Raw genomic sequence first — 114,641 nt, forward strand, 5'->3', positions numbered from 1 at the left:
ACGAAGCGATTGAGGAACAATTCTTTTGGCCGGCCGTGCGCGACGCGATCGGCGATGGACTCGTCGACAAGGCGATCGAGCAGGAGCAGGCCGGAAAGAAGCTGCTGCAACGTCTCGAGGACGGTAAACCCGGTGAGCCGGACTACCACGAGGCGCTGCAGGAGTTCGTCAAGGCGGGCCGCGAACACATCGCCTACGAACAGAATGAGGTGTGGCCCCAAGTCGAAACGGTGCTCAGCCGTGAGGAGTTGGAGAAGATCGGCGAAAAGCTGGAAGCGGCAAAGAAGATCGCTCCGACCCGGCCGCACCCCGATACCCCACCCAACCCGGCCGTGCTCAAGACGATGGGGATGGGCGCGGCGATCGTCGACCACGTCCGGGACGCGGTGACCGGCCGCGGGAAGGACAATCCGCCGGATCCGCAGATGCACTGACACGGCAACGACGATGGCCGGGCGTCTTGATCGGACGCCCGGCCATCTCGTCTCCAATTAGCCTGTGGGAACGTGCTGTTCGTGCGTGAACGGTTTCTCGGCGTTGACGGCCGGCGAGCCCTGCGGGTTCTCCTTGGCGCCGGTGTTCTTGCGCGTGGCGCCGCCCAGCCACTGCTGCTCGGGCTTTTCCACGTACTCCCATTCCGTGCCCTCGGGCCAGGGGCCCTGTCCTTGGTTCCACGGACCGCGAACGGACTCGCCGCCCCCGTTGGACATGTTGAACGCCACGTTCTGGAACCGCGGGTCGCCGGGCAGCTGCCCCGGCGGGAAGTTCACCGGAAGCTCGTTGAGCGCTGCCGTGAACTGCTGATAGTGCGCGACCTCGCGCGTCATGAGGAACGTCAGCGTGTCCTGGACGCCGGGGTCGTCGGTGAACTGCTTGAGGTATTCGTAGACGATCTTGGCGCGCGATTCCGCCGCGACGTTGTTGCGCAGATCGACGGTCGGGTCGCCGTTGGCGTCGATGTAGGCGCCGGTCCAGTTGTTTCCGCCGGAGTCCTTGACGTCCGGCCCGCCGCCGCTGAGCACCAGGAACAGCGGGTTGACCGCGACCGAGTGGATGAGGCCGTCCCGGCCGCCGCCGTTCGCCGCCACCGCCGGCATCCAGTCGCATTTCTCGTTGGCGATCTTGAGGTTGTCGTTGAGCCCGTCGAGCAACATGGTGATCATCGACCCGACCATTTCGAGGTGGCTGAGCTCCTCGGTCGCGATATCCATGAACAGGTCATACATTTTCGGGTTCTTCTGCCGCAGCACGAAAGCCTGGGTGAAGTACTGCAGTGCCGCGGTGAGTTCACCGTTGGCGCCGCCGAACTGGTCCATCAGCAGCGACGCGAATCGAGGGTCGGGCCGGTCGACCCGTACCTCGAATTGAAGATCTTTGTTGTGCACAAACACTGGGGCCTCCCTGGGGGATCGAGATGGGGCTGGTCGACGCCGGATACCCGGGGCCTATGACGCCAAACTCGGGGCATCGCGATTTCCGATCGGTCAGGCCGTCCGGCCGGGGCCGCTGATCGCCGGGGTTACGCGTCGGGGATCCATCGTGGAGAATGCGCCCCTATGGAGTCTTTGGACCCAGCCTCGAAGCACGAGTTGGCCGTGCGCATTGCCGAGCTCGCCCGCGAGATCGCCACCCCGCGCTCGCTGGACGACGTCTTCGCCGACGTGACCACGGCCGCGGTCGAGCTGATACCGGCCGCGGACATCGCGGGGGTGCTGCTGCTCAAGGCGGGTGGGGAGTTCGAATCGGTCGCCGACACCGACAGCCTGGTCGCGAAGCTCGACAAGCTGCAGCATGACTTCGGTGAGGGCCCCTGTCACGACGCCGCCCTGAAAGAAACGATCGTGCGCAGCGACGACCTGCGCGATGAACCACGCTGGCCCAAGTACGCGCCGGCGGCGGTCGAACACGGGGTGCTGAGCAGCCTGTCGTTCAAGCTCTACACCGCCGAGCGGACCGCCGGCGCCCTGAACCTGTTCAGCTTCCGGCCCAACGTGTGGGATACCGAGGCCGAGACCATCGGAACCGTGTTCGCCGCGCACGCCGCGTCGGCGATCATGGCCGGGCGCCACGGACGGCAGATGCAATCGGCCCTGTCGTCGCGCGACCGCATCGGGCAGGCCAAGGGCATCATCATGGAGCGCTACGGCGTGGACGACGTGCGTGCCTTCGAGTTGCTGCGCCGGCTGTCGCAGGAGAGTCAGACCAAGCTCATCGACATCGCCCAGCGCGTGATCGACACCCGCGGCGAGGACTGATCCGCGGCCGCCCGACACCCGAACGTGGACTTGTTGCGCGAAGTGGCCGCGTTTCGCCGCAACAAGTCGACGTTCGACGCGGCGTTTTCAGGGGACGTTCGACGCGGCGTTTTCAGGCGACGAAGCGAACGACGCTCTCGGCCACGCAGGCCGGCTTGGCCGACCCTTCGATCTCCACGGTGGTCGAGATGGTCGCCTGCACGGCGCCGTTGCCCACGTCGTCGACGCTGACCAACGAACTCTGCGCGCGCACCCGCGACCCGACCGGAACCGGCGCGGGGAAGCGAACCTTGTTGAGGCCGTAGTTGATTGCGAGCTTGATGCCGTTGACGGTGTAGATCTGGTGCTGCAGTCGCGGCAACAGCGCCAGGGTCATGAAGCCGTGGGCGATGGTCGTGCCGAACGGCCCGGACGCGGCCCGCTCCGGGTCGACGTGGATCCACTGGTGATCGCCGGTCGCGTCGGCGAACAGGTTGACGTCTTCCTGGGTGATGGTGGCCCAGTCACTGTGGCCCAGCTCCTCGCCCGCGGCAGCGGCGAGGTCGGCGACTGATTCGAAGGTGCGCATTGGGTGTTCTCCTTGGTTTCGGCTGCTAACAATAACGGTGGGCCACGTGGTTAGCACCGGGCCCTCGCGGGTAGTAGCCGGTGACGGACGAACCCCATCTCACGGAAGGCCGCTTCATGCCCGATGTGATTGCGCATCATGGAGTTTTCGAAGACACCCACCTGCACGTCGACGACACCGGCAGCACGGGCCGACCGGTACTGCTCATGCACCCCTGGCCGCTCTCCGGACAGGCGTGGTCGGCGCAGGTACCGGTCCTGCGCGCCGCCGGCTATCGGGTGATCACGTACGACCGGCGTGGCTTCGGCCGCAGCGACAAGCCGCTCACCGGGTACAGCTATGAAACCCTCACCCGTGATCTGCACACCCTGATCGAGTCCCTCGACCTGCGCGGCCTCACCCTGGTGGGCTCGTCCATGGGCGGCGGCGAGATCGCCCGCTACCTGTCGACCTACGGCGCCGACCGCGTGCGCCGCGTCGTGTTCGCCTCCTCGGTGACCCCGTATCTGTTGCAGACCACCGCCAATCCCGATGGCCCACTCACCATGCAGGACGCGGCGCGCGCGACCGCCGCCTTCGTCAAGGACCAAGACGCCTTCTACGACCAACAGATGACCGAATTCTTCACTGCCAACGGGCAATTGCGCGTCAGCGCCGCGACGCGCGCCGAGGCGCTCGGGCTCTGCAGGCAGGCGAGCAAGGAGGCCTCGCTCGCGTGCATGGCGGCCTGGGCCAACACCGATTTCCGGGACGACCTCGCTCAGGTGTCGGTGCCGGCGCTGATCATCCACGGCGAGGGCGACGAATCCGTGCCGCTGCACGGGTCCAGCCGGCGCACGCACCAAGCGATACCGGGCAGCGAACTGCGGGTGATCGCCGACGGCCCGCACGGCTGCCAGATCAGCCATCCCGACGAATTCAATGCCGCGTTGCTCGACTTCCTGGGGCGGTAGCGCGCGGGCGCCGAACGCCGCGCCGCCCCGGTTTCGCCTGAGGCGTCGGGGGAATTCGGGAGGTGGACGTTGGCGCGCGAGGTGTTCGATGCCGTGAGCTTCAGAAAGGAACCGCCATGCCAGACCGCAAGGGCCACAAAGCCGAGGAAGACGTGGAACCCGACACCCACCAAGCTCGGTCCCGCGCCGCCGCGGGTGAGGACGACGGCTCGTATGTGGGCGCCGCGGGTTCCGATGACTCGTTCGATGCCGGCGAATCGGGCGCCGAGGCCCGCAGCGAGCGCGGCTGACCGTTACCCGAGTGCGCCGATTGCCGCTTGCAGCCTGGTGGTGGCCTGGTCCGCGACGTCCTGCAGCGCCCCGGCTTCGCCGGTCACCTTGACCATGAGCTGGGGATCCATGGCCTCGACCAAGACCGCGTCGCCGGCGGGGTCGGAGCGCACCACGACGTTGCACGGCAACAATTGGCCGATTTGGCGGTAAGCGTTCAGCGCCCGGTGCGCCAGCGCCGGGTTGCAGGCGCCCAGGATGAGATAGTCCTCCATCTCCTCGCCGAGCTTTTGCTTGAGCGTGGCCTTGACGTCGATCGTGGACAGCACGCCGAAACCCTGGTCGGCCAGCGCTTGCGTGGTGCGCTCCACCGCGTCCTCGAACGAGGTGTGCAGCGTGGTGCTCAATCCCGGTGTCATGTGATTCCTCCTCTTTCAGCCGTGGACTACCCAGAATTTCGCCCACAATGGGTCGGTGAGGCTGCTGCTGATCGCCGATACCCACATCCCCAAACGCGCCCGCGACCTGCCCGCGCAGGTGTGGGATGAGGTCGCCCAGGCCGACGTCGTCATCCACGCCGGCGACTGGATCTCGCCGGAGTTCCTCGATCGCCTCGAAAGCGCCGCGACACGCCTGGTCGGGTGCTGGGGAAACAACGACGGCCCGGCGTTGCGGTCCCGGCTCCCCGAGCGGGCGGACGTGACCCTGGCGGGCGTCCGGTTCACGGTCACCCACGAGACCGGCGCCGCGGCGGGCCGCGACGCACGTATGTCACGGCTGTACCCGGACAGCCAGGTGCTGGTGTTCGGGCACAGCCACATCCCCTGGGACAGCACCACCGAGACCGGGTTGCGCCTGCTCAATCCGGGGTCGCCGACGGATCGGCGCCGCCAGCCGTTCTGCACGTACATGACCGCCGACGTCGACGACGGCGCCGTGACCGGCGTCGCGCTGCATCGCCTGCCCAGGTAGCGGGTACCTACCGTACGCGGAGCTTCCCCACCTAAATAGCTCGGCTACAGAGGTATCATGGCGGAAGTGAAGACACGCACCGACGTCGCAACCGACCTGTTCGGCGTGGTCGGCCGCTTCCGGCGGCAGCTACGCCGGTCGGCCGGCCGGGCGTTCGATTCGTCGCGGCTCTCCGAATCGCAGTCCGAACTGCTGTGGCTGGTCGGCCGGCGGCCGGGAATCTCGGTCAGCGCCGCCGCGGCCGAACTCGGGCTGGTGCCCAATACCGCCTCGACCCTGGTCACCAGGCTGGTCTCCGACGGGCTGCTGCTCCGCACCGCCGGGGACACCGATCGCCGGGTGTGCCAGCTTCGGCTCGCCGAGCCCGCCCAGCAGATCCTCGACGCGTCCCGGGCCGCCCGGCGCGACCTGCTGTCCGAGCTGCTCGACGAACTCGACGCCGACGAAATCGAGTCCTTGGCAAAGGGATTGGAGGTCCTCGACACGATGACCCGCATGCTTCAGGAGCGGAGATCATGAGCGCGGCGCTGCCGATGGCGATCGACGCCCGGCACCTGACCTACCGCTACGGCCAGTTCACCGCCGTCGACGACGTGACATTGCAGGTCCGGCGCGGCGAAACCATGGGCTTGTTGGGCCCCAACGGCGCCGGGAAGACGACCATGGTCCGGATGCTGACCACGCTGGCCCCGGTGCAGCAGGGCGCGCTCCACATTTTCGGGATGGACGCGCGCCGCCAAACCACCGACATCAGAAGCAACATCGGCTATGTGCCGCAACAGCTTTCGATCGAGCCCGCGCTGACGGGCCGGCAGAACGTGGAGTGGTTCGCGCGGTTGTACGGTGTGCCGCGCGCCGAGCGCTCCGATCGCGTCGATCAGGCGCTGGTCGCCATGGACCTGCTGGGCGTGGCCGACCGGATGGCGTCGGCCTACTCCGGCGGCATGGTCCGCCGTCTCGAGGTGGCGCAGGCGCTGGTCAACCGTCCGTCGCTGCTGGTGTTGGACGAGCCGACCGTGGGGCTGGATCCCATCGCGCGCGACGGCGTGTGGTCGCAGGTGCGAAAGATGCAGGCGCAGTTCGGCATGACGGTGCTACTGACGACGCACTACATGGAGGAGGCCGACGCGCTGTGCGACCGGGTGGCGCTCATGCACCACGGCGCGTTGCGGGCCGTCGGCGCACCCGACGCGTTGAAGGCCCGGCTGTCCAACGGGTCGCCGGGCGCCACGCTCGAGGATGTGTTCCGCCATTACGCGGCAACGGGTTTGGACGAGGAGGCGGCGTCGACGGAGGAACCCGGCTCCATCCGGGAAATCCGTTCCAGCAGAAAGGTGGCGCGCCGTGTCGGTTGATGGCGCCGCGGCGGGGACACTGCTCCGCGCGCCGCGGGGATGGCAGCGGGTCGGCGCGCTGACCGGCCGCATCGGAGCATTCGCGATCGTCGAACTGCAGAAGCTGCAACACGACCGGACCGAACTCGTCACCCGGATGGTGCAGCCCGCGCTGTGGCTGCTGATTTTCGGTACCACCTTCAGCCACCTACACGTCATCGCGACCGGATCGGTGTCGTATCTGGCCTTCCTGGCCCCCGGGATCATCGCCCAGTCGGCGTTGTTCATCTCCATTTTCTATGGGATACAAATCATTTGGGATCGCGACGCCGGCGTACTCGCCAAGCTCATGGTCACGCCGGCGCCGGCGTCGGCACTGATCACCGGCAAGGCGTTCGCGGCCGGGGTGCGTTCGGTGGCCCAGGTCGTCGGTGTGATGGCGCTGGCGTACCTGATGGGTGTCGGCCTGACGATCAATCCCCTGCGGATCGCGGCGGCGATGGGGGTCGTCATGCTCGGCGCCGCGTTCTTCGCGTGCCTGTCGATGACGCTGGCCGGCCTGGTGCGCAACCGCGATCGCCTGATGGGCATCGGACAGGCGATCACCATGCCGCTGTTCTTCGCCTCCAACGCGCTGTACCCGGTCGACGTGATGCCGGCGTGGTTGCGCGCGCTGAGCAAGGTCAATCCCCTCAGCTACGAGGTCGACGCGCTGCGGGCGCTGCTGATCGGAACCCCGTTCAACCCGGTCGGCATCGTCGTGCTGGTTGTGGCGGCGGTGCTCGGAATCACCACGGCGTCAACGCTTTTGCGTCGCTTGGTCGCCTAGAGCGCCACCGGCGGTGCTAGCGCGCCCGCCATCACGTCGCAAGGGGCGGCGCGGTTCCGAGAGCCGATCGTGACCCGAACGTGATGATGTCTGGCCGACTCGCAATCGTTAGCTAACCGCGATCTGTCGCTGCGGCCGCGACAACCGAATTCGGCGCTCGCCCTGTGTTTCACTCCCCGAGAACAGATTCCACCGCATGGTGCGGCAGATGAAAGTTGGGATGGGTAGAGAGCTATGTCGTTCATCGAAAAGGTGCGAAAGTTGCGTGGCGCGGGGGCGAACATGCCGCGCCGACTGGCGATCGCTGCCGTGGGGGCCTCCCTGCTGTCCGGTCTCGTCGCCGCCACCGGAGGCTTCCCCACCGCGAGCGCCTTCTCCAAGCCGGGGCTCCCGGTGGAATACCTCGAGGTTCCGTCGCCGTCGATGGGCCGCAACATCAAGGTCCAGTTCCAGCCCGGCGGCGCGCACGCCGTGTACCTGCTGGACGGCCTGCGCGCGCAGGACGACTACAACGGCTGGGACATCAACACCCCCGCCTTCGAGGAGTTCTACCAGTCCGGGCTGTCGGTCATCATGCCGGTCGGCGGCCAGTCCAGCTTCTACAGCAACTGGTACCAGCCGTCGTCGGGCAACGGGCAGAACTACACCTACAAGTGGGAGACCTTCCTGACCCAGGAAATGCCGCTGTGGATGCAGGCGAACAAGCAGATCTCCCCGGCGGGCAACGCCGCGGTGGGGCTGTCGATGTCGGGCGGCTCGGCGCTGATCCTGGCCGCGTACTACCCGCAGCAGTTCCCCTACGCCGCCGCCCTGTCGGGCTTCCTGAACCCGTCCGAGGGGTGGTGGCCCACCCTGATCGGCCTGGCGATGAACGACGCGGGCGGCTACAACGCCAACAGCATGTGGGGCCCGTCCACCGACCCGGCGTGGAAGCGCAACGACCCGATGGTCCAGATTCCGCGGCTGGTCGCCAACAACACCCGCATCTGGGTCTACTGCGGTAACGGCACTCCCAGCGACCTGGGCGGCGACAACATGCCGGCCAAGTTCCTGGAGGGCCTGACGCTGCGCACCAACGAGCAGTTCCAGAACAACTATGCGGCCGCGGGCGGGCGCAACGGGGTGTTCAACTTCCCGGCCAACGGGACGCACTCGTGGCCCTACTGGAACCAGCAGTTGATGGCCATGAAGCCCGACATGCAGCAGGTGCTGCTGGCCAGCAACACCACCCCGCAACCCGCGCAACCGGCACAGCCGACGCAACCCGCGCAGCCGGCGACCTAAATCCCGGCAAGCCAGCATCGGCAGTAGCGCACCGGTCAGCGCTACTGCCGATGCTCTTTTTCACCCGCGTCGAGCAGGGCGCGCCGATCGGAGTGGAAGTAGGTGTAGCTGGTGGTCAGCGCGCACACGACCGTGGCCACCACCAGCATCCACGTCCCGTTGACGAACAGGCTGATGAACCCGCCCACGGTTGCGCCCACCACGAAGCTGGCGAACAGCAGAAAATAACCCAGCCATTCGGCCGCCGTCCCACCGGCGAGGTGGCGTTCGATGCCCTGGCCCATCTTGACCAGCGTCCCGGTCACGTAGCTGAGCGAGACCGAGACCTCGCCGTCCTTCACGAACGATGTGTTCAGGGCCCCAATGCCGAAGGCCACCAACATGATCGGCGCGAAATCGAGCAGATTCTCTTCCCAGCCCTCGTCGATGACGTCCACCACGGTGGCCGCCAGCAGGCTGAACGTCGTCAGCACCGTCGGCCCATGCGGGTGCGCCACCCAGAAATGCCGCCGGCACACCGAGGCGATCACCACGCCGGAGACGAAGCAAACGATCAACACGCCCGCCGTAACCGACAGCAACACGTCGCCGCGGAAATACCCGAGCATGGCCCGCTGGGCGTTCCCGGTCATGAAGGTCACGAAGTAGCCGGCGGAATGGGTGAAGGCGGTCGCTCCCAGGATCCCCGCCAGCACCGCCAGCACCCAGGACAACCGCGACTCACTGTTATTGATCTCGTTCGGCACACGCACATGGTTCCAGACGGCGGCGGCGCGTGCAGCGCACGCCGCTTGCCGACGGGTGACTGCGCCCGGCTACGCCGCGCTTGCGATCGCCGCTCAGACGGCGGTCAGGCGGGCGATGGAACGCAACGGGATCGGCAGCCAGCCGGGCCGGTGCCGGGCCTCGTAGCCGGCTTCGTAGACGGCCTTGTCCAGTTCGTAGGCGGCCAGCAGCTGCGCCGAATCGCGGGGGTCGATCCCGGAGGCGGCCGCGTAGCCGTCGCAGAACGCGGTGCGGTTGCGTTCGACCCACTCGCGGGCCCGGGCCGCCAACTGCTTGTCATCGGCCTGGTCCACCAGTGGCCCGTAGGCGGCGTATTCGAATGACCGCAGGACGCCGGCCACGTCGCGCAGCGGCGAATCGGGCGCGCGGCGTTCCTCGAGCGGCTGCCCCGGCTCACCCTCGAAGTCGATGAGCAACCAGCTCTCCGGCGTGCGCAGCACCTGCCCCAGGTGCAGATCGCCATGGACGCGCTGCACGGTGATCGTCTCGGCGACCAGTTTGCCGAACCGCTCGTCGATGGTCGCGGCGAACTCCTCGAGCTCGGGCACCAGGGCCACGGTCGACGACAGCCGCGCCAGCACGTTCTCCACCGGGAAGACCGCCTGCGCGGTGCCGAGGGTCTCGGCCAGGGTGGCGTGCACCGACGCCACGGCCTCGCCGAGGCGGAAGGACTCGCCGGCGAAGTCGCCGCCGACCTCGTACGCGTACAGATCGGCCTCGGCGAACAGGTCGCGAACGCTGGCGCTGGCCATCGCCCAGCCTTCCGCGGCGTTGGCGGCGAACTCGGTCACCATGCCCAGCGGCCACGTCTCGTCGCCCGGACCCGTCATCTCGTAGGTGCCCAGCAGCCGGGCGACGTGCGGGTTGCCCGCGCGGCCCAGCACGCGGTTGAGCTCGATGTCGGGGTTGATGCCCCCGCTGACGCGGCGGAACACCTTGAAGATCGCGTCGCGGTCGAAGATGACGCTCGTGTTGGACTGCTCGGCGTCGGACACGTGCGCCATCGCCTCCAGCGGCAGTTCGGCGTCGGGCTCCTTGGTGAATCTCACCTCGACGCCCGACGCGCCGCGCGCGGCCGACGAGTCGATGAGCGACAGCAAAAACTGCGGCGCGTCGGCGTCGTACATCGCGTCGAAGCCGGTCCGGTCGTCGGCGGCGCCGATGGTGGCGACGCTGCTGTACTCGACGACCGGGGCGGAATCCCATCGCACGATCACCTGGTAGCGGTCCCGGGAACCGTCGGCGTAGGAGGCGTCGACGAGCACCAGGTCGAGATCGTCGCGCAGCGCCACGACGACGCTCGGCTCGGCGCTGGACAGTTCACGGTTGCGCCCGGCGTACCAACGCTGCTGTGGAAGCCACTCGGACCAGGGCAATTTCTCCGGGGAAGTCATGGGCGTCGCTCCTCTTTCTTGCCTGGATTGACGCCGCCGCGAGTGATCGTCATGCATCCTCCTCGCATCCGCTCAGCCGGAACCAATAGAACCCGTGTCCCGGCAGTGTCAGCAGGTAGGGCAGGTGACCGATGCGCGGAAACTCCACCTGCCCGGTCAGCTCGACCGGCGTGCATCCGCTCCAATGCTGCAGATTCAGTTCGATCGGCTGCGGGAACCGCGACAGGTTGTTGACGCACAGCACGGTGTCGCCGTCGCCGGACACCTGCCGCAGGAACGCCAGCACCGACGGGTTCGAGCCGCCCAGTTCCTCGAAACTCCCGATGGCGAAGGCCTCGTGGCGGCGTCGCACGGCCAACATCGTGCGGGTGAAGTTGAGCAGCGACGTGGACGTGTCGCGCTGGGCTTCGACGTTGACCGCCTGATAGCCGTACACGGAGTCCTGGCTGGGCGGCAGGTACAGCCGGCCGGGGTTGGCCTTGGAGAAGCCGGCGTTACGGTCCGGTGTCCACTGCATCGGGGTGCGCACCCCGTCGCGGTCTCCCAGCCAGATCACGTCGCCCATGCCGATCTCGTCACCGTAGTACAGGACCGGCGAGCCGGGCAGCGACAGCAGCAGCGCGGTGAACAGCTCGATCTGGTTGCGGTCGTTGTCCAGCAGTGGGGCCAGGCGGCGGCGGATGCCGACGTTCGCCTTCATCCGCGGATCCTTGGCGTACTCCGAGTACATGTAGTCGCGCTCTTCGTCGGTGACCATTTCCAGCGTCAACTCGTCGTGGTTGCGCAGGAAGATCCCCCACTGCGCCATGTCGGGGATCTCGGGCGTCTGGGCCAGGATCTCCGAGATCGGGAACCGGGACTCGCGGCGCACCGCCATGAAGATGCGCGGCATCAGCGGGAAGTGGAACGCCATGTGGCATTCGTCGCCGCCGGTGCTGGGGTCGCCGAAGTACTCGACGACGTCGGCCGGCCACTGGTTGGCCTCGGCCAGCAGCACCCGACCCGGGAATTCGTCGTCGACGACCTTGCGGACGCGTTTGAGGAAGGCGTGCGTCTCCGGCAGGTTCTCGCAGTTGGTGCCCTCCCGTTCGAACAGGTAGGGCACCGCGTCCAGCCGGAACCCGTCGATGCCCAGGCCGAGCCAGAACCGCAGCACGTCGATCATGGCTTCCTGCACGGCCGGGTTTTCGTAGTTCAGGTCCGGCTGGTGCGAGAAGAACCGGTGCCAGTAGAACTGCTTGCGCACCGGGTCGAAGGTCCAGTTGGACTCCTCGGTGTCGATGAAGATGATCCGGGCGTCGGTGTAGCGCTCGCTCGTGTCGCTCCACACGTAGTAGTCGCCGTACGGGCCGTCGGGGTCGTGGCGCGACTCCTGGAACCAGGGATGCGAATCCGATGTGTGGTTCATCACCAGGTCGGTGATCACGCGGATGCCCCGCTCGTGCGCGGCGTTGAGCAGCGCGACGAAATCCTCGACCGTCCCGAACTCGGGCAGCACCTTGTAGAAGTCCCGGATGTCATAGCCGCCGTCGCGCAGGGGCGAGTCGTAGAACGGGGGCAGCCAGATGCAGTCGATGCCCAGCCATTGCAGGTAGTCCAGCTGCCCCAGCAGTCCGCGCAGGTCACCGGCGCCGTCGGCGTTGGCGTCGAAGAACGCCCGCACCAGCACCTCGTAGAACACGGCGTGCTTGAACCAGGTCGGGTCGGTGGGTAGCGCGGCGGCGTTGTTGAAGTCCTCGGCGTCGGGGTGCTCGACGACGCCGTCCTGGACGTGACTGCCCCCTTCGGGATGGTGCTCGACAGCTTCTTTTGCGTCGTTCATCAAATCCACGATGCCACGGGTACCCGAGGCGCGACATTCGGAATCACGCCCACTCCTGGGCGACGAAACACGGCCGGGGGCAAACGAATTGGCCTCCGGCCGGATGTCGTCGCCGGGTGTGTCAGGCCGGCGGCCCCTCCGCCAGTGTGATGTTCGCGGTGCGGTCGGCGCCGTCGGTGGAGCGGTAATGGACGGCGATCGTGTCCCCGGGGTGGTGGGGGACGAGCACCTCGGTCATGGACGTCGCCCCGGTGATCGCGACGTTGTCGACCCCGGTGATGACGTCGCCCGCGGCGATCCCGGCCGCCCCGGCGGGCCCGCCGTTGACCACCCGCTGCACCCGCGCGCCGTTGCCGTTGTTGTCCATCACGCCCAGGCCGAGGAACGCGGTGGGGCCGATGTGCACGGTGTTGGAGCCGGCGCCGGACCTGATCTGGTTGGCGACACCCATCGCGCGGCCGATCGGAATCGCGAAGCCCTGCCCGCCGGACATCTTGTAGCTGTCGGTGGCGGCGGTGTCCACGCCGATCACCTGCCCGGCGCTGTTCACCATGGGCCCACCGGAGTCGCCCGGCCTGATCGGCGCGTCGGCCTGGATGAGGCCGCCCAGATTCTCCTGCGCGCCGGTCAGGGTGTCGGTCGCCGAGACGCTCTGGTTGAGCGCGAGGACCTTGCCCGTGACCGCGCTGGGGGTCCCGCCCTGGCCGCCGGCGTTCCCCAGCGCGACGATCGGCTCGCCCACCCTGGCCTCGCCACCGATCGCGGCGGTGGGAAGCCCGGCGGCACCGCGCAGCTGCAGCACCGCGATGTCTTGCGTGCGGTCGTAGCCGACCACGTCCACGGCGTAGGTCTGCCCGTTGCCGACGGCGAAGGCGCTGATGTCGGTGGCCCCCGAGATCACGTGGTTGTTGGTCAGCACGACACCGTTCGGGTCGATCACGATGCCGGTGCCGGCACCGACGGCGTTGTTGTAGCCGAACTTGGTGTCGATGTTGACCACCTGCGGCCCGACCTGACCGACCATCGCCGACGGGTCCAGCGGCAGGGCGGGCGGTGACGCGGTGGCCGTTCCGAGGCCGATACCGGCGTCCAGACCGAGGCCGAGTGCGACCACGGCCACCACGCCGACCACCCTGGACCAGACCGAGCGGTGGTGCGATTTGCTCATCGGTGTCACCCTCCTGCTTCGCCGTAACCAACAAACTGTCCCGGCCTCAGGCTCTGGGCGGCACAATTTGTGTACATAACCGTAATGCAGGTAGCTGTGCACGGCATGTCCCAGGCTCGCGCCGGCCCTGCTGTCACGCACGGCGCGCCCCTAAGCTGACGCGGTGGGCGAATTCGACCCCCGGGCCCGATTCATCGAGTCGCCGGTCGCGCGGTTGGCCACCGTCACCCCCGGCGGAGCGCCGCACCTGGTGCCGGTGGTGTTCGCGGTCGCCGCCGACCCGGGCGGCCGGGACGTGGTGTACACGGCCGTCGACGCGAAACCGAAGACGACGCGGCGGCTGCGCCGACTGGCCAACATCGAGGCCAACCCGCGGGTGAGCCTGCTGGTGGACCACTACTCCGATGACTGGGCGCGGCTGTGGTGGGTGCGGGCCGACGGTGTCGCCACCATCCACGACGACGGCCGGGCGCTGGAATCGGGGCGCCGGCTGCTGCGCGCCAAATACCCTCAGTATCAATCGGTTTCGCTGGACGGCCCGGTCATCGCCGTCGCCGTGCACCGCTGGTCCAGCTGGCATCCCTGATCGGCCGCGCGTTCGATCTGGCCCGACGGTCTTGTGGTCGACGGGAGTTGGGTGAATGGTAGCTAGATAGGTGCTAGCTAGGTCAGCGACCGCGCGCCCCGGCAACCTGGAGGAAGTCATGGCAGACAGGACAACTACTTCCCAAGGCGCGGGAAACGCTCCTACCGCCAACGGTCCGGGCGACATTCGCAACGTGGTTCTGGTGGGACCGTCCGGCGGCGGCAAGACCACGCTCGTCGAAGCGCTGTTGGTCGCCGCCGGCGTGCTGACGCGAAGCGGCTCGGTGGCGGACGGCAGCACGGTCTGCGACTACGACGAGGCCGAGATCCGTCAACAACGATCGGTGGGCCTCGCGGTGGCCTCCCTGTCGCACGACGGCGTCAAGGTCAACCTGATCGACACGCCCGGCTACGCCGACTTCGTCGGGGAGCTGCGGGCCGGGCTGCGGGCCGCCGATTGCGCGCTGTTCGTGATCGCGGCCAACGAAGGCGTCGACGAGCCCACCAAATCACTGTGGCAGGAGTGCAACCAGGTCGGCATGCCCCGCGCCGTGGTGATCACCAAGCTCGACCACACCCGCGCGAATTATTCCGAGGCGCTGGCCGCGGCGCAGAATGCGTTCGGCGACAAGGTCTTACCGCTGTACCTGCCGACCGGGCTGCCCTCCTGCCGCGGGTTGATCGGTCTGCTGTCACAGGCGCGCTACGAGTACTCCGACGGCAAGCGCAGCGTGCAGGCGCCGGACCCGTCGGACGCCGCGCGGATCGAGGAAGCGCGCGGGGCCCTGATCGAAGGGATCATCGAGGAGTCCGAGGACGAGTCGCTGATGGAGCGGTACCTGGGCGGTGAGTCCATCGACGAAGCCGTCCTCATCGCCGACCTGGAGCGGGCCGTCGCCCGGGGGTCGTTCTTCCCGGTGATCCCGGTCTGCAGCACCACGGGCGTGGGCACCTACGAGTTACTGGAGGTCGCCACCCGCGGATTCCCGTCGCCGATGGAACACCCGCTGCCGGAGGTCTTCACGCAAGTCGGGGCACCGCGCGCCGGCCTGACGTGCGACACCGACGCGCCGTTGCTCGCGGAGGTGGTGAAGACGACGTCGGACCCTTACGTCGGCAGGGTCAGCCTGGTCCGGGTGTTCTCCGGGACCATCAGGCCCGACACCACGATTCACGTGTCGGGCCATTTTGCGTCGTTCTTCGGCACGGCTAACGGAAACGGGCATGCGCACCCCGATCACGACGAGGACGAGCGTGTCGGCGTCCTGTCCTTCCCGCTGGGCAAGCAGCAGCGACCGGCCGCCGCCGTGGTGGCCGGTGACATCTGCGCGATCGGCAAGCTGAGCCGCGCCGAGACCGGCGACACCCTCTCGGACAAGTCGGAGCCGCTGGTGCTGAAGCCCTGGACCATGCCCGAACCCCTGCTGCCGGTCGCGATCGCCGCCCACGCCAAGACCGACGAGGACAAGCTGTCGGTGGGGCTGGGCCGGTTGGCCGCCGAGGACCCGACGCTGCGGATCGAGCAGAACCAGGAAACCCACCAGGTCGTGCTGTGGTGCATGGGTGAGTCCCACGCCGGGGTGGTGCTCGACGCGCTGGCCAACCGGTACGGCGTCACCGTGGACACCGTGGAGCTGCGCGTCCCGCTGCGAGAAACCTTCAGCGGCAAGGCGAAAGGCCATGGCCGTCACGTCAAGCAGTCCGGCGGTCACGGCCAGTACGCGGTGTGCGACATCGAGGTGGAGCCGCTGCCGGAGGGCTCGGGCTTCGAGTTCGTGGACAAGGTGGTCGGCGGGGCGGTGCCGCGTCAGTTCATTCCGAGCGTCGAGAAGGGTGTGCGCGCCCAGATGGAGAAGGGCGTGCACGCGGGCTACCCGGTGGTCGACATCCGCGTCACGCTGCTCGACGGCAAGGCGCACAGCGTCGACTCGTCGGACTTCGCGTTCCAGATGGCCGGCGCGCTGGCGCTGCGGGAGGCCGCGGCCGCGACGAAGGTGGCGCTGCTCGAGCCGATCGACGAGATCTCGGTGCTGGTGCCCGACGATTTCGTCGGCGCGGTGATGGGCGATCTGTCCAGCCGGCGCGGCCGAGTCCTCGGGTCCGACACCGCGGGCAACGAACGCACCGTCGTCAAGGCCGAGGTGCCCCAGGTGGAGCTGACCCGCTACGCCATTGACCTGCGGTCACTGGCGCACGGCGCCGCCTCGTTCACCCGGTCGTTCGCCCGCTACGAGCCGATGCCGGAATCGGCCGCGGCGCGCGTCAACGCCGGCGTCTGAGCGTTCAGGCCCCGTCCGATGGCGGCGACCCGCTAGGGCGGAACTGTTCGGCGACGGCGCGCCGGTCCAGCGAGCCTTTGGCGGTGTGCGGCAACTCCGCCGCCTGCTGGAAGTCGGTCGGCACCTCGAAGGGGGCCAACCGGTCACGGCAGAACGACGCCAGCTCGTCGGCCGTCGGCGCGGCGGATCCCCGCGCGACGATCACCGCGGCCACGGTCTCGCCGTACAGCGTGTCCGGCTTGCCGAACACGGCCACCTCCAGCACGCCGGGGTGGCTGGCCAGCACCGCCTCGACCCGCTCCGGCGAAATCTTCTCCCCGCCGCGGTTGATGAGTTCCTTGATGCGGCCGCGGATCACGAGGTCGCCGGCCGGCGACAGGGTGCCCAGATCGCCGGTGTGCAGCCACCCTTGGGTGAAGTTGGCGCCGGTGATCGACGGGTCGCCGAGGTAGCCCCGCACCACGGTGGGGCCGTGCAGCCAGACCTCGCCGACGGTCTCGGCGGGCAGCGACCGACCGTCGGGTCCGACGATCCGGATCTGCGGTCCGGTCGAGCGGCCGACGAGACCCGGTGTGGCGCCTGGGTTTTCGCTGTGCCCGGCGCCTTCGACGGCGGTGGTGGCCACCTGGTGGGTCGCCTCGGTCATCCCGAAGGCGCTCACCACCGGGGCCGAGAACGTGTCCTGCAGGGCCTGCGCCGTCTCGGCGGTCAGCGGCGCGCTGCAGCTGCGGATGAACCGCAGGGCGCCGGCGCCGCCGGGCCGCTCGGTTCGGGCGCGCTCCAACAGGATCTGATGGATCGTCGGGACGGCCGTGTACCAGGTGGCCCGGACCGCCTCGATGTCGTCCCAGAACGTGTGCGCCGAGAATCGCCCACCCGCGGGCAGTAGCACCGTTCCCCCGGACGCCAGGGTAGCCAGCAGGGCGGCGAGCAGGCCGTGCCCGTGGTAGAGCGGCATCACCACGACGGTCGAATCCCGTTCCCCCAGGGCGTATCCGGCGACGATGGCCGCGACCGAGCCGGCGATGTTGTGGCGCGTCCAGGGCACCATTTTGGGCATGCCGGTGGTGCCGCCGGTGAACATGATCATGGCGTCGTCGTCGCGCAGGCCCTGCGGCGTCGACACGTCGCGCTGCGGTGCGGCGCTGACCGTCAGGCTGACGGCCGGGGCGGCGCCGTCGGGTCCGACGCTCACCGCGATGGGCCAGGCCGGCGGTGTCGCCCCGGCGGTCTCGTCATCGCCGGGCAGGTCGACGAGCACCGCCCGCGCGCCCACCGCCTCGCTGCGGGCGCGCTGCTCACGCACCGGCAGCGCCGGATCGAGCGGAACCGCAACGAGATCCGCCCGGGACGAGGCGAGCAGCCCGACGACGAATTCGGCGTTGCTGCCGGCGCGCAGCGCGACCCGGTCGCCCGGGACCAGGCCGCCGGCCGCCAGTTGTGCGGCCAGATCGTCGACCAGCCGGGTCAAGTCGTGGTAGCTGACCGGGACGCGTTCGGCGGTGACGACCAGCGCGCTCGCCTGCGGCGCCCGCCGCGCCGCCGCCTCGACCAGGTCGGCGATGCGCGGGCCGGCGGACGCCGTGACCTCGCCGCCGGTTGTCGAATCGGATCCCATCACCGCGCTCCTTCCCCTCTGTTGCCGTCCTCACGCCGTCGATGCCACCCTGCCGGGCGGGCTCGCGGCCCGTCCAATACCGATCCGCTCACGACCGATAACCGTCGGCTATCGAAGCGCGACGCCGCCCCTCTGAGCTGTGGCGATAGCCGCCGTCGATCATCGGATAGCGGCTTCGACTTGGACACGCGCCCGGCGCGGGGGTCACAGTGATGGCTAGTCAGTACCGCCCGCGCACCGAGGAGTCGCCCATGTCCACCGTTTCGGCGTCTGAAAGCGACGCGCAGGGGTCGACCCGCGTGATCGACGGCTTCCACCTCGTGGTGGAGGCGCTCAGGGCCAACGACGTCGCAACCATCTATGGCCTCGTCGGCATCCCGATCACCGACCTCGCCCGGACCGCGCAGGCGGCGGGCATCCGTTACATCGGCTTTCGGCAGGAAGCCTCGGCCGGCAACGCCGCGGCGGCCGCCGGATTCCTCACCCGCCGGCCCGGCGTGTGCCTCACGACGTCCGGGCCCGGTTTCCTCAACGCTCTGCCCGCGCTGGCGAACGCCACGACGAACTGCTTTCCGATGATCCAGATCTCCGGCTCGAGCAATCGGGCGCTGGTCGATCTGCAACGCGGTGACTACCAGGACCTCGACCAGCTCAACGCCGCACGGCCGTTCGCGAAGGCGGCCTTTCGGGTCAACCGGATCGAGGACATCGGTCGCGGCGTCGCGCGCGCGATTCGCACGGCGGTCTCCGGGCGTCCCGGCGGCGTCTACCTCGACATCCCCGGGGACGTCCTGGGCCAGGCCCTGGAGGCCTCGGCCGCCACCGGCACGATCTGGCGGGTCGTCGACCCCGCGCCCCGTCAACTGCCCGCTCCCGACGCGGTCGACCGCGCGCTGGAAGTCCTGGCCCGGGCGCGGCGGCCGTTGATCGTGCTCGGCAAGGGCGCGGCGTACGCCCAGGCCGACAACGAGATTCGACGATTCGTCGAAGCCACCGGCATCCCGTTCCTGCCGATGTCGATGGCCAAGGGGCTGCTGCCCGATTCGCACCCGCAGTCCGCGGCGACCGCACGGTCGCTGGCGATCTCACGGGCCGACGCCGTCCTGCTGATTGGCGCGCGGCTGAATTGGCTTCTGGGCCACGGGGAGTCACCCCAATGGTCTTCCGACACCAAATTCGTGCAGGTCGACATCGCGGCGAGCGAATTCGACAGCAACCAGCCGATCGCCGCGCCGTTGGCCGGCGACATCGGCTCGGTGATGTCCGCGCTGTGTGACGCCGTGACCGCCCGGCCGTTCGCCGCGCCAACGGAATGGGCGGCCGAGCTGGCCGACCGCAAGGCGCGCAACGACGCCAAGATGCGCGAGCGCCTCGCCGACGACCCGCACCCCATGCGGTTCTACAACGCCCTCGGCGCGATTCGCGCTGTGCTGCAGGACAACCGGGACGTGTACATCGTCAACGAGGGTGCCAACGCGCTCGACCTGGCGCGCAACGTCATCGACATGGAGTTGCCGCGGCACCGGCTCGACACCGGAACCTGGGGCGTCATGGGGATCGGCATGGGCTACGCGATCGCGGCCGCCGTCGAGACCGGCGGGCCGGTCGTCGCGATCGAGGGTGACAGCGCGTTCGGCTTCAGCGGGATGGAGATCGAGACCATCTGCCGCTACCGGCTACCGGTGACCGTCGTCATCCTCAACAACGGCGGCGTCTATCGGGGGGACGAGACCGCGGCACACCCGTCGGACCCCGCCCCCACCGTGCTGAACTCGCGGGCGCGCCACGAGCTGATCGCAGAGGCATTCGGCGGCAAGGGTTATCACGTCACCACACCCGATGAGCTGCGCGCGGCGCTGACCGAGGCGATCGGCTCCGGGGCGCCGTCGGTCATCGACTGCGAGCTCGACCCGGCCGCCGGGGTTGAAAGCGGTCATCTGGCCGGCCTGAACCCGGCTCGCGCGGCGGCGGTCAGCGGCGGCGGGTGACGCCCAGGAGTTGGGCGTCGAAAAAGTCGTTCAGCGCCAGGCCCGCGGCCGACGCCGCCAGCGCACGCGCGATCGGCGAACCGGGTCCACTCGCATTGGTCGCCAACACGACGTCTGCTTTGAGCACCGGATCGACCATCTCCACCGCCCGGATCTCCGGGCCCAGCGGGGAGGTCCACAGCCACGTGTGCGGCACGACGGAAGCCCACTTCCCGGCGGACGCCTGAGCGAATAGCGAAGCGACGGAGTCGGTTTCGACCTGTGGGCTGACGGTGATGCCGTGATCGGCGAACGCCTTGTCGATGATCTGGCGGTCGCGCATGTCCGGGGTGAGCAACGCCAGCGGCAATTGCGCGGCCTGGGCCCAGGTCATCGTCGCCGCCCCGGATCCCAACATCTCCGCGGGCGACAGCAGCACGTAGCGCTCCTGGTACAGCGGGACCAGGTTCACGTCCGCCTCGTCGGGTGCCGCGTGCACGATCGCGGCGTCGAGCTCGAACTCGCGCAGGCGTCGGTACAGTTCGGTCGCCGCCAGCCGGGACAGGATCTGCACCTTCACCAGCGGGTGCGCCGAGCAGAACGCCGAGAGCACCAACGACGCGGTCGTCGATGCGGTCGGCACGGTGCCCAGCCGCAGCGTCCCCGTGATGCCGGAACGGACGGCGTCGACCTCGGCCTTGAAGGCGTCGTGTTCGGCGAGAATCCGCCTGGCCCACACCACCAACCGCTCTCCTTCGGGCGTGAGGCCCTCGAAGCTGTGGCCACGGTTGATCAGCGTGACGTTCAGCTCCCGTTCCAGCTTGGCGATCGCGGCAGACAGCGCCGGCTGGGATACGAAGCACTTCTCGGCGGCCCGGGCGAAGTGGCGCTCGGAGGCGACCGCAACGAAGTACTCCAGCTGGCGGAAGAGCACCGCACTCCTCGGGTTCCGGGCTCGGGCTTGGGCGCCGATCTCGCTGAGGCTAACGCGCGCCCGACGGGTGCGCCAAGCCCGCGGCGGCACCTTTCGACCACGCCCGGGCACGATTTGGGGGCTGCGGCCGCGAAAATCGGTGTATCGGTGCCGTTTTCGAAGCGCGTGCCGCCCGGGCTGCGCGCCGCTGACCCAATCGAACCCAATCGGCGGTCGAATCGTGACCGCAGCGGGTCCAGTGGGCTGTCATTGTTTGCTGAAACCGGTGATTCGTGGGTAACCCGTAGAATGACCGTGTGTTGATCGCACCATCTCGAAGGGTGGACGCTATGCGTCGAGGTGTTCGTTATCTATTTGTTATGGTCGCGATCACGGTCATGGGCCTGGTGGGATCGGCGGCCCGTGGCATCGCCGCCGTGCCCACGCCGCACGCCGCACCCGAGGTCGCCTCGATTTTGCCCGCCGACGGCGCCGTGGTCGGCGTGGCGCACCCCGTCGTGGTGACGTTCACTGCACCGGTGGCCGATCGGGCCGCCGTCGAGCGGTCGATTCGTGTGACGTCGCCGGGCGGCACGCCGGGGCACTTCGAATGGGTTCACGACACGGTGGTGCAGTGGGTCCCCAACCAGTACTGGGCCCCACACACGCACGTTTCGGTGGGTGTGCAGGCGCTGACGACCGGCTTCGACACCGGCGATGCACTGCTCGGTGTCGCCAGCATCTCCAAGCACACCTTCACCGTCAGCAGGGACGGAGAGGTGCTGCGCACCATGCCCGCGTCGATGGGCAAGCCCAGCAGGCCCACGCCGATGGGCAGCTTCACCGCACTGGAGAAGCAGCGCACCGTGGTGATGGACTCGCGCACCATCGGCATCCCGCTCAGCTCCCCCGAGGGCTACAAGATCACCGCGCAGTACGCCGTCCGGGTCACCTGGAGCGGCGTGTACGTGCACTCGGCCCCCTGGTCGGTTGACTCCCAGGGCTACGCCAACGTCAGCCACGGGTGCATCAACCTCAGCCCCGACAACGCCGCCTGGTACTTCAACCAGGTCAACGTCGGCGACCCCATCCAGGTCGTGGCCTGAGCGGCACGCGCAGTCCCCGGCGTGTGACCGCCGTCACACGCGCCGACAGGAAGACCGGCCCGCGGCGGTGAGTTCTCGTTGGAGCGAGGCACTTGAACGAGAGGCGGGCCATGACCGGCGATGCGAAGCGCACGAAAGTTAGCTCTAGAGGCCCGGTGCACGCGCAGGTAGCCGACCGCATCCGCGCGTTGGCCGCGACCGACGAACAGTTCCGCAACGCCCAACCCGATCTGTCGCTGCAGCAGGCGGCCCGCCAACCGGGCCTGCGCCTGCCCCAGATTCTGGAGCTGTTCGTCGAGGGCTACGCCGATCGGCCCGCGGTGGGCTGGCGGGCCAGGACACTGAGCACCGATCCCGCGACCGGGCGTACCACCACGCGACTGCTCCCCCGCTTCGACACCATGACCTACCGCGAGCTGTGGGCCGATGTGCGCGCGATCGCCGCCGCGTGGCGGCACGACGCCGCGAACCCCGTGTCGCCCGGGGACTTCGTCGCGACGGTCGGTTTCGCCAGCGCCGAATATCTGACCCTCGACCTGGTCTGCGGCTACCTCGGGCTGGTTGCCGTTCCGCTGCAACACAATACGACCGCCTCACGGCTGCGACCGATCGTCGACGAGGTCGAGCCGTCGATCCTGGCGGCCGGCGTCGGTTATCTCGACCTCGCGGTCGAGGCGGCGTCGGGCAGCTCGTCGTTGCGGCGGCTCGTGGTCTTCGATTACCAGCCCGAGGTCGACGAGCAACGCGAGGCGCTGCAGCGCGCCCAGGCGACGCTGGCGGCCGCCGGCGCGGCGGTGAGGATCGAGACCCTCGACGACATCATCGAACGCGGACGCGCCCTGCCGCCCGAGCCCATGTACACCGGTGACACCGATCGGCGGCTGGCGATGATCATGTACACCTCGGGCAGCACCGGATTACCCAAGGGCGCCATGTACACCGAGCAGATGCTGGCCAAGGTGTGGACCAACGAGCTGATGCCCGACTTCGCGGACACACCCGTGTTCAACGTCAACTTCATGCCGCTGAATCACCTCGGTGGCCGGATACCGCTGTCGACGGCGTTCCAGGCCGGCGGCACCAGCTATTTCGTGCCGGAAAGCGACCTGTCCACGTTGTTCGACGACTGGAACCTGGTGCGCCCCACCGAGATGGGCCTGGTACCCCGCGTGGCGGAAATGCTTTACCAGCGCTACCAGAGCGCCGTCGACCGACTCGTGGCTTCGGGCGCCGACGTCGACTCCGCCGAGGCCCGGGCGCGGGCCGAGCTGCGTGAGCAGGTCCTCGGCGGGCGCATCGTGACCGCCTTCTGTGGGACGGCGCCACTGGCTGCGGAGATGCGAGCGTTCGTCGAAACCTGTTTGGACGTCCACGTTCTCGACGGCTACGGGCTGACCGAGGTCGGCATGGTGACCAAGGACGGGCGCATGACCCGTCCCCCGGTGCTCGACTACAAGCTCATCGACGTTCCCGAACTCGGCTATTTCCACACCGACAAGCCTTATCCGCGTGGCGAATTGCTGGTGAAGTCGCTGACCGCGACGCCGGGCTACTTCAAACGACCGGACGTCACCGCCAACGCGTTCGATCCCGACGGCTACTACCGGACCGGCGACGTGATGGCCGAGCTCGAGCCGGACCGGCTGGCCTACGTCGACCGCCGCAACAACGTATTGAAGTTGGCGCAGGGCGAGTTCGTCGCCGTCGCCCGCCTGGAGGCCGTCTTCGCCAGCGCGCCGCTGATCCGCCAGATCTTCGTCTACGGCAACAGCGAACGCCCCTATCTGCTGGCCGTCGTCGTGCCGACGGCCGACGCCGCGGAGCGATTCGCCGGAGATCCCGAGGGCCTCAAGGCCGCCCTCGCCGAATCCCTGCGCCAGTCGGCGCAACTCGCCGAACTGCAGTCCTACGAGGTGCCCGTCGACTTCATCGTCGAGACCGAGCCGTTCAGCGAGGACAACGGCCTGCTCTCGGGCGTGGGCAAGCTGCTGCGGCCGAAGCTCAAGGAGCGCTACGCCGACCGGCTCGAACAGCTCTACGCCGAGCTCGCCGAAAACCGCGTGACCGAGTTGCGTGCGCTACGCGAGGGGGCGGACAAACACCCCGTCATCTTCACCCTCACCCGGGCCGCCGAGGCGCTACTGGGCGTGGCCGGCGGTCCACCCGAACCCGACGCACACTTCATCGAACTCGGCGGCGATTCCCTGTCGGCGTTGACCTTCTCCAACCTGCTGCGCGACATCTTCGACGTCGATGTGCCGGTGGGAATGATCACCGGGCCCGCCACGGCCCTGGGTCAGCTCGCGGAATACGTTGAATCGGAACGCAAATCGGGATCGCGCCGACCCACGTTCGCGACGGTGCACGGTCGCGGCGCCGCCGAGATCCGCGCCGCGGAGCTCACGCTCGACAAGTTCATCGACGCGAAGACCTTGGCCGCCGTACCGAACCTGCCGCGCGCGGCCGGCACACCCCACACGGTCCTGCTGACCGGCGCCAACGGCTACCTCGGCCGCTTCCTGGCCCTCGAATGGCTCGAGCGCCTCGCCGAGACCGGCGGGAAGCTCGTCTCCATCATCCGCGCGACGGACACCGCGACGGCCGTCAACCGGCTGGAGTCCGTTTTCGACAGCGGGGACCCGCAGTTGCTGGAGCGGTTCCGAACGCTGGCCGCCGAGCACCTGGAAGTCGTCGTCGGCGATATCGGTGAGCCCAATCTCGGCCTGGACCAAGCGACTTGGCAGCGCCTGGCCCAGAGCGTGGATCTGATCGTCCACCCGGCCGCGCTGGTCAACCACGTGCTGCCGTACGACCAACTGTTCGGCCCCAACGTAGTCGGCACCGCCGAGTTGATCCGCCTGGCGATCACGACGCGCATCAAGCCCGTCACCTATCTGTCGACCGTCGCGGTGGCCATGACGGTCGATCCCGGCGAGTTCGCCGAAGACGGCGACATCCGTGCGGTCAGCGCGGTACGCCCGATCGACGACAGCTATGCGAACGGGTACGCGAACAGCAAGTGGGCCGGTGAGGTGTTGCTGCGTGAGGCGCACGACTTGTGCGGGTTGCCGGTCGCCGTCTTCCGCTCCGACATGATCCTCGCGCACAGCCGGTACGCCGGACAGCTGAACGTGCCAGATGCCTTCACCCGCTTGATGTTCAGCCTGCTGACCACCGGCATCGCGCCGGCCACGTTCTACCGGACCGACGAACACGGAAACCGAGCCGTGGCCCACTACGACGGGCTGCCCGCCGACTTCGTGGCCGAAGCGGTCACCACGCTCGGCGAACAGATGGCGGCCGAGGAATCCGGCGAGTACCGCTCCTACGACGTGATGAACCCGCACGACGACGGCGTCTCCCTGGACGTGTTCGTCGACTGGCTGATCGCCGCCGGACACGACATCCGGCGCATCGAGGACTATGACGAATGGCTGGGCCGCTTCACCACGGCGCTTCGCGCGTTACCGGACAAGCAGCGCCAGCATTCGGTGTTGCCGTTGCTGGACGCCTACCGGGAACCCGCGACGCCACTGCGGGGAGCGCCGGCCCCCACCGACGTCTTCCGCCACGCGGTGCGGACGGCCAAAATCGGTGCGGACGAGGACATTCCGCACCTGTCGGCGGCGTTGATCGACAAGTACGTCGCCGACCTACGCCTGCTGGGCTTGGTGTAGCCCCGTGCTGTGCTAGCCGGGCAGTCCCCGCTTGATCGCATCGTCTTGCTTGCGCGCGATGTCGACGGTCACGGCCGGGTCGAACGGGTCGTCGGGTGCGCTGTCGAATTCCAGGGTGACGAGCGCCTTGCCCTCGGTGAACAGCAGGACCGTCATGGCTTGGGAGTTGTCGGGCGAGGCACCCGAAATCGTCGACCCGTTGGCGCCCACGGCGACCGGCCGCCAGTCGCCGACCACCTTGCCCGCGTATTCGCTTTTGCTGCCGGCGAGTTCGGCCGCGGCGGCCGACGGGTCGGCGGTCACCACGATGGTGTCCCACAGCCGGCGGCCGCTGTCGGCGTTGGCGAACAGTTGCGCGACCCCCGGCGCGTTGTTGGGGTTGAGCATCGGCGACTGGGGTGCGGTGAGACCCCCGCCCACGTCGCCCGGCTTGATCAGCAGGTAGCCGTAGTCGGTGGGTTGCCCCGGCGGCGGCCCGGTGACCGCGCCCGAGCCGGTCGGGGATGCGGACGGGCCCGACTCCGCCGCCGACGGCGGCGGGGGCTTGCCGGAGCCACCGCAGCCCGTGCTCGCGGCGCCGACCGCGGCGATCGCGGCCGCGTGCCATACGACCCGGCCGGCGATACCGATTCGAGGAGCCCCCACGCATGTTCCTTCCACGCGTCATCCGTGCCCGAGTTGCTACGAACATATGCCCAACGGGCCGCCGGTGGGTAGCTCTTTGCGTGCCTATGCTGGCGTGGGTGGGCCATCGTCGCGGGTGAGGAGATCGGCATGACCGCTGCAGCGGCGCGCGCCGTACGGTTCGACCGGTACGGGGGGCGTGAGGTGTTGTACGTGGCGGACATCGACATGCCCACACCCGGGCCGGGCGAGGTGGTCGTCGAGGTCCGCGCGGCCGGGATCAATCCCGGCGAGGCCGGCATCCGGGTCGGGGCGATGCACGAGATGTTCCCGGCCACCTTCCCCTCCGGGGAGGGCAGCGACCTCGCCGGCGTCGTGACCGCGGTGGCGCCCGGGGTCACCGAATTTGCGGTCGGCGACGAGGTTTTGGGCTTCAGCCTGCGCCGGTCCAGCCACGCGACCCACGCCGCAGTGCCGGTGGGTCAACTGATTCGTAAGCCCGCCCAACTCGGTTGGGAGGCGGCGGGTTCGCTCTACGTGGCCGGCGTGACGGCGTACGCGGCGGTGCGCGCGGTGGCGCCGCAGGCGGGCGAGACGGTCGCCGTGTCGGCGGCCGCGGGCGGGGTGGGCAGCCTGGTGGTGCAACTTCTGGCGCTGCGCGGGGCGCGCGTGCTGGGCATCGCGGGCCCCGGCAACGCCGACTGGCTGCGCGCGCACGGCGTCGTCCCGATCGCCTACGGTGACGGGCTCGCCGGGCGATTGCGCGACGCGGCGCCCGACGGCATCGACGCGTTCATCGACCTGTTCGGCCCGGACTACGTCCAGCTCGCGGTGGACCTCGACGTCGCGCCGGAGCGGGTCAACACCATCATCGCCTTCCAGAAGGCCGGCGAGGTGGGCGCCAAGACCGAGGGCAGCATGGACGCCTCGACACCCGAGGTGCTCGCCGAGATGGCCGGCCTGATCGCCTCCGGAGCCATCGACTTCGACATCGCCGCGACCTATCCGCTGGACCGGGTCGCCGACGCCTTCGCCGAACTCGAGCGACGGCACACCCACGGGAAAATCGTTCTGCTGCCTACCGACTCACAATGACGAGACCGGCCCGACGACCCCGGCCTGCACGATTTTGATGATGACGAACGCGACGGCGACCACGAGGTAGCCGCGCAGGGTGAACAACCCCGCCCGGCGCATCGGCGACATCGCGGGCCGGTCGAGCAGGGCCAGGTTCGGGGTGACCCAGCCGGCCCGGTCCTGGCGGCGCACGGCCCGCCGTTCGGCACGGGTGAGCGATGCGGCGTCGTCGAGTTCGTCGACCTGCTCCGGGTCCAGCCCGCCTCCGAGCGTGCGCACGATCGCTTCCGCGTCGGCCAGGCTGCGATGCCTGCGGCCGACGACGACCATCACCGCGCCGCCGGCGATGCCGACCGCGGCGCCGGCGGCGAGCCCGGTCTCGATGGTGGCGGTGGACAGGTCCGGGAAGAAGGTTGTCGCCGTCAACGCCAGGGACAACAGCACCAGACACCACACGATGCTCCACGCAACGATGTTCTGCCGCACCGTGTTCACCCACGGTCCCAACACCGCGCGGTCGTTGCACAGCAACACCAGAAACACGGTGGCCGAGGGAAGCAGCACGCCGGCGAGCGCCTGCACGCCCTGGGTCACCAGGCCCAGGACGTGGTCGGGGCTGAAGGACACCGCGGCCGACACCGCAAGCAGCACCGCGTAGCCGCCGTAGAACACCGGCGCCTCGCCGATCTTCCAGTGCAACGAGTGCCGCTTGCCCAGGGCGTCGCCGACGGCATAGGTGGTCGCCAGGCCGACGGCGTTGGCGCCGATCAGCGACGCGTCCAGCAGGATGATCGCGAACAGCGCCCCCACCGTGCCGCCCAGATGCCGCGACAACCCGGCGGCGACCGCTCCGGCGTCGGTGAAGTGCCCGGCGTCGGCGGTGCCCGCCATCCCGAAGGCCGTCACCGCCATCAGCGCCGTCGCCCCGACCATGACCACGACGATCCCGATCACCAAATCGGCCCGGCCGTAAGGGATCCAGCGCGCGGTGATGCGCTTGTCCACCACGTTGGACTGCTGGAAGAACAGCTGCCACGGCGCGACCGTCGTCCCCACGATCGCGACCACCAGCAGCAGCACGGTCGAGTTCAGCCCGCCGGGGAACTGCGGGATCAGCCCGGCCGCAGTCGCTTTCGGGGCCGGATGCGCCAGCAGCACCATCGGGATGATCAGCACGTTCACCGCGATCAACAGGAACATCAACCGCTCCCAGCGGCTAAACGAACCCCCGGCCACGACGGCGAACAACAGCACCGCGGCCGCCGGGACGGCGACGAACTTCGGACAACCCAGGAACCCGAGAGCCATTGACACACCGATGAATTCGGTGACGATCGTCAACGCGTTCAAGATCAACAGGTCGCCGACGCTGAAGGCGCCCCAGAACTTGCCGAACCGTTCGAAGATCAAGCGCGCGTGACCCACCCGGGCGACCGCGCCCAGCCGCAGCACCATTTCCTGGTTCACGTAGAGCACCGGAATCATCAGCACCAGCGTCCACAGCAGGCCCATCCCGTAGTCCTGGCCCGCCTGGGCGTAGGTCGCGACGCCACCGGCGTCGTTGTCGCCGACCATCACGATCAGGCCGGGACCGGTGATGACCGCCAGTGTCTTCAGCCGCCGCCAGCGACCGGTCACGGTCCCGTCGGTGCGCCCGATGCGACCGAACGCGCCGACGATGTCGCCGACGTGCGCGGTGTCGAGCACCGTCGGCGCCTGCGCCCCGACGCGCGGGTTCTCCGCGGCGGCGGCCGTGCGGCCCGAACCCGGGCCACGGCCGCCGCCGGTGTGGATCGACGTCATCTGGTCCTCGCTGTACGAATCGCTCTCACCACGCAGTGAGGGCATGCGGATGCACTCGATGCGCGGGACGAATCACCAGTGGCTGTCGGGGCGTCCCGACGCGTGCCCGCCCAGCGAGGCGGTGACCACCGCGATCGGCATCCGCGAGACGTACAGGTTGGCGCGCTCCTGCGGGGTCAGGTTGGTCCGCAGGTGCAGCTTGTCTGCCAGCAACCGGCCCGCGCGCAGCATCGACCGCCGGCGTCCCCGCGGAACAGCGGAAAAACGGTGCGTAACAACAAAAGCCATGATCTTCTCCTGCCAGGGGTCCGATCGGCATCGACACTGTCGGTGGGACGTGTCAGCCGCGCAGGACCAAACGCAAGGTCAGGCGGCGGAAGGAATGCCGGAGCCGGATCGGGACAAAACGAATTTCGGATGCGGACTATCGCCGGGACTCATCTCGCCCTCACCTCCTCACGGCCGGGACACACGCGGGTGTCGTCACATTCACCTGAACGAGAGAGGCAGGAATGACCGACGGCACCAAAGCCGCCGGTCGCACCCCTCTCGTCGGAGCTTCGGCACTGCACGGCGTATCCGGAACATTCCAGAAGCCACTTGGGCTCAACCCTTGGGTCCGGGAAGAGCTGTCCTGACCCGGGGCGTCTCTCGACGTTCGGGGTCAGTGGCCTGTATCCATGCAGACGCCTCACCTACCGAGGTGCTTGCGGAGTCCATAGTGGCACCGCGGCCCGGGCTCGTCAAACTCATTTGCGCTGAGCGTGGCGCCGTCGCCGGGCTCCCAGCGCCCACCCAGGCCGCACGTCGGGTTCGATTGCCCGGCTCCTCACTCGCGCCGCTCCGGCGCTCACCGTCGCCGGGCTAGGTTCGATTGCCCGGCTCCTCACTCGCGCCGTTCCGGCGCTCACCGTCGCCGGGCTACGCTCGGCGAGATGACCACAACGCTGCAGGATCCCCGGGTCGCATCGACGCTCGACCGCATGTACGCCGAGTCGAAGAACCAGATGTCGCTGTTGCGCGAGCGGCGTGGCACCTTCGATCAGCCGATGTCCGCCCAGGAGCGGGCCGACGCGATGAGCGAGTTCTACATCCCCGTGACGCCCGAAGCCGGCCGGTTGCTGTATTCGTTGGTCCGCGCCACCCGCCCGGCGACCGTCGTCGAATTCGGGATGTCGTTCGGCATTTCCGCCGTTCACCTGGCCGCCGCCGTGCGTGACAACGGGAGCGGCCGAGTCGTGACCACCGAGCTCAGCGCCGCCAAGATCGCGGCCGCGAAGAAGACGTTCGCCGAGACGGGCTTGGACGATGTGATCACGATCCTGGAGGGCGACGCCCTGAGCACGCTGGAAAGCGTGGACGGAGCGGTCGATTTTCTGCTGCTCGACGGTTGGAAAGATTTGTACCTGCCCGTGATCGAGCTGCTGGAGCCCCGCCTGTCCGCGGGTGCTTTGGTCCTCGCCGACAACGCCAGCTCGACCGATATGGCGCCGTATCTCGATCGCGTGCGCGACCCGGCCAACGGCTACGTCAGCTTCAACTTCGGAGTCCGCGACAGCGACAGCATGGAAATCAGCTGCCGCACAGGCACTTAGCGGCTACCGCAGCGACTCCTCGAGCCACGGCGTCAGCCACTTCACCCCCTCCGGGGTCAGGTGCACGCCGTCGCTGCGCACCTTGATGCCGTCGACCTTGGCGGTATAGACGCCGTCGGGGCACAGCTTCTTGTTCAGGTCGAGGATCGCGACGTTCGGGTGGCGGCTGACGGTCTTGCGCAGCATGGTGTTCCACAGGTTGACCCGGTCCGGCTGGTCCTCCGGATACAGCCGGCCGTCCGGCTTTTCACCGCCGCGGCTGTAGGGCACGGTCGCGACCACCACCCGCACACCGGTGGAGCCGGCGATGGTCAGCGCCCGCTCCAGCTCGCCGTTGAGGTAGGCATCGAAGGTCGGGTCGCCGATGTGGGTCCACTGGCCCTCGTTGACGCGGTCCACGGTTTCCCAGCGGCCGATGATCAGCAGCGCGACGTCGGGTTGGTCCTGGGCGACCTGCCTGGCCCATCGGATCGGCCAGCCGTCGCACTCGGATCGCTGCTCGAGGGTTTGGCCCACATACCGGTACGGGGTGCCGCGCACCAGGCTGCATCCGATGACGGTGTGGTCGAGGAACGCGAATCCCGGTGTCGGCGGGAGGTAGTGCATCCACGTCCACCCGATCGAGTCCCCGAACACCGATACGGTGAACGGCCGGTTGGGATCCCGCGGCCGGCTTTCGCCGGGCGGTGACGGCGAGACGGCCGCGACCGCGGAGACGCCGGGCGGCAAACCCGGCTCGCGCAGCCCCGGCCCGGCTCCCACCGGAACCACCAACAGCGTCACCGCCGCGGCGCTGGCGACGGTCGCCGCCGCCAGCGGCAGCAGCGGCACCCGCGCCGGCCGCCAGCGCCGGATGGGCTGCTCGAGCACCCAGTACGACGCCGCGGCCAACACCACCGTGGCGGCGCACCGCGCGGCGAACAGCGGCAGCCCGGACCACCCGGTGCGTTCGCCGTTGAGCGCCAAGAAGATCGGCCAGTGCCACAGGTACACGCCGTAGGAGATGGTGCCGAGCCACACCAGCGGCGGCAACGCGAGCGCGCGCGCGACGACGCCGCGCTGCTCCAGGGCGACCGGGGCGATGACGAGCACGGCCGCGATCGCGACGCCGATCAGCAAGCCGTGGCGGAATTCACCGCTGGCGCCGGTGGCGTAGTGGGTCGCGGCCGCCAGACCCGCCAAGCCCAGCAGCGGCAGAATCCGGGCGGCGCGACGCCCCCACCGCGTGCGGATCATGCACCAGCCGCGGTTCATCGACGGCCAATCCCGCACCAGCAGGGCCGCCGCCGACGCGCCGACCAGGAGCGCCTGCGCGCGGGTGTCGGTGCCGAAATAGATCCGGTCGCGGGTGCCGTCGGACACCATCACGATGGCGAGCGCTGCGGACGCCAGGGCCCCCACGGTGGCGATGACGAACGTGGCGAAGCGCACGCCGCCGACGGTGGCCCGGGTGAAACGGCGCCTCGCGCGCGCCGCCAGCGCCAGCGTGACCGCGATCAGCAGCAGCGGCCAGATGAAGTAGTACTGCTCCTCCACGCCGAGCGACCAGGTGTGCTGGAGCGGCGACGGCGGTGCCCCCTGGGTGAAGTAATCGGCCTTCTGGGCGACGAACCGCCAGTTCGCCAGCCACACGAACGCCGCGATGGCGTCGTCGCGCAGGCCGGTAAGCGACCGCTCGGGCAGCAGCTGCCGGGCCGCGGCCACGGTGAGCACCATCAACACCAGCGCCGGCAGGAGTCGCCGCGCGCGCCGGATCCAGAAGCCGGTGAGGTCGATGCGACCGGTGCGTCCCAGCTCGTCGAGCAGCAGCGAGGTGATGAGGAATCCGCTCAGGACGAAGAAGACGTCGACGCCGATGAATCCGCCGCTGACGCCGGGGATGCCGCCGTGCCCGATGAGCACCAGCGCAACGGCGATCGCGCGCAGGCCGTCGAGCGCCGGGATTCCGCTGCGCCCCTCCGGCCCGTCCCAGACCCCCAGCCGGCCGACCCGGCGCACGGGGGCGACCCATCGGGGCCGAGAACGACGAGCCGGTGCGGGGTGAGACCCGCCCGGCTCGATGCTCGCTGTCAGCGCGCCGTGACTACCATCCCGCCCGGCGCCATGGTTGATGCCGATACGTCGCTGCCCCTCCTCGTGAACGGAGACAGCTTAAGGGCGAACGCGCGGGATCGCGTGGAGGACACGCAACGGTTTTCCGCTGCGCTGCGTTCGGATTTCGGGGTCGGGCGTCAGGCCTTGCCGGGCGCGTAGCCCAGGGTGCTCTTGACCTCCAGGTACTCGTGGAAGCCGAATTCGCTCCATTCGCGGCCGTTGCCGCTGCGCTTGTAGCCGCCGAACGGCGCGTTCATGTCGAACGCGTGATTGATCGTCACCCATCCCGCGCGGATCCGGCGGGCAACCTCGCGCGCCTTGTCGAGGTCGGCCCCGGAGACATAGCCGGCGAGGCCGTACTCGGTGTCGTTGGCGATCTCGACGGCCTGGTCGATGTCGTCGTAGCCGAGGATGCACAGCACCGGCCCGAAGATCTCCTCGCGCGCGATCGTCATGTCGTTGGTGACATGCGCGAAGACGGTCGGCTTGACGTAGTACCCCGTGTCCAGCCCCGCCGGCCGGCCCGGGCCGCCGGCGACCACGGTCGCGCCCTCGTCGATGCCCTGCTGGATCAGCCGCTGCACCTTCTCGAACTGCGTCCTCGACGCAACCGGCCCGATCGCCGTCGCGTCGTCGGCGCTGCCCACCTTGACCTGTTCGGCCACCTCGCGCGCGATCGTAATGGCCTCGGCCATCCGTGAATTCGGCACCAGCATGCGCGACGGCGCGTTACAGCTCTGCCCGGAGTTGGGCATCATGTTGGCCACGCCGGCGCGGACGCCGTCGGCGAAGCCGCCGTCGTCGAGGACGATGTTGGGGCTCTTGCCGCCGAGTTCCTGGGTCACGCGCTTCACCGTCGGGGCGGCGTTCTTGGCGACCTCGATGCCGGCGCGGGTGGACCCGGTGAACGACACCATGTCGATGTCGGGATGGCTCGCCAGCGCCGCGCCCACGCCCGCGCCGTCACCGTTGACCAGATTGAACACCCCGGCCGGCACGCCCGCGGCGGCCAGGATCTCGGCGAAGATGTACGGCGAATATGGCGCGACCTCAGAGGGTTTCAGGACGACGGTGCAGCCGGTGGCCAGCGCCGGATACACCTTGACGGCGACCTGGTTGATCGGCCAGTTCCACGGCGTGATCAAGCCGCAGACACCGATCGGCTCCTTGGCGATCAGGGTCTCCCCTTTGTGTTCGGAGAACGGGAAGTTCTTCAGCACGTCGATGGCCGTCGTGAGGTGGCCGATGCCGAGGAAGACCTGCGGGCCCGCGGCCAGCGAGGGCGGCGCGCCGATCTCCTCGGTGACCGCCTCGGCGAGATCGTCGGCCCGCTTCTGGTATTCGGCGAGGATGGACTGCAACAGGTCCAGGCGCTGTTCGCGGGTGCTCTGCGACCAGCCCGCGAAGGCGCGCCGGGCGGCCTGAACCGCCACGTCGACGTCGGCCGCCGACCCCAGCGAGATCTTTCCCGAAACCTGCTCGGTCGCCGGGTTTTCCACCTCGAAGGGGTTGGGCCGCACCGGGTCGACCCATTGTCCGTCGATGTAGAACTTCAGGTATTCGCGCATAGCTAGCACTCTTCCTTAGTTGCGGCGCTCACTGGGTGCCTTCTGCGTACCAGGTGCGGAATCGGTCGTACTTGGGCATCTCCTCGGAGTTGGCCTTCGGGTCGATGCACACGTGCACCACACCGACTTTGCCGCTGGCGTAGGCGCGCGCGATGGCCGGCCCGATCTCGGATTCCTTCTCGACGAACTCGCCGTGGCAGCCGAAGCCCTCCGCGATCTTGTCCATCCGGACGTCCTTGCTCCAGTGCACGCCCGGCTGCGGTGACGGCTGGGCGAACGTGCGCTTGTAGACGCCGACCTCCAGGCCCCACTGGTGGTCGACGCCCACCACGCACACCAGCGGAAGGTTCTGCCGCGCAGCCGTTTCCAGTTCCGCGATGTGGAAGAGGAACGCCGAGTCGCTGGTCAGCAGCATGACGGGACGCTTGCCGCCCTCGGCGACGGATGCCCCGACCGCGTAGGGCAGGCCGGTGCCGAGGTGGCCGAAGTTCTGGTTCCAGATGACATCGCGCGGTTTGGCCTGCGAGTAGGTCCACTGAAAGATGACGGTCGCGCCGCCATCGCGGACCATGATGGGGTCGTCGAGTTCGTTGAACGCCTTGGTGGCCTCGACGACATAGCGCGCCGGGTGGATCGGCGAACGACCCGACGGCGCCGTCTCGGCGAGCTGTGCGAGCTCCTCGGCGTCGGCCTTGACCAACTTCTCGAGGCTGGGCGACGGGGTGCGCGGCGTGTCCCGGAGCGCCTCGACCAGCTGCGGCACGACGCCGCGCAGATCGCCGACCAGCGGCACGTCGAACTGGCGGTTGACGCCGATGGCGGCCGGGTCCTGCTCGACGTACACCCATTTGCGATTCGCATCGTTGCCCGCCCAATGCTGGGTCCGGCCGTAGTGCATGGGCTCACCGAGTTCGGTTCCCAACGCGACGCACAGGTCGGATTGCTCGACCGCCTCGTTGGCGGCCGGGGAGAACAGGTAGGGGAAGGTCCGCTCCTGCAGGCCCGGGATGTACGAAGTACCCCCGGAGGTCTGGATGACCGGGCAGGCCATCAGGTCGGCGAGCTCCTTCACCGCGGGACCGGTGCGCGACGTGTGCACGCCGTGGCCCACCAACAGGATCGGGCTCTTCGCTTCGCGAATCAGCTTGGCGGCCTTGGCGATCTCCGGGGCGCCCGCCCCCTGGTTGACGAGGCGATACCGATGCGGTGGCAGCGGATCGGCCACGTCGAGCTCTTCGAGGATGACGTGCGACGGGTATTCGACGTAGGCTGGGCCGGGGGTGCCGGACATGGCCCGGCGGATCGCCTCATGGATGATCTCGTCGGTCTGGTCGGCGTACTCGATGGACGCGCTGTACTTGACGGACGGGGCGAAAAGCGGCTCCTGGCGGACGAATTGGATGCGCCCGCGCCGCACCCGGCGTTCGGTGATGCGGGCGCGCTGGCCGCCGAGGAAGATCACGGGCGAGTTCTCCACGAGCGCGCACTGGATCGCTCCGGCCATGTTGGCCATGCCCGGGCCGAGCGTCCCGATGCACAGCCCGGGCTTTCCGGTCATCCGTGACGCCGCCTCGGCCATGAAACCCGCGCTCAGCTCGTGATGCGGCGCGACCACCGACCACCCGCGCGCGTCGGCCTCGGCGAACATGTGCACGAAGTTCGGGTCCGGGATCCCGAACAGGGTGTTCACCCCCTCGGCCTCGAACAGGTCGAGAATACGCTTGTACACCGGCACACCCATTTAAATTTCCTTTCCCTCGCGAGCAGACGTAAAAGCACCTTCCGGCACGGCGTGTCGGGTGCTTTTGTGTCTGCTCGCGCCGATTTCGGCGAGCACTTCCTCGGTGTGGGCGCCGAGTGCGGGCGCCGGCCCCGCGACACGGCCCGGTGTCTGGGAGAACCAGGTGGGCACGCCGGGGAAGCGCACCGGCCCATGCGGGGTGTCCACGGTCTCGAACATGCCGACGGCCTTGAGATGCGGATCGTCGAACAGCGCGCCGGGCGTGTTCAACGGCGCGGCCGGGATCTCAAGTTCGCGCAGCAGCTCCAACCACTCCGCGGTGGATCGCTCTTTCATCGTCTCGGCCACCAGCCCGTAGACGGTGTCGATTTCGCGGGCGCGCTGTTCCAGCGTCGCGTACAGCTCGCTGGCCCACGGCGGCCGCACGGCGTTCATGAACGCGTTCCAGTGCTTGTCGTTGTAGATCAGCGCGGCGATGTGGCCGTCGCTGGTGCGGTACGGACGGCGGTTGGGCGCGACCGTGCGCGGATACACCGCGGGCCCCAGCGGGGGATCGAACAGGGCGCCGTTGGCATGCTCGACGAGCATGAACGACGCCATGGTTTCGAACATGGCGACCTCGACCTCTTGGCCCTGCCCGGTGCGTTCCCGGTGGAACAACGCCATCGTCGTGGCGTACAGCGCTGTCAGCCCGGCGATCTTGTCGGCCATGATGGTGCCGACGTAGTCGGCCTCGCCGGTCAACTGCTGCTGCACCGCCGGCAGGCCGCATTCGGCCTGGATCGTGTCGTCGTAGGCCGGGCGGTCGCGATCGGGTCCGCGTCGCCCGTACCCGTAGCAATTGGTGTAGACGACTTTGGGATTGATCGCGGCGACGTCGTCGTAGCCGAAGCCGAGCTTGGCTATCGCCTTGGCGCGCATCGAGTGGATGAACACGTCGGCGGTCTCGATCAAAGCGCGTAGCGCCCGCTTTCCGGCATCGGTCTGCAGGTCCAGCACGACGCTGCGCTTGCCGCGGTTGACGTTGACGAACACCCCGCTCATGCCCGGCGCCGGGCCGACCGAGATGTAGCGGGTGTTATCGCCTTGGGGCGGTTCGACTTTGATCACATCGGCGCCCATGTCGGCCATGATCTGGGTGCAGTAGGGCCCCATCACCATCGCGGTGAGATCGATCACGCGCACACCGGCCATCGGGCCCGCGGGGCTAGCCATTGAGCGCTCCTTGATCGGCCGACCTCTGCGCCAGCTCGAAGCTGTAGCGGATGTGCTCGTCATGGCCATCCGGGACGACCGGGAAGATCAGCGGCGCCTCCGCGTAGCGGATGGCGTCCAGATGGCTGCCGACGTCCTCGATCGTCCACGACGACCGGCACACGCCGGGGCTCTCCGCGACGACCGCCCGGGCCACGCGGCCGGCCAGCGCGATGAATATTTCCCCGGTCACCGAGCAGGATTCGTGCGCGAGCCAACCCACCACGGGCGCAACGAGTTCCGGGCCCATCGGCGGGTAGGCGGAGGTGTCGATGCCGTCCGCCATGCGCGTCACCGCCGCCGGCACGATCACGTTGCAGCGGACGCCCTCGGCGGCGCCCTCGAGCGCGGCGACATTGGACAACCCGATGACGCCCGCCTTGGCGGCCGCGTAGTTGGCCACGTCGCGGTTTCCGTACAGGCCGCCGATCGATGACGTCAGCACGATGCGGCCGTAGCCCGCCCCGCACATCAGCGGGAACGCCGGACGCACCACGTTGAACGCGCCGCGCAGGTGCACGTCGAGCACGGCGTCGAAGTCCTCGTAGCTCATCTCCTTCAGCGAGCCGCGACGGACGTTGCCGGCGTTGTGCACCAGGATGTCGACGCGGCCATAGTGCTCGAGCGCGGTCGCGATGATCGCGTCGCCGCCCGCTGCGGTCGCGACCGAAGCGCTGCACGCGACGGCCTGTCCGCCGGCCGCGGTGATGTCGGCGACGACCCGCTCGGCCGGGCCGGCGTCGACCCCTTCGCCGTCGAGGCCGCCGCCGACGTCGTTGACGACCACCTTCGCCCCGCGCGAGGCCAGCAGCTGCGCGTAGGCGCGACCCAGCCCGCGACCGGCCCCGGTCACCACGGCGACGCGGCCGTCGAATCGTAGTTGCGCTGCAGGGGTTTCGCTCAAGTGCCGAGCACCAACCCGTCCAGGTCGCCCTTGTCACGCCACACGCGCAGCAAGTCCTCGAACGCGTAAAAGCCGGGGCCGTACGGTTCGCCCAGGTGAGACCGGATGCCCTCACCGCCACCGCCGCCTTCGTTGTTGTAGTAGCCGGGCGTGCACTGGGCGTCGAACGCCGAGTTGTCGACGGCGGTTTCCCGGATCGTCGCGCACCACTGCTCCTGGGCCGCCGCGCTGGGCTCCACGGTGGTCGCGCCCCGCTTCAACGCCTCGGCGATGATGTAGGCGATGTGCTCTCCCTGCAGCTCGTAGTTGGCGGCGATGTTGGCGGAGATGCCGACCTGGGTAAAACCGGTATAGAACTGGTTCGGGAAGCCGCGGCTGGTCATCCCGTGCAGCGTCTTGTAGCCGTCGCGCCAGTGGTCGAACAGCGACAGCCCGTCACGGCCCTCGATCGTCTCCATGGAATAGCGGCGGCTGATCTCGGTGGTGATCTCGAAGCCGCTGGCATAGATGATGCAGTCGACCTCGTACTCGACTCCGCCCGCCACCAGCCCGTTTTCGGTGATCCGTTCCACCCCTTTGGAATCGGAGACGTCGACGAGGGTGACGTTGGGTCGGTTGAACATCGGCAGGTACTCGTCGTTGGACAGTGGCCGCTTGCACAGGAACCGGTAGTAGGGCTTGAGCGCCTCGGCGGTCTGCGCGTCCTCGACGATCACGTCGATGCGGCGGCGCAGCCGCTCCATCAGCTTGTAATCCTCTTCCTCGCGGATCGCCATGAACTGCTCGGGCGTCAGCGACGCGGGGTCGTCCAGCGCGAGCACCCGGGCCGCGGTGTTGCGCCCGAGTTCGGTCCAGAAGTCGCACACCAGGTCCGGCTGACCCAGCGCCATGCCCTCGAAGGTCCAGGAGTGGAAGTTGCGTTGCCGTTCCCGCTGCCAGCCCGGCCGCAACGACTTCGCCCACTCCGGGTCGGTCGGCGCGTTGTTGCGTTCATCGACGGTCGAAGGGGTGCGCTGAAAGACGTAGAGGTGCTGGGCGTCTCGGGCCAGGAACGGGACGATCTGGATCGCGGTGGCGCCGGTGCCGATGACGGCGACCCTCTTGTCGGCGAGCTTGTGCAGGTTGCCGCCGCTGTCCCCGCCGGTGTAGTCGTAGTCCCACCGCGACGAGTGGAACGCGTGGCCCTTGAAGTCCTTGATCCCCGGAATGCCGGGCAGTTTGGGCCGGTGGAAGGGGCCCGACGCCAGCACCACGAACCGGGCGCGGATGTCGTCGCCGCGGTTGGTGCCGATCCGCCAGCGCTTGATCTCCTCGTCCCAACGCAGGTCGCGCACCTGGGTGGAGAAGATCGCCGAATCGTAGAGGCCGAAATGCTTGCCGATGTTGCGGCAGTGCTGGTAAATCTCGGCGCCGTCGGCGAACTTCTTCGACGGCATGAAATCGAGCTCTTCGAGAAGCGGGATGTAGCAGTAGGATTCGTTGTCGCACTGGATGCCCGGGTACCGGTTCCAGTACCAGACACCGCCGAAGTCGCCGCCGAGTTCGATCACGCGTACGTCGTCGACGCCCGCCTTCTTCAGGTGGGCCGCCGACAGCAATCCACCGAAGCCGCCACCGAGAACCGCGACGTCGATGTCCTCCGAAATCGGGTCGCGTGGCGCGGCCGGCGTGTAGGGATCGACCTCGTAGTACCCGGCGAAGTCGTCCTCCAGTTCGATGTACTGCTTGGAACCTTCCTTGCGCAGCCGCTTTTCGCGTTCCAGCCGGTACTTCTCGCGCAGCGCGGCGATGTCGACGTCGTCGGGCGTCTGGGTGGGCCCGCAGCTGTCCTGGTGCATGGTCATGCCGATGGTGACTCCTTGCGTGACAGTTCCTGGGGCTCACCGGTACCCATGTATCTCGACAATTGGTAGTGCAGATTGACGGTGCTGCGTTCGCGGTACGGGTTGGGCTTGGTGCCGGCGAAGCCGAGTGACTTCATCCCCTGCTGCACGGCGGCCATGTTGGAGAAGTCCTGCGGTAGGACCGACCGCCAACGGGGATCCCCGACCGGGGTGTACTCCCACTCGGTCTGGGGCTCTAGGCCTTTCGGGTACAGCTCGAACACCGACACCTCGAAGATGCATTTGTCGGGGTTGTAGCTGGGGTGCGGTCGCGCGCCGTAACACAGCGCGCTGGTCAGGCCCTGTCCGATCTGGAAGTTCGGAAAGATCTGCCACGCGGTGCCGGCCTGCCCAAGGATGTCGGCGGGGATCGTCGGCCAGACGACGCCACGGGCCTCGTCGTCGCGGCGCGCCGATGCCAGCCAGTGCTCGAGGACCTTGTCGGCCGGCGTCCCCTCGGGCAACTCGTCGACGAGTCGCTTGGCCGCGTTCACCAGCGTCTGGGTGGTGGTGGCGTTGGTCTCCTCCATCGTGTACACCTGCATCTCCGCGGTGGACACCCGCGGGTCGGCGCCGATGCCGAGGCGGATCTTGGACTTGGTGGCCTCCATGTCCTCTGGGGCGTCGTAGCCGATGTTGCTGTGTCTGCCTTGGGCTTTCGCCCACCCCTTGAACTCGCCGAACTTGTTGAACTCGGGGTGCGTGGTGTAGACGTGGTAGGTCTCGTTGAACGCTTCCAGCGCGACCTTCCAGTTGCAGTCAAAGATGACCCATTTGCGCCACTTGTAGCGCATGTTCTCACACCCGAACGGGTCGAGGATCTTCGCGGCGGGGAACAGGTAATCGGCCAGCGGCTCGCAGTCGGGGTCCATGTTGATCCACAACCAGCCGCCCCAGGTGTCGACCCGAACCGGTCGAAGGTGGGTGTTGTCCGGGGTGAGCGCTCCCTGCCAGTCCTGTTGCTCGCGGATGTGCGTGCACGCCCCGTCCAAGCCATAGGTCCAGCCGTGAAAGCCGCAGACGAACGACTTTCGGGTGCGGGCACAGGCGTTCTTGGCGCCCTCGGGGGTGTCGATCAGCCGGCGGCCGCGGTGCATGCACACGTTGTGGTGCGCGTGAAATTCGTTGTGGCCGGTGCGCACCACGATGATCGAGTCGTCGAGGATGTCGTAGGTCAAATAGCTGCCCACCTCGGGTAATTCCTCGACGCGGCCGACCTGCTGCCAGACCCGACGCCACAGCTTGTCGCGCTCGGCGCGGGCGTAGTCCTCGGAGATGTATGCCTCGACGCCGATCGTCATGGGGGACGAGAGTTCCTCGGCCCCGGCGGGATTCGCGCCCTTGGCGAGATCGGTCATCACATCCTCCTAATGGCCGCGCGGAACGATTCGTCACGCAAGAAGAGCGACGTGTTGTCGGCGCCGAGATGGCTCCATTTGAGGTCCAGGCCGCCGTCGACCAACAGCGTCTGGCCGGTGATATAGCTCGACATCTCCGAGAGCAGAAACAGGATGGCGCCGGCCTGCTCCTCGGGCCGGCCCCGCCGTCCCATGGCGATCGCCTGCCGATCCCGTTCGGGGTCCTCGTCGACGTAGGTGCGCGAGGCCGCCGTCTCGGTGACGCCGGGCGCGACGGCGTTGACCCGGATTCCGGCCTGCGCCAACTCGAGGGCCATCGTGCGGGTCATCGCGGTGATCGCGGCCTTGGCGGTCCCGTAGGCGATGTGAAACGGCGCGGTGTTCATGCCGCTGATCGACGAGATCGACACGATGGACCCCGGCAGTCTTTGCGCGACGAGCTCGGCCGCCACGGCCTGGCTCATGAAGAACGCCGTCTCGAGGTTGTCGGCGAAGATCTTGCGCCAGTCGCCGCGGGTCACCCGCGTCGACGGCATCCACGTCGACGGCTCGGCGCCGCCGGCGACATTGACCAGCCCGTACAAGCTTCCGTCGGCGCGGCGCGCGTGGTCGATCACCGCGGCGATGCCCTCGTCGGTGGACGCGTCGGCCGCGACGGGCACCACGGCCAGGCCGTGGGCGGCGAGCGGGGCGATGTGCTCGTCGAGGTTTTCCTTCGATCGGCTCACCGCGATCACGGTGGCCCCGGCCCGGGCGGTCATGGCTGTGACGGTGGTGCCGATGCCGCCTCCGCCGGCGCCGGCGACCACCACGACGCGACCATCAAGCCTCAGGTGCCCGAATTGATCGTCCATGACCTGCTTTCGGCCGCCGACGGCGCCGTCCCGCGCCGGCCGCGACATTCGCTACCAGTTTGTCCGGACAAAATATGGCATTCTGTCCCTGGGAGAACACTATTCCGACCGGCGGACGTCGCTGTCAAGATCGGGCCGGGACACCATAGTGGCTATTGTCTGGACTACGAGGAATTGATAACGTCCAGCCCAACCGGCTGACGGAAGGACCTCGACGAGCATGTCCATTTCAAGGGCCCTCTCAACGCAGCCCACGCGGTACGCAGTGCCGGACGCGATCGACGTCGCTCCGGGCTGGCAACTCGAGCGGTTGACCGCGCCGAGCCGGCTGTTCGGGGCCAACGGGCTGCGCACCGGCCCGGACGGCCGCATCTACATCGCGCAGGTGACCGGCAGTCAGATCAGCGCGCTGGACCACCGCACCGGGGAACTGGTGACCGCCAGCCCCAAGGGCGGCGACATCGTGGCACCCGACGACGTCGCGTTCGATCCCCGCGGCAACCTGTACGCGACCGAGGTGATGGACGGCCGGGTCAGCGTGCGCGAGACCAACGGCCGGACGCGGGTGCTGCGCGACGACGTCCCGTCGGCCAACGGCATCACGTTCCATGACGGTCGGTTGTTCATCGGTGAATGCCGGGAGGGCGGGCGGCTGCTGGAATTCGACCTATCGGGCGGCCCGCCACGGGTGCTGTTGGAGAACGTGCCCTCACCGAACGCGATGGAGGTCGGTCCCGACGGCCTGCTGTACTTCCCGGTGATGGGCGCCAACGAAATCTGGCGCGTCGACCCCGACGGTGGCGAGCCACACTGTGTCGCAAAAGATCTCGGCGTGCCCGACTCGGTGAAGTTCGACGCCCGGGGCTACCTCGTCTCCACCCAGGTGGCCAGCGGGCAGGTGCTGCGCATCGATCCCCGCAGCGGCGAACGTCGCCTGCTCGCCCAGCTGAATCCGGGGCTGGACAACTGCACCTTCGTCGGCGACCGGCTGTTCGTCTCCAACTTCAGTGGCGAGATCACCGAGATATCCCCCGACGGCACAACGACGTCGGTGTTGCCGGGCGGACTCAACTGGCCGCTGGACCTGGCCGTGGGCCAGGACGGGCAGCTCTACATCGCCGACGGCACGTACTTCTATGTCGCCCTGCCCGACGGGTCCCTGCAGACCGCGGGAATGTTGTTCAGCCCCGGCTATCCCGGGTTCCTGCGCGGCCTCGCCGCCGGCGGGCTCGGCGAGTTCGTCGTCACGACCTCGGGCGGCCAGGTCGCCCGCTACCGGCCCGAAGCCGGCGAAACCGAGGTGCTGGCCGACGGTTTCGACCAGCTCTACGGTGTCGCGGTTACCCCAGGCGGTGTGGTGGTTGCGGAGTTGGGGACCGGGCGGGTGTTGTCGCTGCGGTCCGGAGGTGTCGACGTGCTGGCGACCGATCTGCGCGAGCCGGTCGGGGTCGCGATCGACGCCGACGGAGCCCCGCTGGTGGCGGAGGCGGGCGCGGGCCGGGTGGTCCGGCCGGCCGGGTCGCGGGCCGACACCGTCGTGGCCGATCTGCAACGGCCGCAGGGCATTCTGGTCCGCGACGGTGTGCTCTACGTGGTCGATGCCGGCGCCAAGGAACTGATCGCCTTCGACCTCGCCGGCCACGGGCGCCGGACGATCGCGTCCGGGCTGCCGGTCGGTCCCCCGCCGGGCGTGACGCCCAAGCCGCTGCGTGGCATGCCGCCGTTTTCCGGGCCACAGGGCCCGTTCGCCGGCATCACGGCCGCGGCCGATGGGACGCTGTACATCTCGGCCGACGGCGAGGGCAGCGTGCTCGCCCTGCGCCCCACAGGCCACTGATGTCCCAGGCCATCGCGGGCGACCACCGCTACCTGCAGATCGCCCGCACGCTGCGCAAGGAGATCGTCGACGGGGTCTACCCGGTGGGGTCGCAGCTGCCGACCGAGCACCAACTGTGTGAGCGCTTCGCGGTGAGCCGCTACACCGTTCGCGAAGCGTTGCGCCGGCTCCGCGAGGACAACCTGGTCGCCTCCCGGCCGCGGGCGGGCACCCGGGTGGTACCCCGCCCGGCGTCGAGTTCCTATGCCCAGGACGCGATGTCGATCGACGACCTGCTCGCGTTCGCGGCCGGCGCGCAGCTGACCATCGAATCCAACGCGATGGTGACGATCGACGACGACCTCGCCGCCCGGACCGGACTCGAGCCCGGCACCCAGTGGCTCTCGGTGCGTGGCTACCGGCAGGCCGACGGCGCGTCGGTGCCGATGTGCCGGACGGAGTACTACATCAGCCGCAGTTTCGCCGCGGTGGGCAGGCTGCTGCAACGCCATGCCGGCCCGATCTTCCCGTTGATCGAGGATCTTTTCGGCGTGAGCGTCGCCCAGTTGCACCAGGAGATCGCGGCCGTCCTGCTCTCCCCGGAACTGGCCGACGGCCTCGGCGTGGAAGCGGGAACGGCGGCACTGCAGATGCGGCGCACCTACACGACCTCCGATGGCGAGGTGGCCCAGGTGACGATCAACACCCACCTGTCGTCGAGGTTTCGGTATGCGATGACCATGCGTCGCGTCACCGGTCAGGCCGGCTGAGTTGCTCGCCCGGGCCCGCCACGACGCGGCGCATGCGTCAGAGGCCTACCGGCGCGGACTGTGGGTGCACACCACGCTCGCCGATTCCCTGCGCGCGGCCGCGCAGACGTCGCCGCACCGAACGGTGTTGGTGGACAAGGATGTTCGGCTGGACTGCGCCACACTGCACGCGCAGGCCGGCGCGCTGGCCGCGGCGATGCTGGCGCGCATGCCCACCGGCAGCGTCGTGTCCTTCATGCTGCCGAACTGGCATGAGACCGCCGTCGTCTATCTGGCCGCGACGCTGGCCGGCATGGTGGTGAACCCGATCCTTCCGTCACTGCGCGACCGCGACCTGCGCTTCATTCTCGAAGACGCCGGCACCGCAATGCTATTCGTCCCGCACCGATTCGGCGGCCACGACTACGCGGCGATGCTCGAACGGGTGACGGACGCGATGGACACCGCGCCCGAGGTCGTGGTGCTGCGCGAAACCGGGCACGCCGGTCCGCACACCCCCTATCCGGACCTGCTCGACCATGCGCCGGACCCCACGACGCTTCCGGCGCTCGATCCCGACGCCGCGCGGATGATCCTGTACACCTCGGGGACCACCAGCCGCCCGAAAGGCGTCCTGCACACCCACAATTCGCTGCACGCCCTCATCCGCCAGCTCCGCGAGCACTGGAACATCGAGCCGGGCGACACGTTCCTGGTCCCCTCACCGGTCGCCCACATCGGCGGCTCGATCTATGCCTTCGAATGCCCGCTGCTGCTGGGCACCACCGCGGTGCTGATGGACCGGTGGGATCCGGCGCAGGCCGTTGCGCTGATGCACGCCGAACGGTGCACCCACATGGCGGGGGCCACGCCGTTTCTGCAGCAGCTGCTGTCCGCCGCCGAAGACCTCGGCACCCGCCTGCCCGACCTGAAGGTGTTCATCTGCGGCGGCGCGTCGGTATCGCCGTCACTGATCCGGCGCGCCGCCGACTATTTCGACCGCGCGGTGGTCACCCGGGTGTACGGCTGCACCGAGGTGCCCGTCGCGACCGTCGGCGCGCCCCGGCCCGACGAAGCCGAGCGCGCCGCGGACACCGACGGCAGGGCCGGCATCGCCGAGATCAAGCTCGTCCCCCACGATGCCGCACCCGGCGGTGACGGCGAAATCTACCTGCGCGGGCCGCAGATGCTGCTGGGCTACCGCCATCCCGAGGACGATTCCTTCGATGCCGATGGGTTTTTCCGCACGGGGGATCTCGGGCGCTGGGTCTCGACCGGTTCCGGAGACCGGTACCTCGTCGTGACGGGACGGGCCAAGGACGTCATCATCCGCAGCGGCGAGAACATCTCGGCCAAGGAGGTCGAGGACCTGCTCGCCGACCATCCCGGCATCGCCGAGATCGCTGTGGTCGGGCTGCCCGACGAGCGCACCGGGGAGCGGGCCTGCGCGGTGATCGTCCCCGCGGGCGCGCAGCGCCCGGACGTCGCGAGTTTGCTTGCGCTGCTGGGGAGCAAGGGCGTCGCCAAATTCAAGGCGCCCGAACAGGTCGTGATCTGGGATGCCCTGCCGAAGAACGACGCGGGCAAGGTGCTCAAGCATCGGATCCGGGCGGCGCTCACGCGGGTGGAGACTAAGGATGGGTGAGATGCAGGTCGCAATCGTCACGGGCGCAAGCAGCGGCATCGGCCTGGGCTGCGCCACCAAACTCGCCGAGACGGGCATGGCGGTCCTGGGCACGGGCCGCGACCAGGACCGGCTGGCCGAACTGCACACGGCCATCGGCGATCCGGATCGCGTTGCCACACTTGCCGTCGACCTGACCGACGACGACGCGCCGCGACGCATCGTGGACCTCGCCGTGCAGCGATGGGGCCACATCGACTTCCTGATCAACAACGCCGGAGTCGGCAGCCCCAAGCCGCTGCACGAAACCGACGACGAAACCCTGGACTACTTCCTGGGTTTGATGCTGCGGGCACCGTTTCGGCTCGCGCGTGACGTGCTGCCCCACATGGGACCCGGCTCGGCGATCATCAACGTGACATCGACGTTCGCGGTCGTCGGCGGCCTGCGGGGCGGGGCCTACTCCGCGGCCAAGGGCGGGCTGACCGCGCTGACCACCCACATCGCCTGCCAGTACGGCGCGTCCGGCATCCGTTGCAACGCCGTCGCGCCGGGCGTCACGGTCACACCGATGGTCGAGAAGCGCTTGCAGGACGAGCGATTCCGCAAGATCAACACCGAGATGACGCCGCACCCGCGGTTGGGCCGCGTCGACGACATCGCCGGCACGGTCGCGTTCTTGTGCTCGCCGGGCGGAAGTTTCATCAACGGCCAGACGATCGTGGTCGACGGCGGATGGAGTTCGACGAAGTATCTGTCGGAGTTCGCCTTGTCCTCGCGGTGGACGGAGCGGTGAACCTGTTCGCGATGCTCGATCAGGCCGCGAGCCGGCACCCCCACCGCGGCGCGGTGTATCACGGCACCCGGCGCCTGTACACCTGGATCGAGCTGCGCGACAGGGCCTTACGCCGGGCCGCGTCGATCCGAGAACAGCACGCCGCCGGTGCCCGCCTCGCGATCGCGACCCACAACCGTCCCGAAATCATCGAGTTGATGTTCGCGATCTGGGCCGCCGAGTGCGTCGTCGTCCCCATCAACTACAAGCTGCATCCGCGCGAAATGGCAGAGATCCTCGACGACGCGGGCGCGGCGCGGGTGTTCGCCTCCACGGAGATTGCCGGCGAACTGGCGCCGATCACCACGACACCGATGGAAACCTTTGAGTCGCAGGACTACTCGCGGCGGCTCACCGTCGCCCCGTCGCCGAAGCCGCGCACCGATCCGTCGGCGCTCGCCTGGCTGTTCTACACCAGCGGGACCACCGGCCGGTCGAAGGGCGCGATGCTGTCGCACCGCAACCTGACCGCGATGACCGTGGCCCACCTCGCCGACATCGACGACCCGGACGAACGGTGCAGCCTCCTGCACGCGGCGCCCATGTCGCACGGCTCGGGGCTCTACGTCCTGCCGTACGTGCTGCGCGCCGCCCGCCAGGTGGTGCCCGCCTCGGGCGCATTCGACCCCGACGAGTTCCTCGATCTGTGCGAGCATCACCCCGCCGGCAGCGCGTTTCTCGCCCCGACGATGGTGCAGCGCCTGGTGGGCACGGGCCGCGCCCGCCCGGCCAACCTGAAGTCGATCGTCTACGGCGGCGGCCCGATGTATGTCGAAAGCCTGCGCAAGGCGATTGCGGCATTCGGCCCGATCTTCGCCCAGATCTACGGGCAGGGCGAGTCACCGATGACCATCACCGGGCTGCGCCGCGCCGACCACGAATCCGGCGACGACGCAATCCTGGGATCGGTCGGCTATGCGCGGTCCGGGATGGACGTCGCGGTGCTGCGCGCCGACGGCGACCCGGCGCCCGTCGACGAGATCGGCGAGATCGTCTGCCGCGGCGACGCGGTCATGTCCGGCTACTGGCGCAACCCCGATGCCACCTGCGCCGCGCTCAAAGAGGGCTGGCTGTACACCGGCGACATGGGCTCGTTCGACGCGCGCGGTTTCCTCACGCTGCGCGATCGGTCGAAGGACGTCGTCATCAGCGGCGGCAGCAACATCTACCCGCGCGAGGTCGAGGAGGTCCTGCTCGAGCACCCCGCGGTCGCGGAGGCGTGCGTGGTCGGCGCCCCCGACGCCGAGTGGGGCGAGGTGGTGGTCGCATTCGTCGTCGGCACAGGCGATCCCGTCGACCCCGCGGCGCTCGACGCGCACCTGCTGGCGCGCATCGCCCGGTTCAAACGTCCCAAGCGCTACGAATTCGTCGACGAGCTACCAAAAAACAGCTACGGCAAGGTGCTCAAGCGGGAACTGCGGGCCCGCCTGGCGCCGCCGCGGGAATGCCATGAGACATCAGGGAGGTCGCAATGAAGTGTCGCGCCGCTGTGATCCGCGGGGTCGGCCAGGACTGGGAGATCCGCGAGATCGAGCTGGATCCGCCCCGCGGCGGAGAAGTCCTGGTGCGCATGGCCGTTGCCGGGATCTGCCACTCCGACGATCATCTGTTCACCGGCGATGTGGTGCCGACCCCCGAGGCGCTGGCCGCGAGCGGCCAGCCGGCGCCGGACTGGTTCCCGCTGCTCGGCGGCCACGAGGGAGCCGGCGTCGTCGAAGAAGTCGGGCCCGGCGTGACCTCGGTGCGGCCGGGAGACCACGTGGCGCTCTCCTTCATCCCCGCGTGCGGCAGCTGCCGGTTCTGTGTCAACGGCCAGAGCTACATCTGCGACATCGGCGCAAGCCTGTTCGTGCGGGAGATGCCCACCGACGGCACGTGCCGGCGCCACCTCGGTGACGAAAACCTCTTGGCCTACGGGCAACTCGGCACGTTCGCCGAATACGCGGTGCTATCGGAACGCTCCGTCATCAAGATCGACGACGCGATCCCGTTCCATGCCGCCTCGCTGGTGTCGTGCGGGGTGAGCACCGGCTGGGGTTCCGCGACGATCTCGGCGGGCACCGAACCCGGCGACACCGTCGTCGTCATCGGCGCGGGCGGCGTCGGGATGAACGCCCTGCAAGGCGCGCGCGCCGTGGGCGCCAAATACGTCGTCGCGGTGGATCCTGTTGAGTCCAAGCGCGATTCGGCCAAGGTCTTCGGCGCCACACACACCGCCGCCTCCGCCGAGGACGCGATACCTCTGGTCAGGGAGATCACCGCCGGCCTGATGGCCGACCGCGTCGTCGTCTGCCCCGGCGTGGTGCACGTGGACCTGCTTCCGCTGGCGATGGCGCTGCTTCGCAAAGGCGGGATCTGCGTGCTCACCGGCATCACCCCGTTCACCGAACCCCCGGTCCCGTTGGTCCTGCAGGAGATGACGCTGTCGGCCAAACAGCTCAGGGGCGCGCTCTACGGCGGCATGAATCCGCGCACCAGCGTGCCGATGCTGCTGTCGTTGTACCAGGCGGGCGCGGTGAAACTCGACGAGTTGGTCACCCGCCACTACCGGCTCGACCAGATCAACGAGGCGTTCGTGGATCTGCGCGAGGGCCGCAACATTCGCGGCGTCATCGATTTCGCGGGTGCGTGACTTCGAAGTGCCTGCGGATGCCCGCCAGCATCTCGGCGTGCGCCTTGACCGCCTCGCGGACGGTCACCCCGGCCAGGAGCCGCGGTGCGGAGATGCGGATGCGCTCGGTGACCCGGGTGCCGCCGTCGTCGGGCACGAAACTCACCGTGCCGCGTAACCGCACCCCGGGTGACTGGTCGGCCTCCGTCAGCACGTCGCCGTCGGCCGGCACGCGCAGCCGGGCGTGATAGGCGGTGCGGATGGTTAACGGCCCCAAGGGGATTCGATCGACCACCCGATAGCTCTGCTGGTAACCCTCCGGGGTTTCGGCGCGGGACAACGTTTCCACGGACACGATCAGCGGGTGCACGAGCCTGATGTTGTCCAGGTCCACGTAGAAGCCGCGCACCGCATCGGGCGGCGCGGGCACGCGCTCGGACAGCGTCCGGTCGGCGTGCACGAAAAGCAACGACCGGGCCCGCGCATGTAACGCCACGGCGACATTCTGCCGGTTTTTCCGCCGCAGCGTTACGCTCGGCGCAATGCCAGGAGCGCAGGAGCGGAGGCGTGATGGGCGACGCGGCGGAAGGTCAAGCGGTCGAGCGTTACCTGCAATGCCTGACCGATCACGACTGGGACGGACTGGCCGGCACCCTCGCCGAGGACGGCCTGACCCGGGAGGGTCCGTTCTGCGACGTCGTCGAGGGCAAGGCGCACTACGTCGCTTACCTGCGCAAGGTATGCACCGTTCTGCAGGGCCACCGGCTGCAGGTGCGGCGGATCTCGCACGTCGACGCCCGAACCTCCTACGCCGAGCTGTCCGAGACGTTCGAGATCGATGGCGTCGCGACCACGTGGCCCGAATGCATCCTCTTCGAGAGGGACGACGACGGATTGATCGTTCACGTCAGCGTGTTCTTCAAGCAGCGCCAGGCCGGCACCGCCACGTAGCGGTCTATTCCCTCGCTTGCGGAATTGACCTAACGTGTCATGGATGGAGGCAGATGGAACTCCGGAGTCGGTGCCGGTCGAGAAATTGCACTCGGGCGACCCGATCACCGATTGTGGTCAGCGGTACATAGTTCTCGAATCGAAGGCGCTCAGCGACTGCGTGGTCCTCGAGCTCGAATCCCGGGTGGACCACCAACTGCAGGTCATCGAGAAATCGTTCCCCACCGGCTATCAGGTCGGCAGGGCGAACCACCGAATTTTATAGCCGACGAATTCTCGGCGGAACAAATGCGCGAGTAGCCGTTCGACGGCTACCGCGCATTCGTGTTTTCGGGCCACGCCAAACAGCCTGTGCCACTTAGCTCTTCGGTGGCCGGATGTCGTTGGGGTTGTTCGGGTCGGGGTCACCGAACCAGCGTGAGGGCTCGTGCTCGCCGTACGCGTCGTGCCAGTCCCACCACTCGTAGGGAGCGGTCTGCGGATAGCCCTCCGGCGAATCCTCCCAGGTTTCCTGGCGTCCGAGCGCGGTCATGTCCAGGAAGCTCCAGGTGGTCCCCAGCGCCTCGTCGCCGCGGTTGTTGATGAAGTAGGTGCGAAACACCCGATCGCCGTCACGGATGAAGGCGTTGGTGCCGTGCCATTCGTCCACGCCGAAATCCGCGTCGAAGCCGTCGGTGATCGTGTACCAGGGCATCTTCCAGTCCATCCGCTCCTTGAGGCGCGCGATGTCGGCCTGCGGCGCGCGTGAGGCGAACACCAGCGTGGTGTCGCGGGCGTTCAGGTGGGCGAGGTTGCCGACGTGGTCGGCCATCATCGAGCAGCCCCGGCAGCCGCGCTCGGGCCAGCCGTCGATGTCGGGCCCGTAGAACGCGCGGTAGACGATGAGTTGGCGCCTGCCGCCGAACAGGCCCGCCAGGTTGACCGCGCCCTCGGGCCCCTCGAACCGGTAGTCGGAGTCCACCTCCATCCAGGGCATCCGGCGCCGCCGGGCCGCGAGCGCGTCACGGGCCCGGGTGAGCTTCTTCTCCTCTTCCAGCAGCTCTCGATGCGCGCTCGCCCACTCCTGGGCCGTCACGATCGGGGGTGTGTTCATCGCTGTGCGCCTTTCGAACTCGGGTGTTTTCAGGTCAGCGGCGCGAGGCCGGCGGAGGTGAGCAGGTAGGCGTCGTGGTCCGGGCCGTCGGTGGCGATCTCGAGCACCGACTTGCCCACCTGTTCGGCGGTGAGCGCGGGCCCGGCGGCCTGTAAGAAGGTGTCGACATCGACGCCTTGGCGCTCGGCGTAGGCGGCGACGGCGGCCGCGCCCAGGCCGGTGGCCGGGGTCAACCGCGGCAGCACGGCGGTGAAGCCGATCCCGAGCCCGGCGCGTTGCGATTCGAGGGCGGCATAGCCGGCGAGGAACCGTACGGTCGCCTTGGCGCCCGCGTAGCCACCGGACAGCGGCGATCCGGCCAGGGCGGCGCCGCTGGACATCACGACCACCGAGCTGCCCGGCGCCAGCGGGCGCCGCAGCGCGTCACGAACCCAGTGAAACGCTTGCGCGACGTCGGAGTTCCAGTTGTCGCTGAACGACGCCCAGGTCTGATCCTGCAGCGGCGCCATCCGCGGCGCCGCCCCGGCACACAGCACCAGGGTGCGCGGCCGGTGCCGGTCGATGAGCCGGCCGGCCGTCGCCGGATCGGCGGCGTCGGCCACCACCGGGGTGAAGGTGTCGCCGAGCTGGGCGCGCACCTCCTCGAGCTGCGATCGGGTGCGCGCGACGCCGACGACCTCGGCGCCGGCGGTCGCCAACGCGGTGGCGATCGCGCGGCCGAATCCGCGGCCGGCCCCGGTCACGATCGCGGTGCTGCCGGCGACCCCGTCGGCGCCGGGGTTTGGGGTCTGGTTCATGTCGTGCTCGCTTCCTCGCGTGGACTGCGGCCGTGCCGCGACTTCACTAATTGAGATACGGCGGGGCGGCCGAATTCATCGCTGCCGGCCGATGAATTTCGGCGGCCGGATGTCTCTACAGGAGTAGGTTCACCACGCGGCCGAGAGGAGAGGGCATTGCCGGCGCAGGAGGAGTTCGTCGAGCGGGCGGCGCCGTTTCGTGCCGAGCTGATCGCGCATTGCTACCGCATGCTGGGCTCGGTGCACGACGCCGAAGACCTCGTGCAGGAGACGTATCTGCGGGGCTGGCGGGGCTATCAGGCCTTCGAGGAACGCGCGGCGTTGAAGACCTGGCTGTACCGGATCGCGACGACGGCCTGTCTGCGCGCGCTGGAAAACCGCGCCCGCCGCGTGCTGCCGGCCGGGCTGGGCGAGGGCTCGATGGACCCGGACGCCGACCTCGGTGCGGCGGGCGCGCACGCGTGGCTCGAACCCATCCCGGACGACATGATGTTCAAGGGCCCCGAGGAGGACTTCACCGCGAAGCAGAGCGTGCGGCTGGCCGTGATGACCGCCCTTCAGGAGCTTCCGGCGCGCCAGCGCGCGGTGCTGATCCTGCGCGACGTCGTGCAGTTCAGCGCCGCCGAGGTCGCCGAGCTTCTGGAGACCACGCCGGCCGCGGTCAACAGTTCGCTACAGCGCGCCCGGGCCCACCTCGCCGAGCTGTCCCCCAGCGAGGAACAGATGGCCGAGCCGGGCGACGCCCGGCGGCGCGAACTGCTCGACCGGTATTGCGCGGCATTCGAAAACGCGGACATGGCGGCGCTGACCGCGCTGCTGCAGGCGGACGTCAAACTCGAAATGCCGCCCCTGCCAGTGTGGTTCGCCGGCCGGGACACGGTGCTGAAGTTCCTTGCCGAGCGTGCCGTGGCGCAGCCCGGCGATATCGCGATGGTTCCGACCGCCGCGAACGCGCAACCCGCCGTCGCCGAGTACCGCCGCGCCGCCGATCACGTGTTGCGGGCCCATTCGATCCACGTCTTGACCCCCGGTCGCGACGGGATCGCCGGCATCACCGTCTTTCTCGACCCCGACTTGTTCAGCGCGTTTGGTTTGTCTGCAACCCGGTAATGTTTGTCCCAGGGACGTGATCGCAGCCCTTGCCATCTTGGGAAGCCCGACCTGCATCGACCCGCATCGGCCTGCAACGTCAGCGATGTCGTCGGACGGTTTACCTTCCCGCCCCACGTGTGGACAGGTCCTTCACACGCCAGGATCATTAGGCGCGGGAGACGTAGTTGAAGGGTGACGAGTGAAGATTCCCGGCGTTTCCGACGTCGTCGCCGGTGTGGCCGGCGGAGCCGCGCAGGTGGTGCGGGCAGGCGTGTCGACTGCGGCGGGGGCCGCCGGCGCGCTGCAGACGTTGGCCGGCCCGGTCGCCGAGCTCGCGGGCCCCGTCCTGCAATCGGTGGTTCAAACCACGGGCCGGGCAATCGGTGCGGACACTTCCACCGACAACGCCGCCGCCCCGATCACGCCGCCGGTGCGCTGGCACAGCGGGCAACGCGTGCACCTTGACCTGGACCCGTTGCTGCCGTTCCCCCGCTGGGGCGAGTACGCGCCCGCCGTCGAGGAGCCGGTGCGCCGAATCCCGGGCGTGGCCGAGGCGCACGTCGAGGGTGCGTTGGGCCGGTTGGTGGTTGAACTGTCCGACGGCACGGACCACGACGCCGTCTTGGACGAGGTGCGCTCGACCGTCGCATCCATCGCCGCCGACATCACCTGGTCGAAGTCGGAGGCGGCGACGCCGTCCGCGCCCTTCGCCGACCCGGGCAACCCCCTGGCGATTCTGGTGCCCCTCACCGCGGCGGCACTGGATCTGGTCGCGATGGGCGCCGCGGTGACCGGATGGGTGACCCGGCTGCCCGCGGCGCCGCAGACCACCCGGGCCGCGGCCGCGCTCATCAACCATCAACCGCGCATGGTCTCGATCCTCGAGGAACGGCTGGGCCGGGTGGGCACCGACATCGCGCTGGCCGCCACGACGGCCGCCGCCCACGGCCTCACGCAGTCGTTCGGCACGCCGATGCTCGACCTGACCCAGCGCACCCTGCAGGTCTCCGAGGCGGCGGCGCACCGCCGGGTGTGGCGGGACAGGGAACCCCACCTGGCCTCGCCGCAACGGCCACAGGCCCCGGTGGTCCCGGTCATCTCGTCCGCCAAGTCGGAGGTGCCCCGGCACAGCTGGGCGGCCGCGGCGGCCGGCGAGGCCTCGCACGTCGTGGTCGGGGGAACCATCGACGCGGCGATGGACAAGGCGAAGGGCTCGATGGCCGGGCCGGTGGAGAGCTACGTCGATTCCGCGGCGAACGGCTCGTTGATCGCCGCGGTCAGCGCGCTGGTGGCCGGCGGCGGCACCGACGACGCGGCCGCGGCCATCGAAGCCGGGGTGCCGCGGGCCGCGCACATGGGCCGACAGGCGTTCGCGGCGATTTTGGGCCGCGGGCTCGCCAATTCCGGGCAGCTGGTTCTCGACCCGGGCGCGCTGCGCCGCCTGGATCGCGTGAAGGTGGTCGTCATCGACGGCGCCGCTTTGCGCGGCGACCATCGCGCGGTCCTGCGGGTCCGCGGCGACGCGCCCGGCTGGGACGACGACCGGGTCTACGAGGTCGCCGACGCCCTGCTGCACGGCGAACAGGCGCCCGAGCCCGACCCGGACGAGTTGCCGGCGACCGGCGCACGACTGAAATGGGTTCGCAATCAAGGGCCTTCGGCCACGCCCGCGCAGGGCCTGGAAAGCGCCGACCTGATCGTCGACGGCGAATGCGTCGGCAGCGTCGACGTGGGCTGGGAGGTCGACCCGTACGCGATCCCGCTGTTCCAGACCGCGCACCGCACCGGCGCGCGGGTGGTGCTCCGCCACGTCGCGGGGACCGAAGACCTGACCGCCAGCGTCGGCGCGACGCACCCGCCCGGCACCCCGCTGCTGAACGTGGTCCGCGAGCTAAGGGCCGATCGCGGACCGGTGCTGCTGATCACCGCGCTGCACCGCGACTTCGCGTCGACCGACACCCTGGCCGCGCTCGCGATCGCCGATGTCGGTGTGGCGCTTGATGATCCGCGCGCCGCCACGGCGTGGACCGCGGACATCATCACCGGTACCGACCTGGCCGACGCGGTGCGGATCCTCTCGGCGATCCCGGTGGCCCGATCGGCCAGCGAGTCGGCGGTGCACCTGGCCCAGGGCGGCACCACGTTGGCCGGGTTGCTGCTGGTCACCGGTGAGCAGGAGAAGACCACCAACCCGGTGAGCTTTCGGCGCTGGCTCAACCCGGTCAACGCCGCGGCGGCCACGGCCCTGGTGGCCGGAACGTTCTCGGCCACCCGGGTGCTGCGGCTGCCCGACCCGACCCCCCAACCGCTGACCGCCTGGCACGCGCTGGATCCCGAGATCGTCTATTCGCGGCTCGCCGGCGGCGCGCGGCCGCTGGCCGTCGAGACCGAACCCTCGTGGCGGCGCCGTCTCGACGACCTGTCCTACAGCCCGGGCCTGGCGCCCCTGCGCAAGCCGCTGCACAACATTGCCCGGCTGGCGTCGGCGACCCGGACCGAGCTCGCCGATCCGCTGACCCCGATCCTGGCCGTCGGGGCGGCCGCGTCGGCGATCGTCGGCAGCAACATCGACGCGCTGCTGGTCGCGGGAGTCATGACCGTCAACGCGATAACCGGTGGGGCGCAACGGCTGCGGGCCGAATCCGCGGCCGCCGAGCTGTTCGCCGAGCAGGACCAGATGGTGCGCCGGGTCGTCGTCCCCGCGGTCGCGACGACGCGCCGCCGGCTCGAGGCCGCCAAGCACGCCACCCGCACGGCGACGGTGTCCGCGAAGTCGCTGCGGCCCGGCGACGTCATCGATCTGGCCGCCCCCGAGGTGGTGCCGGCCGACGCCCGCCTGTTGGTGGCCGAGGACCTCGAGGTCGACGAGTCCCTGCTCACCGGCGAGTCGCTGCCGGTGGACAAGCAGGTGGACCCCGTCGCCGTCAACGACCCCGACCGGGCCAGCATGCTCTTCGAGGGCAGCACCATCGTGGCCGGCCACGCCCGGGCGATCGTGGTGGCCACCGGCGTCGGGACCGCCGCGCACCGCGCGATTTCGGCGGTCGCCGACGTCGAGACGGCGGCCGGAATCCAGGCGCGGCTGCGGGAACTCACCAGCAAGGTGCTGCCGCTGACGCTGGCCGGAGGCGCGACGGTGTCGGCGTTGGCGCTGCTGCGCCGCGCCCCGCTGCGCCAGGCGGTGGCCGACGGCGTCGCGATCGCGGTGGCCGCCGTGCCGGAGGGGCTGCCCCTGGTGGCCACCCTCTCCCAGCTCTCGGCCGCCCAGCGGCTGACGGCCCGCGGCGCGCTCGTCCGCGCGCCGCGCACCATCGAAGCGCTGGGCCGCGTCGACACCATCTGTTTCGACAAGACCGGCACGCTCACCGAGAACCGGCTACGCGTGGTGTGCGCCGTGCCGGTCGGGGTCGACCCGCACGACCCGCTGCCCCAACTGACCGATCCGCAATCGGCGGGGCTGCTGCGGGCCGCCGCGCGGGCGTCCGCCCAGCCGCAGGACGGCCAGGGGCACGCCCACGCCACCGACGAGGCGATCCTCACCGCCGCGAATTCGCTGAACGGCCATGGCGATTCGGACTGGACGATGATCGCCGAGGTGCCCTTCGAGTCCAGTCGCGGCTTCGCCGCCGCGATCGGCGCGCTGGGCAGCTCCAACGGACATCCCGCCGACGCGCCGGTGCTGATCCTCAAGGGCGCGCCCGAGGTCATCCTGCCGCGCTGCCGCTTCGCCGACCCGCAGGCCGACCAGGAACGGGCCGAGGGCGTCGTCCGCGGTCTCGCCGAACAGGGCCTGCGGGTGCTCGCGGTGGCGCAGCGCGGTTGGAAGCACGAGACCGACGACGACGACACCGACGCCGACGCCGTGGACGCCGCGGCGGAGGACCTCGAGCTGCTCGGCTACGTGGGCTTGGCGGACACCGCCCGGGCGTCGGCGCGCCCGTTGATCGAAGCGCTCACCGACGCCGACCGCGACGTCGTGCTGATCACCGGCGACCACCCCATCACCGCGCGGGCGATCGCCCGGCAGCTGGGCCTGCCCGCGGACGCGCGGGTGATCACCGGCGCCGAACTCGCCGGGCTCGACGAGGACGCGTGCTCCAAGATGGTCGCCGACGTGCAGGTCTTCGCCCGCGTCAGCCCGGAGCAGAAGGTGCAGATCGTGGCCGCGCTGCAGCGCTGCGGGCGGGTGACCGCGATGGTCGGCGACGGCGCCAACGACGCCGCCGCGATCCGGATGGCCGACGTGGGGATCGGGGTGAGCGGGCGGGGTTCGTCGGCCGCCCGCGGCGCTGCGGACATCGTCTTGACCGACGAGGATCTGGGCGTGCTGATGGACGCCCTCGTCGAGGGCCGCAGCATGTGGGCGGGCGTCCGGGACGCCGTCACGATTCTGGTCGGCGGCAACGTCGGTGAAGTGCTGTTCACCATCATCGGCACCGCCTTCGGCGCCGGCCGCGCACCGGTGGGCACCCGCCAGCTGCTGCTCGTGAACCTGCTCACCGACATGTTCCCCGCCCTCGCGGTGGCGGTCACGTCGCAATACGTCGAACCCGACGAAGCCGAGTACGCGTCGCCCGAGGAGGCCGAGGAGGCGCGCCGGCAGCACCGGCGCGCGGTGCTGACCGGGCCCACGCCCTCCCTCGACGCGCCGCTGATGCGCCAGATCGTCACCCGCGGCGCGGTGACCGCGGCCGGGGCGACGGCGGCCTGGGCTATCGGGCGCTGGACGCCGGGCACCGAACGCCGCACGGCGACAATGGGTTTGACCGCCCTGGTGACGACGCAGCTGGCGCAGACGCTGCTGACCCGCCGGCACAGCCCGCTGGTGATCGCGACCGCGCTGGGCAGCGCCGGTGTGCTGGTCGGCATCGTGCAGACCCCGGTGCTCAGCCAGTTCTTCGGCTGCACGCCCCTGGGTCCGGTCGCCTGGTCGGGGGTGCTGGGTTCCACCGCGGGCGCCACCGTGATCTCGGCGCTGGCGCCCAACTGGCTGGCCAAGCAGGTCGCCGCGTTGGAGCCCGCCGAGGAGTGATCGTGCAGTCCGGCGACGGCGAGCGCCGAGTAACGGCGCGAGTGAGGAGCCGGACAATCGTGCAGTCCGGCGACGGCGAGCGCCGAGTAGCGGCGCGAGTGAGGAGCCGGACAATCGTGCTCAGCCGGACAGCTCCCTGCGCAGCACCTTGCCGGTCGGGTTGCGCGGGATGCTGTCCACGACGTTGATGTCGCGGGGCTGTTCGAAGCGCGAGACGCGGCTCTTCAAGTACTCCCGGAGCTCCGGCACGTCGATGTCGGCGCCCGGCCGCGCCACCACGAACGCCACCAACCGCTGGCCGAACCGCTCGTCGGGGACGCCGATCACCACGTTGTCGGCGACGGCGGGGTGGCGGGCGAGCGCGTTTTCGACCGCGCGCGGATAGACGTTCTCGCCGCCCGAGATGATCATGTCGTCTTCGCGGCCGACGATGAACAGGCGGCCGGCGTTGTCGAGGTAGCCCATGTCGCCGGTGCTCGTCATGCCGTCGACGACGGCCTTGGCTTCCCCGGCGCCTCCGGTGTAGCCCTTGCCGGCCAGGTCGCCGCCGACGAAGATGCGTCCGGTCACCCGCGGCCCCACCGGTCGGTCGCTCTTGTTGAGGATCCGCACCGGGCAGCCCGCCACCGGCCGGCCGACGGTTTCGGGGGCCTCGCGCAGGTCCGCGGGCGTCGCCAGGCAACCGATGCCGACCTCGGTGGAGCCGTAGCCGTTGTAGAGGATCTCCCCGTAGGTGTCCATGAACCGCTGCCCCAGCGTGGGATCCAGGCGGTCGCCGCTGGACATCACCACGCGCAGGTGCGGCACCGGGTTACGCGCCCGAACCCGCTCGGGCAGGTCGAGGATGCGCGCGAGGACGACGGGCACCGCGGTGAAGGCGTCGGCGCGGTGCAGCGACGCCTGGGCGAGCGCGGCCTCGGCGTCGAACTGGCGATGCGTGAGCACGGTGCCGCCGAGGGCGATCGTCAGCATCAGCATGCCGAGCCCCAGGCCGTGAAACATCGGCATTGCCACCGAGATTCGCGAACCGGTACGCAACCGGGTGCGGTCGAGGATGGTCACCCAGACCCCCACGGCGGAGCGCAGCAGCGGTGCGCGCGGCACCCCTTTGGGTTTGCCGGTGGTGCCCGACGTCAGCAGCACGATACGGCCGGGCGCGGCCACCCGCGGCCGCCGGGCGCCCTCCTCAGGGGTGACCGTGGCCGGATCGACCGTGGCGACCGATTCGTCGGCGGCCCGTATCCGCTCGGCGAATTCGTTGTCGGCGACCATCGTTGAGATGCGGTGGGCCTGCACGGCGGCCGCCAGCGCGTCGCTGCGGAACTCCGTACTGACCGGGACGACGTCGGCGCCCAGCAGCGCGGCGGCGAAGACACCGGCGACGAAGCCGCGCCCGTTGCGGCACATGACCCCGACCGCGCGGCCGGGCGCGACCCCGACCGCGGCCAACCGCCGCGCCAGGGACTCGGTGTCGCGTTGCAGCTCGCGGTAGCTCAGGGCGCCGTCGTCGTCGACGATCGCCGTGCGGTCGGGCCAGCGGGCCGCCGTGACCGCCAGCAGCGTGTAGGGGTTCGTGCCGCCCCGGCGCGCCTCGCGAAGCAGCCGCACGCCCGCCGTCGGCGACGGCGGGGTGAGCAGGCCGGAGTGCACCAGGGCGCGGACGGCGGTGGTGGCGACGCGGTCAGTGGTCACGGTCGCCCCCGTCGGCATCGGTGAGGAATCGGCGGTGCCATAGCCGGGCGGCGTGGTCGGCCGGCCCGGCCAACAGCACCGAGGCAAACTCGGCCGGCAGCACCCAGGGCGGCTCCAGGGTGCGGGGCCGCTCGATGACCGCTTTCGCGATGACGTCGGCGGCGTCATCCGGTGACAGGCCGGGGAACCGGCCGAGGAGAGGCGTGGGCGCGATCATGCGGGTGCGGACCAGCGCGAAGTAGATGGTCGTGACGTCGACGCCGTCGGCGTGCAGCTCCGGAGCCACGCTGCGCAGCCAGCGGTCGAACGCCCCCTTCGATGCCTGATAGGCGCCCCACTGCGGGCCCGGCGCCACCCGCACGCCGACGCTGGACACATTCACGATGTGCCCGCTGCCGTTGTCGCGCATACCGGGCACGAGTCCCAGCAGCAGCCGGACGGGCCCCAGGTAGTTGATGTCAATGGTGCGCTGGAAGTCGTGCGGGCGGTCGTACTGGTGGTGCAACGAGCGGCGCAGCGACTTGCCGGCGTTGCTCACCACGATGTCGAGCGGGCCGTGCTCCTCGGTGATCTGCTTGGCCAGGCCGCTCACCGCGGATTCGTCGGTGAGGTCGGTCGGGTAGGCGACCGCGTGCCCGCCGCCGGCGTTGATCGACGCCGTCAGGTCCCCGAGCCTCTCCTCGGACCGGGCGACCGCCAGCACGGTCGCGCCGGCGGCCGCGAGCCTGCGCGCGGTCGCCTCGCCGATGCCGTAGGAGGCGCCGGTCACCAACGCGGTCTTGCCGGAGGTGGCGGCGCGCAGCTTGTCGGGATCCGACACCCGCGCCGGATTTGCCACGTGGTCGCCCGCCGCGGTGAGGACCGCGTTGAGGGCCTGGGCTACTGCGTTCAACATCGCTGCCGCATTCATTCGAGCCGCTGGCCGGGGACGTGGCTGCTGCTCAACCGTGTCCCGACCCGTAACTACAAGTAGCAGACCACATTGCGGCCCGGGACCGCGCTTCGGCCCGGCCGAGACGGCCCGGTGGCACTCGCAATGAGGGGCGGGACGCAAGGCGCCGGGGCGCTCACGCCGGATGAGCGCCGCGCACAACCGATCTCGCTCCGACCGCAGCAGCGGCGGTTCTTTTATGAGAACACGGTAATTTCGGCGTTTCCTTTGTTTAGGCCGCGTGTCGAATGGGCACAATGGCGGCATGTTTGCGCGTCACATGGTTCGTTCCGTTGGTCCAGCAGTAGTTATCGCCGCATCGGGCATGGCCGCCTCGGCCGTCTCCGGTTCCCTCATCCCCACCGCCGCCGCCCAATGTCCCGACGTGCAAGTGGTCTTCGCCCGCGGCACCGGCGAAGAACCCGGCGTCGGCCCCACCGGCCAAGCCTTCGTCGACGCCCTACACCAACGCGTCGGCGACCGCTCCTTCGACGTCTACCCCGTCAACTACCCCGCCACCGACCAATGGGACACCGGCATCGACGGCATCCGCGACGCCGGCGCCCACGTCGTGTCCATGGCCCACGACTGCCCCAACACCAAAATGGTCCTCGGCGGCTACTCCCAAGGCGCCGCCGTCATGGGCTTTGTCACCTCCGCCGCCGTCCCCGAAGGCATCGACCCCGCCACCGTCCCCAAACCCCTGTCCCCCGACGTCGCCAACCACGTCTCCTCAGTCGTGCTCTTCGGCATGCCCAACGTGCGCGCCATGAACTTCCTCGGCGAACCCCCCGTCGTCATCGGACCCGCCTACCAAGACAAAACCCTCAAAGTCTGCGCCACCGAAGACCCCGTCTGCTCCGACGGCATGAACTTCGCCGCCCACAACACCTACGCCGACGACGGCTCCATCATCGACAAAGGCGTCGCCTTCGCCTCCAGCCACCTCGGCATGGGTAGCCCCGGCGCGATGTCGGTCGCGTCGCCGCACGGCGGTTTCGGAGAGTGAGCGGCTAACCCACTGGCGGGTTCGACCGCCCTGTGTCATACCGGATCTCGGCTTTCGGCCCGCGGCGTTCGGGGGGCGGCGCTAGCTGCCGAACATGGCGGTGATCGTCTCGTTGAACCGCGGATAGATGTCGCCGTAGGTGCCGTCACGCTCGGCGTAGCGGAACATCTTGACGCGCTCCACCACGATCTCGTTGGCCTGTGGCTGCGTCTGCAGCAGCGTCATCGTCTCGGTGATGTACTCGTCGAGCGGCATCGCCCGGGGATCGAATCCCCGCTCGCCCTGCAGGGCGGTGCGCACGTGCGGCGGGATGATCTCGATCACCTGGACCGAGGTGTCGCGCAGCTGGAAGCGCAGCGATTCGGTGTAGGAGTGCAGCGCCGCCTTGGCGGCGCAGTAGGTGGGGGTGAGCGCGCTGGGCATGAACGCCAGGCCGGACGTGACGTTGAGGACGGTGGCGTGCGACTTGCGCAGCAGCGCCGGCAGCAACGACGCGGTCAGCCGCATGGGGCCCAACAGATTGATGGCGACGGACTGCTCGGCCAGGCCGACATTGCCGCTGGTGAGATCCTCGACCCGCTGGATGCCGGCGTTGTTGATCAGCACATTGAGGTCCGGGTAGTGGTCGGTCACCTCGGTGGCGAACCGCCGGATGTCGGCGGCGTCGCCCTGATCGAGCGACAGGGTTTGGATGCCCGGGTTGGACTCTGCGACGGCCCGTAGCTGGTCGCTGCGTCGGGCGGCGATGATCACCTGGTTGCCCAGCCGGTGAAAAGATTCGGCCAGACCGCGGCCGATTCCGCTACCACCGCCGGTGACCAGAACCGTATTGCCCGTCATTTGCATCGCGGTTCTCCTTCGGATTCGCTCGACCGGCACACCCGACCGACGCAGCGGAATGCCCCGTTGGGAAGCCAGCTAACCACGATGCCCTATGCACCCGCGCGATGTCACGGCCGGCACCCTGGGAGGGCGGGCCGCCGGAGGCGGGATTATGCCGCGGCGGCCCGGTTGTGCAACTTCCGCGGGTCGACGCGCGCGCGGGCCCACGCCCGGGCCGCCCAAGGGGTGTAGAGCGCCTTGACGGGGAGTCGGTTGATCAGCGGGTTGAGCGCCCGGATGACCGCGGCGAAACGCTGGAATCGCTTCTCCTTCTTGGCATCCCAGTGCAGCTGGCACACCTCGCGCATCTGCGGCGGCAGCGTTCCGACGACGACCAGCCGGGTATAGGCGTTCAGCGGAGCCGACACCACGTTCCAGATCGGCTTGGGCATCCAGCGCGGGCCCGGGATGCCCTTGCGGATGTAGCCGGTGCCGTACAGCACGGTCTTGTGCGGGACGAACCGGTCCAGCATCTCGTCCCAGTAGGCCACGAAGTCGTCGTAGGTCTGCGGCTGGCCGCGGTCGCTGACGCCGTAGAGGCTGTACCAGACCTTGCCCTCGTTGAAGATTCGCTCCTTCTCGACGCGCGACAGCCGGCGGATGAAGGTGTCGGTGTTGTAGATGACCTGGTCGACGAAGCTGGCGTGGGCCCAGTAGAACAGCTCCGGGTTCAACGCGTGATACCGCGAGCCGTCGCTGATCGTGCCCTTGATGGTCTTGTGGAAGTCCCGCACCTTTCGCCCCCACTCGTGGGGGTCCTCGGAGTAGACCGTATTCATCAGCGGAGGCGCGGTCCGCTTGGCCCGGCCCAGCGTGTCGCTGAAGATCACCGAGTGGTCCAGCACGCCCTGCGCGAGCTGCTCGATGCAGTTCTCGACCCCGGCGGTGCGCTGGAATCCGAACAGCTGGGTTCGGTTGTCTCCGTAGAACTTCCAGATCAACGAATCGGGCCCCAGGCGCGGTGACGTGTCGTCGGCGGCCGACCAGTCCGGGCCGTCGGTGGGCATGGGCACGGCCTCGCGCACGCCGCTGTCGAAACGCGATCCCGCGCTCGGGGCGGCGAGTTCGTCGTTCTGGGCGGTCATGCTTACCTCCTCATGCACGCGCTGAGCCGGCCACGCGTTGTGAACCAGTGACACAAAGTCGTATCTTTGTTTCAGAGCCTAGCAGCCGTCCCGTGGCGTCGCACGTCGCCGGTGGGTCGCGCCGCTTTCCTCGCGCCGAAAAGCGCCGATGAACCGTGCCGGGGAGTTGATACGATGCCGCCAATCATGCAGTCCGAACCGGGCTCGGCCTCTCACTCCGCTTCCTCCGAGGCGCTGACCGATCTCGATCGCACCATCCTGGACACCGCGCGCGGCGTGTTCGAGACCTACGGCGTGCGTCGGGCCAACATCGACGACGTCGCCACCCGGGCCGGGGTCAGCCGCAGCACCATCTATCGCCGTTTTCCGACCAAGGAGAAGCTGTTCGGGCAGGTGGTGCGGCGCGAAGCCGCGCTTTTCTTCAGCACGCTCGATCAGGCCACGGCGGGGTGTAATCCGCGGGAGGCCGTGGTCGAGGCGTTCGCGCTCGGGGTGCGCCTGGTGCAGGACTCGCCGCTGTATTCGCGGATCGCCGAAAGCGAGCCGGAGCTGTTCGGGATGTTCTCCCGGTCGCACGTGTTCCCGATCCGCCAGTTCGCCGACGGGATCGCCCATACCCTTCGGCGGTGCGGCGCCGAGATGTCCGGGACCGACCTGGACAACGTCGCCGACATCCTGCTGCGCGTCGCGCTCGGCATCATCGTCTTTCCCACCGACCGGCTCGACACCTCGGACCCGGCGGCGGTGCGCGAGTACGCCGCGCGCTATCTGGTTCCGATCATCGGCCCCTGAAGGCCGTTGCGGTGTCGGTGCCCTGAACTACGCTCGATCCGTGGCTGGGAGTTCTGCGGCTCCACGGACCCGGTATGCCAGTTGCGGCGAGATCGACATCGCCTATCAGGTCTTCGGCGATGGCCCGATCGACCTGCTCGTGCTGCCGGGCCCGTTCATCCCCATCGACTGCGTCGACAGCGAGCCGTCGATGTACCGCTTTCATCGGCGCCTGGCGTCCTTCTGCCGGGTGATCCGCTTCGACCAACGCGGGATCGGCCTGTCCTCCCGGGTCCCGTCGCTGGACATGATCGGCGCGGAATCCTGGGCCAACGACGCGATCGCGGTCATGAACGCGGTCGGATGCGAGCGCGCGACGATCTTGGCTCCGAGCTTCACGTCGCTGGCCGGGGTGGTTCTCGCCGCCGATTTCCCCGAGCGGGTGAACAGCCTGGTGATCGTGAACGGCCAGGCGCGCACGCTGCGCGCCCCCGACTACCCGTTCGGCTCCGATCTCGCCGAGGCCGACCCCTACACCACCGTCGCCATCGAGCCGGACGCCGTCGAGCGGGGCTTCGACATCCTCGGCATCATCGCCCCCAGCGTCGCGCACGACGACGCGTTCCGGTCGTGGTGGGACATGGCCGGTAACCGGGCGGCGTCGCCCAGCATGGCGCGCGCGTTCATCGGCAAGATCCGCGAGGGCGACGTGCGCGACCGGCTGGACCGGGTCGGCGTGCCGACGCTGATCCTGCACCGGGACAACCCGCGGTTCAGCCCCGTCGGGCACGCGCGCTACCTCGCCGAGCGCATCCCCGGGTCGCGCCTGGTCGAGCTCCCCGGCGAAGACGTCCTGTACTGGGTGGGCGACACCGGGCCCATGCTCGACGAGATCGAGGAGTTCATCACCGGGATCCGCGGCGCCTCCGACGCCGAGCGGCTGCTCACGACCATCGTGTTCACCGACATCGTCGGGTCGACCGAGCGCGCCGCCGAGCTCGGCGATTACCGCTGGCGCGACCTGCTGGACAACCACGACAGGATCGTGCGGCACGAACTGCAGCGCTTCGGCGGCCGCGAGGTCAACACCGCCGGGGACGGATTCGTCGCGACATTCAGCAGCCCGAGCGCCGCGCTCGCCTGCGCCGACGCCCTCGTGGACGCGGTGCAAGTGCTGGGCATCGAGGTGCGGGTCGGCATCCACGCCGGCGAAGTCGAGGTGCGCGGCGCCGGCAAGGACGATATCGCCGGCATGGCCGTGCACATCGGCGCGCGGGTGGCGGCCCTCGCCGGGCCGAGCGAGGTCTTGGCGTCCTCGACGCTGCGCGACATCGTCACCGGATCGCGGCATCGCTTCGGCGACCGGGGCGAGTCCGCCCTCAAGGGCGTGCCGGGCTACTGGCGCCTCTACGCCCTCGTCCGCGAGCACGCCGCCGTCCGCCGGTAACCCCGCGCGCGGCGTAGGCTGCGCAACGGGGGAATCTTCGCCAGCCCACTGTGCGATTTGGCGTTCAGCTCGGGGCTGCTGCCCGAAGGAGTTACGCATGACCGACGTGGACATCACGCTGCCTCCTGCGCTGCGGCGGGCGCTGGACCTGCTCATCGATCCGCCGGCCGATCCCGACGTCAGTCACGGCTATCTCGACCTGCTCGGCTCCGGTTCGGCCGGCGACGACGGCGTGGGGAAGAACACCGGCCCGATCCAGGCCGCGTGGGCGTCACGAGTCGGGTCGATGCTCTACGACAACGCCCAGAGCGTCGCTCGCCAGTGGATCAGCGCCTGGCAGCTGCCGCTCGAGTGGTTGCAAATCCCGCCCGGCGGTATCGCGCTGGACGTCGGCTCGGGACCGGGCAACGTCACCGCGTCGCTGGCGCGGGCCGCCGGACCGGAGGGGCTGGCCCTCGGCGTCGACATCTCCGAGCCGATGCTGGCCCGCGCCGTCCGCAATGAGGCCGGGCCCCAGGTCGGCTTCATCAAGGCCGATGCGCAGCGACTTCCGCTGCGCGACAACACCTTCGACGCGGCGGTGTCGACCGCCGTGCTGCAACTGGTTCCGGACCCGAAGGCCGCGCTCGCCGAGATCGCGCGGGTGCTGCGGCCCGGGGGCAGGGTGGCGATCATGGTCCCGACGGCCGGGCGGCTGGCCCGCTATTGGCAGCGGCTGCCCAACGTCGGGGCGCACGCGTTCGACGACGACGAGATCGGCGACACCTTGGAAGACAACGGATTCAGCAGCGTTCGGGTAAAGAACATCGGCACCTTCCAGTGGGTGCGCGCCAAGCTGGGCTGACGTTTCCGGGTGGCCCGTTATTCGGCGCTCTGCGCCAGCGCGGCGAGCCGATCCATCGACTCGCGCAGCATGTCCGTCGTCGTCGCACGGGCGCGCTCGAGGCGGGTGGCGTCGGTCAGCTCCGTCCAGTCGTACGTGTGGGTCACCGTGGTCAGCTCGGCGTTGACCGGGCTGAGCTCCCAGCGCCACAGGTGACCGGGCGGCTGCTTGCCGGGTTCGGCTGGGCGCCAAGCGATTTTGCTGCCCTCCACGAACTCGGTGACATGGTTCTCCCGCACCGCGCCGTTGGTCAGCGTGGTCTTGAACACGTCACCCACCGCGCGCACGCGCTGACCGGGCGCCGATGACGCCAGATTGCCGTTGCCGTCCCAACTCGGCTGGCGCGACGGGTCGGCGATCAGTTCGAAGATCCGCGCGGCGTTGGCCGACATGACCCGGGTGGCGGTCACGATGCGTTCGGTATCGGACATACCGCTATCCAAACACGGAGCGCCGCCCGCCGCGCCGGGCCACGTCGAGCCGGGCGGTTCACGGCATCCGGGGCAGCGCCTCGACCGGTCCGGACAGCGCCGCCTTCACGTAGCGGGTGTCGTCGTCGGCCAGCACCTCCTTGTCGTCCGCCTCGATGCCGTCGACGATCGCGCGTGCCACCTGGCGCGGGTCGTTCTTGGGCGCGTCGAAGCCGGAGGTCATGTCGGTGTCGGTGAAGCTGAGATGCGCGGCAATGACCAGGGTGCCCTGCTTCTCGAGTTCGGCACGCAGGGAGTTCGTCATCGACCACACGGCGGCCTTGGAGTCGCCGTACCCACCGGATCCGGGCATCCAGGACAGGATCGAGGCGATGTCGACGAGGGCACCACCGCCGTTGTCGGCCAGGACGGGTGCGAAGGCCTTGGCGACGCGCAGCGCGCCGAAGTAGTTCGTCTCGAAGACCGCTCGCACCTCTTCGATGTCGCTGTCGAGCAGGGTCCGGGCGCCGAGAACGCCGGCATTGTTGATGACGATGTCCGCGTCGGCCGCCCTCGCCGCCAGCGCGGCCACCGAGTCCGGCCGGGTGACGTCCAATTCGACGCCGATCACGCGGGGGTCCTCACTGGGCTTCGGCGCCCGCGCCGTCGCGTAGATCTTCGCCGCGCCCCTGTCCAACAACTCGGCCACGATGGCCTTGCCGAGACCGCGCTGCCCGCCGGTGACCACCACGATCGCTCCGTTGGCGTTGACCATGATCCTGCTCCTTTGACTGAGGCAAAATTGGTTTGCTTACGTCAAGCTAGTTGTCACCGACGACGCAGTCAAGTAGTATTTGCCTATGTCTTCGTCTTGGGTTGCGTCACAGCGATACGGCTGCGCCGCGGCGCCTGGAGGCCTGGGCTTGGTCCAGGACTTCCTCAACACGAGGGGCATCGACGGGTACGGACCGGACCTGCTGGCCGACCCGGGCCAGGCGCGCGAGTGGGCGAACGCCGCGGTGCGGGCCTGGTCGTCCGCGCGCGGCGTGGACGTGTCGCCACCGGAGCTGGGTGAGGCGGATCTAGGCAGGCTTCGCGCGGTGCGGTCCACCATCGAGCGGATGGTGGACGGCGAACCGCCGAGACCTCGGGGCGCCCACGGTGTCGTCGCGTCCTTCGGACTGTCCGATGCCGGTGAGGTGCGGCTTGATCCCAGCGGCAGCGGGTGGCGGTGGCTGGCCTCGGCGTTGTGGGGCGAAATCCTGCTGAGCCAGCACGCCGACACCTGGCGGCGGATCAAGCGCTGCCACAACCACCGATGCGGGTCGACGTTCTACGACCGCTCGAAGAACAACAGCGGGGTCTGGCACGACGTCAAGACCTGCGGCAACGCCGTCAACCTGCGGGCGTCCCGGGCGCGCCGGCGCGAACGCGAAAAGGCAACGCGCTCAGCGATTTCGCCACAGTAGGCGGTAACGGTAATAGAGACCCCGCCGGACGACTGCCCCGGGTAAGACGTCGGCGGCGACACGCCGGATCTCGTCGAGGCCCTCCCGGGGATCGGCAACGGGCACGCCGATGTCGCGGGTCTCCCGATGCAGGAACCCACCGACGCGCGCCGCCGGCACGCACGCTCCGGCCCACACCCAGTCGGCGATGCTCTTGTTGGCGGACAGCCCGACGACGGCCAGTTGCCCGGCGGGCCGCAGCATTTGACGCGCTTTGTGCAGGGCATCGCGCAGCGGCAGGTGATGCAGACTGGCCACAAAGGTGATCAGGTCGTAGCGCCGCTCGGCCTCATCGAGGTCCTGGAACCGCGCATGTTCCACGGTCGCGTTGCCGATGGGCTGCAATCGCTGCGCCGCGCGCCACACCGAGATCGGGTCGGCATCGATGCCGACAACCCTGCGGGACACCGTGGCTAACCGCTGGGCCAGCAGCCCTTCCCCGCACCCGACGTCCAGGACATCGCCGTGCCGCCGCGCGGCGATGTCGACCAGCCAGGGGTGATAGGCGGAATTGTGGTTCCAGTAGTCGTCGTGCTTCGCGTATTCAGGCACCGTTGACCAGTGTGACCGACGGGCGTCAGCAGCGTTCGACGCCCCTGGGCATGATGCGCGGGGCGGTGGCCCCTGGGCGCCGCTTGCTGCCGAGGACCGCGTACAGCGCGTCGCAGGCGCGCGCCTTGAGGGGCGCGACCACGTCGAGGTTGGCGGAGCCCTGGCTGACCCAGGACGGAAGAGTGGTCACAGTTGATCCTTTGTTTTTCGGCCGTGCGCCGATTCATTCAATTGCACCACAGCCGTTTTGCGTGGACGCCGCGCCGAGGTAAACGTCACGAAAAGCCGCGCTGTGGGATAGCACACATTCGGCGTGCAACGAAAGGCACGCAACAGCAGGGTTTATGGAAATCCCCTGAACCGGCGCAGGTAGCCGAACAATCGGCTCACCGGCACCGGCTTCGGCCAGTCGCCGGACCGGAAATAGGCATCGGTGCCGCCGTCGACGAATATGACTGTGCCGCAAAGGAAGTCGGCGGCGTCCGACAACATGAAGCACATCCACTCGGCCATCTGCCCCGGGTCGCCGAAACCACCGACCGGGACCGGAAACGATTCGACGGCCTTGGCCTGCCGTGGGTCCGACAACTGTTCGGCCAGAAGCGGAGTCATGATCGCACCCGGCGCCAGGGCGTTGAGGCGCACGCCGGACCCGGCCCACTCGGGCAGCACCGCATGCCGCCGCACCCAACGGCTGACAGCGATTTTCGAGGCCGCGTACATCATGGTCGGCGCGGCCGGTCCGAACAGCCGCACCGCGCGCAACGCCTTGTCGGCGTCGTGTGCCAGCAGGGCCCTCACGGCCCGGCGGGGCACCGCGGGCACCGTCGTCGTCGAATTACTGGCGACGACAACGGCTTTGGCGCGCCCGGCGGCCGCCAGCGCCGCCCGCCAGGCGGTCAGTAACTCGACGACGCCGAAATAGTTGACCTGGGCGATCTGGCGAAGGCGATCCGGCCCGGGGCTGGGCCCGAGTCCGGCCGCAAGCACGGCGCCGTCAAGCCTGCCGCCCGATGCCGCCAGGACGCGCTCGACGGCCTCGCTACGCCCGTGTGGCGTCGACAGATCGGCGACGATGTCGGCGTCCTTGATGTCGACACCGATGACGGTGTGCCCGCCGTCCCGGAGGCGCTGCGCGGTCTCGCGCCCCATCCCGGACGCCGATCCGGTGATCGCGTAGGTCCCCATCGAGGTCCTCCTTCCCCAGGCAGTATGCCCGGCCCGCCGGACGCTTCCGAGGGGCGCCGCCCGCTGGGTGGACACCTGAGTTAAGTTGCGAAGATGCATGACCAAACGCCCTGCATCGACTTCGGCGAGCTCGAGTCGGTCTACGCGCCGCTGGCCGAATCGCTTCGCCGGCTCATCGATATCAGCATCCGCACCGAGGCCGGCGCCGCGGCGGTGGCGGCGGCCACGTCCAAGATCGACAGTGCGGCAGCGGAATTGAGCGGGGCGTTGAAGCCCGGGCCGTTCGGCGTGCACCGCAATCCCGATGGTCAGACCATCGCGTGGGGCAACGCGGTGGTGGGCCTGCGCAACCCGATCGCACCGCCGCTGGTCATCCATCACGAACCCGACGGACTGGTGTGGTCGGAGTTCGTGCTGGGCGCCGCCTACGAGGGCCCGCCGGACACCGTGCACGGCGGGGTGTGCGCGCTGGTGCTCGATCATGTGCTGGGCGCGACCGCGCACCAGCCCGACAAGCCCGCGTTCACCGGCACGCTCACGCTGCGGTACCGGCGCCCGACGGCGCTGGGACGGCCACTACGGGCCCAGGCTCATGTCGATCGTGTCGAGGGCGTCAAGACGTTCGCCGCCGGTCACCTGGCCGACGAGCACGGCATCACGGTGGAGGCCGAGGGTATTTTCATTCATCCCAGGCCGGCCGCGGAATAGCGGACCGCGCCGCAGATTCAGGTCCTGGCCGCGGCCCGCTCGACGTCGAGCAGCTGCTCGCCGCGCCGTTCCTCGTCGTAGGCCTTGCGCCCACCGCGCAGGCCGAACAGGCGTTTGGAGGTCAGCAGATAGATCACCGCGGCGACGTTGATGGTGAACGTCACCACCCGCGTCATCGTGATGCCCTTGGCCAGGTCGTGGATCTCCAGCGGTAAGAAGACCGAGGTGGCGATCACCGCGAAGTATTCGCCCCAGCGTTTCAGCAGCCACAGGCCGACGCTCTCGACGACCTCCAGCAGTGCATAGCCCGCCAGCATCAAGGTCAGCAACGCCAACGTGGACGGCTTGGCCGCCAACGCCTTTTCCAGTTCGTGCACAATGGTCATCTGATCGACCTTGAAACCGGCGGCGCGGAAAATCGGCAGGTCCCGGTCGAGGGTGGCCTGAATGGCGCCCCGCGCTCCGCGAAACTTCCACACCGCATAGGCCGCCAGGACGATCACCACCGCGCGGAACAGGCGTTCCACCGCCAGGGCGCGAATGATGATGGCCTGGCGTAAGGCCTTGCCGCGCATGATCATCGGCGCGTCCTCGGCGTGACCCCGCCCGTGCGGCGGGCCGACGGTGAATTCACCGCACCGCAGACAGCGCCATACCTCACCCAGACCGGTGGTGCCGCTCAGGCGCTGCGCGAGCGCGTGCTCGTCGGGCGCGTAGGTGATGTGTCCCGCGAGCGCGCAGGTAACCAGCTCCCACCGATTGAGTCCACGTTCTTTGGGCATGGCCGATCATCGACCGCGCGTGCCCGGACGCGCAAGGGGGCGCGCGTCAGAAGCGCGGCCCGCTGCGAGGTCGCCGGGCGGTGGGGCTCACGGCGCCGAGCAGTCCGGTGAGCGTGGCGACGGGAATCTCGTCGAGCCGTGCGACCGCCGCGATGATCTCGTCACCCAGTGCCCGCTCGCAAAAGGGCCCGGCGAGCCACCAGAACTTGTCCACGACACGATCCCAGGACATCGGACGGGTGGGTGATCCCTCGTAATCGTCCTGCTCGCGGCTGAATTCGCGTCCGTCGTGCGTCCTGAGGTGCACCCGCGCCGCCGTGCGCTGCGGATAGCCCGCGGTCAAATCGTCGGCCGCCGTGACGTCCACCCGCGACAAGAGGTCCTGAACGTCGGCGCGCAGAACCCGTTCGGTCTCAAGCTGTTCGGGACCGACTCCCCCGTCGAGCAGGGCGACCGTGCTCAGGTATTTGAGGTTGTAGTCGGCCTGCTCCTTGGTGCGCGGGTGGTCCTTGTTGCCGTACGCACCGCCGCCGGCGATGTCGAATGCGCCCTGAAAGACCTCGAGGCCGACCCGCGCGACGTCCTCGCCGCGCAGACTGTTCTCGGCACGCAGCGCCAGGACCGCGTCGATCACCACCTGGCCGTGGATGAGCGAACAGTACTGCTTCAGATAGGTCTGCTCGACGCAGGACAGTGCCCGGTCGGCGGTGTGGAAATCGATTGGCTGACCGAATAATTGGACCAGCCCGTGCGGCCCTTCTAACAGCGACTTGGGCCCGGTGACGCCGCGCGCCGCCAGCATCGTCGTGTAGACGGCGCGCATGCCGGTGCTGGCCGGGGAGATGCCCTTCCAGTGGGAAACCGGTTCGGCATGCACGCCCGCCAGCGACACATTGTCGGCGGCGGCGGCCGCGATGGCGCTGGCGGTCTGTTCGGCACTGAGCCCGAGCAGTTTCGCGCTGCCCGCCGCCACCGACATCGCCAGTTGCAGCGCATGGTTGAGTCCGCGCGCCATCACGGGAACCTGTGCGCTGAAACGACATTGGACCTCGTAGGCGACCGCCAGTGCCAGCAGGAAGTCGGCGCCGCCCGCGCCGGTGTGCTCGGCCACCGCCAGCACGGCACCGAAGTTGTCGGCGGGATGGCACAGACCTCCCACCGTTAGGTAGGTGTCGAGCAGATCGGGGTAGCGCACCAGCACCGCATTGAAGAACGCGGCCTGGTCCACCGATGCCCGGCCTCCGCCGACCAGCGTTGCCGTCGGGTCTCCACTGAATTGGGCGGTGTGTTCACGGATCGCCCCGATGAGCTCCCCGTTCAACGAACCGACGGCGCACGCGACGCTGTCGAGCACGTTGCGCGTCAACAGCGCACGGGGCCGCCCGGTCAGGTCAGACGCCTGCGCGCCGACGACGAATTGGGCCAGCTCGTCCACAAGGTAGTTCTCTGCCATGACTTTTCGCCTCCGAGGCGAGGCTACCCGGCTGATGCTGGTGATCCGCTCAGTGCCGTCGTCTCGTCGGTCAGATGCGCCCCGATGTCCCGGATCTGCCGCGCGCTCAGCGGGCACAGCGGGTGCACGGCCACCATCAGGGAAACGCGTCCACTGTCGTCGAAGACCGGGGCGGCGATGGTCACCACGGGTTGCTTCCGCCGCCCCGGGTTGTCGTCGGAAAGGAACCCGATGGTGGTGAATTCGACGAGCAGCTGGTCCATGATGTGTCGCACGGGTGTCGGCATCTCACTGCTGTCCAAGGTGCCGACCACCTGGACGGCCTGGGCCAGTGCGGGTGTCGTCCAGTCGATGTCGAATCCCCGTTCCCGCGTGCGGGCGAGGACCTGTTGCAGGCGCTGCGTGCGATCGGCGTTGCTGCCCGCGCCGCGGCGGATCCAGGCGCGTTGTTCGTCGTCGGTGTCCCAGGCCGCCATCGCCACCCCGAAGGGTGGTGCGTAGGGGATGCGGTCGCCCGGTATCCCCGACGGCTGGGTGGCGGGCTCGCCCTCAAAGGCGGTGACCACCAGGGAGTCTCCGAACTTCTCGACCACCGAACAGGCGTAGCCGACTTCACGGGACAGGCGCAGCGCGGCCGAGCGCGCCGCGTGGGCCAGCGGGCGGGCGGTGTCCGTGCGGGCGGCCACCACGGCGAGCGCCGGCCCCAGCGCGAATGTCTTCGCGATCGGATCGCGACTGGCCCAGCCGCGATCGCACAAGGTCTTGAGGATGGCGTGCGCCGTCGCCTGCGTGAGATCGAGCTCGCGCACCACGTCGGAGAACCGCAGCCGCGCGCTTCCGGACCGCGCAAGGAGCTCGACGACATCGAGCACCCGCGCGGTCGGCGCTGACGTCGATCCGCGAATCGCTTGACTCCTCCGCTACGCGATTTTTACAGTTGTACGAACATTCGAGATGTTATATCGATTATTCGAGAAAGTTACCGTATTGCGCGCAGTGGTGTTGCGAGACGGTCGGCTGCAGGTCCGCGAGACCCCGGACCCCATCCCCGGCCAGGGCGAGTTGTTGCTGCGCACATTGAGCACCGCCATCTGCGCGTCCGACGTGCATTTCATGGACCACCCGGAACTCGCCATCGACGACCCGACCGGCCGCTCGCTGTATGACACCGAGCGCGACATCGTGCTCGGTCACGAATTCGTGGGTGAGGTCATCGCGCACGGTCCCGGTTGCACCGACCAGTTCGCCGCCGGCACGCGCGTGACCGCCATGCCGGTGCGGCTGGTCGACGGCGGCACGGGCGGAATGCGCATCATCGGCCAGCATCCCGAGGCGCAGGGCAGTTTCGGTGAGCTGTTGGTGGTTTCGGAGGTCGCGGCCAAGCGCGTCCCGGGTGACGTGTCCAGCGACGCCGTCGCCTTGACCGACGCGTTCGCCGTCGGCGAGTTCTACGTGCGGTCGGCGCGGTTGGGACAGGGTGAGGTCGCGCTCGTCATCGGCGCGGGGGCGATCGGGCTTTCGGCCGTCGCCGCGCTGGCCGCCCGCGGCGTCGAGCCCATCATCGTGGCGGACTACAAATCCGACCGGCGCGAGCTGGCCCGCGACCGCTTCGGTGCCCACGTCGTGGTCGACCCTTCCGAGAAGTCCCCGTTCGAGGCGTTCAACGAGGTCCGCGCGCAGCGCGGATTGCCCGGGCCGGCCGTCGTATTCGAATGCGTCGGCGCCCCGGGGCTGATCCAGAAGTTGGTCGAATCCGCCGAGATGGGCACCCGAATCTATTGTGCGGGTGGCTGGTACACCGGCGACACCCTCGACATCACCACCGCCACCCGCCAGGGCGTGACCATTCAGTTCGGCGGCGGGCCGCACCCGCAGGACTGGTACGGCACACTCGACGCGATCGCGTCGGGGCGGCTGGACCCGCTACCGAGCGTCGGCAAGATCATCGGCCTCGACGAGGTACCCGACGCCCTCGAGCTGGCCCGCAGGTCCGACGGTCCGCCCCGGATCGTCGTCCACCCGAATGGAGATCGCCCGTGAGCGAAAGAGAAGACCGGCAAGACATTTCGGACCTGCTGGTGCGTTACGCCACCGGCATCGACAGGCGCGACTGGCCGCTGTTTCGCACCGTGTTCACCGACGGCTGCGAGCTCGACTACGGCGAGATCGGCCGCTGGAGCGGTGTGGACGAAGTCACCGACTTCATGGACAAGACGCACGCGATGGCGGGCCACACCCTGCATCGGCTGTCCAACCAGGTCATCGCCGTCGACGGCGACAATGCCACTGCCCGAACCTATGTCGACGCGGTGATCATGTTCGGTGACAACGAGGCCGGCGTCAACGCGTGGGGCTTCTACGACGACGAGATCGTGCGGACCGCCGAGGGATGGCGCATCGCGCGGCGCCGCTTCACTCAGGTGCGCGTCGCTACGTTCGGGGGCCCGTAGATGACGTTCGCGACGAAGTACGGGCCGTGGGCGCTGGTGGCCGGCGCCTCCGACGGTGTGGGGGCGGCGTTCGCCGAAGCGTTGGCCGAACGCGGTGTCAACGTGGTGCTGCTCGCCCGGCGGCAAAGCGTTCTCGACCGCGTCGCGACCGAGATCAAGAACAAGACGTCGGCGCAAACCCGCACTGTCGCTATCGATCTCGCGCAGCCCGGCGCCGCGGCGGCGATCGCCGCCGCCACCGGCGACCTGGAGATCGGGATGCTGGTCTACTGCGCCGGCGCCGACCCGAACTTCACACCGTTCCTTGCCAATTCGATCGAGGCCGCCGAGGCGATGGTCCAGCGCAACTGCATGGTGCCCATGCAGCTGTGCCACCACTTCGCGCCGCCGATGGTCCAGCGAGGCAGCGGCGGCATCGTCCTCTTCGGCTCAGGAGCCGGGTTGGCCGGTGGGCCCAACATGGTCGCCTACGGCGCCTCCAAGGCTTTCGACATGGTGTTCGCCGAGGCGCTCTGGGCCGAACTGCACGGCAAGGGCGTCGACGTCCTGGGCCTCATCCTCGGCAAGACCGATACGCCGGCCCTGCGCGCGCTCGAATACAGCCGCGGCCAGATCGGCTCGCCCGACGAGGCGCCGGCGGACGCGGCCCCCGTCTCCGAGGTCATCGCCGAGGCCTTCGAGAACCTGGGCAACGGCCCGACGCTCATGGTGGGCGACACCATGCGCGCCGCGGCGCAGCTGCTGGCGTCGCTGAGCCGCAATCAGGCCGTCGAGCTTTTCGCCCAAGCCGCCTCCGCGGCCATGGGGCCGGACGGCTAGGGGGAACCCGAACCGTTCGCTGCGCGTCGAACCAGTCGCGGCGAGGTTTGCCAAAGTTCGAAATCAGGTCAGCCTAACTTTTGCTTCCATAGGCCCCTGTGCAGCAAATATAGGCTCGGGCACGTCGCCGACTTTGCCCACCCACCGCGTTGCTGACGGTGTGGGCTACAGGTAGCTTGGGTAATCAGTTCGTCACGGCAACCGAGCCGAAGTACCACCACCCGATCGCCGCCTCCCGCGAAGGATGACGATGCTCGCCATAGACAGGCCCGCTGCCGACGTCACGATGACGACCCAGTGGCGGCGCCGCACCCTGACGCGTTCGGGGCTGATCACCGCCGCATTCGTCGCCCCGGCCGTGGCCATCCGGATCGCCGGGCTGCACGTCGGCGCGGTGCCCGCCCTGCTGATCTTCGGCGCCGCGGTGGTGGCGGCCAGCTTCTTGCTGGCGTGGGCCGCCGAGGCCGCCCAGATCGATGTGTCCGGCGGCCTGGCGACGGCGCTGCTCGCCTTGATCGCGGTCCTGCCCGAATACGCGGTCGACCTCTACTACGCGTACGTCTCCGGCCACAATGCCGAATACACGCAGTACGCGGCCGCCAACATGACCGGGTCCAACCGGCTGCTGATGGGGCTGGGTTGGCCCGTCGTGGTGCTGGTCAGCATCGTGGTGGCGCGCAGGTCCGGATCCGGGAAACCCACCGGGCTGACGCTGGAGCCAGCAAACCGCGTCGAACTGGGATTCCTGTTGATCGCCGGCGTCATCGCGTTCGCGGTGCCGGCGGCCGGCGAGATTCATTTCGGGCTGGGGCTGGCGTTGCTGGCCTGGTTCGGGTTCTACCTCTACAAGCTGAGCCACGGCGAGGTCGAGGAGCCCGACCTGATCGGTACCGCCGCCGCGCTGGGCGAACTCCCCGACGTCCGTCGTCGCATCGCCGTGGTCGGCCTCTTCGCCACCTCGGGCGCGGTGATTCTGCTGTGCGCCAAGCCGTTTGCCGACAACCTGGTGGCCGCGGGTACCGAACTGGGCGTCAACCGGTTCCTGCTGGTTCAGTGGCTGGCCCCGCTGGCGTCGGAGGCCCCGGAGTTCATCATCGCGACCATCTTCGCCACCCGCGGCAAGGGCACGGCGGCCATCGCCACGCTGATCTCCTCCAAGGTCAACCAGTGGACCCTGCTGATCGGCTCGCTGCCGGTCTCCCACCTGCTCGGGGGCGGCGGGTTCTCCCTGCACCTCGACTCCCGCCAGGTGGAGGAGATGCTGCTCACGGCGACCCAGACGATGATGGGCGTGGCGCTGATCCTGGCGCTGCGCTTCCACCGGGGCGCGGCGCTGGCGCTCTTGGGAATGTTCGTCGTGCAGTTCCCGATCGCCTCGACGCACGGCCGCCTGCTGCTCTGCGGCGTCTACGCGGCGGTGGCCGTCGTCGCGCTGATCCGCTACCGGCGCCACCTGCCCGCCACGGTCCGGGCGCCGTTCTTCGGGACGGCCGTCCGTCACACCGGCCACCCGTTACATCCAGTGCCAGACCCGTAACGTCCCGCGATCGCGCGCCGTATACGGTCCAGGTATGAATCGAGTGTCCGTAATCACAGGCGGCGCGGGTGGCATGGGCCTGGCCACCGCGAAGATCGTCGGGCGCGACCACACGGTGGTGCTCTGCGACGTCCGGCAGGACCGGCTGGCGACCGCCGCCGCCACGCTGCAAGAGCTCGGGATCACTCCCACCGTCGTGAACTGCGACGTCACCGACCGGCGAGCCGTCGCGGACCTGCTCGGCACCGCCACGAATCTCGGATCGGTCGTCTCGGTCATCCACACCGCGGGCGTGAGCCCGAGCATGGGAGCCGCCGACTACGTCATGCGGACCAATGCGGTCGGCACCGTCAACGTCGACGAGGAGTTCTACGCGATCGCCGGCGAGGGCGCGGTGATCGTCAACGTGGCCTCGATGGCGGCGCACATGCTGCCCGCGGAAATCATTCCGACAGGCCAATTCCCGCTGGCGCTCGACGACGCCGACGCCTTCATGGACGCCATGATGACCGCGTGCGACCTTGCCCCCGAGGAGGCGCGGTCCGGTCTCGCGTACGCCCTGAGCAAGAGCTTCGTGAAGTGGTACAGCCAGTCACAGGCGGAGCGCTTCAACGCGCGCGGGCTGCGCATCGTCTCGGTGTCCCCGGGTTCGATCGACACCGAGATGGGCAGGCTGGAGGAGCAGGCAGGGGCGGGCGCGATGGTGGCCGACGCCGCGGTCCCGCGGTGGGGCAAGCCGGAGGAAATGGCGGAGCTGCTCGCCTTCTGCGCCAGCGAGAAGGCCGGCTACCTCACCGGCACCGACATCCTCAACGACGGCGGGGTGATCGCCTCGATGACCGAGCGGGCCAGGGCGGCCGCCGCCAGCTCAGCCTGAAGGTGCTGGCGCACAGCGTGTTTCACCACCGACCGGGTGCGCGTCATCCCGCGGTGGCGCGCCGCAGCGGTGGATCCAATCTCGGCGTCGCAGCCGCCAGGTCCGGCGGGCGTACTCCAGCTCGGTATAGGGCCATTGGGTGACGATGCGGCCGGTAGGCGAACGGAAATAGCTGTCGCACTGTGTCCAGATGGTCCGCGCCAGGTCGGCGGAAAGCTGGTCGTTGTATCGCTTTTCGGCCTCGGGACGCACGTCGAGGTAGCCGCCACGGCGCGCCAGCCGGCTCACCGCGCTGGCGACCAGCCGCGCCGCGGACTCGAGGATGTAGACGATCGAGTTGCCACCCTGGTTGGTGTTGGGGCCGTACAGCATGAAGAAGTTCGGGAACCCGCTGACCGCCACCCCCAGGTAGGCGCAGGGATCGTCACCCCAGTGCTCGTGTAACCGGCGGCCGCCCGTTCCGGTGACGTCGATGCCGGACAGGTAGCGGGACGTCTCGAAGCCGGTGGCGAGCACGATCGCGTCGCTGCCGATTTCGCGGCCCGACGCGGTGATCACCGACGTCTCGCCGACCCGCGCGATGGGCTCGGTGACCAATTCGACGTTGTCCCGCTGCAGGGCCCGGTAATAGTCGTCGCCCAACAACACTCGCTTACACCGGAACGGATAGTCCGGAGTCAGCGCTCGGCGCAACGGCTCGTCGTCGACGGTGCGGTCCAGAAACGACGTCGCGATCTGCGTGCGCGCGGCCACCACGGGATCGTCGGCGAACGTCGCGGTGTTGTCGTGCTGGAATTTCCATATCTTCCACCGCGTGCGGCGCAGCGCGACCGGGCTGCGCCTGAACCGCGCCAATTCGATTGCGCTGTACGGGCGGTCGTCCTTGGGCACCATCCACGGCGGGGTCCGCTGGAAGACCGTGACGTGTCCGGCGGTCTTCGCCAGCTCCGGCACCAACTGCACCCCGCTGGCTCCGGTCCCGATCACCGCCACGTCGCGCCCCGCCAGGTCGAGCTGGTGATCCCACTGCGCGGTATGCAGCACCGGTCCGGCGAACCCCGTCAGGCCGTCGATGTCGGGCAGCTTGGCCGAACCGAACAGCCCGACCGCGCACACGACGACGTCGACGACCAACATGGCGGACTCGCCGTTGCGGTCCATTCGGCACTCCCACGTCCCGGCGCCCGGATTCCAGTGCAGGGACCGCACGGTCGTGTCGAGCATGAGGTGGCGTCGCAGATCGAAATCGTCGGCGACCGATTCGAGGTAGGCCAGGATCTCGGGCTGCCGGGCGTACGTGCGGGTCCAGGATGCGTTGGGCGCAAAGGAAAATGAGTACAGATGGCTCTGGATGTCGCAGGCGGCGCCGGGATAGGTGTTGCGGCGCCAGGTGCCCCCGACGCCGTCGGCGCCCTCGGTGATCACCAGGTCGTCGATGCCGGCGCGGCGCAGCGCGACGGCGGCACCGAGACCGCCGAAGCCCGCGCCGATGATCGCCACCCGCGGCGATCGCCCGCGCCGCGTCGCCGCGCGCAGGCGCCCAACGGCATAGAGCCAGCGGGCTTTTCGGCTGGTCACGGGCCGCCCCGCGCGCGGCGTTCTTCGGCGTGCCCGCGTCGTGGCGCGTCGACGCCTATCCCCTGGCCAACGGTCTCAGTCACGGCCTCGGCTTCCTCTCCGTGGCCACGACTATATAGTCACTCGCTGCGGGCGGGATACGGCCGCACGGTGGCGCCGCCCGCGGACAGCGAGTCGCCCAGCGTCCACACGGCGACCCCGAGCAATACCAGGTCCTTGAGCAGAAACTGGCCGGGCAGCGCCGAGAGCACCGGCACGCCGTGGGCATGGGTCGCCACCACGCCTGGGGTGGTGACCAGGAAACTCACCGTGCCCAGGAACAGCACCACCGCCAGCGCGCTGCCCGCCGCCGAGACCCGCGGCCACCATGGCCGCAGCGCGATGAGCAGGGCCGCAACGATTTCCATCGTTCCGAGCGCCCGCGCGACGAAGGTGACGCTGAAGACGTCGTAGAGCCAGCTCATCAGGGGGCTGTGTTCGATGAGCACGCGCGATTCCATCTTCACGTACTTGCCCACTCCGATCCACGCCAGCACCACCACCAGGCCATAGCGGCCCAAGAGTCGACCCCAGCGGCTCAGCGTGTTTGCGATCATCGAGCGGTGTCCTTTCGGGCGCGGTCATCCACCCAAGCCACGGTTGGCGCCGCGAAAACGTTCACTCGCGCAGTCGTTCGAGCCCGGAGACGATGAGCCGCAACCCAAAAGCGAACTCGTCGGCCAGCGGAACGGGAAGCTCGTCGGCGACGGTGACGGTCGCGGGATAGCGCGACGGATCGAGCCGGTGAAACGCAGCCGCCAGTTCCGCTTCACCGCCCCCATCCGTCGCCCCGGGCAGTTGTAGCGCGAAACCCAAGACGTAACGGGCCAGCGTGGCGTAGGCGTGGGCCGCGACCGCCTGCGCGAAGCCGTTGCCGAGAAGGATCGCCAGGCAGCGCTCGCGATTGGCCAGCGCGCTCGGCCCCGTCGGCGTGTATTCGATCAATAGCGGCGCGACATTGCCATGCCGGCGCAGCGCGTCAAACATGTGTTGCGCGAACGTGATACACGCCTGCTGCCACGGTAGGGCCGCCAGCGCCTGCGCATCGAGGTCGACTTCGCCCAGTATGTGGTCGATCACCTGAGACACCAGTTCGGATCGATTCGAAAAGTGGCGGTACAGCGTGGCGGTGCCCGATCCGAGGCGCTGGGCAAGCGACCGCATCGACAACGCGTCCGCCCCCTCCGAGTCGAGGAGTTCGACGGCCGCGCCCAGGATGCGGTCCATCGGCAGGGCCGGGCGGCCGCGGGGGCGCCGGTTGACATCGTCACGCATTACGAAGACACTGTATCCGTAATTACCGCGTCAATCAACCCCGTTGACAGCAAGGAAAATTCGTCATGCTCCTCCCCCTGGCGGCAGAGCCCTTCACCGCTCCGACCGACCGCGACATGCTTCCCTCCGAACGACGCGAGTTCGTGCGCACGCATCGCACCTGCGTGTTCGGCTACCGTCGCCGCCACGACGGCCCCGCCATGTCGGTCGTGTACTACATCCCCACCGACACCGACGACTTGCTCGTCTCCACGATGGCCGGCAGGGGCAAAGCCCGCATCGTCGAGCGCGACGGCAAGGTGAGCCTGTGCGTCCTCGACGAGCGCTGGCCCTTCGCCTACCTGCAGGTCTACGCCGACGCCGCCATCGAGGACGACCGGGATCTGGCGGTCGACGTGATGATGGCGGTTGGCGGCCGAATGTCCGGCCAGCCACTCGGTGACGAGGCGCGCCCGCACATCGAGGCGATGTGCGAACGCGAGAACCGCGTCGTCATTCGGTGCCGGCCCTACTCCACCTACGCGACGCCACCACGCCATCTGCACCGCAACGACCAGGCCTCGGAACTGAGCCACTGGGTGTCCGGTGTGATGCCTTGGGACGCAGCCGATCCGGCGACGAACTGATCACCCAGCGTAGCGATCCCGCAGTTTGGTCAGCGTCGCCTCGATGCCCGAGGCGTTCGCCTTGGCGAAGCCCATCCGCTCGTAGTACTTCAATTTGTTCTTCAGCGCACCGGCGTCGCGGTAGTCGAACGTCTCGGTGACCTGCGTCAGGTTCGGTGACAGCGCCTCGAATTCCCACCGCCAGCGGTGACCCAGCGGGTGGCGCCATTCGACCACTTCGTTCGGCGTCAGCGCGGTGATCGTGCTGGTGATGCGGTAGGGCACGCCGAACATCTTCATGCTCGTCGAAAACTTCGAGCCCTCAAGGAGTTGCGGCGGCATGGTGATGTTGTCGCGCACCGTGCCCGACCCGTCGAGTTCGTGGTGACGCCGCGGATCGGCGACGATGGCGTACAGCTCGGCCGCCGGCGCGGCCACTTCGACTCTGCGGCTCACCTGGCGGGGCCCCCGGTCGACAACGGTGACGGTCATTGCGAATCTCCTTTCCGCTAACCGGCAGCGTAATCCCGTTCAGTTCCGCGGCTCAGGGATGTTGGGGTCCCATACCGGTGACGGCTCGAAACGCGCCGGCCAGAAGCCGGATTTGGTCAACCGCGCCACCTCTTCGCGCAACACGATGCCGATCTTCGCCGCGAATTCGCGGGGCAGTTCCAGCGCCGCGGTGGCGGCCACGCCGAGTTGTTGGTCGAGCGGGGGTTCGTGGATCGACGTCCACCGCAGCCGCCCCGCCTCCACGTCGGCGCCGCACGCCGCCATCGGCAGCACCGCATAGCCGAGCCCCGCGGCGACCAGATGCTTGGCCACCTCCACCGAATCGGTCGAAAAGCGGGCCGTGATCGCCACTTTGAGCCGCAGCGCGGTGTTCTCCAGAGTGTTTCGAATGCCGGTCAGCCCGCTGGGCATGACCAGCGGGAGCTTGGCGAGATCGGTGAAGCGGATCGGGCTGGCGGGCGAGAGCTCGGACGCGGGCCCCCCGACCAGCACGAGGTCCTCGGTCACCAGGTGCCGGTAGAAGAGCCGGTCATCGGAGACCGGGTTGATCACCGCGAGGTCGATCGCGCCCTTGAGCAGGCGCTCCACCAGGTCGTCGGTCTCGGCCACGGCGACGTGGAAATGGACATTCGGGAACGCGGCGCCCACGCTCGCCGCCAGCGGGGAGGCCAGGACGCCGGCGGCGGTCGGCACGATCCCGAACAGCAGCCCGCGCTCGATGCGCGCCAACGGCGATCCCGCATACCGGACCGCGAGCTCGAGCTGACGCAGCGGAGCGGCGGTCGAGGAGCGCAGCCGTTCGCCCTCCTCGGTGAGGTGCACGCCCCGGCGGGTCCGCTCGAACAGCGTGATGCCGAGGTCCTCCTCCAGCAGCCGGATCTGGCGACTCAGCGCCGGCTGGGCGATGCCCAGCACCGCGGCCGCGCGGGTGATCGAGCCTTCCTCCGCGATCCGCAGGAAGTACTTGAGGCGGTGGGTGTCCATCGCCTCCACATCTACCAGCCATACAAATGCGGCATGACTGGTTTCCCGAATTGGTATTACCTGCTGGCCGTGGGGCCGCCATATCGTCAGCGAGGTGGGGTGGCGATGCCGTCCCGGTCTGGCTGAGGAAGGGTCGACGATGACGGTTCAGGACGAACAGGACTGGGTGCAGCTGCTCGGACTGGACCGCCTACCGGAGCACATCGTCGGCAAGCGCGTGACCGAACTGATGGACCTGTCCGGCAAGAAGGCCTTCGTCACCGGAGCCGGCGGCGACGGCCTGGGGCAGGCGATCGCCAACCGGCTGGCCGGCTGCGGCGCCGAGGTCGCGCTCATCGGCCGCACCTTCGAGAAGGTCGAACGCCGGGCCGAGGAAGTCGAGCGGCGCTGGGGCGTGCGGGCCATCCCGGTCAAGGCCGACATGTCCGACTGGGACCAGGTGCACGGCGCCGTGCGGCAGGCCCACCACGAGCTCGGCGGCCTCGACATCATGGTGAACAACCCGGTGATGGTGGCCGCGGGCCCGTTCGAGAAGCAGACGAAAGAGGACATCGACTACACGGTGCTGGGCAGCCTGACGATGATGATGTACGGGGCGCACGCCGCGCTGGCGTACATGCTCGACCAGGGCTCGGGGAAGATCATCAACATCGGGTCGGTCGGCGGCCGCATCCAGCAGCGCGGCCTGGTCGTCTACAACGCGTGCAAGGCCGGGGTCATCGGGTTCACGCGCAACCTCGCCCACGAGGTCGCGCTGCGCGGTGTCAACGTGTTGGGCGTGGCGCCGGGCATCATGATCAAACCGGAGATGCGGCAGTACCTGCTCGATCCTCAGGACGACAAGCAGCGCGCCGGCCGCGGCGCCATCCAGGAAGCGATCACCCACCAGGTCCAGCTGGGTCGCGCGTCGTTGCCCGAGGAGGCCGCCAACATGGTCGCGTTCCTGGCCTCCGAGGCGGCCGATTACCTGTGCGGTCAGACCATCGACGTCGCCGGCGGGCAGTGGATGGGTTGAGCGCCGCCGCAAGGACTTTGATTGAGGAGACGCCGTGCTGACATCCGGTGAGCTGATGGAGGAGGCCGCGGCGCAGACCGGGCTCACCGACTTCGGCGACGACTCCTTCACCGAGGGCCTGAGCGTCCTGTTGTCGGCGTTGCGCGACGAGGCCCACCTGAACGAGCGCGGGGAAGCCTTTCTGCGCCAACGCATCGCGGGCTATCTCTCGCAACGGCTGCAGGTCGAGGACTGGTTTCGGCGGCACCCGGAGATCGGCGACGTGCCCATCCGCGAACCGCTGGTCGGCCTGGGGTTGCCCCGGACCGGATCCACCGCCCTGTCCATGCTGCTGGCCCAGGATCGCGAGGTGCGCTACCTGCGCCGGTGGGAGTCGACGCAACCGTGCCCCCCACCCTCGACGGTGCACGGCGTCGATCCCCGCGTCCCGGCCGACCGGGGCGAGATGGTCGGCACCCGCCGCCACGTTCCCGGCGACACCGACGGGCCCATGGAGTGCCACGAGTTGATGGCCCTCGACTTCAAGTCGCACATCTTTCAGTCGTTCGCCGAAATCCCCTCGTACTCAACGTGGCTCGTGCACCACGCCGACCTCACCCCGACGTTTCGCTATCAGCGGCGGGTGATGCAGCTGCTGCAGTGGGGCGAGCCTGAGCGGCCGTGGCGGCTGAAGTGCCCGTCCCATGTGTTGTGGCTCGACGCGCTGGACGCGGTGTTCCCGGACGCCCGATTCGTGATGACCCATCGCGATCCCACCGACGTCCTGTTGTCGGTGGCCGACCTGTACGCCGACATCATCGGGTCGTTCAACACCCGGATCGACCGCCGCTACATCGGCCGGCTCAACGTCGAGCATTGGTCGCTGGGCATGGAGCGGGCGCTGCGGTTCCGCGCGGCCGGTGCCGACGATCGGTTCTACGACATCGACTTTCGGGCCATGCAGACCGACCCGCTCGGCGAGGTCGCCGGGCTGTACGCCTGGCTCGGGGCCCCGGTGTCCTACGAGTTCGAAGCGCGGATGCACAGTTGGTGGGAGCACGCCGCCGCGCAGCGCCAGCCGAGCTCGCACGCCGACCCGGTGGAGTTCGGCATCGATCTCGACGAGGTTCGGCCCCGGTTCGCGCGCTATGTGGACAGCGCGCGGCGGTGGACGCGGCATCCAAAGGTAAGGAGCGAGGAAAGCAATGGCGGTTGATCTCACCGGCGGCATCGACCCGTCGCGCGAGTACGTGCTGGCGCAGCGCCCCGAGGATCCGGAGATGCGGGACTCGGTCAGTTTCTGGGTGGTCGACGACCGCGGCGAGATCGGCCTGCCCCGCGTGGGAATCGAGGCGGTGGGCGCCAATTGGGACTCCCACGACATTCAGGTCAATGCCGCGTTTCCCGACGGGCGCGTCTACCGGCTGCGCACCAACGGGCCGTCGCTGCCGGCTCGCGGCGCCGACCGACAGCCCACGGTGCTCGGCGCCGGCGGCCTGGCGTTCCAGTGCCTCGAACCCTTCGCCACCTGGACGATGTCTTACGACGGGCCGGCGGTGCAGACCTCGTCGGCCGACCTGGTGGCGGGCAGGAAGGACGGCCCGACGACGAACATCGGCTTCCACGTCGAGGCGAGGATGGCCGTGCCCCCGTGGGTCCAGGGCGCGCTACAGGCCGACGCCGGCACGCAACTCCAAACGACGTCTGTCGGGGCCATCATGGGCGGGCCCCGCTACGAGCAATTGTTCACCGCCACCGGGGAATTCCGGGTGGGGGATGAACGCCACACCTTCACCGGGAGCGGCCTGCGGATCCGTCGCACCGGGGTGCGCAAACTCGCCGGCTTCTGGGGACACTGCTGGCAGTCGGCCGTGTTCGGCAGCGGCCGCGCCTTCGGCTACATCGCCTATCCGCCGCGCCCCGATGGCGAGCCCACCTTCAACGAGGGATTCGTCTTCACCGGCGACGGCGGCCTGGTCCCGGCGCGGGCGGTGCGGGCGCCGTGGCTGACCCGCCTGCGGCCACTCGGCGAGGATGCCTCGCTGGTGCTGGAGACCGCCGACGGATTAGTCGAAATCGCCGGCGAGACAGTGTTTTCCACGCACGACGTGCACCACGACGACGACATGTACTCCATGCACGCCCTCAAAGAGGAGATGGCCGAGTTCCCCGCCGTCCAGCAGGCCGGCGTGCGCTACCGATGGGACGGCGAAGAAGCGTACGGCATGCTGGAACGCTCCAACCCGCTCGACAAGATCGCGCGCGACTGAAAGGAACCCAGAGCACACATGAGCCAGTCACTCTCGGGAAAGGTCGCGCTGATCACCGGCGCCGCGCGCGGGCAGGGCCGGGCACACGCCGTGCGCCTTGCGGCCGAGGGCGCCGACATCATCGCGGTCGATCTCGCCGGGCCGCTGCCGCCGAGCGTCCCCTACGACTCGCCGACGCCCGACGATCTGGCCGAAACCGCACGGCTGGTGAGCGAGGGCGGCCGGCGGATCGTCACCGCCGAGGCCGACATCCGCGACCTTGACGCGCTGTCCGCCGCCGTGGACAAGGCGGTCGGCGAGCTGGGCCGGCTCGACGTCATCGTCGCCAACGCCGGGATCTGCAGCCCCGCACCCTGGGATCAGATCACCGCGCAGGCGTTCCGAGACACCATCGACACCAACGTGATCGGCACCTGGAACACCGTGATGGCGGGGGTGCGGCACATCATCGACGGCGGCCGCGGCGGCTCGATCATCCTCATCGGTTCGGCGGCCGGTATCAAGATGCAGTCGTTCATGATCCATTACACCGCAAGCAAACACGCGGTCGTGGGGATGGCGCGGGCGTTCGCCGCCGAGCTCGGCCGGTACAACATCCGCGTCAACAGCCTCAACCCCGGCGCCGTCGCCACACCGATGGGCACCGGCCGGATGCGGGAAGCGCTGCAGGCCGCCGCCGACGACTACCCACACCTGCGGGGCATGCACAAACCGCTGCTGCCCGAGGGCATCGCGCAGCCCGAGGACATAGCCGACGCCGTGGCCTGGCTGGCCTCCGACCAATCCAGATTGGTGACCGCGACCCAGGTGTCGGTCGACATCGGCGTCGGGTACGTGTGATGCGCGGCCTGGCCGGCAAGACATTTGTGGTGGCCGGGGGCGCCACGGGGATCGGCGCGGCCACCGCCGAACGCCTCGCCACCGAAGGCGCCCGTGTTGCCATCGGCGACAACAACATTGCGGGCGCCGCCGCCACCGCGCAGCGCATCGTGTCGGCCGGCGGCCGCGCGATCGCCGTCGAGTTCGACCTCGCCGACGAGCAGTCGGTGCGGCGGCTCGTCGAGACGACGCTCGACGAGTTCGGGGCCGTCGACGGCCTGCACAATGTGGGCGCCGATCTGTCCGAGGGAAACCTGGGACGCGACACCACGATTCTCGACACCGACATGGGCGTCTGGCAGCGCACGCTCGACGTCAACCTGCTCGGGTACGTCCGCACGATCCGCGCGGTCCTGCCGTACCTGCTCGCCCGGGGTGGGGGCAGCATCGTGAACACCTCGTCGGGCGCCGCGCTGGGCAGCGACCCCATGCACGTCGCCTACGGCGCCTCGAAGGCGGCGGTGAACCACCTGACCCGGCACGTGGCCGTCAACTGGGGCAAACACAACATCCGCAGCAACGGGGTGATGCCGGGCCTGGTGATGGGCGAGACCCAGGAGCGCCAAAACGACGTCGCGCTCCAGCAGGCCTTCCTGACGTTCGGCAAGACCAGCCGGCTGGGCAAGCCGGACGACCTCGCGGCGATCACCGCGTTCCTGTTGTCCGACGAGGCCGAGTGGATCACCGGCCAGGTGTGGTACATCGGCGGCGGGTCGCACCTGCGGCAGTAGCCCGAACCCCCCGACGGGCAGAATGGTGGGGTCAAGTCCGCGGCGGGATCGAGAAGGAGCGGCATGCCCACCAGCGAATATCGGGTGAGCGGGATGAGCTGCGCGCACTGCGAGGCCGCCGTCCAGGGCGAGGTCGCCGGGATTCCCGGCGTCGACGGCGTGACGGTCAGTGCCGACACCGGCCGGCTCGTCGTCACCAGCGCGCTGCCCATCGACGCGGACGCCGTCCTCGCCGCGGTCGACGAGGCGGGCTTCCAGGCCGTCCTGGTCGCATGAGCACGCCCCCGCGAAACATCGACGAGGGCACCCTCCCCGAGGCCACGCCGGCCGCCGCGCCCCCCATCGAGCTCGAGATCACCGGGATGACCTGCGCCTCGTGTGCCGCCCGGATCGAAAAGAAGCTCAACAAGCTCGCCGGCGTCTCGGCCACCGTCAACTACGCGACCGAGACGGCCGCCGTCAGCGCCCCCGCCGGGTACGACCCGCGGATCCTGATCGCCGAGGTCGAAAAGGCCGGTTACGCGGCCGCCCTGCCGCGACGTTCGCCGGTGCGCGACGCCGAGCTGACTTCGCTGCGCCGGCGGCTGATCACCGCCGCCGCGCTGGCCGGCCCGGTGATCGCCATGGCCATGATTCCCGCGTGGCAGTTTCACCACTGGCACTGGGCGTCGCTGGCGCTGACGGCGCCGGTCGTCCTGTGGTGCGGGCTGCCCTTCCACGCGGCCGCGTGGGCCAACCTCAAACACGGCATCGCCACCATGGACACGCTGGTCTCGATCGGGACCCTGGCCGCGTTCCTGTGGTCGCTCTACGCGCTGTTCCTCGGGACCGCCGCCCAGCCGGGCATGCAGCACGACTTCGAGCTCACGGTCGGGCGCGACGACGCCCCGTGCCACGTCTACTTCGAGGTGGCCGCCGGCGTCACGCTGTTCGTCCTGGCCGGCCGTTATTTCGAGAAGCGGGCCAAGCGGTCCGCTGGGGACGCGCTGCGCGCGCTGGTGGCGCTGGGCGCCAAGGACGTCGGGATCCTGCGTGACGGCACCGAGACCCGGCTCCCGATCGAGCGGCTCGCGGTGGGTGACGAATTCGTGGTGCGCCCCGGGGAACGGATCGCGACCGACGGAGTCGTCGTCACGGGTTCCTCGGCGGTCGACGCATCGATGCTGACCGGCGAGTCGGTGCCCGTCGAGGTCGGAGCGGGCGACGCCGTCACCGGCGGGACCGTCAACGCCGGGGGCCGGCTTGTGGTCCGGGCCACCGGGATTGGCGACGACACCCAGCTGGCGCAGATGGCCAAGCTCGTCGAACGGGCCCAATCGGGGAAGGCACGGGTGCAGCGCCTCGCGGACCGGGTCTCCGGCGTGTTCGTTCCCGTCGTCCTGGCGCTCGCGGTCGCGACCCTGGGCGGCTGGCTCGCGGCGGGCTTCTCGCCCACCACCGCGCTGACGGCCGCCGTCGCGGTGCTCATCATCGCCTGCCCGTGCGCGATGGGCCTCGCGACTCCGACCGCCCTACTGGTCGGCACCGGCCGCGCGGCCCAGCTCGGCGTCCTCATCCAGGGGCCCGAAGTGCTGGAGTCCACCCGCAGGGTCGACACGATCGTGCTCGACAAGACCGGCACGGTCACCACCGGCCGAATGGCCCTGGTCGACGTGGTCGCCGGGGCGGGAACCGACCGCGCCCCGCTGTTGCGCTACGCCGGTGCCCTGGAGGCCGCCTCCGAGCATCCCGTCGCGCAGGCCATCGCCCGGGCCGCCGCGGCGCAGCTCGGCACGCTCCCCGCGCCCGCCGACTTCGCGGGTGTCCACGGCATGGGCGTGCAGGGCACGGTCGACGGCCACGCCGTCGTCGTCGGGCGCGCGAGCCTGCTGGACGAGCGCGGTGCGCGCCTCGACGCCGCGCTCGCCACGGCCAAATCCCGCGCGGAGGACGACGGCAAGACGGCCGTCGTCGTCGGCTGGGACGGCGTGGCGCGGGGGCTCCTGGTGCTCGCCGACACCGTCAAACCGTCCAGCGGCGACGCCGTGCGCCAGTTCCGGCGACTCGGCCTGACCCCGGTGCTGCTCACCGGCGACAACCACACCGTCGCCGCGCGCATCGCCGCCGAACTCGGCATCGCCGAGGTGATCTCCGAGGCGATGCCCGCCGACAAGGTCGCGGCCGTCAAGCGTCTGCAAGCCGAGGGCAAGGTGGTCGCCATGGTCGGCGACGGCGTCAACGACGCCGCCGCGCTGGCCGCCGCCGATCTGGGTCTGGCCATGGGCGCCGGCACCGATGTCGCGATCGACGCGGCCGACCTCACCGTGATCCGCGACGACCTGCGGGCGGCCGTGGACGCGATCCGGCTCTCCCGCCGGACGCTGACCACCATCAAGACCAACCTGGTGTGGGCGTTCGGCTACAACCTCGCCGCGATCCCCCTCGCCGCGCTCGGCATGCTCAACCCGATGCTGGCCGGCGCCGCCATGGCGCTCTCCAGCGTTCTCGTCGTCGGCAACAGCCTGCGGCTGCGCTCGTTCACCAGCGTCATCACGGACACGTGAACCTGGCGAAGCGTAGGCCGGCGGGCCGCGATCGTATGGGATAGTGAGTCCGGCCGCCGAGACGCCGCCCGGCCCCTTGACGATCACGACAATCACCGCACCCTCGCGCAGCGATCGATCTAGCAAAGGTCACGACCGTTGGAGCAGTTCTTCGGGCAACTGTCCCTGCTGCATGGCTGGTTTCCGCCCGCCGTTCAGGGCCTCGCGTTGCTCGTGCTGATCGTCGCGATCCAATGGCGCGCGCGAAGTTGGCTCAAGCGAGTGCTGCCCGTGGCGCTGATCGCGGCCGTCGCGGTGACCGCGCTATCGCGCTGGTACATCACCTCGCTCGGGGTGGCCGGTGATCCCGCGCCGACGACGCTGTGGTTGTGGATCGCGATGAGCGGGCTGGCCGCCGCGGTGTTCCTGGTGGGCTGGCGGGGCGTGCGCTGGTGGCGCCGCGGGCTGGCCGTGCTGTCGATACCGCTGTGCGTCCTGTGCGCGGGCATGGCGCTCAACGGCTGGGTGGGCTACTTCCCCACGGCGCTGGCCGCGTGGAACCAGCTGACCTCGGTGCCGTTGCCCGACCAGGTCGACCGCCTGCGCGTCACCGAGATGCAGATCGCGGGAACGAGGCCCACCAAGGGCGTCGTGGTGCCGGTCGACATCGACTCCTCGGGCTCCCATTTCGCCCACCGGCGGGAATTGGTCTATCTGCCACCGGCATGGTTCAACAGCAATCCCCCGCCCCGGCTACCGGCCGTCATGATGATCAGCTCGGCCTTCAACACCCCGGCGGATTGGCTGGGTCCGGGCGGCGCCTTCACCGCCATCGACAACTTCGCCGCCGCGCATCACGGTTTCTCGCCGGTGCTGGTGTTCGTCGATCCGACCGGGTCGTTCGACAACGACACCGAGTGCGTCAACGGCCCCCGCGGCAACGCCGCCGACCACCTTTCCAAAGACGTCATCCCGTTCACGGTGTCGAACTTCGGCGTCAGCGCCGATCGGGCCAACTGGGGCGTCGCCGGCTGGTCGATGGGCGGTACCTGCGCCGTCGACCTGGCCGTCATGCACCCGGAGCTGTTCAGCGCGTTCGTGGACATCGCGGGCGACCGCGGTCCCAACGTCGGCTCCAAGGACCAGTCCGTCGCGCGGCTGTTCGGCGGGGATCAGGCCGCGTGGGCCGCCTTCGACCCGGTCACCGTGATGACCAAGCACGGTCACTACGCCGGCCTGTCCGGATGGTTCGACGTGCCCGTCTCCTCGGGGCCCGGCAACGTCGCCGAACAGGCCAGTCCGACCCTCGTCGCGTCCAGCGATCCCGCCGCCAACCCCGAGGGCCAGGACGCCGCCGCGAGGTCGCTGTGTGCGGTCGGCGCCGCGCACGGCATCGCATGTGCGGTGGTCACCCAGGAGGGCAAGCACGACTGGCCGTTTGCCGCCCAGGCGTTTGCCACCGCCCTGCCGTGGCTGGCTTTTACGCTTGGAACTCCCGCCGCCGAACCCGTGCAATTGCCGCAACGCGGCGCCGGGGAACCGCATTGATCCTCGCTGGTCGGGTCGCCGTCAGCGGCCGCGATGTCCGCCGAGAGAATTCACAGCTGACCCTCCCGTAACGCAGCCGACTATTTGGGCCTTTGAATGGTACGGTTCGCTGCTGTGGCCTCGGTGTTTTGCGCGAACGGCGGTCCCTGCGGGGACCCGCCCGGTACGCAACGCGCCGCCATCCGTTTCCGAATGACCGGGCCAAATTCTCCTTTTCTGCGCCCATCCCTTTTGATCGACGTCGCCCCTTCGCAGCCATGAACCGCCGCCAGTTTCTTGGATCGCTCGCCGCGTCGGTGGTTGCCGGCGTCGGGACGGCGCGGCTCATCGTCGACCCGCAGCCGCGCACGTTCGCCCAGACGCCCGGCGTCGACATACCGACTTCGGGCCCGACCGCCCCGCAGGCCCTGCTGCCGCCCCCGCCGCTCAGCGCCCGCATCCCCCTGCCCGGCGGCGGCGCATTGATGAAGCTCCCGGGCGAAGGCGACCTGCTCGCGCTGACCGTCGACGACGGCGTGAACAGCGAAGTGGTCCGTGCCTACACGCAGTTCGCCAGGGACACCGGCGTGCGGCTGACGTACTTCGTGAACGGGATCTACGACTCGTGGACCGAAAACTCCGAGCTGCTCCGGCCGTTGGTCGACAGCGGGCAGATCCAACTCGGCAACCACACCTGGTCACACCCGGACCTGACCACACTGACCAAAGAGCAAGTCGCCGAACAGCTCACCCGAAACGACACGTTCTTGAAGAAGACGTACGGCATCGGCGCGAAACCCTATTGGCGCCCGCCCTACGCCAAGCGCAACGCCGCCGTGGATGCCGTGGCCGCCGACCTCGGTTACAAGGTGCCCACCTTGTGGTCGGGTTCGCTGTCGGATTCGACGTTGATCACCGAGGACTACATCGTGCAGATGGCCGACCAGTACTTCACGCCGCAGGCCATCGTGATCGGGCACCTCAATCACCTGCCGGTGACGCACGTCTATCCGCAGCTCGTCGACATCATCCGCGACCGCAACCTGCGCACCGTCACCCTCAACGACGTGTTCCTCAAGACACCCTGACGGCGGCTACCGCTCGGCGCCGGGCGCGGACTCGTTGGCCGACAACGTCTTCGACGTCTCGCGCGGCTCCCCCAGTCGGCGCTCGCGCAGAAGCCGCGCTCCGGTGAGCCGAGCCCCTGGGCGGAAGAGGCGGCCGGAATTCCGTTAACCGCGAGATCTCTAAAAAATTAGAGATTGCTCTTCCGCTGGCGGGCGGTCCATTGTTACCGTTCCGTAATGCATCGGGCCGGGGGAGTTTTCACAGTACTGCTGATAATTGCTTCGGCTCTGGTGGGCGCCGGAATTGCGCGCGCCGACGGCGGGGACGAGCCGCAGTACGCGGACTTTTATGCCGCGCCGGATCCGCTGCCGCCCGGCCAACCGGGCGACCTGATCCGCACCGAACCGTCGCGGCTGGTGCTGGAGCCCTCCGGCCAGCTGGGTGCGATCATGGCGACCGGCACGCGAATCATGTACCGCAGCACCGACACCCGGGGCAACCCGATCGCGGTGACGGGCACCTACTTCGAGCCCTACAACGACTGGCCGGGCGCCGGGCCGCGCCCGTTGATCAGTTACGCGCCGGGTACCCAGGGGCAGGGCAATCAGTGTGCGCCGTCGCGAATGTTCAACCAGGGCATTCACTATTCGGGTGGCTGGGACATCATGTTCAACTACGAGGAACTGTTCGTCGCCACCATGGTCGCGCGTGGGTTCGCCATTGTGATGACCGACTACGAGGGCCTGGGCACCGCGCCGATGCACACGTATGTGGGGCGGGTGGCCGAGGGTCAGGCGGTGCTCGATGCCGCCCGCGCCGCCATGCGGCTGCCGGGCACGTCGCTGGATCCGCGTGGGCCCGTGGCGTTTTGGGGCTATTCGCAGGGTGGCGGCGCGACGGCATCGGCGGCCGAGCTCGCCTCGCAATACGCCCCCGACCTTCACATCGTGGGCACCTACGCCGGGGCGCCACCCGCCGACCTCAAGGAGCTGTTGCCCTACGCCGACGGCAGCGCGCTGGTCGGCGTCGTCGGGTACGCGCTCAACAGCGTCATGGCCGCCTATCCCGAGTTCGCCGACATCATTCGCTCCAAGATGACGCCGCGCGGGTTGGCGATGCTGGAATCGGTGTCACGCCAATGCGTCGGACAGACGTTGCTGGACTTCATGTTTCGTCACATACAGCCCTACTTCACCGAGGACATCAATCAGCTGGTGAACGAGGAGCCGTTCAACAGCCTGTTCGAGGCGCAACGGCTCGGCCGCTTCAAACCGAACGCGCCGGTGATGATCGACAGCAATCGCTACGACCCGCTGGTGCCGTGGACCGCGGCCAACCAGCTCGGGCGCGACTGGTGTGCCCAGGACGCCGACGTCGAGTTCCGCACCAACGAAGAGCCGCCGTTCCTCAATAAGCTCGTCATCAACCACGCGCTGCCGATGCTGGTCGACGGCGAACCGGCGATGCAATGGATCGCCGCCCGCTTCAACGGGGAGCCCACCACGCCGAACTGCGGTCAGTTCTAAAGCGCGGGCTAGGTCGGCGCCGATAAACTGGGGCGCATCGCTGCACGCAGAAAGCACAACGCGCCGGAGCGGCGCCGCCAACTCGCCGACGCCGCGATCGAATTGCTGGGCAGCAATGGGGTGCACGGGGTCAGTCACCCGAAAGTCGACGACCGCGCGGGCGTGCCGGCCGGCACCACATCGTTTTACTTCCGGACCCGCAAGGCGCTGGTGCACGCCATCGCCACCCGGCTGGCCGAGCTCGACGTCGCCGACTTTTCGATGATGGCCGAACTGGCCGAGGATCACGCCTCCCAGTTCACCGGCACCGCCGGCCTGGCCCGCATCGTCATGTACGTCAACAGCGAACCCTGGCTCACCCGCGCCAAGGCCCGCTACGAGCTGGCGCTGCTGGCCGGCCGGGACCCGGAACTGGCCGCGGCCCTTAGTGAGTCGGCGGACCGGCTCTACGCCCTGGCCCGCGACGTCGTCACCCAGTGGCACCACGAGGGCAGCGCGCCGGATCCGGCATTGGTCGACGACCAGGCGATCGCCACCCTGGCGTTCATCAACGGGATCATGCTGACCTTCGTCGCGGGCCAGCCCGCCGTCGACGACCCCGAGCACCTCGACCGGCTCATCCAGGGCGTCATCGCTGGCGTCGCGCACGTGCGCGGTGACTGACCGCCTCGTCAGCGCGCGTCGAACATCCCGTCGATGAGCCGGTGCAGCACTTCCCGGGTCTCGTCGCGCGTGCGGTCCGGGTCATCGGCGGTGGCGATGACCATCGCGGCCTCGTCGAGCGCGCCGATGAGCACGTGCGCCAGCGGCCGCACCGGCTGCTCGGCCAACTCGCCGGCCCGGATCGCCTCGGTGAGCATCTGCTCGGTCATGCCCAGGCTGTACCGCTGTGCGACGTCGCGGAATGCCGCCCAGCCGAGCACGCTCGGCGCGTCCAGCAGGATCAGTTGCCGCACTTCGGGATCGGCGGACACCTCGAGCCAGGCGTCGACCGCGCCCCGGACCGCGGCCGTCGGCGTCGCCGCCCCCGACTCGGCGACCACCACGGCCATCCGCGCCATCACATCCTGCTCGACCACCTCGACGACCTCACGGAACAGCGCCGCCTTGTCGGCGAATTGGTGATACATCGCGCCGCGGGTGACCCCGGCGGCCGAGGCGATTTCGGGCGTTCCCACGTCGGCGTATCCCCGCAGGCCCCAGAGTTTGCGGGCAGCCGCGATCAGCGCCTCGCGGGTGGCCGCGGAGCGCTCCTCCTGGGTGCGTCTCTTGCTTTCCATACAACCTGTTGGTAACTTACGAACAGACAGCCTGTTTGTAAGTGTATCTCTGACGTAGGAGTCCTCATATGTCGACGATCGACATTAGTGCCGGAACCATCCATTACGAAGCAACCGGACCCGAAAACGGCAGGCCCGTGGTCTTCGTGCACGGTTACATGATGGGCGGCCAACTGTGGCGCCAGGTCAGCGAACGGCTGGCCGCCCGCGGATTGCGGTGCATCGCCCCGACCTGGCCGCTGGGGGCGCACCCCGAGCCGCTGCGCCGCGGCGCCGATCGCACCATCACCGGCGTGGCGGCCATGGTCGCCGAGGCGCTCGCCGCGCTCAACCTCGAGGACGTGGTGCTGGTCGGCAACGACACCGGCGGCGTCGTCACCCAGTTGGTGGCCGTGCACCACCGCGAGCGGCTGGGTGCGCTGGTGCTCACGAGTTGCGATGCGTTCGAACACTTTCCACCGCCGATCCTCAAACCGGTGATCCTGGCGGCCAAGTCGAAGACGACGTTCCGGGCCGTCGCCCAGGCCATGCGGGTGCCCACGGTGCGCAAGCGCGCGTTCGACGGCCTGGCGCACCGCAACATCGACGACCTCACCGAGCTGTGGGTGCGCCTGGCGCTGTCGCTGCCGGCGGTCGCCGAGGACCTGCGCCAGTTCACCCTTTCCATGCGCCCCGAGGTGACGACGACGGTGGCGGCCAGGCTGTATGACTTCGACAAGCCGACGCTTGTCGCGTGGTCGGCAGACGACGTGTTCTTCGAGCAGGAGGACGGCGCCCGGCTGGCGGCGACCATCCCCAACGCCCGCCTCGAGGTGATCGCCGGGGCGCGGACGTTCTCCATGGTCGACCAGCCGGACCGCCTGGCCGATCTGCTGTCGACGGTCGCGGTGCGCGCGTAACGCCTTCTGCTTCGCGGTCGTGACGCCGCGGCGGGATCCGAGCGGGATTTCGCCGTGGCGTTACGCTCGCGGGCATGGAACATGTCCTGCAGGGCCGGCGGATCCTGGTGACCGGCGCCGCCACCGGCATCGGCGCCGCCGCGGTGGGGGTCCTGATCGAGGCGGGCGCCGAGGTGGCCGCGACCTATCACCGGACGCCGCCGCCGGAAGGCTTCGCCGCCAAGTGGTTTCAGTGCGACGCGCGTGATCCCGACGGCGTCTCGGCGACGGTCACGGACGCGGCGCACCACCTGGGCGGGCTCGACGTGCTGGTGAACGCCGCGGGGCTCTGGCAGGCGGGCATCCCCGGCTATATCGGCGCCGACGACATCTCGTTCCTGCTGGACACCAACGTGAAGGCAACCATCCTCACCAACCAGGCCGCCTACGCCGTGATGAGGGACCAGGACCCCAAGGGGGGACGGATCATCAACTTCGGCTCGTCGGAAGCCGTTATGGGCAGCCCGATCTCGGCCGTCTACGCCGCGACCAAGGGCGCGGTGCAGGCGTGGACGCGGTCGGCCGCCAAGGCCTGGGCCGCCGACAACGTCACCGTCAACGCCCTGGCTCCCGCCGTGCAGACGCCGGGTGCCGACCGGCTGCGCGGCTTCCTCGGCCCCGACGCCGCCGCCCTGATCGACCAGCAGATGAAGATGATGATCCCCCTGGGAGGGACGCTGGGGGACCCCACCCGCGACCTCGGGCCAATGCTGGTGTTTCTGGCCGGCCCCGGCTCGGGCTTCATCACGGGGCAACTCCTGGCGGTGGACGGCGGCCTGATGATGGTGGGTGGATAGGCGGCACGCCGACCGCCGCCGGCCGCTACTATAAGACGGACCGTCTCGTCTCGTAGGGCAGGCAGAGTGAGGGTGAATCGGACCGATGGCTGACGACACGATTCAAGCGCTGCTGCGCAAGCGCCTATCCGATTCATCGATCGCGGTGAAATACGGTGATGCGCAATGGAGTTGGCGTCAGTATCTGGAGGGCTCGACGGCGCGGGCCGCGGCCTTGCTGGCCGCCGCCGATCCGTCCCGGCCGGTGCACGTCGGCGCCCTGCTGGGAAACACCCCCGAGATGCTGAGCCAGATGGCGGCGGCCGGGCTCGGTGGCTACGTGCTGTGCGGCCTGAACACCACCCGCCGCGGCGAGGCGCTGGCCGCCGACATCCGCCGCGCGGACTGCCAGTTCGTGGTGACCGACGCCGAGCACCGCCCGCTCCTGGACGGCCTGGAGCTGGCGGACACGCGCGTCCTCGACACCTCGACGCCGCAGTGGGCCGAGCTCATCGACTCCGCCGGCGAGCTGACGCCGCATCGGCAGGTCACCGCGATGGACGCCTTCATGATGATCTTCACGTCGGGAACGAGCGGAAATCCCAAGGCGGTGCAGGTATCTCACTTCATGGCCACGGTCGCCGGGCTCAGCCTGGCCGAGCGATTCACCCTCACCGACCGGGACACCTGTTACGTGTCGATGCCGCTGTTTCATTCCAACGCGGTGGTCGCGGGATGGGCGCCGGCGGTGTGCTCGGGCGCCGCGATCGTGCCGGCGAAATTCTCGGCGAGCAACTTCCTCGACGACATCCGCCGCCACGGCGCCACCTACATGAACTACGTCGGCAAGCCGCTGGCCTACATCCTGGCCACGGCCGAACGCGACGACGACGCCGACAATCCGCTGCGGGTGGCGTTCGGCAACGAGGCCAACGACAAGGACATCGAGGAGTTCGCGCGCCGGTTCGGTGTGCAGGTCGAGGACGGCTTCGGGTCGACCGAGAACGCCGTCATCGTGATCCGCGAACCCGGCACGCCCAAGGGCTCCATCGGGCGGGGCGCCGACGGGGTGGCCATCTACCACAGCGATACCGTCACCGAATGCGCCATCGCCCGGTTCGACGCCGACGGGGCACTCGTCAACGCCGACGAAGCGGTGGGCGAGCTGGTGAACACGGCCGGCTCGGGTTTCTTCACCGGCTACTACAACGACCCGGACGCCAACGCCGAGCGCATGCGCCACGGCATGTACTGGTCCGGAGACCTGGCCTACCGCGACTCCGACGGCTGGATCTACCTGGCCGGCCGCACCGCCGACTGGATGCGGGTCGACGGCGAGAACCTGGCCGCCGCGCCCATCGAACGGATCCTGTTGCGCCACAGCGCGATCAACCGGGTCGCGGTCTACGCCGTCGCGGACGGTCATGTCGGCGATCAAGTGATGGCGGCCGTCGTGCTCAACGACGGCCACACGCTGGCACCCGACGAATTCGAAGCGTTCCTCGACGCCCAGCCCGACCTGTCCCCCAAGGCGCGGCCACGCTATGTGCGCGTCGCGACCGACCTGCCCAGCACCGCTACCCACAAGGTGCTCAAGCGCCAGTTGATCGCCCAGGGCACCGCGATCGGAGAGGGAGAAGTGTTGTGGGAGCGCGAATCCCGCGGCACGGCCTATACCGTTAGCCCGGGTTCCGCGGTACCCGGCGGCGGATCTGCCCCTTCGACCGTCGCACCCGTTTGACCGGATCTCGGCTGGTGCCGGCGGCGATCTCGTCGCGCAACTGGGAGATGTTGGAGATCTCCGCGTACAGACCCCGGATCGCGTAATCCAGAACCGCGAAGGAGTACCGCTGTTCCGGATCCTCGGTGATGCCGAGCTCGTGGGAACGCTGCCGCGACCACAGCGCCTCGTCGAGCCGGGCCCGGGTCGCGTCGAGATGGCGATCCAGGGTGTCCAGGACGTGTTCGGGATCCTCGCCGCGGGCCAGCCACGTTTTGAGGATGACGGGGTGCTTGATCACCACCTGGTCCTGCCCGGGGAAATGCTGCACCCAACGGCGCATCGCGTCGAGCCCGGCCTCGGTGGTCTCGTACAGGGTGATGGCGCGCTTGCCGGATTGGGCGCCGGTCTCGCTGACCATTCCCCGCGCCAGCAGCCGGGCAAGTTCGCGCCGCACGTGGCTGACCGACGGGGACCAGTAGAAGTGGCCGACCGACAATTCGGCGCGCATCTTGATCTCGCCGGCGGTGAGTTGCTCGTCGTTGGCCGCCAGCACGCCCAGGACCAGGTAGGCGGTGACCGGAAGTCCGTTGCTGGTGCGGGGACTCACGAACTGTCGGTCCCTTCGGCGGTGAAGTAGGGAAGTGTCACGTCGGGGCCGGCGTCGTGGAATTGCACCCGCACGCGCAGGCCGACCTCGATGTCCTCCGGCGGCACACCGACGATGTTGGTCAGCATCTGATAGCCCTCGTCGAGCGTGACGATCGCCGGCGCGTACGGCGGTTCGAACTCCGCTGTCACCGGCCGATAAACGACCGTCCAGCTGTAGATCTCGCCGCGCCCGCTGCCTTGGCGCCAGTCGACGTCGTCCGAAAGGCATTGGCGGCAATGCTCGGTCGGGGGGAAATTGGCCAGCCCGCACGCCGCGCACCGCTGATAGCGCAGTTGCTGTGACCGGCAGCCCTCCCAGAAGGGCGTGCTGACATGGCTGCTCGCGTGCGGGACGGGTCCGGTTTGGGGTCGCAATGGATCAGAGGTCACCGTGGTTCGTCTCCCAGAATCAGCACCGTCGTGAACAGGGCCCCCGCTCCCCCGTTGCTGCACAACGCGATATGAGCATCGGGGACTTGAAGATCACCGGCCTGGCCGCGCAACTGCTCGACCGCTCGGATCGCGCGTTGCATCATCTGCGGGTTGGCGCCCGCGTGGCTGAACGACATGGTCCCCCCGTCGGTGGTGATCGGATGGCTGCCGTCGATGGCGATGTGGCCATCGGCGACGAACGGTCCGCCTTCGCCGTCGCCGCAGAAGCCGAATGCCTCGAGTTGGCGGATGATTTCGAAGGAGAACGGGTCGTACAGTTCCAGCACGTCGACGTCATCGCGGCGCAGCCCGGCGTGGCTGAACGCGCACTCGGCCGCGCGCCGGCCCACAACACCGTTCACGTGATCGCCGCGCCGGCCGGCTAGGTCGTACGCCGGCGGGTGTTGGTAGGACGGACCGTGAAAGTCCGCGCCGCTGCCCAAAATGTAGATGGGTTGGCTCTTGACGTCGATGGCGTTGAGGTTGGCCACGACGAGCGCGCACCCGCCCTCGGAGGTGGTCGCGCAGTCCAGGAGATGGAACGGGTCGGCGATGGGGCGCGACGCGGTGATGTCGTCCGGCGCGAACGGCCCGCGTTGGTAGTAGACGGCCTCGGGGTTGCGCGACCCGTTGTTGCGGATGGTCGCCGCGACCATCGAAAGTTGTTCGCGCGTGGTGCCGTAGACGTGCATGTGACGACGGGCGATGAGCGCGAATTCGGCTGTTGTGAACATGCCCCAGGGCGCGACGAATTCGTTCTCGGGCCGGGTCCACGGCGCGGTGGCCTCGTGGTCGCGGTATTCGCCGGCCTGCGCCGCGACCAGCACCACCACGTCGGCCATGCCGTGCTCGATCGCGGTGACCGCCTCGGTGATCATGCCGACCCCGAACGCCAGGCCCTGCCAGGCCGGGCCGATCCGCAGGTCGTAGATCAACGAGGTCGACTGCGGGCTCGCGCTGATGCCGTCGACGTCGTCGAGGGTCAGGCCGGCGTCGTCGAGCGCGCCGAGGATCGCCTTGATCGCCAGGCCCCGCGACGTTTCGCCGTCCAGCCGCCGCCCCTGCCGGGTGTTGTGCACCCCGACAATCGCCGCGGTGCGCTTCGTCGCGCTCACCGATGTTCCATTCCCGTTACCGCCGTTCAGTTTTCGTCCGCGACGACACCCAGGTAGGTGCCCCTGACCTCGTATCGTCTCCCGTCGCGGGTGATGGTGCCGATGATGGTGCCGGGCGCGGGGCTGTGATCGGTGCCGGCCACTTCCACGACATCGATCCGCACGTCCACCGGTCGCGCCGTCTGCGGGTCGGTGATCTCGACGACCATCGCCACCGCGTGTTCGACCTCGTCCCATTCCACACTGGTGATGCGGTGGCGGGCGGTCAGCTCCATCACCACGGAATCCCGGCGCACCAGGAAGCGCACCGGCGCGCACAGCTCCCCGGCGCGGGGCGGCACGCACAGGCTGACCGCCATGTCACAGGCCCGCCGGCCGGTCGCTGATGGTGCCCGAGCGCCGCAGGTCGGCCAGGTCCGCTTCGCTGTGCCCGAGAATGTCGGTGAGTACCTCCTTCGTGTGCTGACCGTAGAGCGGTGGCACCCGCCGGATCCAGCGCCTCGGCCGGTCGAGGAACGCGAAAGGCATTCCGGTGCATAGGAAAGAGCCGGCGACGGGATGGTCGACCGTCTCCCAGAAGCCGCGTGCGTGCAGGTGCGGGTCGGTCAGCAGCGCCGCGGCGGGGGTGACGCGCGCGGCGGCCACGCCGGCGGCGCGCAGCGCGGCGACCGCTTCGGTCACAGAGCGCGTCGCGGCCCAGGCGCAGATCAATTTGTCGATGTCGTCGGCCCGTTCGTCCCACGCGGTTTCGTCCATGTCAGGCTGGTCGAGCAAACCGGCCAGCGACACCCGGGCGGCGGCGTCCAGCGCGGCGAGCGCGACCCATTCGTCGTCGCCGCGGCAGCGGTACACGCCCTGGGGGGTCGCGCCGGGGCCGCGGTTCCCATTGCGCCGCAGGGCGATTCCGTTGCGCGAGTACTCGACCAGCATTTCGGCGGCCACGTTGAGCGCCGCCTCGACCATGGTCGATTCGACCTGCATGCCGGCACCCTCGCGGTCGCGGATCGCCAGTGCGGCCACGGCGGCGAAGGCGGCGTGCAGGCCGGCGATCGGGTCGCACACTCCGCGCGGAATCACGGGCGGACCGTCGGCGTGGCCGGTCATCCACGCCATGCCGGTCGCCTGCTCCATCGTCTGCGCGAAGCCGACGCGATCGCGCCACGGGCCATCGAGGCCGAAGGCGGGCATCCGCACCATGATGGCGTGTGGGTTGGCGGCGCGGACCGCGTCCCATTCCAGGCCGAAGTTCGCCATCACCCGCGGCGAGAAGTTCTCGATGACCAGATCGCTGGCGGCGATGAGTTCCAGCGCGACGGATCGCCCGGCATCGGTGCCCAGATCGATGCTGACCCCGCGCTTGTTGTTGTTGCTGCACAAGAAGACCGGGCCCCACTCCCACCATTGATCCCAGTCGGGCGGGCGGCCCGCGGAGAACCGCATGCCGTCGGGCCGCCGGACGCCCTCGACCTTGATCACGTCGGCGCCCAGGGCGCCGAGCAGTTGCGTGGCGACCGGGCCGGCCCAGAACGCGGTGAAATCCGTGATCCGCACGTCGGACAGCGGAAGCGCATCGGCGTCGTCGGTGCGGGGTCGCTCGAGTCTCGGCCGCCAGTGCAGCCGTGCGTTGTCGGCGCCGAGCGCCGGGGGCTGCCTGGGCGGCCTGATCGCCATCGCCTCGCTGCGATACGGCACCCGCGGCGCCAGCACCCCGTCCCGCGATTCGACGAACACGCCGCGTTCGACGAAATGGTCCAGTTTGGGCAGCATCTCGGGAGACGCTATGGGGGCGACCGGGATCCGGAAGGCCACGGCGACGTCGACGATCTCCTGGGTGGTGCGGCTTCTGGTCCAGGCGGTGACCATGTCCAGGAACTCGTCGCGGCGCGCGACCCGTCCGGCAAAGGACGCCAGCTCGGCGTCGCCGACGAGATCGGCGCGGTCGATCATCACCAGGAAATCTTGGAACTGCTGCGCGGTGATGGTGCAAAAGCCGACCATGCCGTCGGCGGTGGGAACGATCGACGGCAGTTCCAAACTGCGTTCGTGTAGCAGCGAATCGGCGCCCAGCACGCTCGCCGACATCGCCGACAGGCCGCCCATGGCGATCACCATGGCCTCGTACGTCGAGACGTCGATGACCTGGCCGCGGCCGCTTCGGGCGGCGTGCCGCGCCGTGGCCGCGGCGGCCGCTGCGGCGAACGTGCCCGCCAGCCATTCCCCGAGCCGCCCGCCGGCTTGCACCGGTTCGTCGTCCGGCCAGCCCCGCCCGGCGATCGATCCGCACAGTGCCTGCAGGATGAATTCGTTGGCCGCGACCTGGTTTTCGGCGTAGGGGCCGGTGGTGCCGAACGGTGTCACGGCCACCACCACGGCCGACGCGGCGGTGTGCGCGGTGATGCCGTCGAGCGTCCATCCGTCGGTCAGATCGGTGAGCACGAGGTCGGCGCCGGCCAGCAGCGACGCGACCTCTGCCTGGCCGCGGTTGATCACCGACTTCTTGCCCGCGGCCAGATATCCGAACAGCGCCCCCGGTGGCCCGCCCGCCGCCGACCAGGCGCGCAGCGAATCGCCCTGCGGGGATTCGATTTTCACCACCTCGGCCCCGGCGTCGGCGAACATCTTGCCGCAGTAGGACACCGCCAGACCGTTGCACAATTCCAGCACGCGCCAATCCGCGAACGGCGCCGCACCTGTCACGTTCAGTTACCCAGGGTGGTGGCGCGCCCGGCGATCCCGGCCACCTCCGCCGTCACGGGCGCGGCGGCCCCGGCCTGCAGGGCGAACTGCGTCATCCGGGTCCACGCGTCCCGGTCGCGCTGGCTGGCGTGGCGGCCTACGTGGGTCACCACGTCGACATCGGTGGCCTGCGCGCGCAGGCGGCCGGCCCGCGCCTGGTCCTTCGGGATGTGCCGGAACGGGTCGAATGAGTACGCGGCCATGGCGTTTTCATGGGTGATCTTGTTGATGACCCGGTCGTCGAGGTGGCCCATGGTGGCGATGACGTCCTCCGGCGCGAACGGCCAGTTGCTGTCGGAGTGCGGGAAGTCGGATTCCCAGCACAGCATGTCCTCGTTGAACCAATCCATGTTGTGTACGCCGACCTTGTCGCTGATGAAGCAGGTGTAGAAGTGCCGCTTGAACACATCGGTGGGACCACTGTAGCCGGGCGGGAACGTCGCCAGGGTCCACCCCGAGTGACGGTTGTACACGTGCTCGGCGCGCCAGAGAAAGTACGGTATCCAGCCGACGTCGCCCTCGGTGAGTGAGAACTTCAATTGCGGGAAGTCCGCCCAGAATTCGGCCCAGATCAGTTCGGTGAAGGTGAACATGCTCATCATCGACGACGCCGTCATCTGCACGCTGGGCGGTGCGTCCGTCGACACCTGCGGAGAGCGCGAGGCGGAGCCGACGTGCGTGCACAGCACCGTCTTGTTCTCACACGCGGCCTCGAAAAGCGGATACCAGTACTTGGTGTGAATGCTGGGCATCTGCAACGCTTCCGGATTCTCTGAGAACGTCACCGCGTGACAACCCTTGTCGGCCAAGCGTTTGACTTCTTTTGCCGCCTCGGCCACGTCGAACAGCGGCAGGATGCCGCAGGGGATGAACCGGCCCGGATACGCCCCGCACCATTCGTCGACGTGCCAGTCGTTGTAGGCCTTGATCATCACCAGGTTGGCCTCGCGGTCGGGCCCCTGGTTGAGGACCTGGCCGGAGAAGCCGGTGAAGTTCGGAAAGTTCAGCCCCGCCAGCTGGCCGCCGGCATTCATGTCGCGGACCCGCTCGTCGACGTTGAAACAGCCCGGCCGCATCTCGTCGTAGCGCGAGGCGTCGATGTTGTACATCTCGCGCGGCTTGCCGGCCACGGCGTTCAGACCCATGTTTCGCCCGCGGACCTCGCCGTAGTACCACTGCTGGATGCCATCGGGTTCGAGGACCACCCGCGGGGCGCGGTCCTTGTACTTAACGGGGACGTGGGCGTCGAACATGTCGGCCGGCTCGGCGATGTGATCATCCACGCTGATCAGGATCAGATCGTCCTTGTTCATGCCGCGCTCCTCGGTCTGTTTCTAGTGACTAGTAGATAATGGTGTTCGTCACAGTGTCAACCGGCCGGGCCGCGGCGGACGTGGTGCGTGCGCCCCGCCTCTTTTACTGCATGGCAACGACACACGCTCGCCCCGGTGGTCGCCTGCGAGGCGGCGTTGCGGCTGTCCCGCGGTTCGGATGAACATGGACTAATAGTCTCTACCGGGGCGGTCTGCCGACGTCGGACGGCACCACATCCTGCGGTGCCGATCGGGCTCGCATGCCACCATGGGGCATGACCGGGTCCGGAAGGTAGCGCAAGTTGAGCACCAACAAAGCGGCGCGTCCGACCACCGCGGACGTGGCCCGATTGGCCAGCGTGTCGACCGCCACGGTCAGCTATGTGCTGAACAACGCGCAGGGCCGGCGGATCTCCCCCGAAACCCGCGATGCCGTCTACCGCGCCGCGAAGCTGCTGGGGTACCGGCCCAACCTCGCCGCCCGCAATCTCGCGCGCGGCAAAAGCGGTGTGGTGCTCTATGTGGTTCCGCACGTGGCCGTGGGCGAGATGCCGATGCAGGCCGGCAGCCGCATGACCACGGCGCTGGCCCGCCAAGGTTTGCTTCAGGTCCAGGTTTTCGAGACCGACGACGATCATCATGTCGTCGATGCAATCGAGAACCTGGACCCCGTCGCGATCACCAGTCTCTTCCCGCTGAGCGCGGCCGCCCGCGAAGCGGTGACCAAGGCCGGGATCCCGCACATCGAGATCGGGACGCTGCCCGCACTCAACAACCCGCATCTCTCGGTCGGCGAGATGCGCATCGAGCACCTCGTCGAACGTGGCCACCGCCGAATCGCCTTCGCCTATACCGGAATTGCCCGGTGGAGGCCGCTGGGTGACTACTGGTTCGAAGGCGTCTCGCGGGCCGCGCAACTGCGCGACCTCCCACCCGTGCGGGTGGACCAGGTCACCCTGGACAACGCCGCCGACGTCGTCACCGGATGGGTGGGCAACGGGGTCACCGCCGTCTGCGCCCAGAGCGACGAGATCGCTTGCCTCGTCCTCTACGGCATCCATCAAGCACGGCTGCGGTGCCCCAGCGACCTCGCGGTGATGGGCGTCGACGCCAGCCCCATGGGCATGGTCAGCACGCCGCCGCTGACCACCGTCCAATTCGATCCCTGCGCGGTCGCCGACGCCGCCCTCGCCGCCGTCTTCGAGCGGCTGGGACAACCTGCCCCACCCTCCCCCGAGCCGACGGACATCGCCCACCTGGTGGTGCGGGCGTCGACCTGAGCGTCAGTCGGCCGGCTCGTAACGCAGCAGGGTGACGTCGTGTTCCGGATAGTCGCAGAAGACCGGCCTCACCCGCATCCCCACCCGCAGGCGGGCCGGGTCGGCGTTGACGATCTCGGTGGAAAACCTTGGGCCCTCGTCCCATTCGACGATGGCGAGTAGCTGCGGCACCGCGTCGGCGAAGTGGGGGCTGACCGGCCGGTGGGCCACCGTGTAGGAGTACAGCGTTCCCATCCCGGAGATCTCGCGCCATTCCAGGTCGTCGGCGAGGGTGCGCGGTGCACGTACCCGGGGATAGAACACATACGCCTGCAGGGAGGGCGAATACTGGATGACGACGCGGTGCTCGGCGAGCGCGTCCCAGAAGGGGGCGCTGGTAGGAGTTTTGACGGGCATCGGCCGCTCGAAGGTGGTCATCGGTGATCAGTCTCCCTCGAGGATGAGCGTGGTCTGCTCGGACAGGATCCCGCCGTTGCCGGAGACGAAGGCGCGGTGACAGTCGCCGACCTGTGCCGCCCCGGCGCGGCCCATAATCTGGCGGGTGGCGTCGCAGACGTGGTGCATGCCGCCGGCCAAACCCGCCTGGCCGAAACCCAATTGGCCGCCCGCGGTATTGAGCGGGAAATCGCCGCGGAAGGTGAGGTCATGGCCGGCGACGAACTCCATCCCCTTGCCCTTCTCGCAGAAACCCGCATCTTCGAGCGAGAGCAGCACGGTGATGGTGTAGCAGTCGTAGATCGAAACCATGTCCATCTGCTCGCGAGTCAGGTCCGTCATGGCGAACGCCGTGTCGGCGGCCGCGGCGATCGGGGTGTGCAGCAGATCCTGTGCGTAGGTCGGCGTCTTGAACGGCACGTGTTCGCCAAAACCCTTGATCCACACCGGCCGATGGCGTGAGCGCCGGGCAACGTCGGCGTTGGCGACTACGACGGCGGCGCCCCCCACGCACGGCATGACGATTTCCAGCATGTGCAGCGGGTCCGCGATCACCGGGCTGGCCAGGACGTCATCGACGGTCAGCGGCTTGTCCTTCCAGATCGCACCGTCGGTGTGGTTGGCGTTGGTGCGCGTATCGACGACGATCTTGGCCATCGCCCGCTCGTCGTATCCGTAGATCGCCGCATAGCGTTGGGCGACCTGGCCGTACGGGCCGTTCTGGCCGAGGTTTCCGTAGGGGATCTCGAATTCGGCCTGGGGAGAGCCGTATTGGTTGCTCGATGACCCGAAATACAATGCGTCACCCAGGGTTCTGGGCTTTTTGGGTGACATCGGGGTGATGTAGCGGGCGGGCAGCGCGCACAGCACCGCGTCACAGATGCCGAGTTCGACGGCGGCGGCGGCGCGCCACACCATGGCCGCGGCGCTGGCCCCGCCCAGGTCCACGTGTTCGGCGAACCTCGCTCCCACGCCGAGGTATTCGGCGATGGTGGACGGGACGAAGATCTCCGACTCGGCCAGGTGTGACGCCACGATGCCGTCGACGACCTCGAAGGGCAGACCCGCGTCGGCGAGTGCGGCGGCGCCGAGTTCCGCCCATTGTTCGAGGGCGAACGGGGCGGGCGTTGCCTTGGTCATCCGTTCGGGAGGAAGTTCGACGTACCCGACGATCGCGGCTTCGCCACGTAATCCCATGAGCTGTCCTACTTTCGGGGTAATCCGAGGATCATCTGCGCGATGATGTTGAGCTGGATCTCCCTGGTTCCCCCACCGATCAGCTCGGCCGGCAGATGCAGATAAGGCTCCACCACCGCGGCGTCGGGGTCGTCGACCATGGCGACCTGCCCGGTGAGCTGCAGCGTGGCCTGGAAGGTGCGCCGCAGCAGCACGTTCATCGCGACCTTGGCGATGCTGGACGCCGGACCGGAGGCCTGGCCGTCGAGCAGCCGGATGGTTTCGCGCACCCCGAGCGCCCTGATCGCGTTGGTGTAGGCGTCGAGCTCACCGAGTGCGCGCAGCGCATCGTCGCGGTCGGGTCCGGGTTGAGCGGCGAGTCGGCGCAGCGCGACGGCCCGGTCGAACTTGACGTATCCGCTGATGGCCGTACGTTCTTCGGCCATCGTGGCGATCGCCAGGCTCCAGCCGTCGGTCGGGCCGCCGAGCAGCATCTCGTCGGGAACAAACACGTCGTTGAGAAACACCTCGTTGAAATGTGCCTGGCCCGTCGCCGTCTTGATCGGCTGGATCTCCACCCCCGGGGAGCGCATGTCGAGGATGAAATAGCCGATCCCACGGTGCTTGCTGGCCTCGGGGTCGGTGCGCGCGAGCAGGGCGCCCAGGTCGGCGTATTGGGCCAACGATGTCCAGATCTTGTGACCGTTGATCCGCCAGCCGCCATCGACCTTGGTCGCGCGGGTGGCCAGCGACGCGAGGTCGGAGCCGGCTCCCGGCTCGCTGAACAGCTGGCACCACAGGATGTCGCCCCGTTGGGTCGCCGGGATCAGCTGCTCCTGCAAGTCTTTTGGCGCGGCGGCCAGCACCGAGGGCAGGATCCATTCGGCGATGTTCAGCGAGGGCCGAACCAGGGCGGGTCGCTTGGCGAACTCCTCGTCGATGATGAGCTGTTTCAGCGGATCCGCGTCGACGCCCCACGGTGCCGGCCAGTGTGGCGCCATGAGGCCGGCGTCGGCGATCAGCGTGCGTTGCGGCCCGGTGGCAAGGTGCTCATAATCGCCATGCGGTGCGGGTTTGTCGTTGCGCAGCTGCAGGGCCGCATCGAGCGTCTCGGCCACCCAGGAACGGAATTCGGGTTCCGCGTCGCCGAGATTCACTGACATGTCGCGCGTCTGGGTGCACGTGAGCTCCCCCAGCCGCCGCGCCCAGCGGTTCGCCGGGCCGATCGATCCCGCCAGACTGATGGCCCGCCGCCAGTACAGGTGCACGTCGTGTTCCCAGGTGAAGCCGATGGCGCCCAACATCGTCAACGCGTCGAGCACCAGATCCGGCGCCGGCGAGATCGCGATCACGGCCGCGCCGGCGGCGGCCATCCGGTGCTGATCGACTGACTCGTCGACGGCGCGCACCGCGTCCCAGGCCGCCGCAGTGGCCAACTCGCTGTTGACCAACAGCATTGCCGCACTGTGTTGCAACGCCTGGAACGTGCCGATCACCTTGCCGAATTGTTCGCGGCTGCGCAGGTGGGCGGTGACGGCCTGCAGGCACCACTGGACAATGCCGGCGGTCGTGCTGGCGACGAGTCCCACCAGCACGCAGCGCGCCCGTTCGGGGTCGATGCCGGTGAGCGCTTCGGAGTCCGTCGCGGCATAGTCGTCGAGGCGCAGGATCCCGGCGTCGGCGACGAGGTCGGTGCCGGAGACGGGTTCGGCTGTCACCGCCGGCTTTTGGGTGTCGACCGGAACCCAGGCGACGTCGCCGTCCTGGGTCTGGGCGCCGACCAGGATGATCCGCGCGGCGCACACCCCGGGCGTGACCCCCGACGCGCCGCTGACGATCCAGCGCCCGTTTTCGGCCCGCGCGCGCAGGTCACCGTCGCCCGGAAGCACGACGGCGGCGGTGATGCCGGCGGCGAGGTCGCGCACCAGCGATTGCGCGCTCGGTGTCGGATCGGCGAGCAAGGCGACCGCACCCGCGGCGACCGTCGGCAGCAGCGGACCGGGCAACAGCGACTTGCCCGCCGACTCGAGCACGCAGGCGGCGTCGATCAGCCGTCCGCCCTGGCCGCCGAGTTCCTCCGGCAGGTGTACGGCATGAAATCCATTGGCGACCAGCGCATCCCACCATGCGGGCAGACCGCCTGTCGCGAGCTCGTCGAAGGTGTCGCGCGTCGTGGAGATGGGCGCATTTCGGGCGGCGAACTGCCCGACGGCGTCGCAGAGCTCCTGCTGCTCCGGGCTCAGTCCCAGGGTCATGCGCGCGGCCGCATGGTGACTGACGTTGGCCGCACTGACTGCTACCCTTCCGGCTCCTATCGCGACGACGTGCCGCGCTATCGAGGCGACGGCCCGCTGTGCCCGGCTTCGCCGCGCTTGGGATCGTCGTGTGACAAGACGGACCGTCTCGTCTTGTGGCAGACTACCGGGGGTAGTCAGGATATGTAAAGCGGGCCAGCGCAGCAGTGAGGACCACCAGATGCCAAGCGATCTCACCGAGGTGGGCACGCCGGCGAACTCGCCCCGGCGGCGCAGCGAGAAGTCCCGCACGGCGATCGTCACCGCCACGCGTGAACTGCTGCTCGAGCGGGGGTTCGACGGGCTGACCATCGAGGCGGTTGCCGCCCGTGCTGGGGTGGGCAAGCAGACGATCTACCGCTGGTGGCCGACCCGCCCCGCGCTCGTCGCCGACGTGATGCTGGAGGACGCCGACAAACTGCTGTCGTCGGTCAACCACAGTGGCAGCCTGGCCGGCGACCTGGTGGGGTGGGTGGGCAAGCTGTTCACCAGCCTGACGACGCCGCGGGGTTCCGCCATGCTGCGCACGCTGACCGTCGCGTGCATGGAACACGAGGACACCGCCGTCAAACTGCGCGCCGGATTCAGTGCGCCGCTGCACGAACGGGTGCGGGCGCGGCTGCTGGCCGACGGCATCGATGCGACCACCGCCGAATCCGCCGCGGACGCCATCGTGGGCGGCGTGGTGTATCCGATCCTGTCCGGCGCGCAGTCCTACTCCCGACGGCGGGCGGAGCGGACCACCCGGCTCATCGTGGAAGCCCTCACCGGCGGCTGACGGCCGCCGCGTGGTCGACCGCGACCGCGGCCAGACCCTGGCTCACCCGGTCGGGCAACGAGCCGCCGTGGCTCAGCCAGTCGTCGAGGGCGATGCGCACGGCCGCCATCGCCAGCGCGCCGATCAGGCGCGGCCGCGGATCGTGCGCGGCCAGCCCGGGCATCCGCGGCGCCACGAGCTCAGCGATCGCCACCTCATAGCGCACGTAGATGTGCAGCGTCCACGCGTCCAGGGTCTCGGATGACCTTGTCAGCGTGGCCAATTCGCGGACCTGCTTCTCGATCTCCGCGAAACCGCGGGCAAGTTCGCCGAACGCGCCGATGACCGCGTCGATCGCATTCAGCTGCGGCGGCTGCGCCGCGAGGGCGGCGGTGATCCGGTTCAGCCAGTGGGCATTCATGCCCTCGGCCACGGCGTCTTCCTTGGAGTTGAAGTAGCGGAAGAACGTCGCCCGCCCGATATCGGCGGCGTCGGCGATGTGGTCCACGGTTGCCCCCGCCAGACCGCGGCTGGCGACCAGCTGGGCGGCGGCGGTGGCGATGCGCTGCCGCATTGCCGCTCGCTTCCGCTCGGCCAGCGGCGGCACAGGCACGGAAGCGGACGTATGAGACATGCCCCCACCCCGTTCTCGCGAATCGACACCAAAATCGTAAGACATAGTCTTACCATGAGACGATGTCTCAGACTGGTGATCCGTCCGATCAGGCCGCCCCGAAGGCGCGCGCCGCGCTGCAGTTCTTTCAGCAGATGCTCACCGACGTCAGCAAGATCGTGAGCGAGGACGCCGAGTCCGAACGCGAACTCGCCGAAGGGTTGCGCGTGGTGGCGCGGGTGTCCTCGCTGTGCGCACAAATGTCGGTCGAGGCCGACCCGGATCGGCCGTCGTTTTTCGATATGTGTTCGGACAACCGAATGGTGGGCGGTCCCAACCCCGACGGCAACTACTACCTCGCGATGATCCGCGGCGACCGCCGCTACCGGATCACCGGCTCCCGCGGCACGAGCGCCTACCTCGGTTTTCAGATCCTCGCCGGCACCGGGCTGACCCCGCGGCGGATGGCGGGCTACGTGAGCGACACGGACCTGG

The 114,641-nt window shown here is 69.0% G+C and carries 106 protein-coding genes and 1 riboswitch (2 of these 107 running past the window's edge); of the genes, 55 read left to right on the forward strand and 51 right to left on the reverse strand.

What is annotated here, in order from left to right; translation table 11 throughout:
- Positions 1–434, forward strand: the 3' portion of a protein-coding gene (locus K883_RS08030) for a hemerythrin domain-containing protein (RefSeq protein ID WP_008262113.1). The gene continues 145 nt to the left of window position 1, outside the view; only the last 434 of its 579 coding nucleotides appear in the window; its start codon lies off the left edge, out of view; its stop codon occupies positions 432–434.
- Between the two features lie 57 nt (positions 435–491).
- Here the strand turns inward: K883_RS08030 and K883_RS08035 are convergent, their stop codons facing one another.
- On the reverse strand, positions 492–1,391 hold the full coding sequence (locus tag K883_RS08035) for a manganese catalase family protein (protein WP_008262116.1): 900 nt from the start codon (positions 1,389–1,391) through the stop codon (positions 492–494).
- 165 nt (positions 1,392–1,556) lie between these two features.
- Here K883_RS08035 and K883_RS08040 point away from each other — a divergent pair, with 165 nt between their 5' ends.
- Positions 1,557–2,255 (forward strand): GAF and ANTAR domain-containing protein, encoded by a 699-nt coding sequence (locus tag K883_RS08040; RefSeq protein WP_008262118.1) that lies wholly within the window; start codon positions 1,557–1,559, stop codon positions 2,253–2,255.
- A 112-nt stretch (positions 2,256–2,367) separates the two neighbouring features.
- On the opposite strand, the gene K883_RS08045 is transcribed toward K883_RS08040, so the two are convergent.
- Positions 2,368–2,823, reverse strand: a complete 456-nt coding sequence (locus tag K883_RS08045) for a MaoC family dehydratase (RefSeq protein ID WP_008262120.1) — start codon at positions 2,821–2,823, stop codon at positions 2,368–2,370.
- A 116-nt stretch (positions 2,824–2,939) separates the two neighbouring features.
- Between K883_RS08045 and K883_RS08050 the strand changes: the two genes are divergently transcribed.
- Positions 2,940–3,776 carry an alpha/beta fold hydrolase gene (locus tag K883_RS08050; RefSeq protein ID WP_036454170.1) on the forward strand — a complete coding sequence of 279 codons (837 nt, stop codon included), beginning with the start codon at positions 2,940–2,942 and terminating at the stop codon, positions 3,774–3,776.
- A 116-nt stretch (positions 3,777–3,892) separates the two neighbouring features.
- Positions 3,893–4,066, forward strand: a complete 174-nt coding sequence (locus K883_RS27855; protein ID WP_008262122.1) for a hypothetical protein — start codon at positions 3,893–3,895, stop codon at positions 4,064–4,066.
- Between the two features lie 3 nt (positions 4,067–4,069).
- On the opposite strand, the gene K883_RS08055 is transcribed toward K883_RS27855, so the two are convergent.
- Positions 4,070–4,465: a DUF302 domain-containing protein gene (locus K883_RS08055; RefSeq protein WP_020823869.1), complete on the reverse strand. Its 396-nt coding sequence runs from the start codon at positions 4,463–4,465 to the stop codon at positions 4,070–4,072.
- A 55-nt stretch (positions 4,466–4,520) separates the two neighbouring features.
- On the opposite strand from K883_RS08055, the gene K883_RS08060 reads away from it, so the two are divergent.
- The 5 genes from K883_RS08060 (at position 4,521) to ag85C (ending at position 8,465) form a co-directional block, all read left to right on the forward strand.
- Complete coding sequence (locus K883_RS08060) at positions 4,521–5,018, forward strand: metallophosphoesterase family protein (RefSeq protein WP_020823870.1); 498 nt, start codon at positions 4,521–4,523, stop codon at positions 5,016–5,018.
- Between the two features lie 57 nt (positions 5,019–5,075).
- The gene (locus K883_RS08065; RefSeq protein WP_008262134.1) at positions 5,076–5,537 is read left to right on the forward strand and encodes a MarR family winged helix-turn-helix transcriptional regulator; all 462 of its coding nucleotides are present in this window, start codon (positions 5,076–5,078) and stop codon (positions 5,535–5,537) included.
- Positions 5,534–6,373: an ATP-binding cassette domain-containing protein gene (locus K883_RS08070; protein WP_020823871.1), complete on the forward strand. Its 840-nt coding sequence runs from the start codon at positions 5,534–5,536 to the stop codon at positions 6,371–6,373. The genes K883_RS08065 and K883_RS08070 overlap by 4 nt, the downstream gene beginning before the upstream one ends.
- Positions 6,363–7,181, forward strand: a complete 819-nt coding sequence (locus tag K883_RS08075) for an ABC transporter permease (RefSeq protein ID WP_008262137.1) — start codon at positions 6,363–6,365, stop codon at positions 7,179–7,181. Before K883_RS08070 ends, K883_RS08075 begins: the two co-directional genes overlap by 11 nt.
- A 234-nt stretch (positions 7,182–7,415) precedes the next feature.
- Positions 7,416–8,465 carry a diacylglycerol acyltransferase/mycolyltransferase Ag85C gene (gene ag85C, locus K883_RS08080; protein ID WP_036454172.1) on the forward strand — a complete coding sequence of 350 codons (1,050 nt, stop codon included), beginning with the start codon at positions 7,416–7,418 and terminating at the stop codon, positions 8,463–8,465.
- Positions 8,466–8,506: 41 nt separating this feature from the next.
- Here the strand turns inward: ag85C and K883_RS08085 are convergent, their stop codons facing one another.
- The 4 genes from K883_RS08085 to K883_RS08100 form a co-directional block, all read right to left on the reverse strand.
- A complete protein-coding gene (locus K883_RS08085) occupies positions 8,507–9,211 on the reverse strand; it encodes a YoaK family protein (protein ID WP_036454174.1) in 705 nt (234 codons plus the stop codon).
- A gap of 93 nt (positions 9,212–9,304) precedes the next feature.
- Positions 9,305–10,645 carry a maltokinase N-terminal cap-like domain-containing protein gene (locus K883_RS08090; protein ID WP_020823874.1) on the reverse strand — a complete coding sequence of 447 codons (1,341 nt, stop codon included), beginning with the start codon at positions 10,643–10,645 and terminating at the stop codon, positions 9,305–9,307.
- A 49-nt stretch (positions 10,646–10,694) separates the two neighbouring features.
- Entirely contained in the window at positions 10,695–12,467 is a 1,773-nt protein-coding gene (gene treS / locus K883_RS08095) for a maltose alpha-D-glucosyltransferase (protein WP_036455319.1), read from the reverse strand.
- Positions 12,468–12,588: 121 nt separating this feature from the next.
- Positions 12,589–13,635 carry a S1C family serine protease gene (locus tag K883_RS08100; RefSeq protein WP_036454177.1) on the reverse strand — a complete coding sequence of 349 codons (1,047 nt, stop codon included), beginning with the start codon at positions 13,633–13,635 and terminating at the stop codon, positions 12,589–12,591.
- A gap of 163 nt (positions 13,636–13,798) precedes the next feature.
- Between K883_RS08100 and K883_RS08105 the strand changes: the two genes are divergently transcribed.
- Positions 13,799–14,221, forward strand: a complete 423-nt coding sequence (locus tag K883_RS08105; RefSeq protein WP_020823877.1) for a TIGR03668 family PPOX class F420-dependent oxidoreductase — start codon at positions 13,799–13,801, stop codon at positions 14,219–14,221.
- A gap of 118 nt (positions 14,222–14,339) precedes the next feature.
- A complete protein-coding gene (locus K883_RS08110; protein ID WP_036454180.1) occupies positions 14,340–16,499 on the forward strand; it encodes an elongation factor G-like protein EF-G2 in 2,160 nt (719 codons plus the stop codon).
- A 4-nt stretch (positions 16,500–16,503) separates the two neighbouring features.
- On the opposite strand, the gene K883_RS08115 is transcribed toward K883_RS08110, so the two are convergent.
- A complete protein-coding gene (locus K883_RS08115; RefSeq protein WP_036455321.1) occupies positions 16,504–18,117 on the reverse strand; it encodes a FadD7 family fatty acid--CoA ligase in 1,614 nt (537 codons plus the stop codon).
- A 251-nt stretch (positions 18,118–18,368) separates the two neighbouring features.
- On the opposite strand from K883_RS08115, the gene oxc reads away from it, so the two are divergent.
- Positions 18,369–20,105 (forward strand): oxalyl-CoA decarboxylase, encoded by a 1,737-nt coding sequence (gene oxc / locus K883_RS08120; RefSeq protein WP_036455323.1) that lies wholly within the window; start codon positions 18,369–18,371, stop codon positions 20,103–20,105.
- On the opposite strand, the gene K883_RS08125 is transcribed toward oxc, so the two are convergent.
- The gene (locus tag K883_RS08125; protein WP_014712552.1) at positions 20,089–21,018 is read right to left on the reverse strand and encodes a LysR family transcriptional regulator; all 930 of its coding nucleotides are present in this window, start codon (positions 21,016–21,018) and stop codon (positions 20,089–20,091) included. The genes oxc and K883_RS08125 overlap by 17 nt on opposite strands.
- A 329-nt stretch (positions 21,019–21,347) precedes the next feature.
- Between K883_RS08125 and K883_RS08130 the strand changes: the two genes are divergently transcribed.
- Both K883_RS08130 and car read left to right on the forward strand, forming a co-directional pair.
- On the forward strand, positions 21,348–22,103 hold the full coding sequence (locus K883_RS08130) for a L,D-transpeptidase (protein WP_020823881.1): 756 nt from the start codon (positions 21,348–21,350) through the stop codon (positions 22,101–22,103).
- A gap of 110 nt (positions 22,104–22,213) precedes the next feature.
- A complete protein-coding gene (car, locus tag K883_RS08135) occupies positions 22,214–25,780 on the forward strand; it encodes a carboxylic acid reductase (protein WP_231504813.1) in 3,567 nt (1,188 codons plus the stop codon).
- Positions 25,781–25,792: 12 nt separating this feature from the next.
- On the opposite strand, the gene K883_RS08140 is transcribed toward car, so the two are convergent.
- On the reverse strand, positions 25,793–26,425 hold the full coding sequence (locus tag K883_RS08140) for a hypothetical protein (RefSeq protein ID WP_020823883.1): 633 nt from the start codon (positions 26,423–26,425) through the stop codon (positions 25,793–25,795).
- A 129-nt stretch (positions 26,426–26,554) separates the two neighbouring features.
- On the opposite strand from K883_RS08140, the gene K883_RS08145 reads away from it, so the two are divergent.
- The gene (locus K883_RS08145; RefSeq protein WP_020823884.1) at positions 26,555–27,499 is read left to right on the forward strand and encodes an NADP-dependent oxidoreductase; all 945 of its coding nucleotides are present in this window, start codon (positions 26,555–26,557) and stop codon (positions 27,497–27,499) included.
- Here K883_RS08145 and K883_RS08150 read toward each other — a convergent pair.
- Complete coding sequence (locus K883_RS08150) at positions 27,491–29,284, reverse strand: NRAMP family divalent metal transporter (RefSeq protein WP_036455327.1); 1,794 nt, start codon at positions 29,282–29,284, stop codon at positions 27,491–27,493. The genes K883_RS08145 and K883_RS08150 overlap by 9 nt on opposite strands.
- Positions 29,285–29,356: 72 nt before the next feature.
- Positions 29,357–29,572 carry a hypothetical protein gene (locus K883_RS27460; protein WP_156035623.1) on the reverse strand — a complete coding sequence of 72 codons (216 nt, stop codon included), beginning with the start codon at positions 29,570–29,572 and terminating at the stop codon, positions 29,357–29,359.
- Positions 29,573–29,821: 249 nt separating this feature from the next.
- A riboswitch (M-box (ykoK) riboswitch) is annotated at positions 29,822–29,994 on the reverse strand.
- A gap of 225 nt (positions 29,995–30,219) precedes the next feature.
- Between K883_RS27460 and K883_RS08155 the strand changes: the two genes are divergently transcribed.
- Entirely contained in the window at positions 30,220–30,879 is a 660-nt protein-coding gene (locus K883_RS08155) for an O-methyltransferase (protein WP_020823887.1), read from the forward strand.
- Positions 30,880–30,882: 3 nt separating this feature from the next.
- Here K883_RS08155 and K883_RS08160 read toward each other — a convergent pair whose 3' ends face one another.
- The 8 genes from K883_RS08160 to K883_RS08195 all read right to left on the reverse strand — a co-directional run bounded on the left by K883_RS08160 (position 30,883) and on the right by K883_RS08195 (position 42,535).
- Positions 30,883–32,877 carry an acyltransferase family protein gene (locus tag K883_RS08160; protein ID WP_020823888.1) on the reverse strand — a complete coding sequence of 665 codons (1,995 nt, stop codon included), beginning with the start codon at positions 32,875–32,877 and terminating at the stop codon, positions 30,883–30,885.
- A 233-nt stretch (positions 32,878–33,110) separates the two neighbouring features.
- On the reverse strand, positions 33,111–34,541 hold the full coding sequence (locus tag K883_RS08165) for an aldehyde dehydrogenase family protein (protein ID WP_020823890.1): 1,431 nt from the start codon (positions 34,539–34,541) through the stop codon (positions 33,111–33,113).
- Positions 34,542–34,569: 28 nt separating this feature from the next.
- The gene (locus tag K883_RS08170; RefSeq protein ID WP_020823891.1) at positions 34,570–36,282 is read right to left on the reverse strand and encodes a thiamine pyrophosphate-binding protein; all 1,713 of its coding nucleotides are present in this window, start codon (positions 36,280–36,282) and stop codon (positions 34,570–34,572) included.
- Positions 36,283–37,476 carry a CaiB/BaiF CoA transferase family protein gene (locus K883_RS08175; RefSeq protein WP_020823892.1) on the reverse strand — a complete coding sequence of 398 codons (1,194 nt, stop codon included), beginning with the start codon at positions 37,474–37,476 and terminating at the stop codon, positions 36,283–36,285.
- A gap of 13 nt (positions 37,477–37,489) precedes the next feature.
- A complete protein-coding gene (locus K883_RS08180; protein ID WP_020823893.1) occupies positions 37,490–38,440 on the reverse strand; it encodes an SDR family NAD(P)-dependent oxidoreductase in 951 nt (316 codons plus the stop codon).
- Positions 38,437–40,284, reverse strand: a complete 1,848-nt coding sequence (locus tag K883_RS08185) for a flavin-containing monooxygenase (RefSeq protein ID WP_020823894.1) — start codon at positions 40,282–40,284, stop codon at positions 38,437–38,439. Before K883_RS08185 ends, K883_RS08180 begins: the two co-directional genes overlap by 4 nt.
- Entirely contained in the window at positions 40,281–41,681 is a 1,401-nt protein-coding gene (locus K883_RS08190) for an aromatic ring-hydroxylating oxygenase subunit alpha (RefSeq protein WP_036454183.1), read from the reverse strand. The genes K883_RS08185 and K883_RS08190 overlap by 4 nt, the downstream gene beginning before the upstream one ends.
- Positions 41,681–42,535 carry an SDR family NAD(P)-dependent oxidoreductase gene (locus tag K883_RS08195; protein ID WP_036455329.1) on the reverse strand — a complete coding sequence of 285 codons (855 nt, stop codon included), beginning with the start codon at positions 42,533–42,535 and terminating at the stop codon, positions 41,681–41,683. Before K883_RS08195 ends, K883_RS08190 begins: the two co-directional genes overlap by 1 nt.
- 220 nt (positions 42,536–42,755) lie before the next feature.
- Here K883_RS08195 and K883_RS08200 point away from each other — a divergent pair, with 220 nt between their 5' ends.
- Genes K883_RS08200 through K883_RS08225 form a run of 6 tightly spaced genes read left to right on the forward strand, consistent with a single transcriptional unit; the run spans position 42,756 to position 50,191 of the window.
- A complete protein-coding gene (locus K883_RS08200) occupies positions 42,756–44,372 on the forward strand; it encodes an SMP-30/gluconolactonase/LRE family protein (protein WP_036454186.1) in 1,617 nt (538 codons plus the stop codon).
- Entirely contained in the window at positions 44,372–45,121 is a 750-nt protein-coding gene (locus K883_RS08205; protein WP_009957129.1) for a GntR family transcriptional regulator, read from the forward strand. The genes K883_RS08200 and K883_RS08205 overlap by 1 nt, the downstream gene beginning before the upstream one ends.
- Position 45,122: 1 nt before the next feature.
- The gene (locus K883_RS08210; protein ID WP_020823898.1) at positions 45,123–46,745 is read left to right on the forward strand and encodes an AMP-binding protein; all 1,623 of its coding nucleotides are present in this window, start codon (positions 45,123–45,125) and stop codon (positions 46,743–46,745) included.
- Positions 46,738–47,520: an SDR family NAD(P)-dependent oxidoreductase gene (locus K883_RS08215; RefSeq protein WP_020823899.1), complete on the forward strand. Its 783-nt coding sequence runs from the start codon at positions 46,738–46,740 to the stop codon at positions 47,518–47,520. Before K883_RS08210 ends, K883_RS08215 begins: the two co-directional genes overlap by 8 nt.
- Positions 47,505–49,034: an acyl-CoA synthetase gene (locus tag K883_RS08220; RefSeq protein ID WP_020823900.1), complete on the forward strand. Its 1,530-nt coding sequence runs from the start codon at positions 47,505–47,507 to the stop codon at positions 49,032–49,034. The genes K883_RS08215 and K883_RS08220 overlap by 16 nt, the downstream gene beginning before the upstream one ends.
- Positions 49,035–49,048: 14 nt before the next feature.
- Positions 49,049–50,191, forward strand: coding sequence for an NDMA-dependent alcohol dehydrogenase (locus tag K883_RS08225; RefSeq protein WP_020823901.1), 1,143 nt, complete (start codon positions 49,049–49,051; stop codon positions 50,189–50,191).
- Here the strand turns inward: K883_RS08225 and K883_RS08230 are convergent.
- Positions 50,169–50,666: an SRPBCC family protein gene (locus K883_RS08230; RefSeq protein ID WP_080691257.1), complete on the reverse strand. Its 498-nt coding sequence runs from the start codon at positions 50,664–50,666 to the stop codon at positions 50,169–50,171. The genes K883_RS08225 and K883_RS08230 overlap by 23 nt on opposite strands.
- Before the next feature lie 74 nt (positions 50,667–50,740).
- On the opposite strand from K883_RS08230, the gene K883_RS08235 reads away from it, so the two are divergent.
- Entirely contained in the window at positions 50,741–51,121 is a 381-nt protein-coding gene (locus tag K883_RS08235) for a nuclear transport factor 2 family protein (protein ID WP_036454192.1), read from the forward strand.
- Positions 51,122–51,164: 43 nt separating this feature from the next.
- Positions 51,165–51,386, forward strand: coding sequence for a hypothetical protein (locus K883_RS08240; protein WP_009957137.1), 222 nt, complete (start codon positions 51,165–51,167; stop codon positions 51,384–51,386).
- A gap of 93 nt (positions 51,387–51,479) precedes the next feature.
- Here K883_RS08240 and K883_RS08245 read toward each other — a convergent pair whose 3' ends face one another.
- Together K883_RS08245 and K883_RS08250 are read right to left on the reverse strand one after the other, a co-directional pair.
- Positions 51,480–52,214, reverse strand: coding sequence for a DUF899 domain-containing protein (locus K883_RS08245; protein ID WP_008262270.1), 735 nt, complete (start codon positions 52,212–52,214; stop codon positions 51,480–51,482).
- A gap of 29 nt (positions 52,215–52,243) precedes the next feature.
- A complete protein-coding gene (locus K883_RS08250) occupies positions 52,244–53,011 on the reverse strand; it encodes an SDR family oxidoreductase (RefSeq protein ID WP_020823904.1) in 768 nt (255 codons plus the stop codon).
- A gap of 156 nt (positions 53,012–53,167) precedes the next feature.
- Between K883_RS08250 and K883_RS08255 the strand changes: the two genes are divergently transcribed.
- Together K883_RS08255 and K883_RS08260 are read left to right on the forward strand one after the other, a co-directional pair.
- Positions 53,168–54,121: a sigma-70 family RNA polymerase sigma factor gene (locus tag K883_RS08255; protein ID WP_020823905.1), complete on the forward strand. Its 954-nt coding sequence runs from the start codon at positions 53,168–53,170 to the stop codon at positions 54,119–54,121.
- Between the two features lie 181 nt (positions 54,122–54,302).
- A complete protein-coding gene (locus K883_RS08260; protein ID WP_020823906.1) occupies positions 54,303–59,135 on the forward strand; it encodes a cation-translocating P-type ATPase in 4,833 nt (1,610 codons plus the stop codon).
- A gap of 120 nt (positions 59,136–59,255) precedes the next feature.
- On the opposite strand, the gene K883_RS08265 is transcribed toward K883_RS08260, so the two are convergent.
- Positions 59,256–60,827, reverse strand: coding sequence for an AMP-binding protein (locus K883_RS08265; protein ID WP_020823907.1), 1,572 nt, complete (start codon positions 60,825–60,827; stop codon positions 59,256–59,258).
- Positions 60,817–61,722 carry an SDR family NAD(P)-dependent oxidoreductase gene (locus tag K883_RS08270; protein ID WP_036454195.1) on the reverse strand — a complete coding sequence of 302 codons (906 nt, stop codon included), beginning with the start codon at positions 61,720–61,722 and terminating at the stop codon, positions 60,817–60,819. Before K883_RS08270 ends, K883_RS08265 begins: the two co-directional genes overlap by 11 nt.
- Before the next feature lie 301 nt (positions 61,723–62,023).
- Here K883_RS08270 and K883_RS08275 point away from each other — a divergent pair, with 301 nt between their 5' ends.
- Positions 62,024–62,767 (forward strand): cutinase family protein, encoded by a 744-nt coding sequence (locus K883_RS08275; protein ID WP_036429697.1) that lies wholly within the window; start codon positions 62,024–62,026, stop codon positions 62,765–62,767.
- 81 nt (positions 62,768–62,848) lie between these two features.
- Here the strand turns inward: K883_RS08275 and K883_RS08280 are convergent, their stop codons facing one another.
- Both K883_RS08280 and K883_RS08285 read right to left on the reverse strand, forming a co-directional pair.
- Positions 62,849–63,613 (reverse strand): SDR family oxidoreductase, encoded by a 765-nt coding sequence (locus tag K883_RS08280; RefSeq protein ID WP_020823909.1) that lies wholly within the window; start codon positions 63,611–63,613, stop codon positions 62,849–62,851.
- Positions 63,614–63,759: 146 nt separating this feature from the next.
- Complete coding sequence (locus K883_RS08285) at positions 63,760–64,734, reverse strand: oxygenase MpaB family protein (RefSeq protein WP_020823910.1); 975 nt, start codon at positions 64,732–64,734, stop codon at positions 63,760–63,762.
- 186 nt (positions 64,735–64,920) lie between these two features.
- On the opposite strand from K883_RS08285, the gene K883_RS08290 reads away from it, so the two are divergent.
- From K883_RS08290 to K883_RS08300, 3 genes are all read left to right on the forward strand, one after another.
- Positions 64,921–65,526 (forward strand): TetR/AcrR family transcriptional regulator, encoded by a 606-nt coding sequence (locus tag K883_RS08290; protein WP_020823911.1) that lies wholly within the window; start codon positions 64,921–64,923, stop codon positions 65,524–65,526.
- A gap of 40 nt (positions 65,527–65,566) precedes the next feature.
- Entirely contained in the window at positions 65,567–66,952 is a 1,386-nt protein-coding gene (locus K883_RS08295) for an adenylate/guanylate cyclase domain-containing protein (RefSeq protein WP_020823912.1), read from the forward strand.
- A 97-nt stretch (positions 66,953–67,049) separates the two neighbouring features.
- Entirely contained in the window at positions 67,050–67,796 is a 747-nt protein-coding gene (locus tag K883_RS08300; protein ID WP_020823913.1) for a methyltransferase domain-containing protein, read from the forward strand.
- A 17-nt stretch (positions 67,797–67,813) separates the two neighbouring features.
- Here K883_RS08300 and K883_RS08305 read toward each other — a convergent pair whose 3' ends face one another.
- Both K883_RS08305 and K883_RS08310 read right to left on the reverse strand, forming a co-directional pair.
- Positions 67,814–68,266, reverse strand: coding sequence for an SRPBCC family protein (locus tag K883_RS08305; protein ID WP_008262303.1), 453 nt, complete (start codon positions 68,264–68,266; stop codon positions 67,814–67,816).
- Positions 68,267–68,324: 58 nt separating this feature from the next.
- Positions 68,325–69,020, reverse strand: a complete 696-nt coding sequence (locus K883_RS08310) for an SDR family oxidoreductase (RefSeq protein ID WP_020823914.1) — start codon at positions 69,018–69,020, stop codon at positions 68,325–68,327.
- Positions 69,021–69,168: 148 nt separating this feature from the next.
- Here K883_RS08310 and K883_RS08315 point away from each other — a divergent pair, with 148 nt between their 5' ends.
- The gene (locus K883_RS08315) at positions 69,169–69,714 is read left to right on the forward strand and encodes a CGNR zinc finger domain-containing protein (RefSeq protein ID WP_020823915.1); all 546 of its coding nucleotides are present in this window, start codon (positions 69,169–69,171) and stop codon (positions 69,712–69,714) included.
- On the opposite strand, the gene K883_RS08320 is transcribed toward K883_RS08315, so the two are convergent.
- The 3 genes from K883_RS08320 to K883_RS08325 form a co-directional block, all read right to left on the reverse strand.
- Positions 69,694–70,305 carry a class I SAM-dependent methyltransferase gene (locus K883_RS08320; protein ID WP_020823916.1) on the reverse strand — a complete coding sequence of 204 codons (612 nt, stop codon included), beginning with the start codon at positions 70,303–70,305 and terminating at the stop codon, positions 69,694–69,696. The two genes, K883_RS08315 and K883_RS08320, sit on opposite strands and share 21 nt — an antisense overlap.
- A 25-nt stretch (positions 70,306–70,330) precedes the next feature.
- A complete protein-coding gene (locus K883_RS27860) occupies positions 70,331–70,495 on the reverse strand; it encodes a hypothetical protein (RefSeq protein ID WP_020823917.1) in 165 nt (54 codons plus the stop codon).
- Positions 70,496–70,647: 152 nt separating this feature from the next.
- Positions 70,648–71,493: an SDR family oxidoreductase gene (locus K883_RS08325; RefSeq protein WP_020823919.1), complete on the reverse strand. Its 846-nt coding sequence runs from the start codon at positions 71,491–71,493 to the stop codon at positions 70,648–70,650.
- Positions 71,494–71,586: 93 nt separating this feature from the next.
- On the opposite strand from K883_RS08325, the gene K883_RS08330 reads away from it, so the two are divergent.
- Positions 71,587–72,201, forward strand: a complete 615-nt coding sequence (locus K883_RS08330) for a PaaI family thioesterase (RefSeq protein WP_020823920.1) — start codon at positions 71,587–71,589, stop codon at positions 72,199–72,201.
- A 17-nt stretch (positions 72,202–72,218) separates the two neighbouring features.
- On the opposite strand, the gene K883_RS08335 is transcribed toward K883_RS08330, so the two are convergent.
- Genes K883_RS08335 through K883_RS08345 form a run of 3 tightly spaced genes read right to left on the reverse strand, consistent with a single transcriptional unit; the run spans position 72,219 to position 75,308 of the window.
- Positions 72,219–72,983, reverse strand: coding sequence for a DUF2127 domain-containing protein (locus K883_RS08335; RefSeq protein WP_020823921.1), 765 nt, complete (start codon positions 72,981–72,983; stop codon positions 72,219–72,221).
- Positions 72,984–73,029: 46 nt separating this feature from the next.
- A complete protein-coding gene (locus K883_RS08340) occupies positions 73,030–74,418 on the reverse strand; it encodes an MmgE/PrpD family protein (protein WP_020823922.1) in 1,389 nt (462 codons plus the stop codon).
- Positions 74,419–74,459: 41 nt separating this feature from the next.
- Complete coding sequence (locus K883_RS08345; RefSeq protein ID WP_020823923.1) at positions 74,460–75,308, reverse strand: helix-turn-helix domain-containing protein; 849 nt, start codon at positions 75,306–75,308, stop codon at positions 74,460–74,462.
- Positions 75,309–75,432: 124 nt separating this feature from the next.
- On the opposite strand from K883_RS08345, the gene K883_RS08350 reads away from it, so the two are divergent.
- The 5 genes from K883_RS08350 (at position 75,433) to K883_RS08370 (ending at position 80,119) form a co-directional block, all read left to right on the forward strand.
- Entirely contained in the window at positions 75,433–76,476 is a 1,044-nt protein-coding gene (locus K883_RS08350; RefSeq protein ID WP_020823924.1) for a zinc-binding dehydrogenase, read from the forward strand.
- Positions 76,473–76,886 (forward strand): nuclear transport factor 2 family protein, encoded by a 414-nt coding sequence (locus K883_RS08355; protein ID WP_020823925.1) that lies wholly within the window; start codon positions 76,473–76,475, stop codon positions 76,884–76,886. Before K883_RS08350 ends, K883_RS08355 begins: the two co-directional genes overlap by 4 nt.
- Positions 76,887–77,705: an SDR family NAD(P)-dependent oxidoreductase gene (locus tag K883_RS08360; protein ID WP_020823926.1), complete on the forward strand. Its 819-nt coding sequence runs from the start codon at positions 76,887–76,889 to the stop codon at positions 77,703–77,705.
- 244 nt (positions 77,706–77,949) lie between these two features.
- Positions 77,950–79,242 (forward strand): sodium/calcium exchanger family protein, encoded by a 1,293-nt coding sequence (locus K883_RS08365; protein WP_020823927.1) that lies wholly within the window; start codon positions 77,950–77,952, stop codon positions 79,240–79,242.
- Between the two features lie 34 nt (positions 79,243–79,276).
- Positions 79,277–80,119, forward strand: coding sequence for an SDR family oxidoreductase (locus K883_RS08370; protein ID WP_081656355.1), 843 nt, complete (start codon positions 79,277–79,279; stop codon positions 80,117–80,119).
- Here K883_RS08370 and K883_RS08375 read toward each other — a convergent pair.
- The 3 genes from K883_RS08375 to K883_RS08385 form a co-directional block, all read right to left on the reverse strand.
- Entirely contained in the window at positions 80,111–81,697 is a 1,587-nt protein-coding gene (locus tag K883_RS08375) for a flavin-containing monooxygenase (protein WP_020823929.1), read from the reverse strand. The genes K883_RS08370 and K883_RS08375 overlap by 9 nt on opposite strands.
- Before the next feature lie 119 nt (positions 81,698–81,816).
- On the reverse strand, positions 81,817–82,293 hold the full coding sequence (locus tag K883_RS08380) for a YkgB family protein (RefSeq protein ID WP_020823930.1): 477 nt from the start codon (positions 82,291–82,293) through the stop codon (positions 81,817–81,819).
- A gap of 61 nt (positions 82,294–82,354) precedes the next feature.
- Positions 82,355–82,963: a TetR/AcrR family transcriptional regulator gene (locus K883_RS08385; RefSeq protein ID WP_197095529.1), complete on the reverse strand. Its 609-nt coding sequence runs from the start codon at positions 82,961–82,963 to the stop codon at positions 82,355–82,357.
- Between the two features lie 113 nt (positions 82,964–83,076).
- Between K883_RS08385 and K883_RS08390 the strand changes: the two genes are divergently transcribed.
- The gene (locus tag K883_RS08390; RefSeq protein WP_036454201.1) at positions 83,077–83,637 is read left to right on the forward strand and encodes a pyridoxamine 5'-phosphate oxidase family protein; all 561 of its coding nucleotides are present in this window, start codon (positions 83,077–83,079) and stop codon (positions 83,635–83,637) included.
- Here the strand turns inward: K883_RS08390 and K883_RS08395 are convergent, their stop codons facing one another.
- The gene (locus K883_RS08395) at positions 83,638–84,108 is read right to left on the reverse strand and encodes an SRPBCC family protein (protein WP_009954482.1); all 471 of its coding nucleotides are present in this window, start codon (positions 84,106–84,108) and stop codon (positions 83,638–83,640) included.
- A 39-nt stretch (positions 84,109–84,147) separates the two neighbouring features.
- Entirely contained in the window at positions 84,148–85,113 is a 966-nt protein-coding gene (locus tag K883_RS08400) for a LysR family transcriptional regulator (RefSeq protein ID WP_036455334.1), read from the reverse strand.
- Between the two features lie 139 nt (positions 85,114–85,252).
- Between K883_RS08400 and K883_RS08405 the strand changes: the two genes are divergently transcribed.
- From K883_RS08405 to K883_RS08455, 11 genes are all read left to right on the forward strand, one after another.
- Positions 85,253–86,128 carry an SDR family NAD(P)-dependent oxidoreductase gene (locus tag K883_RS08405; RefSeq protein WP_020823934.1) on the forward strand — a complete coding sequence of 292 codons (876 nt, stop codon included), beginning with the start codon at positions 85,253–85,255 and terminating at the stop codon, positions 86,126–86,128.
- A 34-nt stretch (positions 86,129–86,162) separates the two neighbouring features.
- Positions 86,163–87,323 (forward strand): sulfotransferase family protein, encoded by a 1,161-nt coding sequence (locus K883_RS08410; RefSeq protein ID WP_020823935.1) that lies wholly within the window; start codon positions 86,163–86,165, stop codon positions 87,321–87,323.
- On the forward strand, positions 87,313–88,377 hold the full coding sequence (locus tag K883_RS08415) for a hypothetical protein (RefSeq protein WP_020823936.1): 1,065 nt from the start codon (positions 87,313–87,315) through the stop codon (positions 88,375–88,377). Before K883_RS08410 ends, K883_RS08415 begins: the two co-directional genes overlap by 11 nt.
- An 18-nt stretch (positions 88,378–88,395) precedes the next feature.
- Positions 88,396–89,217 (forward strand): mycofactocin-coupled SDR family oxidoreductase, encoded by an 822-nt coding sequence (locus K883_RS08420; protein WP_020823937.1) that lies wholly within the window; start codon positions 88,396–88,398, stop codon positions 89,215–89,217.
- Positions 89,217–89,987, forward strand: coding sequence for an SDR family NAD(P)-dependent oxidoreductase (locus K883_RS08425; RefSeq protein ID WP_020823938.1), 771 nt, complete (start codon positions 89,217–89,219; stop codon positions 89,985–89,987). The genes K883_RS08420 and K883_RS08425 overlap by 1 nt, the downstream gene beginning before the upstream one ends.
- A 63-nt stretch (positions 89,988–90,050) precedes the next feature.
- The gene (locus K883_RS08430) at positions 90,051–90,263 is read left to right on the forward strand and encodes a heavy-metal-associated domain-containing protein (RefSeq protein ID WP_020823939.1); all 213 of its coding nucleotides are present in this window, start codon (positions 90,051–90,053) and stop codon (positions 90,261–90,263) included.
- Entirely contained in the window at positions 90,260–92,530 is a 2,271-nt protein-coding gene (locus K883_RS08435; protein WP_020823940.1) for a heavy metal translocating P-type ATPase, read from the forward strand. The genes K883_RS08430 and K883_RS08435 overlap by 4 nt, the downstream gene beginning before the upstream one ends.
- Before the next feature lie 138 nt (positions 92,531–92,668).
- On the forward strand, positions 92,669–94,057 hold the full coding sequence (locus K883_RS08440; protein ID WP_008262365.1) for an alpha/beta hydrolase: 1,389 nt from the start codon (positions 92,669–92,671) through the stop codon (positions 94,055–94,057).
- A gap of 257 nt (positions 94,058–94,314) precedes the next feature.
- The gene (locus K883_RS08445) at positions 94,315–95,124 is read left to right on the forward strand and encodes a polysaccharide deacetylase family protein (protein WP_008262367.1); all 810 of its coding nucleotides are present in this window, start codon (positions 94,315–94,317) and stop codon (positions 95,122–95,124) included.
- Positions 95,125–95,340: 216 nt separating this feature from the next.
- Complete coding sequence (locus tag K883_RS08450) at positions 95,341–96,630, forward strand: lipase family protein (protein WP_179945052.1); 1,290 nt, start codon at positions 95,341–95,343, stop codon at positions 96,628–96,630.
- 27 nt (positions 96,631–96,657) lie between these two features.
- Positions 96,658–97,293, forward strand: a complete 636-nt coding sequence (locus K883_RS08455; protein ID WP_255358943.1) for a TetR/AcrR family transcriptional regulator — start codon at positions 96,658–96,660, stop codon at positions 97,291–97,293.
- A gap of 8 nt (positions 97,294–97,301) precedes the next feature.
- On the opposite strand, the gene K883_RS08460 is transcribed toward K883_RS08455, so the two are convergent.
- A complete protein-coding gene (locus K883_RS08460; RefSeq protein ID WP_008262373.1) occupies positions 97,302–97,910 on the reverse strand; it encodes a TetR/AcrR family transcriptional regulator in 609 nt (202 codons plus the stop codon).
- Positions 97,911–97,978: 68 nt separating this feature from the next.
- Between K883_RS08460 and K883_RS08465 the strand changes: the two genes are divergently transcribed.
- From K883_RS08465 to fadD1, 3 genes are all read left to right on the forward strand, one after another.
- Entirely contained in the window at positions 97,979–98,809 is an 831-nt protein-coding gene (locus K883_RS08465) for an alpha/beta fold hydrolase (protein ID WP_020823943.1), read from the forward strand.
- A gap of 74 nt (positions 98,810–98,883) precedes the next feature.
- On the forward strand, positions 98,884–99,645 hold the full coding sequence (locus K883_RS08470; RefSeq protein WP_020823944.1) for an SDR family NAD(P)-dependent oxidoreductase: 762 nt from the start codon (positions 98,884–98,886) through the stop codon (positions 99,643–99,645).
- An 85-nt stretch (positions 99,646–99,730) separates the two neighbouring features.
- Positions 99,731–101,365, forward strand: a complete 1,635-nt coding sequence (gene fadD1, locus K883_RS08475; RefSeq protein ID WP_020823945.1) for a fatty-acid--CoA ligase FadD1 — start codon at positions 99,731–99,733, stop codon at positions 101,363–101,365.
- Here fadD1 and K883_RS08480 read toward each other — a convergent pair.
- From K883_RS08480 to K883_RS08505, 6 genes are read right to left on the reverse strand one after another with little or no spacing between them, the layout of a single operon-like run.
- Entirely contained in the window at positions 101,304–101,954 is a 651-nt protein-coding gene (locus K883_RS08480) for a MarR family transcriptional regulator (protein WP_036454206.1), read from the reverse strand. The two genes, fadD1 and K883_RS08480, sit on opposite strands and share 62 nt — an antisense overlap.
- Entirely contained in the window at positions 101,951–102,385 is a 435-nt protein-coding gene (locus tag K883_RS08485; protein WP_036454208.1) for a Zn-ribbon domain-containing OB-fold protein, read from the reverse strand. Before K883_RS08485 ends, K883_RS08480 begins: the two co-directional genes overlap by 4 nt.
- A complete protein-coding gene (locus K883_RS08490) occupies positions 102,382–103,542 on the reverse strand; it encodes a thiolase family protein (protein WP_020823947.1) in 1,161 nt (386 codons plus the stop codon). Before K883_RS08490 ends, K883_RS08485 begins: the two co-directional genes overlap by 4 nt.
- A gap of 26 nt (positions 103,543–103,568) precedes the next feature.
- The gene (locus K883_RS08495; RefSeq protein WP_020823948.1) at positions 103,569–103,901 is read right to left on the reverse strand and encodes a hypothetical protein; all 333 of its coding nucleotides are present in this window, start codon (positions 103,899–103,901) and stop codon (positions 103,569–103,571) included.
- Between the two features lies 1 nt (position 103,902).
- On the reverse strand, positions 103,903–106,239 hold the full coding sequence (locus K883_RS08500) for a CaiB/BaiF CoA-transferase family protein (protein ID WP_036454209.1): 2,337 nt from the start codon (positions 106,237–106,239) through the stop codon (positions 103,903–103,905).
- Positions 106,240–106,241: 2 nt separating this feature from the next.
- Positions 106,242–107,591 (reverse strand): amidohydrolase family protein, encoded by a 1,350-nt coding sequence (locus K883_RS08505; RefSeq protein ID WP_020823950.1) that lies wholly within the window; start codon positions 107,589–107,591, stop codon positions 106,242–106,244.
- A gap of 302 nt (positions 107,592–107,893) precedes the next feature.
- Here K883_RS08505 and K883_RS08510 point away from each other — a divergent pair, with 302 nt between their 5' ends.
- Complete coding sequence (locus tag K883_RS08510; RefSeq protein WP_020823951.1) at positions 107,894–108,871, forward strand: LacI family DNA-binding transcriptional regulator; 978 nt, start codon at positions 107,894–107,896, stop codon at positions 108,869–108,871.
- A gap of 3 nt (positions 108,872–108,874) precedes the next feature.
- On the opposite strand, the gene K883_RS08515 is transcribed toward K883_RS08510, so the two are convergent.
- From K883_RS08515 to K883_RS08525, 3 genes are read right to left on the reverse strand one after another with little or no spacing between them, the layout of a single operon-like run.
- Positions 108,875–109,288, reverse strand: a complete 414-nt coding sequence (locus tag K883_RS08515) for a Zn-ribbon domain-containing OB-fold protein (protein WP_020823952.1) — start codon at positions 109,286–109,288, stop codon at positions 108,875–108,877.
- A 6-nt stretch (positions 109,289–109,294) separates the two neighbouring features.
- The gene (locus K883_RS08520) at positions 109,295–110,503 is read right to left on the reverse strand and encodes a thiolase family protein (RefSeq protein ID WP_020823953.1); all 1,209 of its coding nucleotides are present in this window, start codon (positions 110,501–110,503) and stop codon (positions 109,295–109,297) included.
- Positions 110,504–110,511: 8 nt separating this feature from the next.
- Positions 110,512–112,737 (reverse strand): acyl-CoA dehydrogenase, encoded by a 2,226-nt coding sequence (locus tag K883_RS08525; protein ID WP_020823954.1) that lies wholly within the window; start codon positions 112,735–112,737, stop codon positions 110,512–110,514.
- Positions 112,738–112,957: 220 nt separating this feature from the next.
- On the opposite strand from K883_RS08525, the gene K883_RS08530 reads away from it, so the two are divergent.
- A complete protein-coding gene (locus tag K883_RS08530) occupies positions 112,958–113,554 on the forward strand; it encodes a TetR/AcrR family transcriptional regulator (RefSeq protein ID WP_020823955.1) in 597 nt (198 codons plus the stop codon).
- On the opposite strand, the gene K883_RS08535 is transcribed toward K883_RS08530, so the two are convergent.
- Entirely contained in the window at positions 113,541–114,167 is a 627-nt protein-coding gene (locus K883_RS08535) for a TetR family transcriptional regulator (RefSeq protein WP_051197778.1), read from the reverse strand. The two genes, K883_RS08530 and K883_RS08535, sit on opposite strands and share 14 nt — an antisense overlap.
- A gap of 62 nt (positions 114,168–114,229) precedes the next feature.
- Between K883_RS08535 and K883_RS08540 the strand changes: the two genes are divergently transcribed.
- Positions 114,230–114,641, forward strand: the start of a protein-coding gene (locus K883_RS08540; RefSeq protein WP_020823957.1) for a DUF1214 domain-containing protein. It continues 683 nt past the right edge of the window; only the first 412 of its 1,095 coding nucleotides appear in the window; the start codon lies at positions 114,230–114,232; its stop codon lies beyond the right edge, outside the window.

Origin of the sequence: Mycobacterium sp. TKK-01-0059, assembly GCF_000709305.1 — a bacterium.
Lineage (GTDB): Bacteria > Actinomycetota > Actinomycetes > Mycobacteriales > Mycobacteriaceae > Mycobacterium > Mycobacterium intracellulare.

Excerpts from the sequence above, each read along its gene's own strand:
- K883_RS08040 (WP_008262118.1), top strand. The coding sequence starts at position 1,557 with ATGGAGTCTTTGGACCCAGCCTCGAAGCACGAGTTGGCCGTGCGCATT.
- K883_RS08045 (WP_008262120.1), bottom strand. The coding sequence starts at position 2,823 with ATGCGCACCTTCGAATCAGTCGCCGACCTCGCCGCTGCCGCGGGCGAG.
- K883_RS08050 (WP_036454170.1), top strand. The coding sequence starts at position 2,940 with ATGCCCGATGTGATTGCGCATCATGGAGTTTTCGAAGACACCCACCTG.
- K883_RS27855 (WP_008262122.1), top strand. The coding sequence starts at position 3,893 with ATGCCAGACCGCAAGGGCCACAAAGCCGAGGAAGACGTGGAACCCGAC.
- K883_RS08055 (WP_020823869.1), bottom strand. The coding sequence starts at position 4,465 with ATGACACCGGGATTGAGCACCACGCTGCACACCTCGTTCGAGGACGCG.
- K883_RS08065 (WP_008262134.1), top strand. The coding sequence starts at position 5,076 with ATGGCGGAAGTGAAGACACGCACCGACGTCGCAACCGACCTGTTCGGC.
- K883_RS08070 (WP_020823871.1), top strand. The coding sequence starts at position 5,534 with ATGAGCGCGGCGCTGCCGATGGCGATCGACGCCCGGCACCTGACCTAC.
- ag85C (WP_036454172.1), top strand. The coding sequence starts at position 7,416 with ATGTCGTTCATCGAAAAGGTGCGAAAGTTGCGTGGCGCGGGGGCGAAC.
- K883_RS08090 (WP_020823874.1), bottom strand. The coding sequence starts at position 10,645 with ATGACTTCCCCGGAGAAATTGCCCTGGTCCGAGTGGCTTCCACAGCAG.
- treS (WP_036455319.1), bottom strand. The coding sequence starts at position 12,467 with ATGAACGACGCAAAAGAAGCTGTCGAGCACCATCCCGAAGGGGGCAGT.
- K883_RS08100 (WP_036454177.1), bottom strand. The coding sequence starts at position 13,635 with ATGAGCAAATCGCACCACCGCTCGGTCTGGTCCAGGGTGGTCGGCGTG.
- K883_RS08110 (WP_036454180.1), top strand. The coding sequence starts at position 14,340 with ATGGCAGACAGGACAACTACTTCCCAAGGCGCGGGAAACGCTCCTACC.
- K883_RS08115 (WP_036455321.1), bottom strand. The coding sequence starts at position 18,117 with ATGGGATCCGATTCGACAACCGGCGGCGAGGTCACGGCGTCCGCCGGC.
- oxc (WP_036455323.1), top strand. The coding sequence starts at position 18,369 with ATGTCCACCGTTTCGGCGTCTGAAAGCGACGCGCAGGGGTCGACCCGC.
- K883_RS08130 (WP_020823881.1), top strand. The coding sequence starts at position 21,348 with ATGCGTCGAGGTGTTCGTTATCTATTTGTTATGGTCGCGATCACGGTC.
- car (WP_231504813.1), top strand. The coding sequence starts at position 22,214 with ATGACCGGCGATGCGAAGCGCACGAAAGTTAGCTCTAGAGGCCCGGTG.
- K883_RS08145 (WP_020823884.1), top strand. The coding sequence starts at position 26,555 with ATGACCGCTGCAGCGGCGCGCGCCGTACGGTTCGACCGGTACGGGGGG.
- K883_RS08150 (WP_036455327.1), bottom strand. The coding sequence starts at position 29,284 with ATGACGTCGATCCACACCGGCGGCGGCCGTGGCCCGGGTTCGGGCCGC.
- K883_RS27460 (WP_156035623.1), bottom strand. The coding sequence starts at position 29,572 with ATGGCTTTTGTTGTTACGCACCGTTTTTCCGCTGTTCCGCGGGGACGC.
- K883_RS08155 (WP_020823887.1), top strand. The coding sequence starts at position 30,220 with ATGACCACAACGCTGCAGGATCCCCGGGTCGCATCGACGCTCGACCGC.
- K883_RS08165 (WP_020823890.1), bottom strand. The coding sequence starts at position 34,541 with ATGCGCGAATACCTGAAGTTCTACATCGACGGACAATGGGTCGACCCG.
- K883_RS08170 (WP_020823891.1), bottom strand. The coding sequence starts at position 36,282 with ATGGGTGTGCCGGTGTACAAGCGTATTCTCGACCTGTTCGAGGCCGAG.
- K883_RS08175 (WP_020823892.1), bottom strand. The coding sequence starts at position 37,476 with ATGGCCGGTGTGCGCGTGATCGATCTCACCGCGATGGTGATGGGGCCC.
- K883_RS08185 (WP_020823894.1), bottom strand. The coding sequence starts at position 40,284 with ATGACCATGCACCAGGACAGCTGCGGGCCCACCCAGACGCCCGACGAC.
- K883_RS08190 (WP_036454183.1), bottom strand. The coding sequence starts at position 41,681 with ATGACCGATCTCGCCAAGGGCGCGAATCCCGCCGGGGCCGAGGAACTC.
- K883_RS08195 (WP_036455329.1), bottom strand. The coding sequence starts at position 42,535 with ATGGACGATCAATTCGGGCACCTGAGGCTTGATGGTCGCGTCGTGGTG.
- K883_RS08200 (WP_036454186.1), top strand. The coding sequence starts at position 42,756 with ATGTCCATTTCAAGGGCCCTCTCAACGCAGCCCACGCGGTACGCAGTG.
- K883_RS08205 (WP_009957129.1), top strand. The coding sequence starts at position 44,372 with ATGTCCCAGGCCATCGCGGGCGACCACCGCTACCTGCAGATCGCCCGC.
- K883_RS08215 (WP_020823899.1), top strand. The coding sequence starts at position 46,738 with ATGGGTGAGATGCAGGTCGCAATCGTCACGGGCGCAAGCAGCGGCATC.
- K883_RS08235 (WP_036454192.1), top strand. The coding sequence starts at position 50,741 with ATGGGCGACGCGGCGGAAGGTCAAGCGGTCGAGCGTTACCTGCAATGC.
- K883_RS08240 (WP_009957137.1), top strand. The coding sequence starts at position 51,165 with ATGGAGGCAGATGGAACTCCGGAGTCGGTGCCGGTCGAGAAATTGCAC.
- K883_RS08245 (WP_008262270.1), bottom strand. The coding sequence starts at position 52,214 with ATGAACACACCCCCGATCGTGACGGCCCAGGAGTGGGCGAGCGCGCAT.
- K883_RS08250 (WP_020823904.1), bottom strand. The coding sequence starts at position 53,011 with ATGAACCAGACCCCAAACCCCGGCGCCGACGGGGTCGCCGGCAGCACC.
- K883_RS08270 (WP_036454195.1), bottom strand. The coding sequence starts at position 61,722 with ATGTTGAACGCAGTAGCCCAGGCCCTCAACGCGGTCCTCACCGCGGCG.
- K883_RS08275 (WP_036429697.1), top strand. The coding sequence starts at position 62,024 with ATGTTTGCGCGTCACATGGTTCGTTCCGTTGGTCCAGCAGTAGTTATC.
- K883_RS08280 (WP_020823909.1), bottom strand. The coding sequence starts at position 63,613 with ATGCAAATGACGGGCAATACGGTTCTGGTCACCGGCGGTGGTAGCGGA.
- K883_RS08285 (WP_020823910.1), bottom strand. The coding sequence starts at position 64,734 with ATGACCGCCCAGAACGACGAACTCGCCGCCCCGAGCGCGGGATCGCGT.
- K883_RS08290 (WP_020823911.1), top strand. The coding sequence starts at position 64,921 with ATGCAGTCCGAACCGGGCTCGGCCTCTCACTCCGCTTCCTCCGAGGCG.
- K883_RS08300 (WP_020823913.1), top strand. The coding sequence starts at position 67,050 with ATGACCGACGTGGACATCACGCTGCCTCCTGCGCTGCGGCGGGCGCTG.
- K883_RS08305 (WP_008262303.1), bottom strand. The coding sequence starts at position 68,266 with ATGTCCGATACCGAACGCATCGTGACCGCCACCCGGGTCATGTCGGCC.
- K883_RS08310 (WP_020823914.1), bottom strand. The coding sequence starts at position 69,020 with ATGGTCAACGCCAACGGAGCGATCGTGGTGGTCACCGGCGGGCAGCGC.
- K883_RS08325 (WP_020823919.1), bottom strand. The coding sequence starts at position 71,493 with ATGGGGACCTACGCGATCACCGGATCGGCGTCCGGGATGGGGCGCGAG.
- K883_RS08330 (WP_020823920.1), top strand. The coding sequence starts at position 71,587 with ATGCATGACCAAACGCCCTGCATCGACTTCGGCGAGCTCGAGTCGGTC.
- K883_RS08335 (WP_020823921.1), bottom strand. The coding sequence starts at position 72,983 with ATGCCCAAAGAACGTGGACTCAATCGGTGGGAGCTGGTTACCTGCGCG.
- K883_RS08360 (WP_020823926.1), top strand. The coding sequence starts at position 76,887 with ATGACGTTCGCGACGAAGTACGGGCCGTGGGCGCTGGTGGCCGGCGCC.
- K883_RS08365 (WP_020823927.1), top strand. The coding sequence starts at position 77,950 with ATGACGATGCTCGCCATAGACAGGCCCGCTGCCGACGTCACGATGACG.
- K883_RS08370 (WP_081656355.1), top strand. The coding sequence starts at position 79,277 with ATGAATCGAGTGTCCGTAATCACAGGCGGCGCGGGTGGCATGGGCCTG.
- K883_RS08380 (WP_020823930.1), bottom strand. The coding sequence starts at position 82,293 with ATGATCGCAAACACGCTGAGCCGCTGGGGTCGACTCTTGGGCCGCTAT.
- K883_RS08385 (WP_197095529.1), bottom strand. The coding sequence starts at position 82,963 with ATGGACCGCATCCTGGGCGCGGCCGTCGAACTCCTCGACTCGGAGGGG.
- K883_RS08390 (WP_036454201.1), top strand. The coding sequence starts at position 83,077 with ATGCTCCTCCCCCTGGCGGCAGAGCCCTTCACCGCTCCGACCGACCGC.
- K883_RS08395 (WP_009954482.1), bottom strand. The coding sequence starts at position 84,108 with ATGACCGTCACCGTTGTCGACCGGGGGCCCCGCCAGGTGAGCCGCAGA.
- K883_RS08400 (WP_036455334.1), bottom strand. The coding sequence starts at position 85,113 with ATGGACACCCACCGCCTCAAGTACTTCCTGCGGATCGCGGAGGAAGGC.
- K883_RS08405 (WP_020823934.1), top strand. The coding sequence starts at position 85,253 with ATGACGGTTCAGGACGAACAGGACTGGGTGCAGCTGCTCGGACTGGAC.
- K883_RS08415 (WP_020823936.1), top strand. The coding sequence starts at position 87,313 with ATGGCGGTTGATCTCACCGGCGGCATCGACCCGTCGCGCGAGTACGTG.
- K883_RS08420 (WP_020823937.1), top strand. The coding sequence starts at position 88,396 with ATGAGCCAGTCACTCTCGGGAAAGGTCGCGCTGATCACCGGCGCCGCG.
- K883_RS08425 (WP_020823938.1), top strand. The coding sequence starts at position 89,217 with ATGCGCGGCCTGGCCGGCAAGACATTTGTGGTGGCCGGGGGCGCCACG.
- K883_RS08430 (WP_020823939.1), top strand. The coding sequence starts at position 90,051 with ATGCCCACCAGCGAATATCGGGTGAGCGGGATGAGCTGCGCGCACTGC.
- K883_RS08435 (WP_020823940.1), top strand. The coding sequence starts at position 90,260 with ATGAGCACGCCCCCGCGAAACATCGACGAGGGCACCCTCCCCGAGGCC.
- K883_RS08445 (WP_008262367.1), top strand. The coding sequence starts at position 94,315 with ATGAACCGCCGCCAGTTTCTTGGATCGCTCGCCGCGTCGGTGGTTGCC.
- K883_RS08450 (WP_179945052.1), top strand. The coding sequence starts at position 95,341 with ATGCATCGGGCCGGGGGAGTTTTCACAGTACTGCTGATAATTGCTTCG.
- K883_RS08460 (WP_008262373.1), bottom strand. The coding sequence starts at position 97,910 with ATGGAAAGCAAGAGACGCACCCAGGAGGAGCGCTCCGCGGCCACCCGC.
- K883_RS08465 (WP_020823943.1), top strand. The coding sequence starts at position 97,979 with ATGTCGACGATCGACATTAGTGCCGGAACCATCCATTACGAAGCAACC.
- K883_RS08470 (WP_020823944.1), top strand. The coding sequence starts at position 98,884 with ATGGAACATGTCCTGCAGGGCCGGCGGATCCTGGTGACCGGCGCCGCC.
- fadD1 (WP_020823945.1), top strand. The coding sequence starts at position 99,731 with ATGGCTGACGACACGATTCAAGCGCTGCTGCGCAAGCGCCTATCCGAT.
- K883_RS08495 (WP_020823948.1), bottom strand. The coding sequence starts at position 103,901 with ATGGCGGTCAGCCTGTGCGTGCCGCCCCGCGCCGGGGAGCTGTGCGCG.
- K883_RS08505 (WP_020823950.1), bottom strand. The coding sequence starts at position 107,591 with ATGAACAAGGACGATCTGATCCTGATCAGCGTGGATGATCACATCGCC.
- K883_RS08515 (WP_020823952.1), bottom strand. The coding sequence starts at position 109,288 with ATGACCACCTTCGAGCGGCCGATGCCCGTCAAAACTCCTACCAGCGCC.
- K883_RS08520 (WP_020823953.1), bottom strand. The coding sequence starts at position 110,503 with ATGGGATTACGTGGCGAAGCCGCGATCGTCGGGTACGTCGAACTTCCT.
- K883_RS08525 (WP_020823954.1), bottom strand. The coding sequence starts at position 112,737 with ATGACCCTGGGACTGAGCCCGGAGCAGCAGGAGCTCTGCGACGCCGTC.
- K883_RS08530 (WP_020823955.1), top strand. The coding sequence starts at position 112,958 with ATGCCAAGCGATCTCACCGAGGTGGGCACGCCGGCGAACTCGCCCCGG.
- K883_RS08535 (WP_051197778.1), bottom strand. The coding sequence starts at position 114,167 with ATGTCTCATACGTCCGCTTCCGTGCCTGTGCCGCCGCTGGCCGAGCGG.